At 30.7% G+C, this 115343-nt stretch carries 114 protein-coding genes, 1 pseudogene and 1 riboswitch (2 of these 116 running past the window's edge); of the genes and pseudogenes, 53 read left to right on the plus strand and 62 right to left on the minus strand.

The annotated features are described in order from the left end of the window. Positions 1-219: the final stretch of a 1-acyl-sn-glycerol-3-phosphate acyltransferase gene (locus LACAL_RS09765; protein ID WP_013870563.1), read on the plus strand. 588 nt of this gene lie to the left of the window's left edge; only the last 219 of its 807 coding nucleotides appear in the window; the start codon falls outside the window, past its left edge; the stop codon is at positions 217-219. Positions 220-222: 3 nt separating this feature from the next. On the opposite strand, the gene LACAL_RS15035 is transcribed toward LACAL_RS09765, so the two are convergent. The 3 genes from LACAL_RS15035 to LACAL_RS09780 are packed head-to-tail and all read right to left on the minus strand — an operon-like array spanning position 223 to position 1812. Beyond that, on the minus strand, positions 223-678 hold the full coding sequence (locus LACAL_RS15035; RefSeq protein ID WP_013870564.1) for a hypothetical protein: 456 nt from the start codon (positions 676-678) through the stop codon (positions 223-225). Further along, positions 678-1313: a hypothetical protein gene (locus LACAL_RS09775; protein ID WP_013870565.1), complete on the minus strand. Its 636-nt coding sequence runs from the start codon at positions 1311-1313 to the stop codon at positions 678-680. The genes LACAL_RS15035 and LACAL_RS09775 overlap by 1 nt, the downstream gene beginning before the upstream one ends. Positions 1314-1317: 4 nt before the next feature. Beyond that, positions 1318-1812 carry an RNA polymerase sigma factor gene (locus LACAL_RS09780; RefSeq protein ID WP_013870566.1) on the minus strand — a complete coding sequence of 165 codons (495 nt, stop codon included), beginning with the start codon at positions 1810-1812 and terminating at the stop codon, positions 1318-1320. A 285-nt stretch (positions 1813-2097) separates the two neighbouring features. Here LACAL_RS09780 and LACAL_RS09785 point away from each other — a divergent pair, with 285 nt between their 5' ends. Further along, on the plus strand, positions 2098-4251 hold the full coding sequence (locus tag LACAL_RS09785) for a TonB-dependent receptor (RefSeq protein ID WP_013870567.1): 2154 nt from the start codon (positions 2098-2100) through the stop codon (positions 4249-4251). Positions 4252-4254: 3 nt separating this feature from the next. Here the strand turns inward: LACAL_RS09785 and LACAL_RS09790 are convergent, their stop codons facing one another. Genes LACAL_RS09790 through LACAL_RS09805 form a run of 4 tightly spaced genes read right to left on the minus strand, consistent with a single transcriptional unit; the run spans position 4255 to position 5974 of the window. Next, positions 4255-4575, minus strand: a complete 321-nt coding sequence (locus LACAL_RS09790; protein WP_013870568.1) for a hypothetical protein — start codon at positions 4573-4575, stop codon at positions 4255-4257. A 4-nt stretch (positions 4576-4579) separates the two neighbouring features. Then, positions 4580-5083: a hypothetical protein gene (locus LACAL_RS09795; protein ID WP_013870569.1), complete on the minus strand. Its 504-nt coding sequence runs from the start codon at positions 5081-5083 to the stop codon at positions 4580-4582. Between the two features lie 44 nt (positions 5084-5127). Next, positions 5128-5547: a hypothetical protein gene (locus LACAL_RS09800; RefSeq protein WP_013870570.1), complete on the minus strand. Its 420-nt coding sequence runs from the start codon at positions 5545-5547 to the stop codon at positions 5128-5130. Continuing rightward, the gene (locus LACAL_RS09805) at positions 5540-5974 is read right to left on the minus strand and encodes a hypothetical protein (protein ID WP_013870571.1); all 435 of its coding nucleotides are present in this window, start codon (positions 5972-5974) and stop codon (positions 5540-5542) included. The genes LACAL_RS09800 and LACAL_RS09805 overlap by 8 nt, the downstream gene beginning before the upstream one ends. Positions 5975-6147: 173 nt before the next feature. On the opposite strand from LACAL_RS09805, the gene LACAL_RS09810 reads away from it, so the two are divergent. From LACAL_RS09810 to LACAL_RS09830, 5 genes are read left to right on the plus strand one after another with little or no spacing between them, the layout of a single operon-like run. Continuing rightward, positions 6148-6561: a DUF2141 domain-containing protein gene (locus tag LACAL_RS09810; protein ID WP_013870572.1), complete on the plus strand. Its 414-nt coding sequence runs from the start codon at positions 6148-6150 to the stop codon at positions 6559-6561. Positions 6562-6573: 12 nt separating this feature from the next. After that, a complete protein-coding gene (locus tag LACAL_RS09815) occupies positions 6574-7212 on the plus strand; it encodes a hypothetical protein (protein ID WP_013870573.1) in 639 nt (212 codons plus the stop codon). A 15-nt stretch (positions 7213-7227) separates the two neighbouring features. After that, positions 7228-8571 carry a 2TM domain-containing protein gene (locus LACAL_RS09820; protein ID WP_013870574.1) on the plus strand — a complete coding sequence of 448 codons (1344 nt, stop codon included), beginning with the start codon at positions 7228-7230 and terminating at the stop codon, positions 8569-8571. A gap of 8 nt (positions 8572-8579) precedes the next feature. Beyond that, positions 8580-8927: a 2TM domain-containing protein gene (locus LACAL_RS09825; protein ID WP_013870575.1), complete on the plus strand. Its 348-nt coding sequence runs from the start codon at positions 8580-8582 to the stop codon at positions 8925-8927. A 36-nt stretch (positions 8928-8963) separates the two neighbouring features. After that, the gene (locus tag LACAL_RS09830) at positions 8964-9719 is read left to right on the plus strand and encodes a LytTR family DNA-binding domain-containing protein (protein ID WP_013870576.1); all 756 of its coding nucleotides are present in this window, start codon (positions 8964-8966) and stop codon (positions 9717-9719) included. 6 nt (positions 9720-9725) lie between these two features. On the opposite strand, the gene LACAL_RS09835 is transcribed toward LACAL_RS09830, so the two are convergent. Next, a complete protein-coding gene (locus LACAL_RS09835) occupies positions 9726-10916 on the minus strand; it encodes an LETM1-related biofilm-associated protein (protein WP_013870577.1) in 1191 nt (396 codons plus the stop codon). Between the two features lie 150 nt (positions 10917-11066). Here LACAL_RS09835 and LACAL_RS15575 point away from each other — a divergent pair. The 3 genes and pseudogenes from LACAL_RS15575 (at position 11067) to LACAL_RS09855 (ending at position 15939) form a co-directional block, all read left to right on the plus strand. Continuing rightward, a pseudogene (locus LACAL_RS15575) lies at positions 11067-12311 on the plus strand (DUF4331 family protein). Between the two features lie 89 nt (positions 12312-12400). Then, positions 12401-13681, plus strand: coding sequence for a lipopolysaccharide assembly protein LapB (locus LACAL_RS09850; protein ID WP_013870580.1), 1281 nt, complete (start codon positions 12401-12403; stop codon positions 13679-13681). A gap of 8 nt (positions 13682-13689) precedes the next feature. Next, on the plus strand, positions 13690-15939 hold the full coding sequence (locus LACAL_RS09855) for a TonB-dependent receptor domain-containing protein (RefSeq protein ID WP_013870581.1): 2250 nt from the start codon (positions 13690-13692) through the stop codon (positions 15937-15939). Positions 15940-16287: 348 nt separating this feature from the next. Here LACAL_RS09855 and LACAL_RS09860 read toward each other — a convergent pair whose 3' ends face one another. From LACAL_RS09860 to LACAL_RS09875, 4 genes are all read right to left on the minus strand, one after another. Then, positions 16288-17088: an anti-sigma factor domain-containing protein gene (locus tag LACAL_RS09860; protein ID WP_013870582.1), complete on the minus strand. Its 801-nt coding sequence runs from the start codon at positions 17086-17088 to the stop codon at positions 16288-16290. Between the two features lie 2 nt (positions 17089-17090). Further along, positions 17091-17621 (minus strand): RNA polymerase sigma factor, encoded by a 531-nt coding sequence (locus LACAL_RS09865; RefSeq protein WP_013870583.1) that lies wholly within the window; start codon positions 17619-17621, stop codon positions 17091-17093. A gap of 9 nt (positions 17622-17630) precedes the next feature. Then, positions 17631-18188, minus strand: a complete 558-nt coding sequence (locus LACAL_RS09870) for a superoxide dismutase family protein (protein ID WP_013870584.1) — start codon at positions 18186-18188, stop codon at positions 17631-17633. A 114-nt stretch (positions 18189-18302) separates the two neighbouring features. Beyond that, a complete protein-coding gene (locus LACAL_RS09875; RefSeq protein ID WP_013870585.1) occupies positions 18303-21503 on the minus strand; it encodes a hypothetical protein in 3201 nt (1066 codons plus the stop codon). Positions 21504-21601: 98 nt separating this feature from the next. On the opposite strand from LACAL_RS09875, the gene LACAL_RS09880 reads away from it, so the two are divergent. After that, positions 21602-22729: a VWA domain-containing protein gene (locus LACAL_RS09880; protein WP_041301459.1), complete on the plus strand. Its 1128-nt coding sequence runs from the start codon at positions 21602-21604 to the stop codon at positions 22727-22729. Between the two features lie 72 nt (positions 22730-22801). Beyond that, a complete protein-coding gene (locus LACAL_RS09885) occupies positions 22802-24268 on the plus strand; it encodes a sigma 54-interacting transcriptional regulator (RefSeq protein ID WP_013870587.1) in 1467 nt (488 codons plus the stop codon). A 58-nt stretch (positions 24269-24326) separates the two neighbouring features. Here the strand turns inward: LACAL_RS09885 and LACAL_RS09890 are convergent, their stop codons facing one another. The 13 genes from LACAL_RS09890 to LACAL_RS09950 all read right to left on the minus strand — a co-directional run bounded on the left by LACAL_RS09890 (position 24327) and on the right by LACAL_RS09950 (position 44121). Then, on the minus strand, positions 24327-25538 hold the full coding sequence (locus tag LACAL_RS09890) for a bifunctional alpha/beta hydrolase/OsmC family protein (protein ID WP_013870588.1): 1212 nt from the start codon (positions 25536-25538) through the stop codon (positions 24327-24329). 56 nt (positions 25539-25594) lie between these two features. Beyond that, a complete protein-coding gene (locus LACAL_RS09895; protein ID WP_013870589.1) occupies positions 25595-26173 on the minus strand; it encodes a YdeI family protein in 579 nt (192 codons plus the stop codon). Positions 26174-26185: 12 nt separating this feature from the next. Next, a complete protein-coding gene (locus tag LACAL_RS09900; protein WP_013870590.1) occupies positions 26186-27514 on the minus strand; it encodes a M28 family peptidase in 1329 nt (442 codons plus the stop codon). Positions 27515-27578: 64 nt separating this feature from the next. Then, positions 27579-28106 carry a DUF421 domain-containing protein gene (locus tag LACAL_RS09905; RefSeq protein ID WP_013870591.1) on the minus strand — a complete coding sequence of 176 codons (528 nt, stop codon included), beginning with the start codon at positions 28104-28106 and terminating at the stop codon, positions 27579-27581. 158 nt (positions 28107-28264) lie between these two features. Continuing rightward, a complete protein-coding gene (locus LACAL_RS09910; protein WP_013870592.1) occupies positions 28265-30073 on the minus strand; it encodes an acyl-CoA dehydrogenase family protein in 1809 nt (602 codons plus the stop codon). Between the two features lie 28 nt (positions 30074-30101). Beyond that, positions 30102-31295: an acetyl-CoA C-acyltransferase gene (locus LACAL_RS09915; protein WP_013870593.1), complete on the minus strand. Its 1194-nt coding sequence runs from the start codon at positions 31293-31295 to the stop codon at positions 30102-30104. 6 nt (positions 31296-31301) lie between these two features. Further along, positions 31302-33710 carry a 3-hydroxyacyl-CoA dehydrogenase/enoyl-CoA hydratase family protein gene (locus LACAL_RS09920; RefSeq protein WP_013870594.1) on the minus strand — a complete coding sequence of 803 codons (2409 nt, stop codon included), beginning with the start codon at positions 33708-33710 and terminating at the stop codon, positions 31302-31304. Between the two features lie 4 nt (positions 33711-33714). Continuing rightward, positions 33715-34164, minus strand: coding sequence for a MarR family winged helix-turn-helix transcriptional regulator (locus LACAL_RS09925; RefSeq protein WP_013870595.1), 450 nt, complete (start codon positions 34162-34164; stop codon positions 33715-33717). 118 nt (positions 34165-34282) lie between these two features. After that, positions 34283-36058, minus strand: coding sequence for a long-chain fatty acid--CoA ligase (locus tag LACAL_RS09930; protein WP_013870596.1), 1776 nt, complete (start codon positions 36056-36058; stop codon positions 34283-34285). Between the two features lie 265 nt (positions 36059-36323). Beyond that, entirely contained in the window at positions 36324-37124 is an 801-nt protein-coding gene (locus tag LACAL_RS15040; protein WP_013870597.1) for a helix-turn-helix domain-containing protein, read from the minus strand. Positions 37125-37263: 139 nt separating this feature from the next. Further along, positions 37264-40920, minus strand: coding sequence for a phosphoribosylformylglycinamidine synthase (gene purL / locus LACAL_RS09940; protein ID WP_013870598.1), 3657 nt, complete (start codon positions 40918-40920; stop codon positions 37264-37266). A gap of 167 nt (positions 40921-41087) precedes the next feature. Next, positions 41088-42887 carry an endonuclease gene (locus tag LACAL_RS09945; protein WP_013870599.1) on the minus strand — a complete coding sequence of 600 codons (1800 nt, stop codon included), beginning with the start codon at positions 42885-42887 and terminating at the stop codon, positions 41088-41090. Positions 42888-42900: 13 nt separating this feature from the next. After that, complete coding sequence (locus LACAL_RS09950; RefSeq protein WP_013870600.1) at positions 42901-44121, minus strand: RsmB/NOP family class I SAM-dependent RNA methyltransferase; 1221 nt, start codon at positions 44119-44121, stop codon at positions 42901-42903. A gap of 212 nt (positions 44122-44333) precedes the next feature. Here LACAL_RS09950 and LACAL_RS09955 point away from each other — a divergent pair, with 212 nt between their 5' ends. The 10 genes from LACAL_RS09955 (at position 44334) to LACAL_RS10000 (ending at position 51266) form a co-directional block, all read left to right on the plus strand. After that, positions 44334-44912 (plus strand): RNA polymerase sigma factor, encoded by a 579-nt coding sequence (locus LACAL_RS09955; protein WP_013870601.1) that lies wholly within the window; start codon positions 44334-44336, stop codon positions 44910-44912. A gap of 51 nt (positions 44913-44963) precedes the next feature. Beyond that, positions 44964-45272, plus strand: a complete 309-nt coding sequence (locus LACAL_RS09960; protein ID WP_041301461.1) for a hypothetical protein — start codon at positions 44964-44966, stop codon at positions 45270-45272. A 3-nt stretch (positions 45273-45275) separates the two neighbouring features. Then, the gene (locus LACAL_RS09965) at positions 45276-45743 is read left to right on the plus strand and encodes a Spy/CpxP family protein refolding chaperone (RefSeq protein WP_013870603.1); all 468 of its coding nucleotides are present in this window, start codon (positions 45276-45278) and stop codon (positions 45741-45743) included. 140 nt (positions 45744-45883) lie between these two features. Continuing rightward, positions 45884-46168: an EF-hand domain-containing protein gene (locus LACAL_RS09970; RefSeq protein WP_013870604.1), complete on the plus strand. Its 285-nt coding sequence runs from the start codon at positions 45884-45886 to the stop codon at positions 46166-46168. Between the two features lie 136 nt (positions 46169-46304). Next, entirely contained in the window at positions 46305-46832 is a 528-nt protein-coding gene (locus tag LACAL_RS09975; protein WP_013870605.1) for a calcium-binding domain-containing protein, read from the plus strand. Positions 46833-46835: 3 nt separating this feature from the next. Beyond that, positions 46836-47966: a YHYH protein gene (locus LACAL_RS09980; RefSeq protein ID WP_013870606.1), complete on the plus strand. Its 1131-nt coding sequence runs from the start codon at positions 46836-46838 to the stop codon at positions 47964-47966. A 68-nt stretch (positions 47967-48034) separates the two neighbouring features. After that, positions 48035-48793 (plus strand): YHYH protein, encoded by a 759-nt coding sequence (locus LACAL_RS09985; RefSeq protein WP_013870607.1) that lies wholly within the window; start codon positions 48035-48037, stop codon positions 48791-48793. Positions 48794-48797: 4 nt separating this feature from the next. After that, the gene (locus LACAL_RS09990; RefSeq protein WP_013870608.1) at positions 48798-49418 is read left to right on the plus strand and encodes a toxin-antitoxin system YwqK family antitoxin; all 621 of its coding nucleotides are present in this window, start codon (positions 48798-48800) and stop codon (positions 49416-49418) included. Further along, positions 49393-50088, plus strand: a complete 696-nt coding sequence (locus LACAL_RS09995) for an SCO family protein (RefSeq protein ID WP_013870609.1) — start codon at positions 49393-49395, stop codon at positions 50086-50088. The genes LACAL_RS09990 and LACAL_RS09995 overlap by 26 nt, the downstream gene beginning before the upstream one ends. Positions 50089-50165: 77 nt before the next feature. Next, entirely contained in the window at positions 50166-51266 is a 1101-nt protein-coding gene (locus LACAL_RS10000; protein ID WP_013870610.1) for an oxidoreductase, read from the plus strand. 31 nt (positions 51267-51297) lie between these two features. Here the strand turns inward: LACAL_RS10000 and LACAL_RS10005 are convergent, their stop codons facing one another. The 7 genes from LACAL_RS10005 to LACAL_RS10035 form a co-directional block, all read right to left on the minus strand. Further along, complete coding sequence (locus LACAL_RS10005) at positions 51298-51744, minus strand: hypothetical protein (RefSeq protein WP_013870611.1); 447 nt, start codon at positions 51742-51744, stop codon at positions 51298-51300. A gap of 18 nt (positions 51745-51762) precedes the next feature. Continuing rightward, positions 51763-52233, minus strand: a complete 471-nt coding sequence (locus tag LACAL_RS10010) for a hypothetical protein (protein WP_013870612.1) — start codon at positions 52231-52233, stop codon at positions 51763-51765. A gap of 33 nt (positions 52234-52266) precedes the next feature. Beyond that, a complete protein-coding gene (locus LACAL_RS10015; protein ID WP_013870613.1) occupies positions 52267-52809 on the minus strand; it encodes an RNA polymerase sigma factor in 543 nt (180 codons plus the stop codon). Positions 52810-53090: 281 nt separating this feature from the next. Then, positions 53091-54920 carry an ABC transporter ATP-binding protein gene (locus LACAL_RS10020; RefSeq protein WP_013870614.1) on the minus strand — a complete coding sequence of 610 codons (1830 nt, stop codon included), beginning with the start codon at positions 54918-54920 and terminating at the stop codon, positions 53091-53093. 3 nt (positions 54921-54923) lie between these two features. Further along, positions 54924-56651, minus strand: a complete 1728-nt coding sequence (locus LACAL_RS10025; RefSeq protein ID WP_013870615.1) for a phospho-sugar mutase — start codon at positions 56649-56651, stop codon at positions 54924-54926. A gap of 63 nt (positions 56652-56714) precedes the next feature. Further along, positions 56715-57659, minus strand: a complete 945-nt coding sequence (locus LACAL_RS10030; protein WP_013870616.1) for a glycosyltransferase family 2 protein — start codon at positions 57657-57659, stop codon at positions 56715-56717. A gap of 36 nt (positions 57660-57695) precedes the next feature. Next, on the minus strand, positions 57696-58226 hold the full coding sequence (locus LACAL_RS10035) for a DUF4199 domain-containing protein (protein ID WP_013870617.1): 531 nt from the start codon (positions 58224-58226) through the stop codon (positions 57696-57698). A 160-nt stretch (positions 58227-58386) separates the two neighbouring features. Here LACAL_RS10035 and LACAL_RS10040 point away from each other — a divergent pair, with 160 nt between their 5' ends. The 3 genes from LACAL_RS10040 to LACAL_RS10050 all read left to right on the plus strand — a co-directional run bounded on the left by LACAL_RS10040 (position 58387) and on the right by LACAL_RS10050 (position 60683). Next, positions 58387-58638 carry a type B 50S ribosomal protein L31 gene (locus LACAL_RS10040; RefSeq protein ID WP_013870618.1) on the plus strand — a complete coding sequence of 84 codons (252 nt, stop codon included), beginning with the start codon at positions 58387-58389 and terminating at the stop codon, positions 58636-58638. 129 nt (positions 58639-58767) lie between these two features. Further along, positions 58768-59943, plus strand: coding sequence for a GlmU family protein (locus tag LACAL_RS10045; RefSeq protein WP_013870619.1), 1176 nt, complete (start codon positions 58768-58770; stop codon positions 59941-59943). Positions 59944-59987: 44 nt separating this feature from the next. Continuing rightward, positions 59988-60683, plus strand: a complete 696-nt coding sequence (locus tag LACAL_RS10050; protein WP_083817720.1) for a lysoplasmalogenase — start codon at positions 59988-59990, stop codon at positions 60681-60683. A gap of 4 nt (positions 60684-60687) precedes the next feature. Here the strand turns inward: LACAL_RS10050 and LACAL_RS10055 are convergent, their stop codons facing one another. Then, on the minus strand, positions 60688-62316 hold the full coding sequence (locus LACAL_RS10055) for an ABC transporter substrate-binding protein (RefSeq protein WP_013870621.1): 1629 nt from the start codon (positions 62314-62316) through the stop codon (positions 60688-60690). Between the two features lie 98 nt (positions 62317-62414). Between LACAL_RS10055 and mtaB the strand changes: the two genes are divergently transcribed. After that, positions 62415-63737 (plus strand): tRNA (N(6)-L-threonylcarbamoyladenosine(37)-C(2))-methylthiotransferase MtaB, encoded by a 1323-nt coding sequence (mtaB, locus tag LACAL_RS10060; protein WP_013870622.1) that lies wholly within the window; start codon positions 62415-62417, stop codon positions 63735-63737. A 37-nt stretch (positions 63738-63774) separates the two neighbouring features. Here mtaB and LACAL_RS10065 read toward each other — a convergent pair whose 3' ends face one another. Beyond that, on the minus strand, positions 63775-64071 hold the full coding sequence (locus LACAL_RS10065; RefSeq protein ID WP_013870623.1) for an N-acetyltransferase: 297 nt from the start codon (positions 64069-64071) through the stop codon (positions 63775-63777). A gap of 122 nt (positions 64072-64193) precedes the next feature. On the opposite strand from LACAL_RS10065, the gene LACAL_RS10070 reads away from it, so the two are divergent. The 4 genes from LACAL_RS10070 to LACAL_RS10085 are packed head-to-tail and all read left to right on the plus strand — an operon-like array spanning position 64194 to position 67727. Further along, on the plus strand, positions 64194-64856 hold the full coding sequence (locus LACAL_RS10070; protein WP_013870624.1) for an alpha/beta hydrolase: 663 nt from the start codon (positions 64194-64196) through the stop codon (positions 64854-64856). A gap of 53 nt (positions 64857-64909) precedes the next feature. Continuing rightward, a complete protein-coding gene (locus LACAL_RS10075; RefSeq protein ID WP_041301464.1) occupies positions 64910-65839 on the plus strand; it encodes a lytic transglycosylase domain-containing protein in 930 nt (309 codons plus the stop codon). Beyond that, positions 65840-67300 (plus strand): cardiolipin synthase, encoded by a 1461-nt coding sequence (cls, locus tag LACAL_RS10080; protein ID WP_013870626.1) that lies wholly within the window; start codon positions 65840-65842, stop codon positions 67298-67300. It abuts the gene before it with no gap. 40 nt (positions 67301-67340) lie between these two features. Beyond that, entirely contained in the window at positions 67341-67727 is a 387-nt protein-coding gene (locus LACAL_RS10085; protein WP_013870627.1) for a sulfite exporter TauE/SafE family protein, read from the plus strand. Positions 67728-67784: 57 nt separating this feature from the next. On the opposite strand, the gene LACAL_RS10090 is transcribed toward LACAL_RS10085, so the two are convergent. After that, positions 67785-68369, minus strand: a complete 585-nt coding sequence (locus LACAL_RS10090) for a hypothetical protein (RefSeq protein ID WP_013870628.1) — start codon at positions 68367-68369, stop codon at positions 67785-67787. A gap of 288 nt (positions 68370-68657) precedes the next feature. On the opposite strand from LACAL_RS10090, the gene rpmH reads away from it, so the two are divergent. From rpmH to LACAL_RS15045, 3 genes are all read left to right on the plus strand, one after another. Further along, positions 68658-68819, plus strand: coding sequence for a 50S ribosomal protein L34 (rpmH, locus tag LACAL_RS10095; RefSeq protein WP_013870629.1), 162 nt, complete (start codon positions 68658-68660; stop codon positions 68817-68819). A gap of 101 nt (positions 68820-68920) precedes the next feature. Continuing rightward, a complete protein-coding gene (gene carB, locus LACAL_RS10100) occupies positions 68921-71773 on the plus strand; it encodes a carbamoyl-phosphate synthase large subunit (RefSeq protein WP_013870630.1) in 2853 nt (950 codons plus the stop codon). 125 nt (positions 71774-71898) lie between these two features. Then, the gene (locus LACAL_RS15045; protein ID WP_013870631.1) at positions 71899-72522 is read left to right on the plus strand and encodes a T9SS type A sorting domain-containing protein; all 624 of its coding nucleotides are present in this window, start codon (positions 71899-71901) and stop codon (positions 72520-72522) included. A 50-nt stretch (positions 72523-72572) separates the two neighbouring features. Here LACAL_RS15045 and LACAL_RS10110 read toward each other — a convergent pair whose 3' ends face one another. From LACAL_RS10110 to LACAL_RS10135, 6 genes are all read right to left on the minus strand, one after another. After that, positions 72573-73127 (minus strand): acyl-CoA thioesterase, encoded by a 555-nt coding sequence (locus tag LACAL_RS10110; RefSeq protein WP_013870632.1) that lies wholly within the window; start codon positions 73125-73127, stop codon positions 72573-72575. A 4-nt stretch (positions 73128-73131) separates the two neighbouring features. Next, a complete protein-coding gene (locus LACAL_RS10115) occupies positions 73132-73488 on the minus strand; it encodes a hypothetical protein (RefSeq protein WP_013870633.1) in 357 nt (118 codons plus the stop codon). Between the two features lie 36 nt (positions 73489-73524). Further along, positions 73525-74910, minus strand: coding sequence for a DNA recombination protein RmuC (gene rmuC, locus LACAL_RS10120; RefSeq protein ID WP_013870634.1), 1386 nt, complete (start codon positions 74908-74910; stop codon positions 73525-73527). 72 nt (positions 74911-74982) lie between these two features. Beyond that, a complete protein-coding gene (locus tag LACAL_RS10125; protein ID WP_013870635.1) occupies positions 74983-75777 on the minus strand; it encodes an ABC transporter ATP-binding protein in 795 nt (264 codons plus the stop codon). Between the two features lie 89 nt (positions 75778-75866). Further along, positions 75867-76883, minus strand: a complete 1017-nt coding sequence (locus LACAL_RS10130) for an iron ABC transporter permease (RefSeq protein ID WP_013870636.1) — start codon at positions 76881-76883, stop codon at positions 75867-75869. Then, the gene (locus tag LACAL_RS10135) at positions 76884-78038 is read right to left on the minus strand and encodes an ABC transporter substrate-binding protein (RefSeq protein WP_013870637.1); all 1155 of its coding nucleotides are present in this window, start codon (positions 78036-78038) and stop codon (positions 76884-76886) included. 70 nt (positions 78039-78108) lie between these two features. Next, a riboswitch (cobalamin riboswitch) is annotated at positions 78109-78332 on the plus strand. A gap of 27 nt (positions 78333-78359) precedes the next feature. On the opposite strand from LACAL_RS10135, the gene LACAL_RS10140 reads away from it, so the two are divergent. Both LACAL_RS10140 and LACAL_RS10145 read left to right on the plus strand, forming a co-directional pair. Continuing rightward, the gene (locus LACAL_RS10140; protein WP_013870638.1) at positions 78360-80210 is read left to right on the plus strand and encodes a TonB-dependent siderophore receptor; all 1851 of its coding nucleotides are present in this window, start codon (positions 78360-78362) and stop codon (positions 80208-80210) included. Between the two features lie 7 nt (positions 80211-80217). Continuing rightward, the gene (locus LACAL_RS10145; RefSeq protein ID WP_013870639.1) at positions 80218-81261 is read left to right on the plus strand and encodes a YncE family protein; all 1044 of its coding nucleotides are present in this window, start codon (positions 80218-80220) and stop codon (positions 81259-81261) included. Between the two features lie 72 nt (positions 81262-81333). On the opposite strand, the gene LACAL_RS10150 is transcribed toward LACAL_RS10145, so the two are convergent. Continuing rightward, positions 81334-82032: a diphthine--ammonia ligase gene (locus LACAL_RS10150; protein ID WP_013870640.1), complete on the minus strand. Its 699-nt coding sequence runs from the start codon at positions 82030-82032 to the stop codon at positions 81334-81336. Beyond that, positions 82022-83440 carry a S41 family peptidase gene (locus LACAL_RS10155; protein WP_013870641.1) on the minus strand — a complete coding sequence of 473 codons (1419 nt, stop codon included), beginning with the start codon at positions 83438-83440 and terminating at the stop codon, positions 82022-82024. Before LACAL_RS10155 ends, LACAL_RS10150 begins: the two co-directional genes overlap by 11 nt. A 206-nt stretch (positions 83441-83646) precedes the next feature. On the opposite strand from LACAL_RS10155, the gene LACAL_RS10160 reads away from it, so the two are divergent. From LACAL_RS10160 to LACAL_RS10175, 4 genes are read left to right on the plus strand one after another with little or no spacing between them, the layout of a single operon-like run. After that, complete coding sequence (locus LACAL_RS10160; RefSeq protein WP_013870642.1) at positions 83647-84156, plus strand: RNA polymerase sigma factor; 510 nt, start codon at positions 83647-83649, stop codon at positions 84154-84156. Continuing rightward, entirely contained in the window at positions 84146-84631 is a 486-nt protein-coding gene (locus tag LACAL_RS10165; protein ID WP_013870643.1) for a hypothetical protein, read from the plus strand. The genes LACAL_RS10160 and LACAL_RS10165 overlap by 11 nt, the downstream gene beginning before the upstream one ends. Before the next feature lie 43 nt (positions 84632-84674). Further along, positions 84675-85232: a DUF4252 domain-containing protein gene (locus LACAL_RS10170; protein WP_041301918.1), complete on the plus strand. Its 558-nt coding sequence runs from the start codon at positions 84675-84677 to the stop codon at positions 85230-85232. A 14-nt stretch (positions 85233-85246) separates the two neighbouring features. Beyond that, the gene (locus LACAL_RS10175; protein ID WP_013870645.1) at positions 85247-85792 is read left to right on the plus strand and encodes a DUF4252 domain-containing protein; all 546 of its coding nucleotides are present in this window, start codon (positions 85247-85249) and stop codon (positions 85790-85792) included. 136 nt (positions 85793-85928) lie between these two features. Here the strand turns inward: LACAL_RS10175 and LACAL_RS10180 are convergent, their stop codons facing one another. From LACAL_RS10180 to LACAL_RS10190, 3 genes are all read right to left on the minus strand, one after another. Next, positions 85929-86135, minus strand: a complete 207-nt coding sequence (locus LACAL_RS10180; protein WP_013870646.1) for a hypothetical protein — start codon at positions 86133-86135, stop codon at positions 85929-85931. 1 nt (position 86136) lies between these two features. Beyond that, entirely contained in the window at positions 86137-87480 is a 1344-nt protein-coding gene (gene purB, locus LACAL_RS10185) for an adenylosuccinate lyase (protein WP_013870647.1), read from the minus strand. 83 nt (positions 87481-87563) lie between these two features. Continuing rightward, positions 87564-88124 carry a hypothetical protein gene (locus LACAL_RS10190; RefSeq protein WP_013870648.1) on the minus strand — a complete coding sequence of 187 codons (561 nt, stop codon included), beginning with the start codon at positions 88122-88124 and terminating at the stop codon, positions 87564-87566. Positions 88125-88163: 39 nt separating this feature from the next. Here LACAL_RS10190 and LACAL_RS10195 point away from each other — a divergent pair, with 39 nt between their 5' ends. Then, positions 88164-88637 carry a heme-binding domain-containing protein gene (locus LACAL_RS10195; protein WP_013870649.1) on the plus strand — a complete coding sequence of 158 codons (474 nt, stop codon included), beginning with the start codon at positions 88164-88166 and terminating at the stop codon, positions 88635-88637. A gap of 83 nt (positions 88638-88720) precedes the next feature. Further along, positions 88721-89953 carry a glycosyltransferase gene (locus tag LACAL_RS10200; protein WP_013870650.1) on the plus strand — a complete coding sequence of 411 codons (1233 nt, stop codon included), beginning with the start codon at positions 88721-88723 and terminating at the stop codon, positions 89951-89953. 67 nt (positions 89954-90020) lie between these two features. Here LACAL_RS10200 and LACAL_RS10205 read toward each other — a convergent pair whose 3' ends face one another. Further along, entirely contained in the window at positions 90021-90467 is a 447-nt protein-coding gene (locus tag LACAL_RS10205) for a KTSC domain-containing protein (protein ID WP_013870651.1), read from the minus strand. Positions 90468-90633: 166 nt separating this feature from the next. Between LACAL_RS10205 and LACAL_RS10210 the strand changes: the two genes are divergently transcribed. Beyond that, entirely contained in the window at positions 90634-92268 is a 1635-nt protein-coding gene (locus LACAL_RS10210; RefSeq protein WP_013870652.1) for an ABC-F family ATP-binding cassette domain-containing protein, read from the plus strand. Here LACAL_RS10210 and LACAL_RS10215 read toward each other — a convergent pair whose 3' ends face one another. Continuing rightward, positions 92269-93204, minus strand: a complete 936-nt coding sequence (locus LACAL_RS10215) for a DUF4421 family protein (RefSeq protein ID WP_013870653.1) — start codon at positions 93202-93204, stop codon at positions 92269-92271. A 16-nt stretch (positions 93205-93220) separates the two neighbouring features. Next, positions 93221-93904 carry an NAD-dependent deacylase gene (locus LACAL_RS10220; RefSeq protein WP_013870654.1) on the minus strand — a complete coding sequence of 228 codons (684 nt, stop codon included), beginning with the start codon at positions 93902-93904 and terminating at the stop codon, positions 93221-93223. A 76-nt stretch (positions 93905-93980) separates the two neighbouring features. Between LACAL_RS10220 and LACAL_RS10225 the strand changes: the two genes are divergently transcribed. The 3 genes from LACAL_RS10225 to LACAL_RS10235 all read left to right on the plus strand — a co-directional run bounded on the left by LACAL_RS10225 (position 93981) and on the right by LACAL_RS10235 (position 96458). Beyond that, positions 93981-95189 carry a CHRD domain-containing protein gene (locus tag LACAL_RS10225; RefSeq protein ID WP_013870655.1) on the plus strand — a complete coding sequence of 403 codons (1209 nt, stop codon included), beginning with the start codon at positions 93981-93983 and terminating at the stop codon, positions 95187-95189. Positions 95190-95250: 61 nt separating this feature from the next. Continuing rightward, positions 95251-95913 (plus strand): RNA methyltransferase, encoded by a 663-nt coding sequence (locus LACAL_RS10230; protein ID WP_013870656.1) that lies wholly within the window; start codon positions 95251-95253, stop codon positions 95911-95913. Between the two features lie 20 nt (positions 95914-95933). Then, on the plus strand, positions 95934-96458 hold the full coding sequence (locus LACAL_RS10235; RefSeq protein WP_013870657.1) for an SRPBCC family protein: 525 nt from the start codon (positions 95934-95936) through the stop codon (positions 96456-96458). Between the two features lie 77 nt (positions 96459-96535). Here the strand turns inward: LACAL_RS10235 and LACAL_RS10240 are convergent, their stop codons facing one another. Continuing rightward, a complete protein-coding gene (locus LACAL_RS10240) occupies positions 96536-97348 on the minus strand; it encodes a carboxypeptidase-like regulatory domain-containing protein (protein WP_013870658.1) in 813 nt (270 codons plus the stop codon). Positions 97349-97442: 94 nt separating this feature from the next. After that, entirely contained in the window at positions 97443-99311 is a 1869-nt protein-coding gene (locus tag LACAL_RS10245; RefSeq protein WP_013870659.1) for a DEAD/DEAH box helicase, read from the minus strand. 301 nt (positions 99312-99612) lie between these two features. Here LACAL_RS10245 and LACAL_RS10250 point away from each other — a divergent pair, with 301 nt between their 5' ends. Next, positions 99613-101043 (plus strand): ATP-binding protein, encoded by a 1431-nt coding sequence (locus tag LACAL_RS10250; protein ID WP_013870660.1) that lies wholly within the window; start codon positions 99613-99615, stop codon positions 101041-101043. Between the two features lie 144 nt (positions 101044-101187). Here the strand turns inward: LACAL_RS10250 and LACAL_RS10255 are convergent, their stop codons facing one another. Then, a complete protein-coding gene (locus LACAL_RS10255) occupies positions 101188-101901 on the minus strand; it encodes a hypothetical protein (RefSeq protein WP_013870661.1) in 714 nt (237 codons plus the stop codon). Positions 101902-102028: 127 nt separating this feature from the next. On the opposite strand from LACAL_RS10255, the gene LACAL_RS15400 reads away from it, so the two are divergent. Next, on the plus strand, positions 102029-102184 hold the full coding sequence (locus LACAL_RS15400; protein ID WP_013870662.1) for a hypothetical protein: 156 nt from the start codon (positions 102029-102031) through the stop codon (positions 102182-102184). Here the strand turns inward: LACAL_RS15400 and LACAL_RS10260 are convergent. The 8 genes from LACAL_RS10260 to LACAL_RS10295 form a co-directional block, all read right to left on the minus strand. Further along, the gene (locus LACAL_RS10260; RefSeq protein ID WP_013870663.1) at positions 102171-102587 is read right to left on the minus strand and encodes a lysozyme inhibitor LprI family protein; all 417 of its coding nucleotides are present in this window, start codon (positions 102585-102587) and stop codon (positions 102171-102173) included. The genes LACAL_RS15400 and LACAL_RS10260 overlap by 14 nt on opposite strands. A gap of 143 nt (positions 102588-102730) precedes the next feature. Then, a complete protein-coding gene (locus LACAL_RS10265) occupies positions 102731-103249 on the minus strand; it encodes a hypothetical protein (RefSeq protein ID WP_013870664.1) in 519 nt (172 codons plus the stop codon). Positions 103250-103451: 202 nt separating this feature from the next. Next, positions 103452-104273 carry a sterol desaturase family protein gene (locus LACAL_RS10270; protein WP_013870665.1) on the minus strand — a complete coding sequence of 274 codons (822 nt, stop codon included), beginning with the start codon at positions 104271-104273 and terminating at the stop codon, positions 103452-103454. Between the two features lie 375 nt (positions 104274-104648). After that, a complete protein-coding gene (locus LACAL_RS10275; protein WP_013870666.1) occupies positions 104649-105494 on the minus strand; it encodes a hypothetical protein in 846 nt (281 codons plus the stop codon). Positions 105495-105538: 44 nt separating this feature from the next. Beyond that, complete coding sequence (locus LACAL_RS10280) at positions 105539-105862, minus strand: hypothetical protein (RefSeq protein WP_013870667.1); 324 nt, start codon at positions 105860-105862, stop codon at positions 105539-105541. A 34-nt stretch (positions 105863-105896) separates the two neighbouring features. Continuing rightward, the gene (locus tag LACAL_RS10285; RefSeq protein ID WP_013870668.1) at positions 105897-107501 is read right to left on the minus strand and encodes a hypothetical protein; all 1605 of its coding nucleotides are present in this window, start codon (positions 107499-107501) and stop codon (positions 105897-105899) included. 11 nt (positions 107502-107512) lie between these two features. Continuing rightward, positions 107513-108208 (minus strand): type VI secretion system tube protein TssD, encoded by a 696-nt coding sequence (gene tssD, locus LACAL_RS10290; RefSeq protein ID WP_013870669.1) that lies wholly within the window; start codon positions 108206-108208, stop codon positions 107513-107515. Between the two features lie 84 nt (positions 108209-108292). Next, positions 108293-108868: a non-canonical purine NTP diphosphatase gene (locus LACAL_RS10295; RefSeq protein WP_013870670.1), complete on the minus strand. Its 576-nt coding sequence runs from the start codon at positions 108866-108868 to the stop codon at positions 108293-108295. A gap of 57 nt (positions 108869-108925) precedes the next feature. Between LACAL_RS10295 and LACAL_RS10300 the strand changes: the two genes are divergently transcribed. Further along, positions 108926-109123 carry a hypothetical protein gene (locus LACAL_RS10300; protein WP_013870671.1) on the plus strand — a complete coding sequence of 66 codons (198 nt, stop codon included), beginning with the start codon at positions 108926-108928 and terminating at the stop codon, positions 109121-109123. 5 nt (positions 109124-109128) lie between these two features. Here the strand turns inward: LACAL_RS10300 and rlmH are convergent, their stop codons facing one another. Further along, complete coding sequence (gene rlmH / locus LACAL_RS10305) at positions 109129-109602, minus strand: 23S rRNA (pseudouridine(1915)-N(3))-methyltransferase RlmH (protein ID WP_013870672.1); 474 nt, start codon at positions 109600-109602, stop codon at positions 109129-109131. 81 nt (positions 109603-109683) lie between these two features. Here rlmH and nadC point away from each other — a divergent pair, with 81 nt between their 5' ends. The 5 genes from nadC (at position 109684) to LACAL_RS15405 (ending at position 114760) form a co-directional block, all read left to right on the plus strand. Further along, positions 109684-110544: a carboxylating nicotinate-nucleotide diphosphorylase gene (nadC, locus tag LACAL_RS10310; protein ID WP_013870673.1), complete on the plus strand. Its 861-nt coding sequence runs from the start codon at positions 109684-109686 to the stop codon at positions 110542-110544. 13 nt (positions 110545-110557) lie between these two features. Beyond that, positions 110558-111556 carry a YihY/virulence factor BrkB family protein gene (locus LACAL_RS10315; RefSeq protein ID WP_013870674.1) on the plus strand — a complete coding sequence of 333 codons (999 nt, stop codon included), beginning with the start codon at positions 110558-110560 and terminating at the stop codon, positions 111554-111556. Beyond that, positions 111549-111971 carry a DUF2147 domain-containing protein gene (locus tag LACAL_RS10320; protein ID WP_013870675.1) on the plus strand — a complete coding sequence of 141 codons (423 nt, stop codon included), beginning with the start codon at positions 111549-111551 and terminating at the stop codon, positions 111969-111971. The genes LACAL_RS10315 and LACAL_RS10320 overlap by 8 nt, the downstream gene beginning before the upstream one ends. A gap of 50 nt (positions 111972-112021) precedes the next feature. Next, positions 112022-114475 carry a primosomal protein N' gene (priA, locus tag LACAL_RS10325; protein WP_013870676.1) on the plus strand — a complete coding sequence of 818 codons (2454 nt, stop codon included), beginning with the start codon at positions 112022-112024 and terminating at the stop codon, positions 114473-114475. Between the two features lie 111 nt (positions 114476-114586). Continuing rightward, positions 114587-114760, plus strand: coding sequence for a hypothetical protein (locus LACAL_RS15405; protein ID WP_013870677.1), 174 nt, complete (start codon positions 114587-114589; stop codon positions 114758-114760). A 119-nt stretch (positions 114761-114879) separates the two neighbouring features. Here the strand turns inward: LACAL_RS15405 and LACAL_RS10330 are convergent, their stop codons facing one another. Further along, a protein-coding gene (locus tag LACAL_RS10330) for a LytTR family DNA-binding domain-containing protein (protein WP_013870678.1) crosses the window boundary here: on the minus strand, positions 114880-115343 show its 3' portion. The gene runs 232 nt beyond the window's last position; 464 of the gene's 696 nt are visible here — the last part of the coding sequence; the start codon falls outside the window, past its right edge; it ends in the stop codon at positions 114880-114882.

Consider the following 115343-nt stretch of genomic DNA (forward strand, 5'->3'; position numbering starts at 1 on the left):
GATAAAAAAGGATTACGTATTAAAAAGAAAAACGTATATCAAACTTTTGAAATTAAAGAACCATTAAAAATTGATTACGAAAATGAAAGTATTGCAGAAATAGTTGAAAAAATAGAATATGCAATAGAGCAACATCCTTCATTTTTAAAAGTAATTCCTCAAGAAGAATTAGAAGCTCGGGAAGAGTTAAATAAACAGCGTGAGTGGATAGATAGTTAAACCTTAAAAAGAATAAGGTGATTTGTAATCTAAAACAAGGCCATCTTCTTTTGCTTTTTTATCCTTTTGAGAACCTATAAACAAACCAATACACATTCCTATAACTAAGCCAATAACTAGGCTTACTACACCAAAAACCAAATTAGCAAGCATGCCAAAGCACATGCCAATACCCATATAGCTAGTTTCGTAATGCTTTTCTGGTATTAACCCAAAATTAGTTTCTAAAAACTTAAGCAGTTCCTGTAATTTTTTGTTTAAATCTTTTCTGGATGTAGTATCTGCAAGATCTAATAATTCTATTTTATTTTCAATTAAAGCTAAATCTTCAGTACTTAAAATTCTAAGTTTTAAATCTGTAAAAAGGTTTATATAAGCATTATAAATATTAAGTTCTTTTTTATTAATGCTTTCAGTTTTTAAATCCTTAAAATAAGCTATGTAATTTTCTAAAACCATTATACTTCAAGTTTTTTTAACTCCTTGTAGTTTCTATTTAAACGTCTTAAAAGTATACCGTAAATTAATCTGTAAAACAACCAAATAACAAGTACAAATAATCCTGTAAAAAGTATTAATACTATTGCAGTTACTATAAAAGTACCGCTTTCGGCATCTTGAAAAACAGTTTTAATATTTGGGTCATTTTTAAAGGCATAATAAAAGCCAACTAACATAGATAAAAATGCCATAATTAAATTATAAATTACATAGTACTTAATCACCTTTCGGGTTTTAAGTATATTCTCCATTAATTTTTTTGCACTATCTGTAACAGAGATACCTTTGTAAGATTTATAAAGTAAATACACAAAAACTAAAATAACAGCATAACTTAAAAAAGCTAGAATAGGCATTGCAATGCCATCGCCATACATTTCATTTAATTTTTGGTTATAGCTATCACTAAAAAATAGAGGTAAAGTGTTTACCAATATCCAGAATATTAATTCTGCAATACTAATATAAAATAGAGTCTTTACAATAGAAGACGATTTTTTTAGCAGCATAGGATAAATATCCTTTGTAGTTATGTGTTTGTCTTCAACACCATCACTTTGCCAATGTTTTTTTAATAAATCTAATTCATCCATAGGTTTACGGATTTAATATGGTTCTTAATTTGGTTTTCACTCTATTCATTTTCACTCTAGCATTAACCTCAGTAATACCCATTGTTTCACTAATTTCTTTATAATTCTTATCTTCTAAATACAAGAAAACAAGCGCTTTTTCAATATCGTTTAATTGGTGTACGGCTTGATACAATAGTTTAAGTTGTTGCTCCTCAGTATCATCATAATCTTCAGCTTTAATTTTAAACTGTACAGTATCAAATTCTGTTGTTTTAATACTTCGTTTAGACTTTCTGTAAAGTGTAATCGCGGTATTTAACCCAACACGATACATCCAAGTACTAAACTTCGAGTCACCACGAAATTTTGGATACGCTCGCCATAACTGTATGGTAATCTCTTGAAACAAATCATTATGTGCATCATAATTATTAGTATACAAACGGCATACCTTGTGCACAATATTCTGGTGCTTCTCAAGCAATTCTACAAAACTATGTTCAAGTTCTTTATTCAATGTTGTTGGTTAGGTTAATATATAAGTAGTATTAAATTTAGATATGTTACAATAAACTTTAAATAATTTTATTTTTTATTTGGGCGTTACCTAAAGGTCGGGCTTTTTGCAGTCGCTATCAGAGATGAGCTCCAACAATGCTTCAATCCCTAACGCAGTATTAAAAAGCATATTAAAAAAGTAAATACATACATTTCATCATTTAAATACTACAACTCGGTAATAATCAATTTAAAAAACTAAAGTACGATTGCATATTTGCCTCATCAATTAAAGCGAACAATCATGAAATGTATTTTACCATTACTACTAAGTTTAATAAGCTATGTAAGTATAGCACAAACACAAATTACAGGAACAATAACCAATAAAAAAAATGAACCTATTGTAGGAGCAAATATATACCTAGAAGGAACGTACGATGGTACTACAACCTTACAAGACGGAACTTTTAATTTTACAACTGCCGAAACAGGTACACAAATTCTGGTAATCTCTTATGTAGGTTACGAAACTTTTAAAATGGCAAGCGATGTAAGTACATTACAACACTTAAAAATACAATTACGAGACGATATTAACGCCTTAGAAACCGTAGTTTTATCTGCCGGAACATTTTCTGCCGGTGACAACAGTAAAGTTTCCGCATTAACATCTATGGATGTGGTTACAACAGCAAGCGCTTTAGGCGATTTTGTTGGTGCATTGCAAACATTGCCAGGAACAACAACAGTTGCCGAAGATGGTAGGCTTTTTGTTCGTGGAGGAGAAGCAAACGAAACACAAATTTTTATAGACGGTATTCGTGTATTTACACCATATACACCAACAACCAATAATATACCAACACGTGGTCGTTATTCGCCATTTTTATTTGATGGTATTACATTTTCTACAGGCGGTTATAGTGCCGAGTATGGTCAAGCATTATCTAGCGTTTTACTATTAAACACCTTTCAAGAACCAGATCAAAACAAAACCGAAATTAGAGTTATGAGCGTTGGAGCAGGTTTAGGTAATACACAAAAATGGGATAAAAGTTCTTTAAGTATAAATGCAAGCTATATAAATTTAGCACCGTATACAGCACTTTTTCCAGATCGTAATAATTGGCAAAAACCTTATGAAAACGCTAGTGGAGAAGCCGTTTTTAGACAAAAAACAAACAACGGATTATTAAAGCTTTATACGGCTTTTGATACGTCTAACTTTCAATTAACACAAGAGGATATTAATTTTCAAAACGGTGTAAATTTTAAACTAAACAATAGCAATCTATATTTTAACGGCTCGTATAAAGCAAAGCTAAAAAACAAATGGCGATTAGAAACAGGAGTAAGTTATACGTATGCAAAAAATAATATTAATATAGGGCAAAGTGATATAGACGATACAGAAAATTCTATACATGCAAAACTAAAGTTTAGAAAAAGCTTTAGTAACCGTTTTAAGCTTAATTTTGGTGCCGAATATTTTAATACCAATTTTAATGAAGCATACCAGGATAATTTTGTTTCACCTATAGATTATGGATATAAAAATAATATAAGCGCTGCATTTACAGAAGCAGATGTAATATTCTCTAAAAAAGTGGCTATAAAAGCAGGTTTTCGTGTAGAATATAGCGAGTTATTTAAAGAAACAACTCTTTCGCCAAGAGCTTCGTTAGCCTATAAAACAGGAGCAAGAAGTCAAGTATCCTTTGCTTATGGTGATTTTTACCAAAATCCAAACAGTACTATTTTAAAGTTTAACCAAAACCTTAAAGCCGAAAAAGCCCAACATTTTATATTAAACTACCAATACAATAGCGATGGTCGTATATTTCGTGCAGAAACGTATTATAAACAATATGATAATTTAGTAAAGTACGATAGTGATTTTACAAGTTTTGAAGCTAATTACAATACCAACGGAAGTGGTTTTGCAAAAGGTTTAGATCTTTTTTATCGTGATAATAAAAGCATAAAGAATATAGATTATTGGGTAAGCTATTCGTTTTTAGATACCGAGCGTGACTACCTTAATTTTCCAACTGCAGCACAACCTAATTTTGCGAACCAACATAATATAAGTGTAGTTGGTAAATATTGGATTAACAAGTGGAAAAGTCAAGTAGGATTAAGTTATGCATTTGCATCTGGTAGAACATATACTAACCCAAATCAAGGTGGTTTTTTAAATCAAAAAACAAAAAGTTATAACAGTTTAAGTTTAAATTGGGCGTATTTATTAAGTCAGCAAAAAATATTATATTTTTCTGTAAATAATGTATTAGGCTTTAAAAACATTAATGGTTATCAATATGCAAACACACCAGATGTAAATAATAATTTTGCAAGACAAACATTACGTCCAGCTGCAGATCAATTCTTTTTTGTAGGTTTCTTTTGGACTATAAGTGACAACGGGACAGACAACCAATTGAATGATTTATAAAAATTAATTGAAACCTAAAATACCAATAGCTTGATATAAAACACTAATTACAGCATTCCATACTTTTTCTAGAACAACCTTTAAAATGCCTTTAAGAGTATTTACAAAATTGGTAGTCATAGCATGAAGACCTTCAAGAAAAAAATCTATTAAATCGTCATCAATATCTCCCGTGGCAATGCCACCTTTAATAATAAGTGTTTGTTTAGAAATGGCTTCTAATTGGCGTTCACTAAAACCACTAACAGTAGTAATATCTTTTTCTATTATTGCAGATACAATTTTTTTAATCTCGTCTATTAAGTTTGCTGTTGTTGCATTCATGGTATTAACGTTTTAAAAAACTTTCGTAAGTAACGGCTTGATCTAAAAAAATAACTATTTCACCTTTAAAAGCTTGAACAACTGTAGTGTTAAGTCCAGTTTTTTTGTCCGTAGCTTTCATTTTATTTAGGTTTTGTACAATGCGATTAAAAGCAAAAGCACTTGGATAATCGTCTGTATTTGTTGGTCCGTTTTTAGAAGCTAATATTTTATTTATTTTTTGAGTAACATTATTTTTAGGCAAAGGTCGTGCTCTTGCTAAAAGTTTTAGCATTTCAAACTCGCCAATAAGTTCGTTGTATTTGTTTTCGCGTGAGCTAAATGTTTCGGCATTAGTACCAATAGAAACAGATGCTAAAAATTGTAAAGTTTTGCTTGTGGTTTCGGTTAAATTCTGGACAATCGCTTTATCATATTCTGGAGCTAATGCTGCACGACAACTTGATAGCAAGCATAAGCTTAAGGTAATAAGAATAAGCTTTTGTGATATGGTTTTTTGCAATTTCATAATATTATAGTTTCATTTAAGTATCTTATAATTTTTAGATTAAACTATTGTAAAAGTTGTCTTTGTCTCCAAAAAATAAAACCTATAATAAAGCCAAAAGCCATACCAAGAAGATTTTTATATAAGTCTACAGTAACAATATCGTCTACCTTTTTTCCAGCATCAACAATCCAAATTAAAATAGCTACAATATATAATATGGCAGTTCCAACTGTTGGATTTATTCGTGGTTTATGGCGAACAGGAAAAAATATATTTGCACATATTGCTCCCCAAAAATATATGAGTATAAACAAGCCACTGTCTACATTGTTTTGTATTACCTTACTAATAGTATTATTGTTTAAATCATCTAAGGCTAAATAAAAATCCCAGATTATAAGTATTACAAAAAGAGCAATTAAAAAATACTCTAACCATTTAATAACGGTGTCATTATTTATAAATGAAATAAACTTACTCATTGCTACAAAAAATATTAGTGTTTAAACATTCTCCATCTTGAAAAATAGTAGCTTCATGACGTTGAGACCAAATAATATGCCCATATAGTAAACCAGAAATTAATAGAAATGCTTGTAGGTAAGGTTTAGGTTTAATTTTGTTTTTAAGTATTATTAATACAACACAAATTATAATTAAAAGTAAAACGGGTAACCACCAGTTACAGCAAAATAAAGGCTTTACAGTACCCATAAAAAAATGCCCGCCTAAAACTCCCCAAAGAAAAGTGATAAAAAAATATTTACCATTTGCCCAGAAGCTCAACCGGTTATTAACGGTATCGTTTTTAACAGTGTTAAGGTTTAGTAGAGCATTTAAAAGTACAATAATACCAATGCAAACTAAAACGATTGTCCAAACTAATTTAGGTGTAAAAAATTGCGACATATTTTAAAAATGATGTTTTAAAGTTACTAATATTCAGTTAAAATAAACCTATAAAAATCAAGGTTTTACTTAGTTGTTACAATTCGGTATTAAAAAATGACAGTTCGGTAAGTTGCTTTTTTTAAAACACGTGTTCTATAAGATATTTGTATCAACATTAAATACCAATACTTATGAAACGTTCACTTTTAATTTTAGCAGTTTTATTTTCATTTCAGTTTATAACTGCACAGGCACAAAACATTACGGTTAATATTTCTAATATAGACACGTATAAAGGCACTTTAGTTATTGGACTTTACGATAACGAATCACAATTTTTAAAGAAAACTGTAAAAGGGAAGCTTAAAAAAGTAACTAAAAATACAGCTACGGTTGTATTTCAAGAGGTAGAACCTGGAGATTATGCAGTGTCTTTATTTCATGATGTTAACGATAATAAAAAATTAGACACTTACGTATTTGGAATTCCAAAGGAAGATTATGGAACATCTAATAACGCTAAAGGTTTTATGGGACCACCAAAATGGGAAGATGCTGTTTTTACAGTAGATTCTAAAAATGTAACACAAAATATTTCACTTTAAACAACACAAATTATGTACAGACTAGCACTATTAATTATTATGTTTTTAACGTCACAGTTAAATGCACAAACCGAAACTAAAACAAATACAAACTTTGAAAAAGGTATGACAAAAGCCTTAGCACTATGGGAAAGTAATCCAGCCGATGCTGTAAACCTTTTTGAACGTATAGCAAGTGCAGAACCAGACAATTGGTTACCGCCATATTATGCGGCAATGGTTTTAATTACTGGCGGATTTTCTGAAAATAATATGGAAACCGTGCATGCTAATTTAAATCGTGCACAAAATTTTTTAAACGATGCCACAGCAATTTCTAAAGAGAATAGTGAAATTATGGTGCTTCAAGCCATGTTGCATACAGTATACGTTGTAAAAGATGGCGCAAAATATGGTATGACTTTATCACCAAAAATTGCAAAAATTTATGAAGAAGCTTATAAATTGTCACCTAAAAACCCACGTGTATTATTAAGTAAAACACAATGGGATATGGGAGCAGCAAAATTCTTTGGTCAGGATACAAAACCTTTTTGCAAGGATATAGAAAAGGCGATAGAACTTTTTACTAACTTTAAACCAGAAACAAGTTTACATCCTAAATGGGGAATGGATGGTGCTAAAAAAGCATTAGCAGAATGTAAACTATAATTAATTTGTATAATTATGCATAGAGTAACCAAACAATTATTAATCACTTTTTTAATAGGAACTTTAGTTTTTATTATTGGTACTGTGTTTTTTGAAGATTACCAGCACAAATCAACAACACAATTTTTAATTGCTTTTGGGTTCTATCAACTGTATGCATTTGTGTTAGGCTTTAGTAATATGTTTTACTTTGGCTATTTAGAAAACAGAAATTGGAAAGATACAGATAGCAAAAAAAGAATAATAATAGGTATTGTAGGTTCTATTTTAATAACGCTTATAGGTTTATTTTTTTTACGTGCATTCACATCGGTTATATATTACGGCAATTCATTTAGTAGTTTTTTACAAAATGAAAGCTTAGAAGCTTACGAGTTTGGTTTTGTAATTACCATGCTTATAGTGTTTGTATTTCATGCCATATATTTTTACAATCGCTATCAAAAAAATAAAATAAAAGAGCAAAAGGTAATTGCAGGAACAGCAAGTGCAAAGTTTGACGCTTTAAAAAACCAATTAGACCCTCATTTTTTATTTAATAGTTTAAATGTATTAACCAGTTTAATTGAAGAAAACCCAAATAGCGCGCAAAAGTTTACCACGAGCCTATCTAAAGTTTACCGTTACGTTTTAGAACAAAAAAATAAGGATTTAGTAACTGTAGACGAAGAATTAAAATTTGCAAAAACCTACATGTCGTTATTAAAAATGAGGTTTGAAGACAGTATAATTTTTGACATACCTGAGCAAGCCTCAAATCCAGAAAGTAAAGTAGTACCATTATCATTACAATTACTTTTAGAAAATGCTGTAAAACATAACACTGTAACAGCTAGTAAGCCATTACACATTAAAATTTATGAGAAAAACGGCAATCTAGTTGTAGAAAATAACTTGCAAACCAAACAAGTAGTAAAAAAGAGTAGTGGCGTAGGTTTAAATAATATAAAACAACGCTATCAATTATTAACAAACAAATTAGTAAGTATAAATGAGTCTAAAACTAATTTTAGAGTAACCATTCCAATACTTACAAAACAAATAAAAACAATGAGACAATTACCACAAAAACAATTTGACGATCGCTACGTAAGAGCGCGAAAACGAGTAGAAGAAATAAAAGAATTTTATTACAACATAATCTCTTACTGCTTTGTAATCCCGTTTTTAATATTTATAAATTATCAAACCTATTGGGAGTTTAAATGGTTTCTATTTCCAGTATTTGGTTGGGGATTAGGTATTGCATTTCATGCTTATAAAGTATTTGTAAACGATGGTGTTTTAGGGCGCAATTGGGAGCAACGCCAAATAGAAAAGTTTATGGAAGAAGAGCAAGCTAATAATCGTTATAAATAAAAATAATCATGGAAAATAAAAATATAGAACCTTATCTTGAAAATGAATCACAACGCGATTATGAGCGAGAAGAAGCCTATATAAGAGCGCAAAAACGTGTAGAAAAAATAGTTGGATTTTACTGGCATTTATTTTGGTATGTAATTGTAAATATTTTTATTGTGTTTATAATTTCTAGAAACCTTAAGGGTGGTGATTTTTGGAGTATAGAAGTATTTTCAACACCTATTTTTTGGGGTATTGGCTTGTTTTTTCATTTTATGGGTGTATTTGGACCAAATTTAATATTTGGTAAAACTTGGGAAAAACGCCAGATAGAAAAGTATATGGAAAAAGATAAAAACCGTTGGGAATAATTACATTATAAATATTAATAGTCAATTTATTTTTAAATGAAAGTAATAATAATTGAAGACGAAAAACCATCTGCAAGACGTTTACAGCGCATGTTACAAGCCTTAAGTATTGAAGCAGAAACAATGTTGCACTCTGTAGAAGAAGCTATAGGATGGTTTCAAAATAATGAGCATCCAGATTTAATTTTTTTAGACATTCAATTAAGTGATGGCTTATCTTTCGAAATATTTGATGCTGTAGAAATACAGTCTGCTATAATTTTTACCACTGCTTATGATGAGTACGCATTACAAGCCTTTAAATTAAACAGTATCGATTATTTACTTAAGCCTATTGATGATGAAGAATTAGACCAAGCGGTGTCAAAGTTTAAAACCAGATTGCCAGAAAAACAAAAAGTAACTTTAGATTTTAACGATATTAAAAAGCTGTTGGTTAACCCAATTGAAAGAGAGTACAAAAAACGTTTCTCGGTTAAAGTTGGGCAACATTTAAAGCTAATTAATGTAGATGAAATTGAATGTTTTTATAGTGAAAACAAAGGAACCTATTTGCATACAACCGATGGTAGAAACTATTTGCTAGACACAACTTTAGATAGTTTAGAAAACGAGTTAGAACCTAAACTGTTTTATAGAATAAATAGAAAGTTTTTTGTAAACATTCAAGCTATAAACGATATGGTGAGTTACACCAATTCAAGACTTCAAATAAAATTAAATAGTTATAATGAGCAAGATGTTATAGTAGCCAGAGAACGTGTAAAAGATTTTAAAAATTGGTTAGAATAATAAAAATTACTCTTCAATTTTATTATCATCAAAGGCAGAAGGTAACATATTAGGTATAAGTTTAGCAACAATTGGTAATAAAATAGCACCACCAGGCAATATAAAAATAGCCAAACTTGGTATAGTTTTAAAAATATCTTTTAATTGAGCTTGCACTTTATTTTGCTCCTCTTTAGTTAACTCTCTAGTTGTTGCCTGAGTTAGTAATAACATAAGGTCTTTACTTTGGTTTAATTCTCTAAAAATACGTTTACTGTTTCGTTTAATTAGTTTGGCTACATATTGTGATGAGTTCTCGTAAAAAACACTAAATTGACTTGACGATTTAAACAATAAAAAGTTGTTTTTATGCTTTTTATAAAACGTTGCTATGTGAGATAAAGAGTCGTTTACATTTTCTTCAGAGAGATTCATATCTGCACCTAAAGCTTTTATAAAATTATATTCTTTATCATCTACAAACTGGTCTTCCCAAACCGAGAGACAAGCCATGTCTATAAAATATTTTTTTTCAGTAGAAGAATATTTGGTTTCAATTTCACGATGGTAAAATTGATTTAAATCGGCTCTATCAGTTTCAATATAAGAAGTAGATTCTTGTATGGTATTAAGTATTTCTGTATCTGCTTTTTTCTTCTTGTCTTTAAAACTTAAAGCATCATAAGTAATATTCATAACCATAGATTCTAAGTTAGAAACATAGTCTTTAATATTATAATCACTTCTTAAATACCTTTCATAAGCAATTACATCTATAAATATTAACGAGTTTACAATGGTTTTATTAAAGTTACGTGTAAGTATGTTATTATCTGCTAAAACACGATCATTAATAAGGCGTTCTAATACCGAAAAATTATCTTTTCCTATTAAAAGCTTATCCCAAACAGAAAGTTCAGACAATTCTAAAGTTTTGTAAAATTTTAAAATTGAAGGAATAAAATCTTCAAATTTTGGATGTTCATTTTTAAAACAATAACAATGAAACAAAGCATCAATAAAATTAATTTTTACTAATTCATCTAATGAAAACTGCGTATCATGTTTAAAGTGGTCTGGCACGGTTTCGCTTAAACCATAAACTAAGCCTGTACTTCTAAGTTTAAAATACAAATCGTTATAATCTTTATAAACCAGAGACTCTGAGTCTACAAGACTGCCAAACTTTTTAATCCAACCTTTAGTAGATGGGTTCACTTTTTTATTTTTTGAGCTATTAACTATCTGTAATTAATAGTAGTTTATATAGGTTTTAATTGTTAACACAATTTTAACAAAACCTATGTTTCTTTATTTCCGTAAATATAGGTGAGAACCAAAAATTAATAAACAAAAAATCTCATTATTATGAAAAAAATGAAAATTTTACTTGGAGTCGCAGTAATTACAGTTGCTGGATTTCTAATGGTAGCTGCCGATCACATTGATGCGCCAGCTGTAAGTGGTGGCGGAGCTAGTTCGTCTACAGATATTACAGACTTTTATGCTTTTAGAGCAGAAAACACAGATAATATTGCTTTTGTAGCAAATGTTAGAGGTTTAATTAGTCCTTCAGCATCATCATCGGTAGATTTTGATGAGAATGTTTTAATTGAAATTAATATTGACACCAATGGAGATGCAGTACAAGATATGGTAATGCAAGCAATACCTAGAGATGGAAAAATGTACATTTTTGGACCGTTTGCATCAACATCTACAGATTTAAATAGTACAATAAATACAGATGCAGTAACAACTGTAGTAGATATTACACCTTATGGATCTAATGCTATTTCTGCAACAAATGCATCTGGAATTACTGCCTTTGCAGGATTAAGAGACGATCCATTTTATTTTGATTTTGCTCAGTATTCTGAAATTATTGCAGGAAATGCAACTAGTTTTAACGATCCTGGTACAGATTTATTTGCAGGTACTAACGTATTATCATTAGTAGTTGAGGTTCCTAAAAGTTTAATAGGAGGAACAGGAACAATAAACACTTGGGTAGAAACTAAGTCTAAATAATAACTAACAAAAAATAAACTTAATATTATGAAAAATATAAAAATATACATGTTAGCGGTACTAGTTTCGGCTGTATCTTTTAACTGTTCTAACGATGATGATGCTGCTTTTATTACAGTAGCACCAGATCCAGATTTCTCTGGAACCTACACACAAGATGACCAAATGGCAAGACCTGCTATAAATACCGTTTTTGTAAATGACGGAAGTAAGGATATGTTTAATACTACAGTTCCTTCTGCGCAAGGTGCTGCATTTCAAACAGCTTTTGAAGATAAATTATTAGCCTTAAATCCTGGATACACAACAAATGCCTTAGGTTTTACAGCAACTCAATTTACTACAGCCTTAGCTACAGATGTTTTAACTGTAGATTTAGATGGAGAAACAACTTTTGCAAGTGCAGATCTATCTACTGTTTTAACTGGTAGAACTTTAATGGACGATGTAATTGATATAGAATTAACATTAATATTTGGAGGACCAGACGGATCAGAAAATCCAGGTTTAACAAGTGATAATGTACCTTCTAATGATAAAGCTTTTTTAGCCTCTTTTCCATATTTAGCTTCTCCTCACTAGAAGTCTAAATTAATAATAGAGCGTTAATTTTATTATTAGCGCTCTATTTTTTTACCCAAAAACCAAGAAAACAAACAAAAACAAACAACATGAAAACCAAAATATTCACACTTTTAATTACTGTATTTCTGTTAGGATGTAATACAGAAACTAAAAAACAAATTTCGAATCCCGAAGATTATAACGTCTATTTAAATTCAGAAAATAAAAATTTAAAAACAGCACAAGATGAGTTGACTTTTTGGGAAAATAAACTAGAAGCCACACCAAACCAGTTTCCATATCTTGCAAAAAAAGCTTCTGCCGAAACTCAGTTATTTGGCATAACAGGAGATATTCAACATTTAATTAATGCCGAAAATTACTTAATTGAAGTAAACAAAACTACAAACTACAGTGAAGCAGGATATTTAAGAGCATTAGCCAGAAACTATATCTCTCAACATAGATTTAAAGAAGCTTTATTACTATTAGAAAAAGCCGAAACTAATGGTGAAAATTTAGCAGGTACACAAAAAATGTTATTTGATGTGCATATGGAATTAGGTAATAATGATAAAGCAAAACATTACCTAGAACAAGTTGTAGATTTAAATAGTTTCGATTATTTAATTAGAACAGCAAAATGGAATGACCATAAAGGTAATCTTGAAGCTGCCATAAAATATATGGAGCAAGCAATGGCTAAAACCGAATCTTCTAAAATAAAATCATCTATGCAATGGTCTTACACTAACATTGCAGATTTTTATGGGCACGATGGTCAAATACAAAAATCTTATAATTATTTTTTAAAAGCCTTAGAATTAAACCCTAACGATGCCTATGCGAAAAAAGGTATTGCATGGATAATATATTCTTACGAAAGAAATCCAGAAGAAGCTCTAAGAATTTTAAACACTATTACTACAAACTATAAAGCACCAGATTATTATTTGTTAAAAGCTGAAATTGCTGAGTTTATGAAAGATGAAACAGCAAATACAAAATATTTGAGCCAATATAAAGAAGCTGTAAAAGACTCTAATTATGGCGATATGTATAATGCTTATAATATAGAATTATTAGCAGAAACCAATCCAGATTCTGCTTTGGTATTATCTAAAAAAGAAATTGAAAATAGAGCCACTGCTCAAACTTACGATTTATTATCTTGGGCGCATTTGCAAAAAGGAAACACAGCCGAAGCTTTAAAAATAGCAAAAGAACACGTTGTAAATAAAACTTACGAACCAACAGTTTTATACCATTTAGCAGAAATTTATAAAGCTAACAATATGGAAGACGAATTAAAACCGCTAAAAGAAGAACTTTTAGGTGCGTCTTATGAGTTAGGACCAATAATGGAAACTAAAATTAAGCAACTATAAAATTACTAATGAAAAAAATTAGCCACCAAATTAATTATGCTTTAACAGCATTATTTCTAGTATTTACACTTTCTCTCTCTGCGCAGCAATTAAAAGGCGTTGTAGAAGACATTTACTCACAACCTTTAAGCGGTGTTTATATATATAACTTAAATAGCGAAGCTCACGCACATACTTTAGATAATGGTGCCTTTGTAATAGAAAATACAAAACCAGAAGATACTTTGTCTGTAAGTTTATTAGGTTTTAAAAAATTAAACATTGTTTTAAAAAAAGAAGACTTTAACCAAGGTTTAAACATAAGTCTAGAACGTAAAATTTTTAGGTTAAATGAACTGGTTTTAAATCAAGAAGTAGAAGTTTTAAACGCTTTACTTAAAATAGATGTAGACAATAATCCAATAAATTCATCACAAGAAATATTACAAAAAGTACCTGGATTAATTATAGGTCAACACGCTGGTGGAGGTAAGGCCGAGCAACTTTTTTTAAGAGGTTTCGATATAGATCATGGTACAGATGTTTCTATAAATGTAGATGGTATACCAGTTAACAATGTTTCTCATGCACATGGTCAAGGTTATAGCGATTTACACTTTCTTATACCAGAAACAATTAAAAATTTAGATTTTGGTAAAGGTCCGTATTATGCAAATGCTAGAGACTTTACAACAGCAGGTTATGTAAATTTTAAGACAAAAAATTATTTAGACAGTAATGTAATAAAATTATCATACGGTCAATTTAATAGTATTAGAACATTAGGTTTATTTAATTTAATAGATAAATCTAAAAGTGATAATGCCTATGTAGGTATAGAATATATCGAGACCGATGGGCCATTTAATACCTCGCAAAACTTTAATCGTTTAAACCTATTTGGTAAATACAACACTTTTATAAATAGTAGTGATAGATTGGCAATTACAGCTTCGCATTTTACAAGTAGATGGGATGCATCTGGACAAATACCACAGCGAAAAGTAGATGATGGAACCATAGATAGATATGGAGCTATAGATGATACCGAAGGTGGAAATACAAGCCGTACAAATTTAAATGTAGAATTTCTTTCAGAGATAAATGAAAATACAACATTAAAATCAAACGTTTTTTACTCGCATTATGATTTTGAATTGTACTCTAATTTTACATTCTTTTTAGAAGACCCAATTAATGGCGACCAAATAAAACAAAAGGAAAACCGAAACATATTTGGTTTTAATGCTCAAATAGATAAGTTTTATAATAAAGATGCTTTCGATGTTGAAACAACAGCAGGTATAGGTTTGCGTCACGATAAAAATGATGATGTAGAATTGTCACATACTTTAAACAGAAACACTACACTAGAAAACATTCAATTAGGAGATATAAACCAAACTAATGCTTTTGCTTTTTATAAAGCTAAATTCGATTTTGGGCGATTTGAAATCACTCCAGGATTACGTTTAGAATACTTTAAGTTTTTATATAACGATAAATTACTTGAGACTTATAATACCCAATCTGAAACAAAAACAGCATTACTACCTAAACTAAATATAGTGTTTAGGCAAAATGAAAACTTACAATGGTTTTTAAAATCTGGTATTGGTTTTCACTCTAATGATGCTAGAGTAGTTGTAGCACAAGAAGGAGAAGATATTTTACCAAAAGCTTATGGTGTAGATTTTGGTACAATTTATAAACCATTTTCAAAACTATTTTTAAATGCAACGGTTTGGTATTTACACTTAGACCAAGAATTTGTTTACGTTGGAGATGCAGGAATAGTAGAACCTAGCGGAAAAACAAAAAGGTTAGGTTTAGATTTAGGATTACGATATGAGTTAAACGAGTATTTATATTTAAATACCGATGCAACCTTAACACAAGCACGAGCTATAGATGAGGTTGATGGTGAAGATCATATACCTTTAGCACCTAGCTTTACATTAGTTGGAGGGTTGGCGTTAAAAGATTTTAATAATTTCTCAGGAAGCTTTAGATACAGATATATTGATGATAGGCCAGCAAATGAAGACTATTCTGTAACAGCTGAAGGTTATTTTGTTACAGATTTTAATATAAATTATCAATTTAATAAAAACTTAAACTTAGGTGTTTCAATAGAAAACTTATTTGATGTAGAATGGAATGAAACACAATTTTTAACCGAGTCAAGATTACAAAACGAAGCTGCATCAGTAGAAGAAATTCACTTTACTCCGGGCACACCATTTAATGCAAAAATGATATTAACTTACAAATTTTAAATAATTTAAAACCAACACACTATTTATTTCGTAAGTAAAATTGTAGACATAATGAATAGTATATAATTGATTGTTGAGACCAACAAATTCTTTTAGCTACATGTTAGTAAAAGTTTTGTTTGTTTTTTGTTGGTTGATTAGAAAGTACCTTGTTTATCCCTAACTATTAAACAAGGGCTTTCTACAACAATTAAGTAATTGTTTTAAGGGAAATAATTACTTCTAAAAAGGCTTAAAGAGAAATCTTTAAGCCTTTTTTTATGTGTTATAATTGCTAAATTGGTTGAATAAAAAAAACCTCAGTTTTATAAATCTGAGGTTTTTTACTATTTAGTATTTAAGTGTTTTTTAAGATTGTAATGCACCTAATGTATAAAGTTGTTCTAAAGTAGGAGAAGCACTACCACCAGCAGGTTCTAATGTAATACCAAAGGCTTGTGACTCGTTGGTATTTGTTAATTTAAAAATCTTATTTTCATTAGATTTAAAATTATCTATAGTACCTAAGCTTGTTGGTGTTAACGGGTTTAAGGTTAACGACCAAGCTTGATAAACTTTTCCTTCTGGAGGTTCTGGTAAACCTTGTAAATCTAAATAAACAGTATTGCTTTCTTTATCCCAATAAGCTTTTGCATAGGCTTCAGGATAAACTGCTTGTCCTGCTAAAGGAACAGCAATAACATCTTTAGCTCTTAAAGCATTTAATAGTGTTTTAGTTTCAGCTAAATCTGTATTTATAGTATTTACACGATTTTCAAAAAACGCTTTTTCAGTTTGTACAGTATTAATTTTAGACTCTAAATTGTTTTTCTCATTTACAGTCCATAATAATCCAGCTGCTAATAAAATAGTGGCTGCCCAACCAGTATAAGTAAACCAATTGTTTTTAGGTTTATTTAAAGCTATAATTTGAGCATCTCCATTATTATTTTTTAATTTACTTAAAATTGTTTCAAAAGAAATTACTCTGTTTTTTGGAGCGACTTCTTTGGTTAATTTAAGTATTGCAGTTTCTATGGCTAAAACTTCTTGAGTAACTTCAGGATGTTTTAACATCATATCATAAACATCTTCGTTTTCCTTAGCAGTGAGTGCACCGGCAACGTAGAGTTCTAATATTCCAGAATCTATGTAAGTTTGTGTATTCATAATTATTCTAATACCATTTCTCTTAGTTCCTTAATACAATTTCTATTGTGCGTTTTTATTGTCCCAATAGGCATGTCTAACGTTTCAGATGCTTCTTTTTGCGTGTAACCTTTAAAGTAAAGGAGCTCGATAACTTTTATACACTTTTCTGCTAGTTTACTAACAAACTTGGCAATGCCAATCGCATCTGTAGATTGGTCTAAGTTATCTCGAGTTGGTATAATATCTACGAAAAAATCTGAGTTAAGGTTTTTAGAACTGTTTTTAAAACTTTTAGAACGTGTTTTATCTATAGCAGCATTTCTTGCAATGTTTAAAATCCAGGTAAAAAAACGTCCTTTAGAAGCATTGTAAGAATCAGATTTATTCCATGCTTTAATAAAAACATCTTGCATTATTTCTTCTGCAATATCGTGATCTCTTACTATATTATAAATTACACCATGCATGCTTTCACTATACATATTGTATAAGGCTTCGAATGCTTTTTCGTCCTTTGCTTTAAACTTTACTATTAATTGTTCTAGTTGCATTATTTAAAATTATTGAATTATACCACCACAGCTTATTCTGCTTCCTGCAGCGCCACTTGGTTGAGATGTAAAATCATCTGTACCTTGGTGTACAATAATGGCTTTACCTAAAATGTCTTTTGTGTTGTCTCCACAACCTATGCACCATTCGTTTGTAGAAAAGTTTACAGCAGCAAAACCTTTTTCGTCTGCATTAAAATTTCCTATATCACCTTTATGGTATCCAGCATCATCTCCCCATTTACCATGCGGCTCTCCAGTTGGGTTCCAGTGACCTCCAGTAGATTTTCCATCGCTAGAAGAGCAATCTGCCTTTTCATGAATGTGTATAGCATGTTCTCCTGGGTCTAAACCTTCTAAAATGGCAGTCATTTCTACTTTTCCATCTTCTTGTGTGAAAACAACATTGCCTTTTACATTACTATCGCTTTTTGGTGATAAAGCAAATTTAACTTTAACTGCTTTTTCTGCTTCGGTTACGGGTTCAACTTTATCTTTTGCATCTTTTTTACAGCTTATTGTGAATACTGAAACTGCTAACAGTGTAAGTAATACTAATTTTTTCATTGTTATAGTTGTTTTTTGTTATAGTTTAGAAAGTTAAGCTTATAAATGGATTTTTGCAAGAAACTTGCTGCCTAATACCTTTAAAATCTATATTAAATTTATTAAAGCACTTTTTTAATCTATTGAAAAATTTTCAATGGCTTTAAACTCAGAAATTTCTAAACTTTCTATGGTGCTTCTATATTTTTTCCAATCTGTATTAAAAAATGTGTTTGTTTCTTTTAAGGCATTTTTTAATGCTGTTTTTGCATGATTTAGTAATGTTGTTTCTGTACTGGTTAAACCGTTTTGTCTTGAACTAATGTAGCTACTTGCGTTACCAATTCTAGAATTTACAGTAGGTAAGTTACTACGGGTAATACCTTGCCTGTCGTCTTCTTTACCAAAGTAAATAGCAAATTGTTCGTCTATTTGTTTAATAATTTCTTTAGATGCTTTTATTTCTTCTTTATATTTCTTTTTGTCTAAACTGCTAAGGTTCTTCTTAAATTTTTCAGCTGTTTTTTTGCTTTCGGCTAATTGCTTTGTTGCATTTGCCATTGTTTGTCTTAAATCTTCAATTGATTTTAAGGCTGTGTATATTTCATTAGTGTTTTGTGCTGAAACTTCAAGTCTTGGATCTTCTTTTACAGTAATAAATTCTTCCGAAGTTAAATCGCCATAATGCATTACAGCTTTGTAAGTTCCTGGTTTTACTTCTACGCCTCGTGGCTCACTTTTTCTTTTTCGTAATGATTTTGATGGTCTATCTTTTCCGCTTTCACGCATATACCATGTCCAATTGTAAATACCTGTTGTATCTGGAGTTTTTCGTTTTAAAGTTCTAATAAGTCTATCGTTATCATAAATCTTAAGACTTATAGAATCCCATTTTACTTTATTTTCATCTAAACCTTCTTCTTCATTTTTATTATCTTTTTTAGCTTCTTTTTCTTTTTTTACTGGCTTATCTATTTTTACAAAATACCTAAATCTTGCTCCAGAACCTCTGTTTTCGCCATTATACATAGCGTCTGCACCAAAACGGCTACCAGTTGGTTGTTGGTATGCTGCTTTGTAAGCTGTTGGTGGCGTAAATAATTTTAGTTTATTATTAGAAATTTCGTTTTTAGCTATGGCTCTTAAAGGCCTAATATCATCTAAAACCCATGCAGCACGACCAAAAGTGCCAATAACTAAATCGTGTTCTCTTGGGTGAATTACTAGATCTTTTACAGGAACTGTTGGGAATCCTTCTGTCCATTTTGTCCATTTGTTGCCTGCGTTTGTAGATATATAAAGTCCGTCATCGGTACCTAAAAACATAAGGTTTGGTTCTTCAATATCTTCAATTATAGAAAGCGTGTAACTTTCAACATCATTAGCATCTACAATACGTTGCCAAGTTTTACCATAGTTTTTTGTCCTGTAAGCGTAAGGTTCGTAATTAAATCTTCTATAATCATTAGCAACTAAAAGTGCTTCGCCTTTATTTTTATTACTAGCTTTTATTTGTACAATCCAACTTCCTTTAGGTAAGCCGCTTAAACCATTACTAACATCTTCCCAAGTATCGCCATTGTTTTTAGTTACATGTACACGACCATCATCTGTACCAACCCAAAGCATATTTTTTTCTATTGGAGATGGCTCAATAACTAGTATTGTACAGTGATTTTCTGCTCCTGTAGCATCTATTGTTAATCCGCCACTATCACGTTGTTTTTGTTTTTTTGGATCGTTGGTAGTTAAGTCTGGCGATATAATCTTCCAAGTATCACCTTTATCTGTAGATTTATGTACAAATTGGCTTCCAAAGTAAACCGTACTATTATCAAACGGATCTATATTTATTGCAGAATTCCAGTTAAAACGTAGTAATACATTAGCATCTGGATGTGTTGGTCTAACCATATAATTATTGCCTGTTTGCCAATCGTAACGGCTTACGTAACCTTGCTGGCTCATAGTCCAACCGTAACGTGAATTGTCGCGATCTGGAATAACATCAAAACCATCACCAAAGCTTATTTCTTGCCAATAGCTATTTCTAATGCCTTGCGCTTTCCAAACATAAGCTGGGCCACGCCAAGAACCGTTATCTTGCATACCGCCGTAAACATTATACGGGAACTCGTTATCTACATTTATATGGTAAAATTGTGCCACAGGCATGTTACCAATAAAACGCCAAGATTTTCCGCCATCTTTGGTAATATTCATTCCGCCATCATTTCCATCTATCATGAAATTTCCGTTTTCAGGATGTATCCACCAGGCGTGATGATCTGGGTGTACACCATTATTTGCACCATAAGCCGGCATAAGTTGTTTAAAACTTTTTCCACCATCTTCACTTACATTTATGTACGTGAATACAGAGTATACGCGATTTTCGTTTTGTGGATCTACATAGATTTCAGAATAGTAAAACGGCCTGTTTCCAATATCACTTTTATCGTTTATTTTTTCCCATGAAAATCCGCCATCTTCACTTTTGTAAAGCGCATTCTTTTTAGCTTCAACTAAAGCATAAATTATATTTGGTTTATTTCTAGCGATTGCTACACCAATTCTTCCTAAATTACCTTTTGGAAAACCTTCTTTTTCTGTAATTTTTTTCCATGTTTTACCACCATCGTGAGTTATATGTAATCCAGAGCCTTCACCACCAGAATTAAAAAACCAAGGCTCACGTTTGTGTTCCCACATTGCAGCAATTAATTTGTTAGGATTTGTAGGATCCATAACTAAATCTGCCGCACCAGTTTTATTATTTGCAAATAATATATTTTTCCATGTTTTACCACCATCTGTAGTTTTGTAAACACCACGCTCACTGTGTTCTCCCCAAGGACTACCAATAGCAGCAGCATAAACAATATCTGGATTTGTTGGATCTATTACAACTCTATGGATATGTCTTGTTTTTTCTAAACCCATAGATTTCCAGCTTTTTCCAGCGTCTAAAGATTTATAAATACCATAACCACCATTTAAACTATTTCTTGGATTACCTTCTCCAGTTCCTACCCAAATAACACTTGGGTTAGATTGTTGTATAGCAACAGCACCAATAGATGCGGTAACTTCATTATCAAAAATAGGATCCCATTTAATACCACCAGAAGTAGATTTCCATAAACCACCAGAAGCTGTACCAACATACATAATATCTGGGTTAGAATGTACAGCATCAATTGCTGTAACGCGTCCAGACATTCCTCCAGGACCAATATTTCTAGGCGTTATATTTTTAACCAAATCCATAGAGAAATCCTGTGAAAATGCTGTAATTGAAATACATAAGAAAGAAAGAAATAATAGTTTTTTCATTTTTTTGTTCATTAGTTTGCCTTAAAGTTAAGCACAAAATCTTAAATAGATGTTAAGTGCAATTTTTTCATTCTAAAATATCGTATTTTTATAGAGCAATGAGAAACGAGAAATTAACTAGAAAAGGTTTTATATTTAAAGAATATGAAGCACCTTCACAATCGCCTTTCGAGAAACTTTTTGATATTTTTAAAGAGTTAATTACACATACTTCGGGTGATTTTGATGAAGCCATAGATTGGCTTAGAGAATTAGATAAAGAATATAAACTTACTACGCCAGATTATACAATAGATGATTTTATTGAAGATTTAAAAGCCAAAGGTTTTATAAGAGAAGAAATAAAGCCAGATGGTAACAAAGGTATTGGTATTACTGCCAAAACCGAGCGTGCAATACGTCAAGCTGCTTTAGATCAAATTTTTGGAAAAATAAAACGGAGCGGAAGCGGAAACCATAAAAGTAAAGGTGTTGGAATAGGAGATGAACACACAGGAGATTTTAGAAATTATCAATACGGTGACGGATTGGATAAAGTCTCTATGACAGAAAGCCTTCGTAATGCCCAAATAAATAATGGTATTGGTGATTTTACTATTACTGAAGACGATTTAGTAGTTGAGGAAACAAGACATAAATCTCAAATGAGTACTGTATTAATGATAGATATTAGTCACAGTATGATTTTGTATGGTGAAGATAGAATTACACCTGCAAAAAAAGTGGCAATGGCTTTAGCCGAGTTAATAACCACACGCTACCCAAAAGATACTTTAGATATTTTGGTATTTGGAAACGATGCTTGGCCAATTAAAATTAAAGATTTGCCATATTTAAACGTTGGGCCATACCACACAAACACAGTTGCAGGCTTACAATTAGCTATGGATTTGTTAAGAAGAAAACGAAACACCAATAAACAAATATTTATGATAACCGATGGTAAACCAAGTTGTTTGCGTTTGCCAGATGGTACTTACTATAAAGATAGCAATGGTTTAAATCCACACATAACTAACAAATGTTATGCTATGGCACAACAAGCCAGAAAATTACACATACCAATAACAACATTCATGATTGCTCAGGATAATTATTTGATGCAATTTGTTCAAGAGTTTACACGTGCAAATCAAGGAAAAGCATTTTATACAGGATTAAAAGGTCTTGGTGAAATGATTTTTGAAGATTATGAAACCAATAGAAAGAAACGAATTAAAGGATAGAAACAAATAAAAAGTGTAAAGCTATAAAGTGAAAAGTTTTAATCACTAAAATGAAAAAGATTTTAAAAAACTATGGAAATAAAAAATATAAAAACTTTAGGCGAGTTAAAAAACGCTGGATATAAAAGTAAGTCTATTAAAGATGAACTTAGAGATAATTTAATAGAGAAAATTAAGAATAAAGAAACTACATTTAAAGGTGTTCATGGTTACGAAAACACCGTAATACCAGAGTTAGAACGTGCAATTTTATCTAGACATAATATTAATTTATTAGGTTTACGTGGTCAAGCAAAAACACGTTTAGCACGCTTAATGCTAAATTTGTTAGACGAATATATTCCTGTAGTTGAAGGCAGCGAAATTAATGACGATCCTTTACAGCCTATTTCACGATTTGCAATAGAATTAATTAAGGAAAAAGGAGAAAAAACACCAATAATTTGGTTACATAGAAGTGAGCGTTTTGCCGAAAAACTAGCAACTCCAGATGTAACAGTGGCAGATTTAATAGGTGATGTAGACCCAATAAAAGCAGCGAATTTAAAGTTGAGTTATGCAGACGATCGTGTAATTCATTACGGAATGATTCCGCGTGCTAACCGTTGTATTTTTGTTATAAATGAATTACCCGATTTACAAGCCAGAATTCAAGTGGCTTTATTTAATATTCTACAAGAAGGCGATATACAAATTCGAGGTTTCAAACTTAGGTTAAACTTAGATATGCAGTTTATATTTACTGCAAATCCTGAAGATTATACTAACCGTGGTAGTATTGTAACGCCTTTAAAAGATAGAATTGGTTCTCAAATTTTAACGCATTATCCAGAAGATATTGAAACTGCAAAAATAATTACACAACAAGAAGCAAAACTAGATAAAAGACAAACAAATAGTGTCGCTATTCCAGAGTTGGCTAAAGATTTACTGGAACAAATTGTTTTTGAAGCCAGAGAAAGCGAATATATAGATGCTAAAAGTGGTGTAAGTGCAAGATTAAGTATTACTGCATTCGAAAATTTATTGAGTACTGCAGAACTTCGCGCTTTAAAAACAGGAGACACAAAAACAATGGTACGTTTAAGTGACTTTTTAGGTATTATTCCTGCAATTACAGGAAAAGTAGAATTAGTTTATGAAGGAGAGCAAGAAGGTGCTGCAAAAGTTGCATTTAATTTAATAGGTGAAGCCGTAAAAAGTTTATTTCCAGAGTTTTTTCCTAAAATTGAGAAGCTACAAAAACAAGAAGAAGAAAGTCCTTATGACGATGTAGTATCATGGTTTTTTAATAATCGTGATGGATTTGAACTTTTAGACGATTTAAGAGATAAAGAGTACAAACATTTATTAGATGCTATTGCTCCATTAGATGATTTACTTGGAGAATACCAACCAAATTTAGATAAAACTGAAAGCTATTTTGTAAAAGAATTTGTTTTATGGGCTTTAGTAGAATATAAACAACTAAGTAAATACCGTTATACCGAAGGTATCCAGTTTAAAGATCCATACGGAAGTTTTATAAGCGGTTTATAAATATTAAATACAAAAGCGCAGTTAATTTTAATTGCGCTTTTTTTTATATAAAATGTATTTAAATTAACTTAGTGATAACCTGTGTTTCGCTATGTAATGTTTTATGAACAGGACATTTATCTGCAATTTGAAGTACACGTTTTATTTGTTTTTCATCTAGATTACCAGTAAGTTTTATTTCTCTATGAAAAGTATCGATTTTTGCTGAAGTTGATTCGCAATTTTCACAATCCTCAGCATGAGTTTTTGAGTATTTAGTATGTACTTCAACATTTTCAATATCCCAACCTTTTCGTTTAGAATACATTTGAATAGTCATTGCTGTACAAGCAGATAGTCCTGCAGATACAAGCTCGTATGGTGAAGGACCAAAATCATTTCCGCCAAAACTCGTTGGTTCGTCTGCTGTTATATAATGATTTCCTACTTTCATTTTAGTTGTAAATCCTTCAGAAGCATCTAAACTTGCAACAACATCATGTACGGTATTGATGGTTTCATTTTCTGGTATATTTACATAGCGTATGGCCCAACTAGAAATTATTTTACCAACATAATTAGAATCTTCTTTTTTCATTAATAAGTGATCTGCACCATCTATAGAAACAAAACTTTTTGGGTGTCTTGCTGCAACATATATTTCTTCAGCATTTTGAATACCTACAGTTGTATCTTGTGGAGAGTGAATCACTAATAAAGCTTTACGAAGTTTTTGTGCAACGTCTGGCAACGATTTTGTTTCAATATCGTCTAGAAACTGTTTTTTAATTGTAAAAGGTCGTCCGCCAATATTAACTTTAGCAATACCATTAGTTTTTATTTCATCAACACTACTTTCTATTAAATGTTGAACATGTTTTGGATTTGAAGGCGCACCAATTGTAGCAACTGCTTTTATAGACTCTAATTTTGCTGCAGCAAAAATTGCAGCGGCGCCACCTAAGGAATGTCCAATAATTAGTGTTGGAGCACTATAATTTTTTTCTAAATAATTTGAAGCATGAATTAAATCGTCAACATTACCAGAGAAATTAGTATTTTCAAAATCACCTTCACTATCACCTAAACCTGTGAAATCGAAACGTAATACTCCAAAACCGTTTGCTGTAAGCTCTCTACTAATATTTTTTACAGCAGATAAGTTTTTATTACATGTAAAACAATGTGCAAAAATTACAAAGTTATGAGGATGTTGATTTACAGGAAGCTCTAAACGTCCAACTAAATTTTCGTTTTTAGCGTTGTTAAAGGTTACTTTTTGAATGTTCATTTGTTTTGTTTTTATAATCAGTCGTAAAATTGAAGCAGCCTTTCATAAAAGTATGTTTACCAGTTATCTCTCGACTTAATATTTGCTTCGCATAGTTTTATAATTTCGGTAATTCTTTTTTGTTTAGTGGTTTCTCTTTTCGCTTGGTTTAACCAATATAAGTAGCTTTTTCTGTAAGAAGGCGCTAAGTTTTTATAGTTTTTAAAAGCATTAGGATTGTTATTAAATGCTGTTTGTAGTTGCTCTGGAATAATACCTTTTTCAACAGCATCTAAAGCTGTCCAACTACCATTTTTTTTTCCTATTTCAATACTATCAAATCCTTTTTGATGCATTAAATTTTTAGCAATTAAAACTTCTATATGCTTTTTATTTACAGCACTCCACACACTTTTGGGTTTTCGTTTACAAAAGTATTGTCTACGTTTTCCGTTACCTAAACTTTTAACAGTACTATCAATCCAGCCATAGCATAAGGCAACTTTTACCGCTTCTTCCCAACGCATGCTTTGCTTTTTGTGACTTACTTTATAAAAGATGAGGTAGATGCCTTCGTCATTTTCATGGTTTTTATGTAACCATTCTCGCCATTCTAAATCTGTTTTAAAATAAAGTTCTTGTTTTGCTAATGGCATATTTAAAAATTTTTATCTAAATATTTTATTTGGAAACACAACCATACTTTCGGTTCCATCTTGCGCCACTGAAGCCACACCAAAAAAGAAATTATCTATAACAATGCCTTTTAATGTAAATGCTTTAACATCACCAACATAACGGCTATTATCCCAAGTTGGTGAAGTAGTATCTCTCCAATAAATTTTATAGCCTTTAGCTCCATTAACCTTATCCCATTTAAATTTAGCAGATGGCTCTACAATACCACCAATAGCAACAGTTTTTGGTGCAGGTGGAGCAGATGCTAAACTAGCCAAATTTATTGCATTTACTGCAGTAAGTTTTTTTGCATAATCGAAATTAACATGCTCAACAACATCACCATATTTAGTACCGTTTTCTTCGCGAATATCTTGATGTTGCTGTGTGTAGTTTTCATGAGCTTCCATAATTCTAATACCTGCAAAACCTAAATCGTTAAACGGTCTATGGTGACCGCCACGACCAAAACGATCTAATCTATACACCATCATTGGATTCATTTCTGGCATATATGTTTTTACATTTTTGTGTATATATCTTGCTAATTGTCTAGAAATACCATCGACTTCACCACCATAAAAACGACGTAATTTGCGTTGACGTTCATTTTCGGTAGGTGGCACAGGTTCTGAAAATATTCTAAAAGTGCGATTGTCAATAACACCATCAACACCTTTAATATTTCCTATCATATCGTTGTTTAAAATGCCAATAACATCCCAATTATTATCTTTTGCATATTTTGCTAGTCCAGCACCACCAAATAAGCCTTGCTCTTCTCCAGATAATCCAACATAAATTATACTACTTTCAAAGTTATATTTTGAAAGCACTCGAGCTGCTTCAATTGTTCCTGCCATACCCGAGGCATTGTCGTTTGCACCAGGAGCATCTGTAGTGAAATCCATAGTATCGCTGGCACGAGAATCTATATCTCCACTCATTATTACGTATCGATTAGGATATTTAGTCCCTTTTTGTATAGCTACTACATTTACAATCCATGCATCATGTGGTACACGATTATTACCTTCTTTTCTAACAAAATCTTTTTGATAAAAAACGTTTAAGCAGTTATTACATTCTTTAGAAATAGTTTGAAATTCACTTTTTATCCAGCGTCTTGCTGCGCCTATACCTCTTGTATTTGAAATGGTATCGCTAAATGTGTTTCTGGTTCCAAAATTAGCTAATGTATTAATATCTTTTTCTATACGTTCTGACGATACAGCATCAATAATATCATATATTTTTTGATTGGTTTGTGCAGACAAGAAAGTTGTTAAAAGGAAAAAAGGAAATATTAGTAGTTTCATAAAAAATATTTTTAACTAAAATAATGAAAATATAAGCATTAATTAACTAATACTTAATTAAGGTTTATGGTGTTTTTCTAACGCCTAAAAGTAAATCTTTATTAAATTCCTCATCACTATTTGCTGTTTTATGAAGTACTGAAATGGCACCTGTAGATTCTAAAACGACTGCTACAACTTGATCATAGTTTAATACATTAGCTTCTCTAAGTTTAGCTATTAGTTGTTTTTTTTCTACACGAGCATGTTTTAAATTTTCTTCTAAAATAGTATTACCATCCATTAATAGTAATGGTGCATTAGATATTAATTTGCTTAATGGTTTTATTTTTCGTTGTAACAAGGAAAAAATATAAGTTAGTATTAGTAAACCTGCTATTGCCGTAAAACCATGAACAATAGAAGTAGAGGATGTTAGTGTAGATGAAATTATACTACCTATAGCAATTGTAAAGGCAAAATCGTAAGCTGTAAATTTTGCAAACGATCTTAAACCAATAATTCGAGTAAGAAATATAATTATTATAAAAATTAAAATACAACCTATTAAGGTTTGTAAAATTGGATCACTATTACTGTATAGCCATTTCATATAAAAGTTTTTTAGTTATTAGTAAATTGTTGTGGTATACTCAAATTTACAATTTTGAGTAGTTTATATCAATTCTCAAAAACTAAAGTTTAGTTAATAAAAAAAGCCAATACTTTGGGAGTATTGACTTTATTTCCTACTAAATAATTAAAACTAGATTAAAAACAGTATTTATTTTCTGCTTTTACTTTTTCCGCGATTTCGTTACGTAGATCAACAATATCCGGATAATTTGTATATTTCGTGAAACGTTTAAGTCCCATTAACATCATGCGTTGTTCATCACCTTCAGCAAAAGAAATGATACTTTCTTTTCCTTTACCTTCAACAATACTTACTGCATTGTATAAGTATAATTTAGACATGGCAATTTGTACAGCTTGTTCTTTTTCACTTGTACGTTTAGCGTTTTTCTCAGTTCTTAAAATTGTAGATTCTGCCATGTAGATTTCAATTAAAATATCAGCAGCTGCAATTAATAACTGTTGGTGCTCTTCTAAATCTGGTCCAAATTTTTGAACAGCGGCACCAGCAACCATTAAGAATACTTTTTTAAGTTTAGCTATCATTGCCTTCTCCTCAGAGAATAACTCAGAGTAATCTGGTGTATCAAAAGAAGGAATACCCATTAATTCTTGCTGTACAGCTTGTGCAGGATTTAATAAATCTACATGACCTTTCATTGCTTTTTTAACAAGCATACCAACAGAAAGCATTCTATTAATTTCGTTTGTTCCTTCGTAAATACGAGCAATTCTAGCATCTCTCCATGCGGCTTCCATTGGAGTTTCTTCTGAGAATCCCATACCACCAAATATTTGAATACCTTCATCTGCACAACTTTGTACATCTTCAGATACAGCAACTTTTAAAATAGAGCATTCAATTGCATATTCTTCTACACCTTTAAGTTCTGCTTCTTGGTGCGTATTTCCTGCAGCTTCACGCATTGCAATACGATCTTCAATGTTTTTAGCAGCTCTATATGTTGCAGATTCTCCAGCATAAGCATTAGTTGCCATTTCGGCTAACTTAACTTTAATTGCACCAAAGTCTGAAATAGGTGTTTTAAATTGTTTTCTTTCGTTTGCGTACTGTACGCCAGTTGTTAAAATTCTTCTTTGAGAATCTAAACAAGCAGCAGCTAATTTTATACGACCAACGTTTAATGCATTCATTGCGATTTTAAAACCTTCACCACGACCAGCTAACATATTTTCTACTGGTACTTTAGTATCGTTAAAAAATACCTGACGCGTAGAACTTGCACGAATACCTAATTTATGTTCTTCTTCGCCCAATGTTATTCCATTAGCATTTTCAGGATCGTATTCAACTATAAAACCAGTAATATTTTTATCGTCTTCAATACGAGCAAAAACAATCATCACACTACAGAATCCTGCATTTGAGATCCACATTTTTTGCCCATTAATTTTATAAGACTTGCCATCTTCTGTAAGTTCTGCTGTAGTTTTTCCAGAGTTAGCATCAGATCCTGCACCTGGCTCTGTTAAACAATAAGCACCAAACCATTCACCAGAGGCTAGTTTAGGTACATATTTTTGTTTTTGAGCTTCTGTACCATATAAAGTAATTGGCATAGTACCAATACCTGTATGCGCTCCAAAAGCAGTACTAAAAGAACCTGTACCAGAAGAAATATAATCACAAGTTAAACAGGTAGAAACAAAGCCCATTCCTAATCCGCCATAAGCTTCAGGTACGGCTACGCCTAAAAATCCCATTTCTCCAGCTTTACGCATAACTTCTTCAGTTAAAGCATAATCTTTAGCTTCAAATCTTGGTTTGTGAGCAATAATTTCACGTTCGTTGAATTCCATTACGGATTCTTTCATCATGTTTTGCTCTTCTGAAAAATCTTCAGGAGTAAAAACATCTTCGCATTTTGTTTCTTTTACTAAGAATTGACCTCCACGTAGGATATCTTTTTCTGTATCTGCCATTTTATAGTATTGTATTAAGTTCTTTTAATTAATTTAAAAATTCGAATAGTCCACAAGCACCTTGACCTGTACCAACACACATAGTTACTGCTCCATATTTTCCTTTCATGTCTCGCTTACGCATTTCATCAAAAAGCTGAACAGAAAGTTTTGCTCCAGTACATCCTAATGGGTGACCAAGTGCAATAGCTCCACCATTTACATTTATAATATCTTGGTTAAGGTCTAATTCGCGAATTACAGCTAAAGATTGTGAAGCAAAAGCTTCGTTTAATTCTATTAATGCTAAATCGTCTTGTTTTAAACCAGCTTGTTTTAATGCTTTTGGAATTGCTTTTACTGGTCCAATTCCCATGATACGAGGTTCAACTCCTGCAGCGGCATAATTTACCATTCTTGCTACTGGTTCAAGGCCTAACTCTTTAACCATATCTTCGCTCATAACCATTACAAATGCAGCGCCATCACTCATTTGAGATGAGTTTCCTGCGGTAACACTTCCTCCAGCAGCAAATACTGCTCTTAGTTTTGCTAGTGCTTCTTTGTTTGTTCCTGCTCTTGGTCCTTCGTCTTTAGTTACAGTATAAGATTTTGTTGCTTTTTTACCGTTAGCATCTATATATGTTTGTTCTACATCTATAGGTACAATTTGATCTTGAAAACGGTCTTCGGCTAAAGCTCTTAAAGCTTTCATATGTGAATTGTAAGCAAATTCATCTTGGTCTTCACGAGATACGTTAAATTGCTTTGCTACTGCTTCAGCAGTGTTTCCCATTCCCCAATAGTAATCTTCATGACCTGCTTTTACAATGGCATCGTAATTTAATTCTGGTTTAAAACCTGTCATAGGAACACTACTCATACTTTCTGCTCCACCGGCAATAATACAATCTGCCATTCCAGCTTGTATTTTTGCAGTTGCCATACCAATAGTTTCTACTCCAGAAGAGCAAAAACGGTTTACAGTCACTCCAGGAACATCTACAACATCTAATCCCATTAAAGAGATTAGACGTGCCATATTTAATCCTTGAGATCCTTCTGGCATTGCATTTCCAACAATAACATCGTCAATACGTTTAGGGTCTAAGTTTGGCAATTCTTTCATCATATATTTGATGGTTTCTGCTGCCAATTCATCTGTTCTTTTAAAACGGAACACGCCTTTTGGTGCTTTACCAACTGCTGTTCTATATGCTTTTACTATATATGCTGTTTTCATTTTTTCTTAGTTTCTTAAAGGTTTACCTTTTGTTAACATGTGTTGAATTCTTTCTAATGTTTTACGTTCTGTACAAAGCGAAAGGAATGCTTCACGTTCTAAGTCTAATAAGTATTGTTCGCTTACTTTAGTTGGTTCAGATAAATCTCCACCAGCCATAACGTAAGCTAACTTATTAGCAATTTTCATGTCATGTTCACTAATGTAATTAGAGTCTTTCATAGAATCTGTTCCTACTAAAAACATACCTAATGCTTGTTTACCAAGTACTAATACATCGTTTCTTTTTACAGGTTGTGTGTATCCAGCATCTGCCATTATTTTAGCATGTGCTTTTGCTGTTGCTATTTGACGATCTTTATTTACTACAACTACATCTTTACCTTCTTGCATTATTCCTAAATCGAAAGCTTCGTAGGCTGAAGTTGATACTTTAGCCATACCAATAGTTAAAAAGTATTCTTGTAGTGTATTTAATTGTACATCTCCTTTTTTGAAAGTGTCTGATGCTCTTAAGGCCATTTCTTTAGAACCTCCACCACCAGGAATAACACCAACACCAAACTCTACAAGTCCCATATAAGTTTCTGCTGCAGCTACAATTTTATCTGCATGTAATGAAATTTCACAACCACCACCAAGTGCCATACCGTGAGGTGCAGAAATTGTTGGTATTGCAGAATAACGCATACGCATCATTGTGTCTTGGAAATACTTAATAGCCATATTTAGCTCATCGTATTCTTGTTCTGCAGCCATCATGAAAATCATACCAATATTTGCTCCTACAGAAAAATTTGGTCCTTGATTACCTACTACTAAACCGGCAAAATCTTTTTCTGCCATATCGATAGCCTTATTAATTCCTGCTAAAACATCGCCACCAATAGTGTTCATTTTAGATTGGAATTCTAAGTTTAATATACCATCTCCTAAATCTTGTACAGATACTCCAGAGTTTTTAAAGACTTCGGTAGTTTTTCTAATATTATCTAATATGATAAAGCTATCTTGTCCTGGTATTTTTACTTGTTCTTTTTTAGGAATATCGTAAAAGTATGTTGCGCCATCTTTAATAGAGTAGAAGCTATCGCTACCAGATTCTAACATATCTGCAACCCAATCTGCCGGTTTTAAACCTTCGGCTTGCATCATTTCAATACCTTTTTCAACACCAATGGCGTCCCAAATTTGGAATGGTCCATGTTCCCAACCAAAACCAGCTTTCATGGCGTCGTCAATTTTATATAACTCGTCAGTAATTTCAGGAATACGGTTTGAAACGTATGCAAAAAGGGCAGAGAAACTTTTTCTGTAAAATTCTCCGGCTTTATCTTTTCCTTTAATTAATACTTTAAAACGGTCTGCTACTTTATCAATCGTTTTCGTAAGTTCTAAAGTTGCAAATTTTGCTTTTTGAGCAGATCTATATTCTAAGGTATTTAGGTCTAATGATAAAATTTCTTTTTTACCATCGGCTGATACTTGCTTTTTGTAGAAACCTTGACCTGTTTTGCTTCCTAACCATTTGTTTTCCATCATTGTATTGATGAAATCTGGTAATTCAAAGAGCTCTAAACGTTCGTCTTTTGGGCAGTTTTCTCTAATCCCGTTTGCTACGTGAACTAAAGTGTCTAATCCTACAACATCTACCGTTCGGAAAGTTGCCGATTTTGGTCTACCTATTACTGGTCCAGAAAGTTTATCTACTTCTTCTATAGTTAAGTCTAAATCTTTAACTGTATGAAATAAACTTTGTATACTAAATATACCAATACGGTTTCCTATAAATGCAGGAGTATCTTTAGCTACAACCGAAGTTTTACCTAAGAATTTTTCACCGTAACCATTTAAAAACTCTAAAACAGAAGCATCTGTTTTTGGTCCTGGTATGATTTCAAATAATTTTAAATAACGTGCTGGATTAAAAAAGTGTGTTCCACAAAAATGTTTTTGGAAATCTTCACTTCTTCCTTCACTCATAAATTTAATAGGAATACCAGAAGTGTTTGATGTAATTAATGTTCCTGGTGTTCTATATTGTTCTAGTTTTTCGAAAACTTGTTGTTTAATATCAAGTCTTTCTACTACAACTTCCATAATCCAATCTACATCTGCTACTTTAGCAATATCATCTTCTATGTTACCAGTAGTAATTCTATTGGCAAATGATGGGTGATAAATTGGTGATGGCTTAGATTTTAAAGATGCTGTTAAAGCATCGTTTACTAAGCGGTTTCTAACCACTTTGTCTTCTAATGTTAAGCCTTTAGCTTTTTCTTTTGCATTTAGTTCTCTTGGTACAATATCTAATAGTAAGACATCAACACCAATGTTTGCGAAATGACATGCAATACCAGATCCCATAATACCAGAACCTATAATTGCTATTTTTTTAATTCTACGTGTGCTCATTATATTAAACAGATTGTTTTTGATTGTATATTTTTTTGTTTGAAATCAACTCGTTAATTGTTTCTGTAACTTCTTGGAAATGTTTTAACTTTTCTTCTGAGACGTGTTCTTTAATTTTATTATTAAAGGTTAATACACGATCACGTGAAAACTCTCTTTTTTCTCGTCCAAATTCGGTTAAATGAATAAGTACACCACGGCCATCTTCTGGATTTGGTTTACGTTCAATTAATCCTAATTCTTCCATTTTTTTTAAAATACGAGAAAGACTTGTTGCTTCCATTCCCATTATTGGGCCAAGAGAAGTTGAAGGTGTACCGGTTTCTGGGTCGATACTTAATAATGTAAAACCAGTTGCCATTGTGGTATCAAATTTGGCAGCTTCTTCGTTGTACATTTTATTTACTGCTAACCAAGTGGTTCTAAGTAAATAATCGATTGTTTTGTCTTTCATTAAATTGGTAAATCAATAATTTGAATTCCAAAGATAATAAAAATTTATTATGCATGCATAATAAATTAAGGAAAGTTTTTTATAAAATAAAAAACGCCTTTATTAAGGCGTTTTAGTATTAGTTTCTATAAATTTTGTTGTAAAGTTCTTTGTATATGTCTTTTATAACGGTTCGTTTCATTTTCATGGTTGGTGTTAAATGACCGCTATCTATAGACCAAACGTCTGGTGTAAGTTCAAAACGTTTAATTTGTTCCCATTTACCAAAGTGCTTATTACAAGCGTCTACTTCTTGTTGAATACGTAGTATAATTTCTTTTGAATTGGCAATATCTTCACCAGATTTTCCAATATTTTTCTTTTTTCTATCTATCCAATCTTCTATAAATTCAAAATTTGGTTGAATGATGGCTGCAGGCATTTTTTCACCTTCACCAATAACCATTACTTGTTCTATAAATCGAGATTGTTTTAATTCGTTCTCCAAAAGTGTTGGTATAACATATTTACCACCAGAGGTTTTAAACATTTCTTTTTTACGACCTGTTATTTTTAAAAAGCCTTCAGAATCTAAATTACCTTTATCTCCAGTATGAAAATATTCACCAGTCATAACGCTATCTGTTCTTTCTGGATCTTTATAATAGCCCATCATAACATTAGGGCCTTTTACTAGTATTTCTCCGTCTTCAGCAATTTTTACTTCAACGTTTTTTATAGGTTTACCTACGGTTCCAAGTTTAAAATGTTTGTTTCTGTACATTTCTACAGAGATTACTGGAGAGGTTTCTGTTAACCCATAGCCTTGCATGACTTGCATTCCTGCTGCAGAAAAAATTCTAGAAAGCCTTACTTGTAATGCTGCAGAACCTGATACCATAGTGTTTAATTCTCCACCAAGTGCTTCACGCCATTTACTGAAAATAAGTTTGTTTGCAATTTTTAATTTAAACTCGTACCATGCTCCATTAGCTCCATAAGGTTCCCATTTTTCAGCAAGGTTTACTGCCCAGAAAAATAATGCTTTTTTAACTCCTGATAGCTCTTCGGCTTTTGCAATAATTTTATCGTAAACTTTTTCTAGTAGTCTAGGTACAACACTCATTAAATGAGGTTTTATTTCTTTTGCGTTATCACCAATTTTATCAATGCCTTCAGCAAAGTAAATTGAAGCTCCGGCATATTGGTATAAGTAAATTAGTACACGCTCGAATACATGACAAATAGGAAGAAAGCTTAATATTCTATTTTCTTTACTATTCATAAATGGTAAACGATGCGATGCATCTAAAGCATTACTTGTTATATTATTATGCGATAGCATAACACCTTTGGGCTTACCTGTAGTTCCAGAAGTATAAATTATGGTTGCTAAATCGTTTGGTGATACAGCGTCCATTCTTTCTTGAACTTCATTTTGATTAGTTTCATCTTTGCCAAGTTCAAATAACTCTGAGTAATGTTTGCAGCCTTCAATATGATTAAAAGAATAGACTTCTTTTAATTTAGTATTAGCTTTAATTTTATTGACTTTAGCTAAAACTTCTTCATCACTAACAAAACAATAGATAGATTCACTATGGTTTAAAACATATTCGTAATCGTCTGATGATATTGTTGGATATATGGGAATGTTTTGTGCTCCTAATTGCAGAATACCAATATCCATAATATTCCATTCAGTTCTATTAGTTGTTGAAATTACAGCGATTTTATCATTTTTTTGAATTCCCATTCTTAATAAAGCACGACTAACTGCGTTTGCTTTATCTACATATTCTTTTGTAGACATAGGCGTCCATTTACCGTTGTATTTAGTAACTAATGCGGCATCAAGATTATATTTTTCTAGCTGATAATATGGAAAATCGAAAAGGCGTGTGATTTCTGTCATTCTTTTTATTGGAAGTTAAAAGTCTTGCAAAGTATGAATTTTTAAGTGCATTTCAAATAGAAAGAAAAAAAAGGAGCTGTTAAAAACAGCTCCTCTGCTAATTGATTGATAGCATAAATTTATACATTACCTAAGTTTATTTAATAACTAACTATTTTTAAATGAATCCCTTAACTTTCATTTAATTAATTAAATAATGTGCATAAATTCTATGTAAATATAATTAGATTATGTTAATAATTGATGTAAAAAATCGTAATATCTACTATTTTAAGTATTTTTTTATGAATTCACTTTCATTACTAAAGTAACTTTTAGGCGACTTTTTCATAAAATATTTAAATTCTTTTGAAAAATGCGAACCATCATGGAAATTATACATGCGCACTAAGTCTATAATTTTGAGTTCTTTTTCGTGGTACTTTCTCATTAATAAACTAAACCTGTATAAGCGAGCATATTTTTTAGGAGTTAAACCTACTATTTGCTTAAATTTTGTTTCTAAAGTTTTTTGGGAAGTTGGTATTTTTTCAATTAAATCATTAATGGAAATTTGTCCCTTTTTTTTGTTTATTATATAAATTGCCTTATCAATATTTTCTGTATGATTATCTATTTTTAATGGTAGTGTATTGATAAGTTCTTCTAAAGTATGAAGCGCTTTTTTTCCTTTATGTTTTTGTTGAAAAAATGAATTTAAAACTTCAAAAAGTGGTTGAGATACTTCATTTAAAGGTAGGTGCTTATCGTTAATTTTAGAAACATCTACTTGTGTAAGTTTATAAAATGTTGTTGGGTGAAAGAGTACACCGCAACATTTTGTGTTTTCGTCTACATTTAACTTGTAAGACCTTGTTGTTTGTCCTGTAACAATAAGACCTTTGCCACTGTAATTTTTATTATTAACTGTTAATTTATTTTCTCCTTTGTATGTATATGCTAAAGAATGTTTACCTAAAGGAAGTACTATACTTTGAAAAGGCAATGCTTTATTTGAGACTTTAAATTCAAAATACTCATCTATTAATTTTGATGGATTAGAGCTTTTATAAGCTTTGTAAGTCATGTTTGTTTAATTTATAGCTTTACAAAATATGATTTTTCTTACAATAAATTGTAACTGTTTTAAAAATTTGAATGTTTTGTAAAAAAAAAAGGAAGTAACATTTTACCGAAACTTCCTTGATAATTTTAATAGTTTTTTATTACTGTTTTTCTATCCAGAGTCTCGCATTTACAAAAGCTTCAAGCCAAGGTGATACTTCATCTTTTCTACCTTCTGGATAGTTTGCCCAATTCCATTGAAAAGTTGAACGTTCTATATGTGGCATAGTTACTAAATGTCGTCCTGTTTTATCACAAAGCATTGCCGTGTTAAAGTCAGATCCATTTGGATTGTTTGGGTAACCTTCGTAACCATATTTTGCTACAATATTATATTGGTCTTCGGTTTTTGGTAAGTTAAATTTACCTTCTCCATGCGAAATCCAAACACCCAATTCTGTATCTTTTAAAGTAGAAAGCATTACAGAGTTGTTTTCTTGAATTTTTACAGAAGTAAAAGAACTTTCGTGTTTTTTAGAATCGTTATGAATCATTTTTCCATGCACATCATGGTCTGGATTTATAAGGTCTAACTCCATAAATAATTGGCAACCATTACAAATACCAACCGAAAGTGTATCTTCACGACTAAAGAAATCGTTAATTACTTTATTTGCTTTTTCGTTGTATTTAATAGCTCCAGCCCAACCTTTTGCAGAGCCTAAAACATCAGAGTTAGAGAATCCACCAACTGCGCCTAAAAACTGTATGTCTTTTAAATCCTCACGACCAGAAATTAAATCGGTCATGTGTACATCTTTAACATCAAAACCAGCTAAATACATAGCATTTGCCATTTCGCGTTCAGAGTTACTTCCTTTTTCACGAAGTATTGCAGCTTTTGGTCTTGTGTTTCCTAGTGCTGGTAGTTTTCCTGTAAAATGTTTTGGGAATGTATATTTTAAAGGTTGTACAGCATAGTTTTTATAACGTGCTTCAGCAAGATTATTTGCTGTTTGTTTTTGGTCTAAAAGGAAAGACGTTTTGTACCATACATCTCGTAAACGAGAAACTGTCATAGTAAATACTTCAGCATTATTAATAACGCTTAAAACATCTGTATCTGTAACTTTTCCTATGTTGAAAAACTCAATATTCGCTTCCTTTAAAACGGCTTCTATTGATGCGTCTTTTGACTGAAAAACAATACCTGCGTTTTCTGCAAATAATACTTTATGTGAATCTTTTTGATTTAAAGCAGTAATATCTAATTCTGCTCCAATATTAGTATCTGCAAAACATAACTCTAATAAAGTAGTAATTAAGCCACCAGAAGCAACATCGTGTCCTGCAACAATTTGTTCGTCTTTTATTAATTTTTGAATAGTATTAAAAACCGTTTTAACAAATGCCGAATCGTTTACATTTGGTGCATCATTACCAACTTTATTTAAAATTTGAGCGAAAGAACTTCCGCCTAACTTATAATGATCTTGAGATAGGTTTATGTAATAAATATCTCCAGCATTTTTCTTAAATAATGGTTCTACAACTTTAGAGATTGCATTACAGTTTCCTGCTGCAGAAATAATTACTGTTCCAGGAGAAATAACCTCTTCGTTAGGATATTTTTGTTTCATAGATAACGAATCTTTTCCTGTTGGAACATTGATTCCTAAATCTATAGCGTATTTTGAAATGGCTTGTACTGCTTCGTATAATCGTGCGTCTTCGCCCTCATTTTTACAAGGCCACATCCAGTTTGCAGATAGTGAAACACTTTGTAAACCATCCTTTAATGGCGCCCAAATAATATTGGTTAAAGCTTCTGTAATACTATTACGACTACCGGCAACAGGATTAATTAATCCAGAAATAGGCGAGTGGCCAATTGAGGTTGCAACACCTTCTTTACCATTATAATCTAACGCCATTACACCAACATTATTAAGTGGTATTTGTAATTGACCAACACATTGTTGTTTGGCTACTTTTCCACCAACACAACGGTCTACTTTATTTGTTAACCAATCTTTACAAGCAACAGCTTCTAGTTGTAATACTTGGTCTAAATAGTTATAAAAATTATCTGTATTATATGAAATGCCTCCGTAGTTTCTATCTACAGTAACATCGTTCATTATTGTTTTTGGAGAGCTTCCAAACATATCTTCCAGAGCTAAATCCATAGGTTTATCTCCTTTGGTTTTAGACTCGAAAGTAAAGCGATTGTTTCCTGTTACATCTCCAACAGTATACATTGGAGAACGTTCGCGGTCTGCTATTTTGTTTAAAGTTTCTAAGTGTTTTTCGGCAATTACTAATCCCATGCGTTCTTGAGACTCGTTACCAATAATTTCTTTCGACGATAAGGTTGGATCACCAACAGGTAGCTTATCTAAATCTATATTTCCACCAGTATCTTCAACAAGTTCGCTTAAGCAATTTAAATGTCCACCAGCACCATGATCGTGGATAGAAACAATATAATTTTCATCACTTTCTACCATACCTCGAACCGCATTTGCAGCACGTTTTTGCATTTCTGGATTAGAACGTTGTACGGCACTAAGCTCGATGCCAGAAGCAAATTCTCCAGTATCTGCACTAGATACAGCAGCGCCACCCATTCCAATACGGTAATTTTCACCACCAAGAATTACAATTTTATCTCCAGCTTCTGGAGTTGCTTTTATAGCTTGTTCTGCTTTACCATAACCAATTCCGCCGGCTTGCATAATTACTTTATCGAAACCTAATTTACGTGCATCTTGCTCGTGCTCGAAAGTTAATACCGAACCGCAAATTAAAGGTTGCCCAAATTTGTTTCCAAAGTCTGAAGCTCCATTACTCGCTTTTATTAAAATATCTACAGGTGTTTGGTATAACCAATCTCTGGCTTCCATTTTTTGTTCCCAAGGTCTATTTTCTTCTAAACGAGAATACGAGGTCATGTAAACAGCTGTTCCTGCTAATGGTAAAGATCCTTTTCCTCCAGCTAATCTATCTCTTATTTCTCCACCAGAACCAGTTGCAGCTCCGTTAAAAGGCTCTACAGTTGTTGGGAAATTATGAGTTTCTGCTTTTAAAGATATTACAGAATCGTAATCTTTAGTTTCGTAAAAATCTGGTTTATCTGCGGTTTTAGGTGCAAATTGTTCTACTCGAGGACCTTTTATAAAAGCAACATTATCTTTATATGCCGAAACAATATCGTTAGGATGTTGTTTTGAAGTTTCTTTTATTAATTTAAAAAGAGAGGTTTCTTTTTCTTCACCATCAATTATAAAGGTACCGTTGAAAATTTTATGACGACAGTGCTCTGAGTTTACTTGTGAAAATCCAAAAACTTCTGAGTCTGTTAACGGTCTTCCTATTTTTTTTGAAACTCCTTCTAAATATTCAATTTCTTCATCGTTTAAAGCTAAACCTTCTTGTTGGTTATATGCCGAAATATCTTCGATGTTAAGAATAGATTCTGGTTTAATTTCAATAGTAAATGATTCTTGATTTAAACCGTTATATTTTTCAGAAATCATAGGGTCGTAGTCCTTGAAATCTTTAGTTGAAGCAATAAACTCTTCAATTCTAATAATGCCTTCAATTCCCATATTTTGGGTAATTTCAACAGCATTTGTACTCCAAGGCGTTATCATTGCAGCTCTTGGTCCAACAAAAAAAGCATCTAACGATGCTTGTTCTATTTTTGGCTGGTTGCCAAATAACCATGTCAATTTAGAGATGGTTTGGGTTGATAATTCTTTTGTTGCTTGAACAGCAAAAACCTTACTGTTTTGGTTTCCGAAGAAATGAATCATTCTATTATAGTTTGTGTGTTGTTTTTAAACCACAAATTTAAGTTTTTTTAATCTAATAATAACATATAAAATCAAGCTATAATTTTATAGTTATTCACGTGGTTATTAACCAAAAAAAAGCGACTCAATAAAGAATCGCTTTTTTAAAATTATAGGTTTGTAAAATATTAACTTTTAATTAATTTTTTAGTTATGCTTCCATTAGGTGTATGAAGTTTTAAAAGATAAACACCTTTGTTTAATGTTGAAACACTAACTTGATTGTTTGTTTGAGTAACATTTCCATTTAAAATTTTCTTTCCTAAAATATCATAAATTTCAAAACGTGTGTTTTGTTTTACTTCAATAGTTAAAAGATTTCCTTTAATAGGATTTGGATATATTTTAAATTCTGTATGCCTTACTTCATCTACACTTAAAGTAGAATAGCAAGTCCAAGATAAATCGTCAATTCTTACTCTATTTGAATCAAGACTCTCTATTGTAACGATTACATTATTTTCAATATTAATATTTGAAATTGTTGTTGTAATAGCTGATCCACTATTATCATTATAAGGTATAGTACCAACAGATGTGCCATTAACAAGTAAATTCATGTTTCCTGCAGAATCTGCGCCAAAAGTTGCTTGTGCAGTAACTGTTAAATTGCCAATACCACCATTAATATTTGGAGAGGTTAATGTACCATTTCTAACTGTAATTGCTCTACCATTTAAAGTTTGGTCTGTTCTTGCATCTGTAGCAGTCCATTGTCCTGCAGAAGTAGTCCAAGTTCTAGTATCGTAAGAGCCACTATTAGATGGGATAGTTTCAAAATCTTCGTTAACACAGTCTGAACCGGCAGGAGTTCCTGCTAAAGTTGTTTCGCTAGAAGAAGCACTTTGTGCAGAGGCATTTCCAGAATCATCATTTGCTAAAATTGTAAATGTATAGCTTGTTTCTGGCGACAAACCTGTAACCGTAAAAGTAGTTGCATTAGAGTTTGTAGAAACATAGAATACTCCATCTACATATACGTCATAACTTGTAACTGCTACATTATCTGTAGAAGCTGTCCAGCTTAAATCTACAGAGCTAGATGTTGGATTAGAAGCTGTTAGATTTGTTGGTGTTGTTGGTGCTTGAGTATCTGGATTAGGATTCCAAATTAAATTAGCATATTCTGGATGATCTACAAATGGATTTGCATTTCCTTGAAAGTTATAAGCTGCATTATTTCTATCAATTTCTTTTTGACTAACAGGATCAACATTATAATGCCAATCTAATAACAAGTCTATTGCCCAATCTTGAAAAACTTGGTCGTTTGTTCCATTAAACATATCAAAACTAGTATAGTTATCAACGTTATTCTCGTATCTAGTTGCAAAATATAGTAAAGCTCTTGCTATATCTCCTTTAAATTCATCAATTGGCTCAAACACAGTTCCTGAATATCCAGAAACTAAGCTACTACCTTTTTTAGAGCCGTTTGTATAACTAGTTCCTCCAGAAGCGGCTATTCCAAAAGGAAAACTACCACGTCCACCATTTACATAACCATCTGTAGGATAAACATGATGAACATCGTTTTTCATAGGAGAAGCTTCTCCAAAACTAGATTGAGGTACAAGGTGTTCTCTATTATAACAGTCACCTTCACTGTTATAATTTCCACATTGGTCTGATGAGTATGTAAAATTTAGATATGTAGGTTCTGGGTTGTCTGGATCTTCAGAATAAATATCTAAAATAAAACCATCATTGTCATATTGATTTGTGTTATCAATATCAGTTGTTTGGTAAGCAGTCCATAAACCACCATAACCTTGGTCACTATGCCCAGAAGTTATTATGTTTTTTAATTCTGTTTTTAAAGCATATCCATCTAAACCATTTGCACTATCATAATAGTTTGCAGGAATTTGTGCAAACCCTATAAAAGTTACTAGTAAAAAAGATAGTGATAAGTAAATGTGTTTCATAAAAAAAAATAAATTAATTTGAGGTTTTTCTTTCTAATAAAGCCATGTAGAATCCGTCGAACCCAGATTCGTGAGACAGTATTTTTTTCTCTTTAACAAAGGTAAAGTCTTTTCCTGATTCTGATGTTAAAAAATGTTTAACTTGCTCTTGGTTTTCTGATGGTAATATAGAACACGTTGCATAAACTAATTTTCCTCCTGGTTTTACCATTCTAGAATAGCTGCTTAAAATCTCACGTTGTGTATTTTTAATACGGTCTAAAAATGAGGCTTCAAGTTTCCATTTAGCATCTGGGTTTCTACGTAAAACGCCTAAGCCAGAGCATGGTGCATCTATAAGTACACGATCTGCTTTGTCGTATAATTTTTTAATTGGCTTTGTAGAATCAATAGTTCTCATTTCTATGTTATGAGCACCAGCACGTTTAGCACGACGTTTTAGTTCTCTTAATTTATTTTCATAAATATCCATAGCAATTACTTGCCCTTTATTTTCCATTAAAGCTGCAATGTGTAATGTTTTACCACCAGCACCTGCGCAAGTATCTACAACTTTCATTCCGCTTTTCACGTCTAAAAACTCTGCAACTAGTTGAGATGAAGCGTCTTGTACTTCAAACCATCCTTTTTTAAAGGCATCTGTTGTAAAAACATTAGCTCTTTCTTTTAGTTTTAATGCATCTGGGTAGCCTTTAATTTCTTCAGTATCAAAATCTAAATCAAATAATTCTGATTTTAATTTTTCTTTTGTAGTTTTAAGAGTGTTTGTTCTTAAAATAACATCAGCTTGTTCGTTAAGTGCAGCGGCTTCTTTATTCCATAAGTTTTCACCTAATTCTTTTGCAGCTAATTCATCTATCCAATCTGGAAAAGATTCTTTAATTTTTCTAATTTTTGATAACTCATCAAAACGACCTTTAATTTTTCTAGTAGGTGTGTTTTCAAAGTATTTCCAGTCTGGTAATTTTATACCTTTTAAAGTTGCCCAAACAGCAAATAAACGCCAAATGTCATCTCTTGAAAAAGGTTCTTTTACGTTTGCAATTTCAGCATATAATCGTTTCCATCGTACAATGTCGTAAGTTGTTTCGGCAACAAAACCTCTATCTCGGCTTCCCCAACGTTTATCGCGTTTAAGTAATTGCTGTACTACTTTATCTGCATAATTACCTTCGTTAAAGATTAGTAATAATCCATCAACTGTGGCAAAGCATAAATTTCTATGTAATCTCATTTTATGTATTTAATTGAATTATAAATCAACTTATTATGACCCATAATTCGGCGTGCAAAGGTACGGTTTTATATAGAATAATTTGGTATAAATAGGATGAGTTATTCATTTGTTAACAGTAAAATGTTATCTTTTTAAAATTATTTCAAAATAAACGCAAGTTTTTAATATAATTGGCATCTAAATTATATTAGAATAAAATTTAGAATTTTTTGTCGGAAACCGAATTTATAGAAGAACTTAGGAGCAAAAGCGAAAAGGCTTACAGTAGATTACTAGATGATTTTCAACAGAAAGTCTATGCTACATGTATTTCTTTTGTGCCAAATACCGAGGATGCCGAAGATATTGCACAAGACGTTTTTGTTGAAGTGTTTAATGCTATACATAAATTTAAAGGACAGTCTAAACTATCAACCTGGATTTATAAAATTACAACAAATAAATGTTTGGAATTTATACGTAAAAAAAATACTAAAAAACGTTTTGCTTTTCTACAGTCTATAACAGGAAATGTTATTCCTATGGATATGACAAATTATTTTACAGAGATGAATCATCCTGGTGTATTACTAGAAAATAAAGAAACAAGTAAAACGCTTTTTTATGCAATAAATCAATTACCAGAAGCACAACGCACTGTTTTTACGTTGCATAAAATAGATGGTAAAAGTTATAATGAAATAAGTGAAATTATAGATAAAAGTTTATCATCTGTAGAATCTTTAATGTTTAGATCTAAAAAAAATCTACAGAAAATATTAGAGAACTTTTATAAGAATAATATTTAGCGCAAGTTTTGTTGAGAATTTGCATCTAAAATAATACAAATGAAAATAAATATGAACATAGACGAAAAGGTATCAAAGACTTTAGAAGCCTTTGACACAATGGACACTGTAAAAACACCTCCTTTTTTTAAGGATAAAACCATGCAGCTTTTATTTACAGAGAAAGAAGAAAAAGTGGCAGCATCTTTTTGGAGTTGGTTTACACCACAATTACAACTGGCTACTTTAGTATGTGTGGTATTGGTTAATTTTTATGCCATCAAAGAAATAAATAATTCTGAATATGAATCGTCAATTTCAACTTTTGCGTCAGATTATGGGATTTCTACAGAGCAAGAAACATCAATTTTCAATTTATAAGAGATGAAAAAAAATACAGTTTTATATGTATTGCTTATTGTTTTAATAGTAATAAATGGATTTTTTTTATTCAACTATTTAGGACGACCACAGCATAATGGAGCTAAGGAGTCTAGTAATTTTATTGTAAAAGAATTAAATTTTAATGAGTCTCAATTAGCGGAATTTAAACAGTTGGAAGAAAATCATCATATAGCTATGCAAAGCATTGGAGATGATATAAAAGTAAATAAAGATAAATTGTTTAAAAAAATTACAGCACCTACAATTGATAGGGTTAAGGTAGATAGTTTAATTCATGAAATTTCTAAAACAGATGTGTTAAGAGAAAAAGAACTTTTTAATAAACTTAGAGGGATTTATGAGATTTGTAACGAAAATCAAAAAAAACAATTTACAGACATTTTAAAAAAAGCAAGACGTTTTGATGGTAATAGGCCAAACGGACCAAGAAGACCAGATAGACCTTAAAAAAATAGCAAATAATTTTATAAAAAGACCTTAAGTAATTAAGGTTTTTTTTTGTGTTTTATTTAACAAAACAAAGCACAAGTTATTTTCAATTACATCATCTAAAATTATATAACAAAATAATTTTAAAAATTTAGATTATGAAAAGCAACACAATCAAAACAGCAATATTAACATTTGGAATAGCAGTATTAGTTTCAAATAGTTCATTTGGTCAATCTGAAAAAAGAGAACAAAAAACGCCGCCAACATTTAGTGAGTTATTAAAAGAACTAGATAAGGATGAAGATGGCTTACTTTCTAAAACAGAAGTTAAAGGTCCATTGAAAGAAGGTTTTTCTGAAATTGATACAGATGAAGATGGTTTTATTTCTGAAGAAGAGTTTAAAAAAGCACCAAAGCCTAAAAGAAGAGAAAGAAGATAAAATAAAATTTTTGGTTGGTTAGTAGTTAAAAGCTTTGTGATGTAAAAGTCATGAGGCTTTTTTCAAGTTTCAAACTTTAAAATCGCAAGTATTTATAAAAAAAGTCATCTAAACATTAAATCAAAACCATATCAATATGAAAAACAAAAACTTAAAATTAGTATTCTCAATATTTATTTTACTATTAACAACAAGTGTTTATGCACAAGGTCGTGGTGGCGGAAGAGGTCAAGGTGGAGGAAGAGGTCAACAAAGAGCACAGCCAGACGCATCAGAAATATTATCAAAGTTAGATACCGATAACGACGATAAAATTTCTGCAGAAGAAGCTTCTCAAGATCAAAGAGGAAAAATTTCTGAAAATTTTGATGAGATAGATAGTAACGCAGATGGGTTTATCGATTTAGAAGAATTAAGCGATTCATTAAATAATAAAAGCTCTAAAAAGAAAGAAAAAAAAATAGCTCCTAAAAAGTTAATAAAGCAAATAGACGATAATGGAGATGAAACTTTAAATGAACTCGAAATAGCGGCAAAAGATAACCGTCAATTAATGAAAGATTTTAGTAAAATTGATCGAAATGCAGATGGTGAATTAGATTTGGAAGAACTGGAAGCTTTTTATGCAAATGAAGAACATTTAAAACCTAAAAGAAAAAACTAGATTATGAAAAATAGATTAATTATAACTTTACTTGTTACTGTTTTTGTTGGCTGTAAAAGTAACAATAAGTCTCACAGTCATGATGGCTCTGTGGCACATAATCATGACCACGAAGCTGCTAATACAACAAACAATTATTTTGGGAATTATTCTTTAATAAATGAAGAATACGGTACAAAAACAGTGGTAACTGTAGATTCAAACTCGCGTAAAATGGAAACTAATGCGTTGCCAAATCATGAAACAGGAACATTTCCAAATCCTGGTAACCCAAATACTATAAAAGCTCAAAATAGAACATATACATTTCCGTTAAACCCTAAAAAAGGAGAAAAAGCACAATGGATTAGAGAACCAGGAGTAGCATTAAATGGTATAAAATTCGAGCCAGGAACAGCAGAGGTTGTACAATGCGAAACTGGAGAAAATTATCGAGTAGAAGCTTTGCAAGATGTTATTGATTTAGGTTTAGATTTTAATCATGCACACGTACAACCAACAGGAGCTTACCATTATCACGGCACTCCAACATCTGTTATACAAAAATTCGATTCTGGAGAAGATTTAGTGCACGTTGGTTTTGCTCACGATGGATTCCCGATGTATTATTCTAAAAGTGGAAAATATAAACCAAGCTATAAGCTATTAGATGGAAATCGTGAAGGCGAAGATTGTAGTTACGATAATCCGCACCAATCTATAGACATTTCGGTTGGAGGACACCACGATGGTACTTATGGTTCAGATTTCGAGTTTGTTGATGGTTATGGAGATTTAGATGAATGTAACGGGATTACCATAAACGGAAACTATATGTATTTAGTAACAAAAGAGTTTCCATACATAAGCCGTTGCCTTATGGGAGAAGTTAATGAGAGTGAAAAAAGAGCATTGGGAATGCAAGGTAGTGGAGATGGTAGACCACAAAATAGACCAGGAGGAAGACCTAATGCAACTCAAATAATAAAAGAAATGGATACTAATAATGATGGAAAATTATCTAAAACCGAAGTTAAAGGACCTTTAAAAGAAGGTTTCTCTAAAATCGATGCCAATAACAATGGTTTTCTCTCTAAAGAGGAATTAGAAAAAGGAGGAGAAAAAAACAAGCAAAAACCACCAAAACATAATTAATTTAAAAAAAGCGCAAGTTTATTTTTTAATAAGCATCTAAATAGATAAACACATTAAAAATATAAAAAATGAAAAACCTATTTAAACTAATATTATTAATGGTAGCGGTGTTTACATTAAATATTGCGTGTACTTCAGATGATGATGCTGCAAGCACAACCACTGTTACAGAAGATGAAGTTGTAACAGAGCTTCATGCAGCATACTCGGCTTTTAATACAGATGCTACAACAATTTATATAGACGATACGGGAACAAATGTTGTTATAGAAACTACAGGTTTACCAGATCACCAAACCGTTTATTGGGGAGAAGGACATCCGCTTTACATAGAAGAGCCAGATGTACAAGTAACACCTAGTATAATGTCAAGTAACAATAATGCTGTAACTATCACAGTAGATGCTACACCAAATTTATCAGGCAATACAGTATCTACAACATTTAATACTATTGGTATAGCAGTTAGTGGCGCTTCAATTTTTAATGATCAAGAAGGTGGCGGACCTTTAGACCAAGCAGCAGCAAGTTTAGATTATACAGGTGCACATATTGGGCCAGGTGTCTATCACTATCATTTAGAGCCCAAAGCTTTTTCTAATGATGATGACGCCTTAGTTGGTGTATTATTAGATGGTGTTTTCCTTTACGGTAGAAAATGTAATACAACTGGTACATACCCAGACGATTTAGATGCTTCAGGAGGTCATACTTCTACAACACAATATACAGATGGAGAAGAAGAATACCACTATCATATAATAAACGAAGTATATTCTAATACAGGATCTTACTTAGCATTCGCAGGACCATATCAAGGGTACTAAAATTATGAAAGCATTTTTAACTGTTATAATCGTTATTTTCTTTTTGAGTTGTAAGCAATCTTCAGAAACAAATACTTCCGAAGAAAAAAAAGTAATTAAAACCGAAAATGCTATAAATATTAAAAATGTTGAAGTACCAAAATCTGAGTTGATTTTAAATCAGCTACAAGGTGTTTGGTATTATAAAGAGGAACCTTACAACGGTTATGCTTTAAAGTATCATGAAAATAATACTATAAAAGAAAAACTTGGTTTTTATAACGGAAAACGTCAAGGTGTAGCCAAAACATGGTCAGAGCATGGAGTACTTCGTATAGAATCATATTATAACCAAAACAAATTGGTTGGTTCTTATAGAAGTTTTTGGGAAAATGGAAACTTAGCTTTAGAGGTTAATTATGTAAATGGAAAAAAGCAGGGAGAAGAAAAACAATGGTATTCTAACGGAAAACTATCAAAGTTAAGACTGTTAAAGGATGGGAAAGAAAATGGTATTCAAAAAGCCTGGTTGCCAACAGGACAACTTTATGTTAATTACGAAGCTAAAAACGGTAGAACCTTTGGTTTAATGCGAGCAAACTCATGTTATAAATTAGAAAATGAAAAAGTTATTAAAACAAAATAAAACGTTATTGGGTTTACTGTGTTTTGCTTTAGTGCTAGCTAGTTGTAAAAAAACTGTAACAAAAGAAATTAGTAAAGCAGAAGAAACCAGTAGAGTAGAGTATTTACCATATTATAACGAAGAGTCTTTTACACCAAAATGGTTAACACCAGGAACAGAAGAAGAAAAAACGTTTCATAAAATACCAGACTTTTCGTTAACAAACCAACTAGGTAATGAAGTGTCGCAAAAAACGTTTGAAAATAAAATATATATCACCGATTTCTTTTTTGCTAGTTGTCCTGGTATTTGTCCGCAAATGACGGGAAACATGTTTAAATTACAAGAAGAGTTTTTAAACGATGATGAGGTGTTGTTTTTATCGCACACCGTAACACCAACAAAAGACTCTGTTCCAGTTTTAAAAAATTATGCCGAAAAAAATGGTGTAATAGATAACAAATGGCATTTAGTAACAGGAGATAAAGAAACTATCTATAATCTTGGAAGAGATGAATATTTTGTGGAAAATGATTTAGGAGAACCCAAAACTATTAATGATTTTTTACATACCGAAAACTTCCTACTTATAGACAAAAATAAACATATAAGAGGTATTTATAATGGTTTAAATAGAGCCTCAATAGCACAATTAATTGTTGATGTTAAAACCTTGAAGAAACAAGGTTAAATTTGGTTTGTTTGATTTGGAAAAAAGCTTTGCGATTTTGTCGTAAAGCTTTTTTACTTTTATAAAAAATAAAACTCATGAGAAAACTAACTATTACTTTACTCTGTTTACTTATAATTATAACTTTAAATAATTGTGGAAGTACTCAAGAACAAACATTAAAAACAAAGGCTTCGGTAAAAACTTTTTCTAAAATAGAAATTGAAACTCTAGTAGAAAAAAATGATTTAAACGTACGCGCTATAGAGGTCTTTAAAAATGTAGGTTTAGCCTATTTAACTTCAAAGGGAGAGTTTGGTATGCTTTTTAACAAAGAAGCTAATGTATTGCCAGCTGTAAAAGAACAATTTCCAATTAACATAAAGCATGATACAATAGTTCCAAATTTTAGAGCCTTAGCACTTACAAGTAATAGAGCGTTTGGTGTAAGTATTGGTTCGCCTGGTTTGATTTTTAATTTAGATAATGATGCACATAGAAATAAAGTAGTCTACCAAGAAAATCATGAAAAAGCATTTTACGATGCAATAGAGTTTTGGAATGACGAAGAAGGTATTGCAATGGGAGATCCAACAAATGGTTGTATAAGTGTTGTAATTACAAGAGATAGAGGAAAAAACTGGACTAAAGTGCCTTGCGATGTTTTACCAAAAGCTATAGAAGGTGAAGCAGCTTTTGCAGCAAGCGATACTAATATTGCTATTATAGGAGATAAAACTTGGATTGCTACAGGAGGAAAAGCAAGTAGAATATTATTCTCTCCAGATAAAGGGAAAACTTGGGAAGTTTTTAATACACCAATAACTCAAGGTATAGAAACTGCTGGTATGTATTCTTTAGATTTTTATGATGAGAATAACGGTTTTGCAATTGGTGGTGATTATACAAAACCTGGAGATAGTACTGCTAATAAAATTAGAACAAATGATGGTGGGAAAACTTGGGAATTAGTAGCTAAAAATGAAAACCCTGGTTATAGAAGTTGTGTGCAATATGTACCAAACAGCAATGCAAAGGCATTAGTAACTGTTGGTTTTAAAGGTATAGACTATTCTAGCGATGCGGGCGAAAGCTGGACACATTTAAGCGATGAAGGTTTTTATACAATTAGGTTTGTTAATGATAGTATTGCCTATGTGGCTGGAAATAAAAGGATAGCTAAATTACTATTTAGATAAAACAAAAAAAGCAGCTATAAAGCTGCTTTTTTTATTTTTTAGATTTCCCACGGTGTCTTTGTTTAAACTCCTGTATCATTTTGCGTCTAAAAGAACGCTCTGCATTCATGAGTTTTAAAATCTTTTTAGCAGAAAGTATATTTTTAAGTTTTGTATAATATTCTTTTTGTATTTTCTGTTTAGTTAATTCCATTTTAATAAGCGTATCTAAATAGTCTTTTGCCTCAGTTTCAGAGATGGCATCAAAGTCATTTATACGTTTTAAGCCAGAGTTTTCTCTAATATTATCTTCAGCTTCTTCTTTATGGTTGTAAATTGGCCAAAAGGCTTGTGCTTCTTTAGCTGTTAAATCTAACTCTTCTGTAATATGAGCTACTTTTAGAGCATTTATCTTTTCCTTATCGTGTTTTTGTGCATTTATATTCGCCGATAAAAGAAAAATAAAAATAGGGACAAGTATGTGTTTTATATTTTTCATTGTAATTTTTTTAAATGTTTATTCTGAATATAAATCATCAAGATCTTCTATAAAGCTATCTAAAGCTTCATCACTTAATGTGTAATCAATAAATTGTGCTTCACTTAAATCTGAATCTTGAAATAAGGTTGTTAGTTCACTAATTTCTGTTTCATTTAATATATAATCATCTACAGATGCTGTATCTATATCATCTAAAGTTGTTGTTGAGGTATTAAAAATATTTAAACTAAAAAATAATATAATTGCAGCAGCAATACTAGATACAAATATTATATTTTTTTTGTTAAATATAGAAATGACTTTTGTCTCTTCTTTAACAGAAACATTAAAATTATCTAAGTAGCCTTTTGGTGCTTTTAAACCAGATTCGCTAACAATACTTTTTAATTTTACCTCATTTAAAATAGTATCTTCAAGTGCTTCAAAATAGTTTTGAGGTACTTTAAATCCTGTTTCTTTAATATTATGTAAGTTTTTGTTTTCCATCTTAATACTTTGACTGTAAAAACCTTAAATGGTTTAATTCTCTTTTAAATAGGATTCAATTTTTTTTGCTGCTATATGGTATGATGCCTTTAATGCACCTTCGCTAGTTTCTAAAATCTCTGCCATGTCTTTGTATTTAATATCTTGAAAATATTTCATATTAAAAACTAACTGTTGTTTCTCTGGTAATGTTGCTATGGCTTTTTGTAGCTTTATTTGTATGGCATCACCTTCAAAATAAACATCAGATTCTAGATTGTTTATTGCTATATTCTGTGCTTCTTCGTTTGTAATTTGTAAGCGTTTAGCATTTTTATTTATTTGGGTAATGGCTTCGTTAGTTGCAATTCTATATAACCATGAATATAATTTACTATCGCCTTTAAAACCACTAATACCTTTGTAGACTTTTATAAATGTATTTTGTAAAACATCATCTGCATCGTCATGAGATTTTACAATATTTCTTATATGCCAATACAAACGCTCTTTATAGAGCGCAACTAATTCTTTGAAGGCTGCATCTTTATAATCTGGCGATTGTAGTTTTAATATAAGTTTTTTATCGTCTACCACTTATTGTTTTTTATTTAGACCATAGTTTTATTGTAAAGTTTAATGCGATTTTATTAAAAAAATGCTAAAACGTTAAAGCGTTCATTAACAGCAATTTATACTCAAAAATATCGATAAAGTGTATTTTTATATCGATTAAATGTGTTTTTTATTTGTTTACTACAATTATTTTAAATAAATTTGATGTAACAAAATACTATATGTTATTAGATTTAGCCCCAAATCTATTTATAGAACTAAAAAAGGATAAACATTTGTTTATCCTTTTTTTTATTTAATATTTACTCGAAACTTTGCATGTCTACAAGTTTCTTATAGATTCCGTTTTTAGCAATTAGTGTTTCGTGTTTACCTTGCTCGGCAATTTCTCCTTTTTGCATAACAATAATTTCGTCTGCATTTTGAATAGTAGATAATCTATGCGCAATTACAATTGATGTTCTGTTTTTCATCATGTTTTCTAATGCGTCTTGTACTAGTCTTTCGCTTTCTGTATCTAAAGCAGAAGTTGCTTCATCTAATATCATAATTGGAGGATTTTTAAGTACAGCTCTAGCAATACTTAAACGTTGTTTTTGTCCGCCAGAAAGTTTGTTTCCAGAATCACCAATGTTTGTTTCTAGAACTTTAGGTAAATCTTTTACAAATTCCCAGGCATTTGCAATTTTTAATGCTTCAATTATTTCTTGATCTTTAGCGTTTGGTTTTCCAACTAATATGTTATTTTTTATAGAGTCGTTAAATAGTATAGAGTCTTGAGTAACCAATCCCATTGTGCTTCTTAAAGAGTTTTTAGTAAGGTCTTTAATATTTTGTCCATCAATACTTATGCTTCCTTTGTTTACATCGTAAAAGCGTGTTACTAGGTTTGCTATTGTACTTTTTCCACTTCCAGATTGGCCTACTAATGCTACAGTTTTTCCTTTAGGTACTTTTATAGAAAAGTCTTTTAGTACGTAGTCGTCTTCATATTTAAAATAAATATTGTCTATAGATATAGCTTCATTAAAACCATTTAAAGTTTTAGCATTTGGAGCATCTTCAATTGGGCTTTTAGTTTCAATAATTTCTAAAACACGTTCTGCTGCTGCGTTGCCTTGCTTTACTGCATAAGATGCTTTGCTTATGGCTTTGGCAGGAGTTAAAATATTATAGGCTAAACCCATAAAAGTTAAAAATGAAGCACTGTCTAGTGAGTTTTCTAATAATACCATACGGCCTCCAAACCATAATAATACAGAAATGGTTACAATACCTAAAATTTCACTAACGGGAGAAGATAGGTTTTGCCTGTTTAATAGAATATTTGAAAAATGAAAGTAACGTTTGGTAGAGTCTTGAAATTTGCTGTTAAATATACCTTCTGCATTAAATCCTTTTATAACTTTAAGTCCGTTTAAAGTTTCTTCAACAGTAGAAAGAAATATACCTTGCTCGTTTTGTACAGCTGCCGATTGGCGCTTTAAGCGCTTACCTATTGCCGAAATTATAAAACCAGACACAGGAATAAATATAAATACAAAAATGGTAAGTTTTACGCTAATAATTAGCATACCTCCAATACTAAAAACAATACTTAAAGGTTCTTTTATTATCATTTCTAAGACAGCTAAAAAGGAATTTTTTACTTGAGCCACATCATTAGAAATTCTGGCAATAATATCTCCTTTTCGTTTTTCAGAATAAAAAGAAATAGGTAGGTTTATGGTTTTATCGTATAAATCGTCTCGTAAATCTTTTAAAATACCGTTACGTAAAAATGTGCCAAAATATAGGCCTAAATAATTAAATAAATTTTTGAGTAAAAATGTAACTACTACTAAAACTATAACAAAAACTAATGCTTTAGATTTATCATCTTGAGCAAAATATTGAATTTGGTAGGCTAGCGTATCATTAAAATAATCGCCCAAAGTTCTTATTCCGGTATATACAGGTTTATTTACAACTTTTACTTCACCATCTTTAGGGAATAATACGTTAAGCATTGGCATTAAAGCAAAGAATGATAATGCTCCAAATAGTGCGTAAAATATATTACTTATAATATTTAATATGGCATACTTTTTATACGGTAAGGCGTAGGTTAAAATCTTTTTTAAATAATTCATTTACTATAACTGCATATCTTTAATAATAGCATCAATCTTAGCTTCCAATTGTTGTTCCGTAGCAGTAAAGTCTGCCACATTGTCTAAAGTTGTATTTACGCTTATGTAGAATTTAATTTTTGGTTCTGTTCCACTAGGGCGTAAAGCTATTTTACTTCCATCTTGCGTATAGTAAATTAAAACATTAGATTTTGGTATATTAATTTTAGAGATTTCTCCTGTGGTTATATTATTAGAGGTAGATAGTTGATAATCTTCTATTAAAGTAACTTTAGAGCCATTCACTTCTTTTAAAGGATTTTCTCGTGCATCAACCATCATTTGTTTTATTGCTTTAGCGCCTTCAATTCCTTTTTTTGTAATAGATATTAAACGTTCTTTATAAAAGCCATGTTCTATATATAAATTTATTAATTCTTGATACATAGAGCTATTGTTAGCTTTTGCCTGCGCAGCAATTTCACAAGCTAATAAAGCAGATGTGTTTGCATCTTTATCACGTACAAAATCGCCAACCATAAAACCAAAACTTTCTTCGCCACCACCAATAAAATCAAGCTCTGGAAAATCTTTTATCATTTTGGCTATCCATTTAAAACCGGTTAAGCCAATTTTACATTCTACCTTATAGGCTTGTGCTAATACAGACATCATTGGAGTTGATACAATAGTACTGCCTATAAATTGGTTGTTATTAATTTTATTATTGTTTTTCCATTGTTTTAATAAAAAATTGGTCATTAAAAGCATGGCTTGATTACCGTTTAAAATAACCATTTCGTTATTTAAATCTCTAACGGCTATACCAACACGATCACTATCTGGATCTGTACCAATTACAATATCTCCATTAACTTTGTTGGCCAGTTCTATTGCCATTTTTAAAGCTTCTGGTTCTTCGGGATTTGGAGAAACAACTGTTGGGAAATCGCCATTGGGTTCACGTTGCTCTTCAACAATATTTACGTTTGTATAACCAGCGCGTTTAAAAGTTTCTGGTATTGTTGTAATCGATGTGCCATGTAAGGATGTAAATACAATGTTTAAATTTTCTCTTGCTTCTTTTGGCGTATTAAAACTTCCGTTTTTTACTGATGCATCTATAAAAACATCATCAACACCTTTACCTATATAATTAATTAAATTGTTGTTTGCTGTAAATTTAATTTCAGCATAATCTAAATTATTAATCATTTTTATTATTTCGGCATCTTGTGGTGGTACTAATTGTCCGCCATCTTGCCAATATACTTTATAGCCGTTGTATTCTGGAGGATTGTGTGATGCAGTTAACACAATACCACAATGGCAATTAAGATGTTTTAAAGCAAAAGATAACTCTGGAGTAGGACGTAAGTCTTCAAATAAAAAGACTTCTATATTATTTGCAGAAAATACGTTAGCTACTACTTTTGCAAGTGTTTTACTATTATGTCTACAATCAAAAGCAATGGCTACTTTTAGTTTTTCACCAGAAAACACTTTGTGCATATAATCGCTAAGTCCTTGTGTGTTTTTGCCTAATGTGTATTTATTTATTCTGTTAGTTCCAATACCCATAACACCGCGCATGCCACCTGTACCAAACTCTAAATCTTTGTAAAAACTTTCTTTTAATTCTTCTGGATTTGTACCAATTAAATCTTTAATATGAGTTTGAGTTTCTTGATCAAATGCAGGTGTTAACCATGTGTTAACACGTTCTAGTAATTTTGGTTCTATATAAATCATATCGCAAGGTGGTGTTTAGTAACAAAAATACACAATAAAAAAAAGTTTAAAAAGTATTAATCTTTAATTTAATTCTTCTTTTATAAGGTAGCGTTTTTTGTTTTGTTTTGAGCGTAATATTATTTCACCTAAAAAGCCTGCGATAAAAAATTGGGTACCTATTATCATGGTTGTTAGGGCGATATAAAATTGTGGTCGTTGTGTAATTAGTCTACCATGAATGTTAAAAAACAGTTTGTCTATACCTAAGTATGCAGCGAAAATAAAGCCTGTAGCAAACATTATAACTCCAAGCGCACCAAAAAGATGCATTGGGCGTTTTCCAAATTTAGTTATAAACCAAATGGTAATTAAGTCTAAAAAACCATTTATAAAACGATCCATTCCAAACTTAGTTTCACCATATTTTCTTGCTTGGTGCTGTACAACTTGTTCTCCAATTTTTGTAAAACCTGCATTTTTGGCAAGTACAGGAATGTAACGGTGCATTTCTCCATTTACATCTATGTTTTTTACAACATTATTTCTGTATGCTTTTAGCCCGCAATTAAAGTCGTTAAGTTTTACTCCAGAAGTTTTTCTTGCAGCCCAATTAAAGAGTTTAGATGGTAGATTTTTTGTAAGTTTATTATCAAAACGTTTCTTTTTCCATCCAGAGATTAAATCGAAATTGTCTTGAGTTATTTTTTTATAGAGTTCTGGTATTTCTTCAGGATTGTCTTGTAAATCTGCATCCATGGTAATTACAACTTCGCCAGTTGCTTTTTCAAAACCCGCATGAAGTGCTTGTGATTTCCCAAAGTTTTTTAAAAATTTAATACCTTTTACATTACTATCTTTTTGAGATAAGTCTTGTATGGTTTGCCAAGAAGCATCGGTACTACCATCATCTATAAAAATAATTTCATAAGAAAAACGATTGGATTGCATAACTTTTGCAATCCAATCGTGTAATTCTGTAAGCGACTCTTCTTCGTTAAGTAGTGGTATGACTACTGATATATTCATATTATTATTTCAAAATGAAATTCAAATATAAAACTATTATGCGTTTTCTGGGTTTCTTTTCACTATTAAAGCTACAATTAGTCCAATTACTGCCTGAATTACTAAAAATATAACGTTAGATTGTAATTGAGGACCAATAGAAAATTGATTTTTTTGAGCTTCCATTTGTTCTACAGTTTGAGCAACAGCATCTTCTGGAGCGTTAAAGTTACGCATCATTTGTACTGTAGTTTCAATTGTTTTTTCTTTTAAAGTAATAGCAGCTTCTGGATCTACAAAATTAAAAATTACAATACTAATTACCATACTTATAAGTATACCAATAGCAACTGTTATAAAATAAGAGCTAAAGGCTTCTTTAAAAGTAATAAATCCTCCTTGCATTTTTTTAGATTTAATGGCAGATACTATTCCTGCAATAATAATTACTATTAAAAATATGATACCAAGCCACCATTTAGTAAGTAAATCAAGGTATAGCGCGTAGCCTAAAATTGTTACAAGTGCTAAAAAACCACCTAAATAAAGGCCGTGATTAATAGCTGAAGATTTTGTTGAAGTTTCCATAAATATTGGTTTAATTTGTTAATTACTATTGTTAGTATTCAAATATAGAAAAACGTTACATAAAATAAGTTTTAATATTTTTAATAAAAAAGATTGCTCATTTATAAAATTTGGTTAAATTTGCACCTCGAAAATAGAATACATAATAAAGCAATTAGCGATGAAAAAAGATATACATCCACAAAATTACAGAGTAGTAGCATTTAAAGACATGTCTAATGACGATGTTTTTTTAACAAAATCTACTGCTAATACAAGTGAAACTATTGAAGTTGATGGTGTTGAGTATCCAGTAGTAAAAATGGAAATATCTCGTACATCTCACCCTTTTTACACAGGTAAATCTAAATTAATTGATACGGCTGGTCGTATTGATAAATTTAAGAACAAGTATGCTAAGTTTAAAAAATAATTTAGTATTACTATAATATTTAAAAGCCTTTCAGTTTTAATTGAAAGGCTTTTTTAGTTTTCTTCATTTACACTACATTTGTTTTAGCTATTTAAACAAGAAGCTAAACTTCTAAACCTTTTATTGCTTATGAATTATATTCTTTTTGATGGGCCTGCTAGAAATCAATTATTACCATTTACATATACAAGGCCAGTTGCAGATATTAGAGTTGGTATTTTAACCATTAGAGAAAAATGGGAAAAGTATTTACAAACTACTACAACTACAATAACCGAAGATTATTTATCTAATAAATGGCCAATGGTAGAATTAGAAGAAAATATAATGATAAATGCTTCTTTTTGTCCAAATCAAGATTTGGTTGAAGTTATAAAAGGTCTTAAAGAAAAGCAGGCAATTTTTAATGACGAAGATTTAATTGCATTTTATGCGAAAGAAGCTCAAGAAGATATAAATTTTGATGAGTTTGAAGCTATAGAATACAATAAAGAAGTTTTTAAAATTGAAAATACCTGGGATATTTTTTCTAAAAATGGAGAAGCAATTACTCAAGATTTCGATTTAATAACAGAAGACAGAAAATCTCAACCAATTTCTAATACTAATAATATATTAGGAGGAGAAAATATTTTTGTAGAAGAAGGCGCAACTTTAGAGTTTGCAACTTTAAATGCAAAAAACGGTCCTATTTATATTGGAAAAAATGCTGAAATAATGGAAGGTGCTATTGTGCGAGGTCCATTAGCACTATGTGATAATGCAACTTTAAAGTTAGGAGCAAAAATTTACGGACCAACAACTGTTGGACCACATAGTAAAGTTGGTGGTGAAGTAAATAACTCGGTAATATTTGGATACTCTAATAAAGGTCATGATGGTTTTTTAGGAAACTCTGTTTTGGGCGAATGGTGTAATTTGGGTGCAGATACCAATAATTCTAATCTTAAAAATAATTATGCAGAAGTAAGACTCTGGAATTATGAAACAGAAGGTTTTGCAAAAACAGGTTTACAATTTTGTGGCTTAATGATGGGAGATCATAGTAAATGCGGTATAAATACTATGTTTAATACAGGAACAGTTGTAGGTGTTAATGCTAATATATTTGGAAGCGGTTTTCCAAGAAATTTTGTGCCAAGTTATAGTTGGGGTGGAAGCGCTGGCTTTTCAACTTATTTAACTAAAAAAGCTTTTGAAGTATGTAAAGTTGTAATGGCAAGACGTGATATTGAATTTACAGCTACAGATAAAGAGATATTAGAACACATTTTTGAAGAAACCAAAAGATTTAGACGTGATTAAATATATTTAAAATAGATTATATTGTATATCTCAAGTTTAAAATAATGATGAAGATAATTAAAAGTAGCCGCTATTTTGCTATACTTTTTCTTTTTTTACTATTGGTAGATGTGTATATAAAAACACATTTAGAAAACGTACCATATCGCTATATATCTAAGTTTGCAGTTATAATAAGTCTATTGTTTTATTATAATATTAATAAGAAACACAATAGCTTTAAATATCAAGCAATAACTATTGGTTTGTGTTTTTTCTTGTTAGGAGACCTTCTTATTATAAATTATTTTGAAACTGTATTTTTTGTTATAGCAATGATTTCGTTTGTTATTGGGAAAATAATGTACTGTATAAAGTTTTCAAATAATAGAGATTTTAATTTAATACGATTATTGCCATTTTCCTTCTTTAGTTTTCTTTTAATGGTGCTAATTTTAATGTTAGTTATTAATAAGTTAGGTAACTTTTTTATACCTGTTTTATTATACTTTTTTGTTTCTTTATTAATGTTCTTGTTTGCTTATTTAAGAAAAAACGATGTTAATAAAATGAGCTATTACTTAGTTTTTTTAGGTATGTTTTCTTTCTTAATATCTGAAACTGTTATGGTTTTAAAAACATTTTATATACATATACCATATAACCAAACAGTAATAATGTTATCTTACGGTCTAGCGCAGTATTTAATTGTATTGGGTATTATTAATGAAAAAAAACAACCAAATTTTTACGAGATTTAATTTTTTAAAGTTTACTAACGTATTTAAGTTTAAGTAAATTTATTGGGTTACTTGTTAAGCCTTTTACTTCTTTTTTTGTAAACCTTATGGCCTCATCATAATATAGAGGTACAACAGGTGTTTTACTCATTATTAAACTATCCATTTTAGTATATAATAACTCTCTTTTTCTAGTATTAGTTTCTAAAAAAGATTGTGCATACCACTTATCAAAAGTACTGTTTTTAAAATGTGTGTAATTTGGACCATTTGGAGCAAAATTGCCACTATAATAAAGCGATAAATAATTTTGAGCATCAGGATAATCTGCAACCCAACTTGCTCTAAAAAAATCTAACTTACCGTTAGCTTTAGCACTTTTTAAAGTAGAAGCAGGTACAACATCTACATTAACTATAAGTCCAGTTTTTTGTAATTCGCGTTGTATGTATTCACAAAAATTTAAATAATTACCAGTAGTTGTAATAGTTATCTCTGGAGTTTTATTATTACTCTCCTTTTTGTATTCATTAATTAATAGTTTTGCTTTTTCAGGATTGTATTTAAAACCAATATTGGCATTATACCCAGGTAAACCTTTTGGTATAAAACCACCATTTGCAGGTATACCTATACCGTTTCGCAAATAAGTCATCATTTTTTTTCTGTCAAACCCATAATTAATCGCTTGTCTTATAAGTTGCGATTGTACTTCTGGGATATTAGAATCTAAATAAAATGCCAAATACTCTGTGTTTAAATAAGGGCCGCGAAGCATATTTATATTATTTGAATACTTCTTTCTTAGTATACCGCTACTTGTTAAAATATCATCTTGATAAGAAGCATCAAGCGAGTTTAAAAAATCTAAATTGCCTTGTATAAATTGTAAAAATTCACTCTGTTTATCTGGTAAAAAGGTAATAGCAATAGCCTCGAGATATGGTAATTGTACACCATTTTCATCATATTCAAAATAATTGTTGTTTTTTCTAAAAACCAATTTAATATTTTCTTCCCAACGTTTAAATTTAAAAGGACCAGTTCCAATTGGGTTTGCTCTAAAGGCAGTGCCATAATGTTTAACAATTTCTTGTGGTACAACAGCGCAATATTTCATAGATAGTTTACCTAAAAAGGAAGGATCTGTTGATTTTAAAATAATAACTAAAGAGTCTTTTTTTACTGCTTTAATATCCCATATGTTATTTACAACCCAACTACCAGGAGAAGCTAGCTTTTCGTCACAATTTCTAAATAAACTATACTCAAAATCTCTTGCAGTCACTGTACGTGTAGAATCTTTTCCAAACAATTTGTGTTTATGAAAATAAACATCATCACGCAATGAAAACGAGTAGGTAAGTGCATCGTTACTAATACTCCAGCGTTTTGCAATACTTGGTTGTGCATTTAAATTATCGTCCATTTGTACTAAACCATCAAAAAGTTGATTTACAGCCCAAATATCTGCATTGTCTTTTGCAAAAGCAGGATCTAAAGAACCAATGTTTTTATGCTCGTTGTATCTAAAAACAAGGGTATCATCAATCGTATTTTTTTTGTTAGAACATGAAAAAAACAAAAATAAAAGGCAAGCTATTGGTAAATAGTTAATTAAACTAGAATATTGCTTGTTTTTCAATTTTATCATTTTGTAATTTAGTTGTAAATTTGCGCTTCCTTTTAAAAGAGAGTTAATTGGTAAATATAATGAGATTTCTTTCTGTAAGGAAAAGATAAAACTATAAAATGAATAAAAAAGTCGCATTTTACACTTTAGGCTGTAAGCTAAATTTTTCTGAAACATCTACTATTGCTAGAAGTTTTAAAGAAGAAGGATTTAGCCGTGTTGAATTTAATGAAACAGCAGATATTTATGTTATTAACACATGTTCTGTTACAGAAAATGCCGACAAACGTTTTAAAACTATAGTAAAACAAGCTCAAAAAGCAAATCCTGAAGCTTTTGTGGCAGCAGTTGGTTGTTATGCGCAATTAAAGCCAGAAGAATTAGCAGATGTTAATGGTGTAGATTTGGTATTAGGCGCAACCGAAAAATTTAAAATTACAGATTACCTTAACGATCTTACAAAAAACGATTTTGGAGAAGTACACTCTTGCGATATTAATGATGCAGATTTTTATGTTGGTAGTTACTCAATAGGCGATAGAACACGAGCGTTTTTAAAAGTACAAGATGGTTGTGATTATAAATGTACATACTGTACTATTCCATTAGCAAGAGGAATTTCAAGAAGTGATAAGTTAGACAATGTACTTAATAATGCTAAAGAAATTTCAGCAAAAGGTATAAAAGAAATAGTACTAACTGGTGTAAATATTGGCGATTATGGTAAAGGTGAATTTGGAAATAAAAAACACGAGCATACCTTTTTAGAACTCGTAGAAGCTTTAGATAAAGTAGAAGGAATAGAGCGTTTACGTATCTCGTCTATAGAGCCAAATTTATTAAAAAACGAAACCATAGAAGTGGTAAGTAAATCTAGAGCATTTGTACCACATTTTCATATTCCTTTACAAAGCGGTCATAACGATATTTTAAAATTAATGAAACGTCGTTACATGCGAGAATTGTATGTAGATCGCGTTGCAAAAATTAAAGAAGTTATGCCACATGCATGTATTGGAGTAGATGTTATTGTTGGCTTTCCAGGAGAAACAGATGAGCACTTTTTAGAAACTTATAATTTTTTAAACACTTTAGATATTTCTTATTTACATGTTTTTACATACTCTGAAAGAGATAATACAGAGGCAGCAAGTTTTAAAAACGTAGTGCCAAAAAATATAAGAAGCAAGCGAAGTAAAATGTTACGTGGCTTAAGTGCTAAAAAGCGTCGTGCTTACTACGAAAAACAAATAGGAACTTCACGAAGTGTTTTATTTGAAGGTGAAAATAAAGAAGGTTATATACACGGTTTTACAGAAAACTATGTAAAGGTAAAAGCGCCTTGGAATCCAGAATTAGTAAACACAATACATCAAGTTAATTTAACCAAGATTGATGATGATGGTTTAGTGCGTTTTGAATTTGAAAACGTATTAGTATAAAAAAAAGCCGAAACATTTGTTTCGGCTTTTTTCTTAATTAAATTCTTAAACCAACAGGAAGTAATTTTTTATACTGTCTATTGCGTCGTATAAACTTTGCAATTTCTGGACTAGTAGGAACAATACTTAAATTACGCTCCTCAATATGTTGAAATACAATTTTTAAAAAATCACTCGTAAAATTTTCATCATTTATCGCTTCAGGAATTATAAGTTTTGTTAAAAAAATTTTTCGTTCTTGAAGAGAATATTCAATTTTAGCAAAATGATCTTCGGTCTTAATCTCAAATTGACGTTGAAATTCATTGTCAACTAACTCGGCAGCATCAATCATAATTTATGGGTTTTAATTTATTCTAAGGGATTCAAAAATAGTGCCAACTATTTTATAGCTTTACACTTTACAAAAGTACGACAATTAAACGTCATTAAGTTTCTAATTATTGTTAAAACCTTATGATTCAAGAAGTAATACATGTTTATTTAATGCCAGGAATGGCGGCTAATCCATCAATTTTTGATAATCTTTCATTAGACGAGAATATATTTAAATTACATCCATTATCCTGGGAAATTCCTTTTAAAAACGAAACGCTTAGTGATTATGCTTTACGTATGACCCAAAAAATTAAACATGAAAATGTTGTTTTATTAGGTGTTTCATTTGGAGGTATTTTAGTTCAGGAGATGAGTAAACATATAAAAGTGAGAAAACTTTTTGTAGTATCTAGTGTGAAAACTAAACACGAATTACCAAAACGATTTAAAGTTTTAAAAGCAACAAAAGCCTATAAATTACTACCAACGCAACTAGCTGGAAATTTAGACTTATTAGCAAAATTTGCTTTTAGAAATTTAATTAAAAGAAGAATAGAACTTTATAAAAAATACCTATCGGTTAACGATAAGTATTATCTAGATTGGTCTATAGAGCAAATAATTAACTGGAGTCAAGAAAAAGTAATAGAACAAGCTATCCATATTCATGGAGAAAAAGATATTGTTTTTCCACACCAATATTTAGGTGAATGTATTACCATAAAAAACGGAACACATATAATGATTATCGATAAGTATAAGTGGTTTAACAAGAATTTACCTAAATTAATTTTAGAATAATATTAACTGTAATTCATTAAATTATTTTAATTTTATAAAAAAAGAAAATGATGATGAAACATGTTCAAAAAATACTAGCAGGAATAGGCTTAATTTGCTTAGCTGCTTTATTTATAAATGCTTTTCAAGAAGCACCAACAGATGAAAATTTACAAAAGAAAATAATAAACGATTATAATGTTTATGCCTTACAAGTTCCAGATTACTTAGATTTTGCTGGCGAACCTGTACCATTAGAAAATCCAGATATTTTAGAACGTATGGATAAAGAACTTTTAGTAAATACCTATTGGCAATCTAATGGTTTATTAATGTTTAAACGTGCTCAAAAATACTTTCCTATTATAGAGCCTATTTTAGCAAAAAATGGGATACCAGACGATTTTAAATACCTAGCAGTAATAGAAAGTGGTTTAACAAATGCAAAATCTCCAGCAGGAGCAAGTGGCTTTTGGCAAATAATGAAAACTACAGGAAGAGAAAATGGCCTAGAGGTAAACAGTAATGTAGATGAGCGTTACCATTTAGAGAAAGCAACACAAGTAGCTTGCGATTATTTAAAAAAATCTAAAGAGCGTTTAGGATCTTGGACTAATGCTGCAGCTGCATACAATGCAGGAAATTACGGTATATCAAAACGTTTAGAAGCACAACAAGTAAAAAACTATTACGATTTACTTTTAGGAGAAGAAACAGGACGTTATGTATTTAGAATTATAGCGCTAAAAGAAATTTTATCTAACCCAAGTAAATATGGGTTTAACTTTAGAAGTAAAGATCTGTATTCTAATATACCAACCTACCAAGTACCTGTTGATACGGTAGTAAAAGATTTTGCATCTTTTGCTAAACAATTTGGCATTAATTATAAAATTTTAAAAATCCATAATCCATGGTTAAGAGAAAGTAAACTTAATAACGCCTCTAGAAAGCAATACTTTATAGACATTCCTGAAAAAGGTTATTATGAGACACAACCTTAGATGATAGAGTTTTTTAAAAACAATTGGTTTGCAATAATTATTGGAGTTAACTACCTACTGGCAATCTCTGCAGTAATTACAATATTATTACGAAACATAAACCCAACAAAAACACTAACGTATATTATTACGTTAGTGTTTTTTCCGTTTTTAGGATTATTAATTTATTATTTGTTTGGCCAGGAATACCGAAAAAATAAAATGTTTAACCGAAAAAACATTTTAAACCAAAGCATAATAAAAGAATTAAATGAAGATTTAGAAAAAACCAAACAAGAATTAGATGAGCTTGAAGATGATTTTTTAAACGATAAAGTAAGACTTGTAAAACTGCTTCAAAAAAGTGATAAAGCACCATTAACGCGATGTAATAAAGTTGAAATTTTAAAAAATGGTGAAATAAAATTTAAAAAATTATTTCAGGATTTAGAAAAAGCAAAGCATCACATACATGTAGAATACTATATTGTTAAAGATGATAAAATAGGCTCACAATTATTAAATATTTTATGTAAAAAAGCTAAAGAAGGAATAGAAGTACGTTTAAGTGTAGATGATGTTGGAGCAGATATTTCGCGTAAGATGAAACACAAATTAAAAAATTGTGGCGTGGAGTTTTTCTCGTTTATGCCAGTGCTTTTTCCAAAATTTACAGGTAGAATGAACTACCGAAACCATAGAAAAATAGCAATAATTGATGGTTTGGTAGGCTATGTTGGCGGTATAAATGTATCAGACAACTATGTAAATAAAGCAGATAGAGATTTTTATTGGAGAGATACAAGCATTAGAGTAGAAGGCGAAGCTGTAATAACTCTACAAGTCCAATTTTTAACCAATTGGCAGTTTGTGTCAAATTCTAAAATTGAAAACATTTCAAAAGAATATTTTCCTAATAAACCTTGTGATGACGATGTAGCAGTACAAATTGCAGCCAGTGGTCCAGATACAGATTGGGCAAATATTATGGATGCTATGTTTAGTGCAATATCATCGGCAGACGATTATATATATTTAACTACGCCATACTTTATTCCAAACGACGAAATTATTATGGCCTTACAAATAGCCTCACGAAGCGGTATAGATGTAAGAGTTTTAATACCAGATGAGAGTGATTCTAAAATAGCCAAATATGCTACTAATTCATATTTACAGCGTTTATTTAATGCAAACATAAAAGTATATCGTTATACAAAAGGTTTTATTCATGCAAAAACAATGGTTATTGACGATGTATTCTCTACAATAGGAACAGCAAATACAGATTATAGAAGTTTTAATATTAACTTTGAAATTAATGCAATTATATATCATAAAGAAAGAAGTAAAGAACTGAAATCTATTTTTATGGAAGATTTAAAAGATGCAGAAGAAATGAATCCCGAAAAATGGGAACATAGGCCTAAAATCGAAAAGTTAAAAGAAGCTTTTTGTAAACTTTGGGCACCTTTACTATAAAATAAATTAGAATAATATCGCAAGCGCGAAAAATAAAAAGATGAAAACAAAAATGGATTTACAAATAATACTTATATTAATAATTGTTGGCCTTTTAGCTGGAGTTTTTAGCGGTATGTTTGGTGTTGGTGGAGGTGTAATTATGGTGCCGTTAATGGTTTTTGCATTAGGGTATACACAACATCAAGCACAAGGTACAAGTTTAGCCGTTTTGGCAGTTCCTGTTACTTTTTTAGCAGCATATACTTATCATACTACTGGAGACAACCCAATTAATTTTAAGTACGCCCTTATAATAGCAGTTTGCTTTGTTTTGGGAGGATATTTTGGAACCAAAATAGCTATTTCTATAAACGAAACATTATTAAAAAAGATTTTTAGTGTACTATTAGTAATAGTTGCAGTAAAAATGTTTTTTAGCAAATAGTTTTAAATAAAAAAAGGCTCACAAACGTGAGCCTTTTTTATTTACTAGAATTCCTTATTATCTTCTTGAAGCTCTACGTTGTGCACGCATACTTCCGCCTTGACCAAAATGTTGGTTTGGAGCGCCTTGTGCACGTTTCATATTAGCTTTCATTTCTTTAATTTGCTCCTTAAGCATGCCTTGCTTGTCTAGTTTTTGAGCTTCATTAATAAGTATTGTTGCTTCTTGTTTTCTGCGTTTAGAGAAAGCAATACCAGCTAAGTTTAGTTTTGCCATTGCCATATCCTGGTCCATACTTAAACCAAGAGCAACCGCTTTTTTAAAAAACTTTTCAGCTTTATTCATATCGGTTTGAGATACCATAATACCTTGTAAATAATTATAATATCCTTGTTGTTTAGTTACCAAAGCAGCTTCAGGATTAGAAATTTTATTTAACCATTTTTGAGCACCAGGAAAATCTTGTTTTCTTAACCTTAAAAAAGCCAGTAAAATCATTTCATTTTTAAAATATAAAAACACAAAAATTAAAGCTAAGAAAATAAGCATAATGCCATTACCAATGTTACCTTCAATAAATTGCCATACAGCAGTAGCTAAAATTAAACCAGCTATTATTAATTTAAATACTTTATTATACATTTTATATTATTTTTAATTATCGCCTCATGTAAATTGGCGTTCATTTTGTTAAATTAGACTGCAAAGAAACTCAATTTTTATTAAATATGCTGTGTAAAAAAACTGTTTTGTACTTTCGCTAAGCCTAATTTTATTATAAATAGCTTTAATTTTTAGATAAAATCAATTCTAAAGAAAAAATTTTAAAATAAGGTTTGTGAAATTAAAAAGTCGTTGTATATTTGCGCTCAGTTTTAGAGAAGACTAAAACATTAAAATAATTACAATTCAGATTTAAAACATAAGACAATGCCAAAAAGAACGTTTCAGCCATCAAAGAGAAAGAGAAGAAATAAACATGGTTTTAGAGAAAGAATGGCTTCTGCTAACGGTAGAAAGGTATTAGCGCGTCGTCGTGCTAAAGGAAGAAAGAAATTATCTGTTTCATCTGAAACTAGACATAAAAAATAATGATTAACAATTGTTAATATTTTGGAGGCGTTACTTAGGTGTAACGCCTTTTTTTATATTCAAGTTTTACTATTTTTGCACCACACAATTCAACTATTAAAATGCCAAAAAATTCTAAATTAAAATCAATACTAATTATAGGCTCAGGTCCTATTGTTATTGGTCAAGCTTGTGAGTTTGATTACTCTGGAACACAAGCATTACGTTCACTTAGAGAAGATGGAATTGAAACCATACTAATCAATTCTAATCCTGCAACTATCATGACAGATCCTTCAATGGCAGATCATGTTTACTTGTTACCTCTAACTACAAAATCACTAATAGAAATCCTTAAAAAACATCCGCAAATTGATGCTGTTTTACCTACTATGGGAGGACAAACTGCACTTAATTTGTGTATTGAAGCAGATGAAAAAGGAATCTGGAAGGATTTTGATGTAGAAATTATTGGTGTTAATATCGATGCCATAAATATTACCGAAGATAGAGAGAAGTTTAGAGAATTAATGCTTGATATTGGTATCCCAATGGCACCACAAGCAACAGCCACTTCGTATTTAAAAGGTAAAGAAATTGCACAAGAGTTTGGTTTCCCATTAATTATTAGAGCCTCATTTACTTTAGGTGGAGCAGGAGCTTCTTTTGTTTATAAAGAAGAAGATTTTGATGAACTTTTAACACGTGGTTTAGAGATTTCTCCAATCCATGAAGTCATGATTGATAAAGCCTTAATTGGATGGAAAGAATATGAGTTAGAGCTTCTTAGAGACTCTAACGACAATGTTGTTATTATTTGTGCTATTGAAAATATGGATCCTATTGGAATTCATACAGGAGACTCTATTACTGTTGCTCCAGCAATGACATTAAGTGATAAAACATACCAAAAAATGCGTGATATGGCAATACATATGATGCGTAATATTGGAGATTTTGCAGGTGGTTGTAACGTACAATTTGCTGTAAGTCCAGACGAGAAAGAAGACATTATTGCTATCGAGATTAATCCTCGTGTATCACGTTCATCTGCATTAGCAAGTAAAGCAACAGGTTATCCAATTGCAAAAGTAGCTGCTAAATTAGCTTTAGGTTATCATTTAGATGAACTAGAAAACCAAATTACAAAATCTACATCTGCTTTATTCGAGCCAACTTTAGATTATGTAATTGTAAAAATTCCTCGTTGGAATTTTGATAAATTTGAAGGATCAGACAGAACTTTAGGTTTACAAATGAAATCTGTTGGAGAAGTTATGGGAATTGGACGTAGTTTCCAAGAAGCCTTACACAAAGCAACACAATCGCTTGAAATTAAACGTAATGGTTTAGGTGCAGATGGAAAAGGTTATAAAAATTACGACCAAATTATAGATAAATTAACACATGCAAGTTGGGATCGTGTATTTGCTATATATGATGCCATACAAATGGGAATTCCATTAAGTCGTATTCATGAAATCACAAAAATTGATATGTGGTTTTTAAAGCAATATGAAGAGTTATATTTCATTGAAAAAGAAATCTCAACCTTTACAATAGACACTATACAAAAGGATTTATTACTTGAAGCGAAACAAAAAGGATATGGAGATAGACAAATAGCACACATGCTAGGTTGCCTTGAAAGTGAAGTTTATAATAAGCGAGAAGAATTAAATATTAACCGTGTTTATAAATTAGTAGATACTTGTGCAGCAGAGTTTGAAGCAAAAACACCTTACTATTACTCAACATTTGAAAACGATGTTGAAACAGCAGATGGTGTACGTCAAGCAGATAACGAAAGTATAGTTACAGACAAGAAAAAAGTAATAGTTTTAGGTTCTGGTCCAAACCGTATTGGTCAAGGTATCGAGTTCGATTATTGTTGTGTTCACGGTGTTTTAGCTGCAGCAGAATGCGGTTATGAAACCATCATGATTAACTGTAATCCAGAAACAGTTTCTACAGATTTTGATACAGCAGATAAATTATATTTCGAACCAGTATTCTGGGAACATATTTACGATATTATTAAACACGAAAAGCCAGAAGGTGTCATAGTACAACTTGGTGGACAAACGGCTTTAAAATTAGCCGAAAAGCTAGAGCGTTATGGTGTAAAAATATTAGGAACTAGTTTTGAAGCTTTAGATTTAGCCGAAGATAGAGGTCGTTTTTCTACGTTATTAAAAGAATTAGAAATTCCTTATCCAGAATTTGATATTGCTACAACAGCAGACGAAGCTTCTGCAATTGCAGATGTTTTAGATTTTCCAATATTAGTTAGACCATCTTACGTACTTGGAGGTCAAGGTATGAAGATTGTTATTAATAAAGAAGAACTTGAAAAGCATGTAGTAGACTTGTTAAGTCGTATGCCAGGAAACCAATTACTTTTAGATCATTATCTAGATGGTGCAATAGAAGCTGAAGCAGATGCTATTTGCGATGGTGAAAATGTGTATATAATTGGTATTATGGAGCATATTGAGCCTTGCGGTATTCACTCTGGTGATAGTAACTCTTTACTACCTCCTTTTAACTTAGGAGATTTAGTAATGCAACAAATTAAAGATCATACTAAAAAAATTGCTTTAGCATTAAATACAGTAGGTTTAATAAACATACAGTTTGCTGTTAAAGATGATAAGGTTTATATAATTGAAGCCAATCCAAGAGCCTCAAGAACGGTTCCGTTTATAGCAAAAGCTTATGGAGAACCTTATGTAAACTATGCAACTAAAGTGATGCTAGGTGAGAAGAAGGTTACAGATTTTAACTTTAATCCAAAGTTAAACGGTTATGCTATTAAGCAACCAGTATTTTCTTTCAATAAGTTTCATAATGTAAATAAAAAATTAGGTCCAGAAATGAAGAGTACTGGAGAAAGCATCTTATTTATTGATGATTTAAAAGACGATGAATTTTACAATTTATACTCAAGACGTAAAATGTATTTGAGTAAGTAATATTTTATTTTTAATTATAAATTATTGAGGTACAGGTTTTTATTTTTTTAATCTGTACCTCTTTTTTTATTTATTTTTTTCTATGAGTGTCGATTTTTTTTGTACTTTTAAATAAATCTACTTATATGATGAAAAAATTACTCTTTATTTTATGCATAAGTTTATCATTAAGCTTATCTGCACAAGTCGAAACAATCACTATAGATTGGAGTTTTGGATCAGATCCAACTGCATCAGGAAATGCAAATACAAATAGAACTATAGAAGTAGGAGATACGGTAGAGTGGAATTGGTATGCTTCAGGTACTCACAATGTTGCTTCTACAGGAGGAACCGAAACCTTTAACAGTGGAGCTCCAACTAGTACACCAGGTGTAAATTTTTCTCATACATTTACAAGTGTTGGTACAACAGATTTTGTTTGTCAACCACACTCAACAAATATGTTTGGAACAATAACAGTTGTTTCTGAAGGCTCTTTAGGAACTCAACAATTTGATTCACCAACAAAGTTTTCAATTTTTCCAAATCCAGGAAATAATGAAATGAATATTAATATTCCCACTTTAAGTGATGAAAGCTTAAGTTTGGAAGTTTTTGATGTTCTTGGCAAAAGAGTATTAAATGAAAATTTAAGTGGTTTACAAACTACAATAGATATTTCTAAATGGAAAAGTGGTATGTATTTGGTACGATTAGCATCACAAAATCAAGATGTAAAATTAACTAAGCGTTTTGTAAAACTCTAGTTTAAAACATACAATAAAAAAAGAGCTTTAAATTTAAAGCTCTTTTTTTATTAATAATTATCAGGTAATTCTATTTTAACTTTTAAATCTTTTAATTGATCTAAATAATGGTGATGCGAAAAATTTTGGTCATTAAACTCTGCTTGCCTGGTTCTTTTAGTTTCATTTCGTTTAATGGCTTTTAAATAGCGTTTCACTTCGGTTTTATCGTTTAAAATTAAACCAGGAACTTCAACAGATTTTCCGTTTTCATCTTTTGCAACCATTGTAAAATAAGAAGAGTTACAGTGTTTTTTGGCTCCTGTTTGTATATTTTCTGCTTCAACACGAATACCAACAACCATAGAAGTTCTACCAACATAATTAACAGAAGCTTTCATAGTAACCAACTCGCCAACCTCTATTGGGTTTAAAAAATCTACAGTATCTACAGATGCCGTTACGCAATAGGTTTTAGAGTGTTTACTGGCACAAGCAAATGCTATTTGGTCCATTAAGCTTAATATATAACCACCGTGAACTTTTCCACTAAAATTTGAATGCGATGGTAACATTAATTCAGATATGGAGATGCGTGAACCATCTACGGTTTTATAATTAGGCATAATTTTATGGGTTTTCTGTTGTGTTAAGCTCTACTTTAGTTACAAAATAATGTGTGTCTCCTAACCAAAATAAGGTTTTATAACGTTCAAAATAACTTAACTTTACTAAACGACCTTGGTATTTGTTTAAATCTTCAATTACTTGTGTTTCTCCATCTTCTACAGAGAATTTAAATATTTGTGCTTCACTAACACCTTGGCTAATTTCGCCTTCCCAGGTTTTAAACAATACACCTTTTTTACTAAACTTAACTAATTCTCCAGCTCTAACGCCTTCACTGTAAGTTACAAAATAGACAAAGGCAAAATAGCCAGCTATTAGTAGTAATATAACGATAAAGGTTTTAATTAAAAATTTCATAAAATATATATTAGAGTAAGTTAGTTTTTTATGTGTTTATTCTTGGTCTGTTGCACGTTTAATAAATGCTTCTGGTAAAGACTTTTTTGCTTTTGCTCCTAATTTTTTAATTTTTTCGACACTCCTAATTAGGTTTCCACGACCATCTACTAATTTATTCATAGCAGCAGTATAATCTGTTTTTGCAGCATCTATTTTTTTTCCAACACCAGTCAAATCAGATACTAATCCTTCAAACTTATCGTATAAAGCTCCAGCTTGACGCGCAATTTCTATGGCATTTTGTTGTTGCTTTTCGTTATTCCACATGGTATCAATAGTACGTAAAGTGGCTAGTAGAGTAGAAGGTGTTACAATAACAATATTACGCTCGAAGGCTTTATTGTAAAGTGAGTTGTCTTCGTTTATTGCAATTGCAAATGCAGGTTCTATTGGGATAAAAAGCAATACAAAATCTGGAGAATCTATATCATACAAATCTTGATAATTTTTAGCTGAAAGCTGCTCTACATGTTTTTTAATAGAGTTTATGTGTGCTTTTAAATGTTGACTTCTATCTTCCATTTCGGCATTTACAAAACGCTCGTAATCAATTAAAGATACTTTACTATCTATAATCATGCGTTTATTGTTAGGTAAATGCAACACAACATCTGGCAGTACTCTTGTGCCATCTTCTCGTGTGAAACTTTGTTGTACGTAATATTCTCTATCTTTTTCTAAGCCAGATTTTTCAAGCACGCGTTCTAAAACAAGTTCTCCCCAATTACCTTGCATTTTATTGTCTCCTTTTAAGGCTTTGGTAAGGTTAGTGGCTTCTTTTGTCATTTGTTGGTTAAGCTCTTTTAAACCTTCTAACTGGGTTTTTAAAGCAGAATGTAAACCAAAGTTTTCTTTGTGTGTATCGTCCACTTTCTTTTCGAAAATTTGTATTTTCTCTTGTAGCGGATTTAATATATTCTTTATGTTTTCTTTATTCTGAAGTGTGAATTTTTCAGATTTAGCATCTAGAATTTTATTTGCTAAATTTTCAAAATCTGTACGCAGTTGCTTTTGGCGTTCTTCTAACTCTTCATCTCTTTTTAAATTAAGCTTTTGAAGATTTTCATATTCTGAATTTCTTCTCGTTAACTCAGTACTTAAAAAATCTTTTTCACGCCTAATGTCTTCACGTTCGGTTTCAATTTTAGAAAGCGATGTTTTTAACTCTTCTATTTTATTTTCGAAATTCTGGTTTTGTTTTTGGTTTTCAGTTTCCGAAAACTGTTTAAAATCATTAAACTGTTGCTGTAAATTGGCATTTCGTTCTTCTAAAGTACTTTTTTCACTTTTACTTTTTAGTTTAGTAAATAGCATACCTAAATACGCACCAATGGCAGCTGCAATTAATATGGCAATAATGAGGATGATGTTGTCGTTCATTTATTTTATTTGAATTTTATCAAAGATAATTTTTTTAGACGTAAGACTAAGAAACAAGCAAATAGTTTTCTCTTATTTCTTTACTCTAAAGCTTTTAGTTTTGCTATCGAAAACAATTAAATCGTCTGGAAATAATGTATTAAATGCACCTTGATTTATAAGATTATCTGGTGTGTTTTGGATACAGTTTTTATTACTCATTACAATTAAACTATCACAAAGCTGAATGGCTAAATCTATTTCGTGAGACGAAAATAAAATAGTTTTATTGGTTTCCTTAGCTAGTTTTTGAAGCAGTTTTAAAATGTATGCTTTGTGGTACATGTCTAAATGCGACGTTGGTTCGTCTAGAATAATCAAATTGGTATCTTGTGCTAAAGCTCGCGCAATCATTACTTTTTGTAATTGTCCGTCACTTAATTCGAAGCATTTTTTATTTTTTAAATCTTCAATATTTGTTTGTGATATGGCTTTATCTATAGTAGCTATATCGCTATTAGATAAATTACCAACCCAATTTGTATAAGGTTGCCTACCAAGTGCAATAAGCTCGAAAACGGAAAGATTTTTAGACGATACTGTTTCGGTTAAAACCAAACTTAATACTTTTGCTAATTCAACTGAACCATACTTAATTAAAGTCTTAGAGTTAATATTTATTTCACCATTTAATTTTGGTTGTACATTAGTTAACGTTCTTAGTAATGTAGATTTGCCAATGCCGTTTGCACCAACTAAAGCTATTAATTCGCCTTGTTTTAGTTCGATATTTATATTTGAAGCAATAACAGATGTCTTCTTTTTGGTTTTATAACCAATAGAAAGTTGTTCTGTTTTTAAGATTATATGTTTGCTTTTTTCTTTCATTAATTTTTATTGCTTTGTCATGCTGAAATTGATTCAGGATCCATGTGGATTCCGCATCAAGTGCGGAATGACAATGGTGTTTTTTTTATTTAAAATATCATTTTACGCTTTCTCACTAACAACCATATTACTACAGGAGCGCCAATTAAACTTGTAATAGCGTTTATTGGTAATGTATAATCTGTATTTGGTAATTGTGCAATGCTATCGCAAATAAGCATAATTATAGCGCCAAATAAAAATACGGCCGGCAATAATATTTTATGGTTTGATGTATTAAAAACTTGCCTAGTAATATGTGGTATTGCTAAACCAATAAAAGCAATTGGTCCTGCAAAAGCTGTAATTGTTCCTGCAAGTAAACTTGTTGCAATTATAATTATTAAGCGACTTTGTTTAATATTTAAACCTAAACTTTTTGCATAGTTTTCTCCTAATAATAATGTGTTTAATGCTTTTATAGATGCTATACTAAATAGTAAGCCTACACTATAAATTAATGCAAATATTTTGAGTTCGTTCCATTGTAAATCGCCAAGACTTCCAAAACCCCAAAAAATGTATTGTTGTAACTCTTCGGCAGAACTAAAATACGACAGTACACTAACTACCGCAGCTGTAATACTACCAAACATAAGCCCGATAATTAAAATCGCCATAGTATCGCGCACACGAGAAGATACTATTAAAACCGTAAGTAAAACTAAAAAACTACCTAAACTTGCGGAGATAACTAAACTCCATTTAGAGATAAGTAATGTTGCAAAAAAGCCACCTAAAACCGATGATCCCATAATAATAAGTGCAACACCTAAACTTGCACCAGACGTTATGCCTAAAACAAATGGTCCTGCTAATGGATTGCGAAATAAGGTTTGCATTAATAAACCAGATATGCCTAAACCTGAACCAACTAATATGGCTGTTATGGCTTTTGGTAATCTATAGTTTAGAATAATGTAATTATCTGCATTACCTGTTAAGCTATTAAATACAGTATTAAAAGGTATAGAAATAGAACCTAAACTAACATTCGCAAAAAAGAGTATAATTAATACAATTATTAGAATGATAAAAGAAAGTTTATATGATTTTGATGTTACCAATTAGTCTAATTTTTTAAAGAAAAAAGGCTCGTAATTTTCTAATAATTCTGGATGACAAACTTTAATAATATCTTTTAAAACTAGATCTGGTCTTGCAGTGCCTAACTCATAATATAAAACACCTCCGTTTTTTCCCGTAGTGTTAGTAAATGAATATACTTGCTTGTTTTTAAAGGCATCAAATTTAGTGTAATGTTGGCTAGCTTCTTCTAAGGCTTCAAGACTTGTGTAATACGAAGGACTCAACCATAAATCGGCAGTTTTAGCTTTTTCATAAACCACTTCAAAATTTAAGGCAATACTTCCTTTTTCGGTTGTGTCGCTCCATAAGTAGTTTGTATTAGCATCTTTTAAAAACTGTGCTTCTGTACTTGTTCCGTTTGGTAAATACCATACATCTTTATGCATAGCTCCAGATAAAATAGTAGGTTTATTTTTTGCATTTAAGGCTAGTTTTTTAGCTTGAGTGTAATCTTTTTCAATTTTATTAAAAATAGAATCGGCCTGTTTTTCTTTGTTATATAAAGCACCAAAAAACTTAATCCATTCGGCTTTTGCCAATGGCGATTTTTCTACCCAATCACCATTATAAATTACTGGTATATTAGCTTTTTTAATAGTTTCTAAAGATTTACTTTTTCCATCTACACCAAAAGCGACTACAACATTAGGGTTAATATCTAAAAGTACTTCGGTGTTTATACCTTCATTTTTTCCTAATTCTCTAACAAAACTACTATCAATTCTAGTTCTTGTTTTTTCAGATGAAATATAATCTGTTCCCGGAAAACCAATTAGGGTTTCTTCAACATTTAAAAGCTCTAAAGCAGGAATGTGCGTTGTAGAGGTTACTACAATTTTTTCAATAGGTGTTATTAAAATACCATCGTACTCCTCTTTCATAAACGTAGTTTTAGCGGCTTCTTCTGCTGAAATTAGAACGTATTTAAAAGTTTGTGTACTGTTTGGCCATGGGCTTTTAATCTCTAAAATAGAATAGTTGCCGTTTTTTGTAATTGTAAAACCTTCAGCATAGGTATTTGTTTTGTTTTCACTTTTTTCAACATTTACGGGAGGTAATTTACGGTTAATGCTTTTATCTTCTTTACATGAGAATATTGAAATGGCAATAAAAAGGAATAGTATATTTTTCAAAAGCTTTGGTTTTTACAGTTCAAAAATAAGATTATTTAATCTTTTGTGTGTTAGATTAAACAAAAAGAGTAGATTTGCGTTGAATTTTGGTTCGACTTTGCAATTAAGCATGGTTGATTAAAAGGGAATCAAGTGCAAAACTTGAGCTGTTCCCGCAACTGTAATTTTATACTCAACTTGTTTGAGTACCTTTTTTAAGGGTGTTACTAACTTCAAAACCACTGGAAAACATTTCTGGGAAGGTATGGTAGCATTAAAAAAGTCAGGAGACCTGCCAAATTCATTATCAAAAAAATCTTCGGGAGAAAGATTTTAAGATTTATGAAAAAACGTATTCTATTTTTATTTGCAATTTTTTGTGGTTTAAGCTGTTTGGCTCAAACTAAGCTAGACTCTATTCAAAATTTAGATGAAGTTGTTTTAAATGATAATAAACTTATAGAAAATGGTAAAGGTTTTAAAATAACTGTTTTAAACGATTCTGTTTTAAGTAAAAACAATACCTCGTTTACAAACTTATTGCGTTTTAATTCTAATATTTATTTTAAAGAAAATGGTTTTGGAATGGTTTCTTCGCCATCTTTTAGAGGTACAAATGCATCTCAAACAGCAGTGATTTGGAATGGAATTTCTATTAACTCTCAACTTAATGGGCAAACCGATTTTAATACCATAAATACAAATAACATAAATAAAGTTGTTATTAGAAATGGCGGTGGAAGTGTACAATATGGAAGTGGCGCTATTGGCGGAAGTATTCACTTAGATAATACACTAAGTTTTAGTTCACATTTAAAAAATGATGTTAAACTTAATTACGGCAGTTTTGATAGTAAAAATGTAAGTCTTGTTACAGATTATGGAAGTGATAAATTCGCCTTTAATGTTGGAGTAAATTATATAGAATCTGACAATGATTATAAATATTTAGGTTTAGATCAAGTTAATGAAAACGGAGCTTTTAACAATTTAAGTTTTAGCGCTAATTTGGGATATTTTATTTCTGATAATGATGTAATTAAACTTTATCATCAGTCGTATTTGTCAGATAGAGAATTTTCTGGTACAACAGTAACTCCATCTAATAGTAAATATGAAGATAAAAACTCGAGATCTATGTTGGAGTGGTTTAGAACTGCATCTGCATATAAATCTTCGTTTAAAGTCGCATATTTAAAAGAACATTTTGAATATTACCAAAATAAAGATTCAGAATTCTTTTCTTTTGGAAAAGTTAATACGCTTGTGTTAAAACATAGTTTAGATTTTAATTTATCTAAAACACTGTCTGTAAAAAGTATTTTAGATTACAATTATTTTCAAGGTGAAGGCAGTAGTTTTGGTGAGCCAAATAGAAACGCATTTTCTGCTACAGGATTACTACAATACAACCCAAATAGTAAACTAAATATAGGCTTAAATATACGTCAAGACGTAACGTCTAATTTTAAAAGTCCATTATTGTTTTCTATTGATGGCGTTTATGGTTTTTCTAAATATTATAAGTTAAAAATTAATGCTTCAAAAAATTATAGAGTACCTACTTTTAATGATTTGTATTGGCAACCTGGAGGCAATTTAGATTTAGTTCCAGAGTCTTCTTACCAAATAGATTTAGGTCATGTACTTAATTATAAAGCCTTTCAATTTAACTTAAATACGTATTATATTTCTACTGAAGATTTAATACAATGGCAACCAGGCGCATCTGGTATTTGGTCACCAGAAAATATAGCAAAATCTCAAAGTTATGGAGTAGAAGCAGGATTAAATATTACAAAGACTTTTAATAAACAAGAGTTTATTTTTTCTTCTAATTATTCTTATACAGTATCTGAAAACGTTGAAACTAATAAGCAATTAATCTATGTGCCTTTTCATAAAGCAAACGCATCTATTGCTTATCGTTTTAAAAGGTTTTCTATGTTTTATCAGCATATGTTTAATGGCGAAGTATTTACAACTGCCGATAATTTAAAAGGTTCTTTTTATAGCTTAGAACCTTACGATGTTGCTAATTTAGGACTTAACTATAAAGTAATTAAAACAACAAAAAACCAATTGGATTTAAGAGTAAACATTGATAATCTTTTTAATGAAATTTATCAAAATGTAGCTTTTAGACCAATGCCAAACAGAAACTTTAATATTCAATTACACTATAAATTTTAAAACAATTATGAAAAAGATTATTTATTCAGTTTTAACATTAGCATTATTAGTAACTTCTTGCTCTAATGATGATGATTTAGCAACACCTTCTGAGCCTTTAGGAGCTTATGAAGATGGAATTATTGTAAGTTCTGAAGGTGGTCCATCTTCAATTTCTTATGTGTCTAACGATTTTTCTACTTCAGAAAATCAAGTATATTTTAATGTTAACGGTGAAAACTTAGGTGTGTATTTACAATCTGTTGGTTTTCATGAAGATAAAGCATATATAGTAGTAGATGCAGGAACCATTTCTGTAGTTAACCGTTATACTTTTGAAAATCTTGGAACGATTTCTACAGGTTTAAGTTTACCAAGATATATAGCGTTTAATGGAGATACAGCTTATGTGTCTGATTGGGCAGACCCAAATAATGCTACAGATGATTATATTGCTGTTGTAGATTTAAATTCTAATACTGTTACCAGTTCAATAGCTGTGTCTGAAGGTCCAGAACAAGTATTAGTAAACTCTAATAAATTATATGTTTCTCACAAAGGTGGATATAATACTAATAATGTAGTAACTGTAGTAAATACTGAAGACAATACAACAGAAACAATAACTGTAGATTCTAAGCCAGATGAAATGGCAATTAATAATGATGGAGATTTAATTGTATTATCTGGAGGAAACGAAAGTTGGACAGGTAATGAAACACAAGCATCAATTACAAAAATTGATATGTCTAATAATTCTATTATATCTTCTTTAGCTTTTGAAACAGGTTTACATCCAGGTTTAATGGCTTATAATAATGGTATGGCTTATTATATTGTAAATAATGAAGTGTTTGGATTAACAGATGATGCTACAACTTTACCAGCAACTCCATTATTCTCGGTATCTGCAGCTTATGCTTATGGATTATCTATTAAGGATAATAATTTATTTGTAACAGATGCAAGCTTTACAGAAAACAGTACTTTATTAATTTACGATATATTAACAGGAGCAGAGACAAATAGTTTTCCTGTAGGAATAGGTGCTTCAAAAATATATTTTAACTAATTGTTTTTTTTTAAACGATTAGAGTATAAAACCTATACTTTAAAAAAGCCTGCTATTTAGCAGGCTTTTTTATTATTCAGTAATTAAATCACAAAACCAAAAACCAGATTTTTCATTTTTGGTATTTGGTGTATTATATTCTCGATAAATTTTCTCTCCTATTGTAAAAGAAACAGGTGCTTTAAAAATTGGGCCATCGTAACAAAAGGTATGAAACTCTCCATTTTCGCCACAAGGATCTACTGCTTCAGGTAAGTTTTCAATTAATTCTTTAGTAATAATTTTACCAACAAAATCTTCAGAAAAATACTTAGTACTAGCACATACAATTATAGCTTTAAAACCTAAGTCTAAAAATTCTGTTATTAATTGTTTGGTGTCTTTTTTCCAAAGTGGAAATACCGTATTTATATTTTGCTTTGCTAAGTTGTTTTCTCGGTATTGTTTTAAATCTTCTAAAAAAATATCACCAAAAACACTATGTGTAAAACCTTCAGTTTTTAAAGAGTTTACAGCTTTTGTCATAATTTCTTCATAATCTTCCATGCTTGGTTGCTCAGTAAGATTTATGGTTTGTAAAGTAATACCAATGGCTTCGGTTTGCTTTTTTAGTAATGTAACAGGTAAACCATGCATTGTAACTCTATTATAATGAGTGTTTATGCTAGTCACTAGCTTTTCAACCGAAAAATTTGAGTTTTTTAATAAATAATGTAATGCTAAAGCAGAGTCTTTTCCTGTACTCCAATTAAAATAAGTTTTAGCGCTCAATGTACATGTCTTTAGCGTGAGGTTTTAGGTCGTTACTATCAAAAATAGGTTTAATTATTTTACCAGGCGTTGTGTTTGCTGGTCTATTTGTAGCAGCGATGTTTGCTAAAGCTTCAGCTAAAAGTGGTTCGTTTTCATCACCTAAAATTCCTAAATTATTTATTTCTTCGCTAATAGTAATATCTGGCGTTAAACCGTTTGCAGGCACAACATCTTCATTTACATTAACACTTATAGCAACTAATGGTTGTAAAGCATAAGTGTGAATTGGGTTTACACCATTTCTCGTATAGTCTTCAGAATCGTATAAAGTTATTGAGGCTTGCGATTTTCCTACAGTTTCTGTACCAACATGTACAACATCGATATAAGAACTTAAACTATTAATAACCAATTCGCTTGCAGAGGCAGAAGCACTTGTGGCTAAAACGTAGACTTTATCTAAATTTAAGTTGTTAATTGTACCGCCATCAAAACTGTTAGTAAAATTAAAATCTGTATTATTAGCTTGTAACTGATCATTATAAATAAGTTTTGTAAAAGTTTGCCCATTAAATTGTCCTGTTACCATACTACCCATTAAAGTTGCCGTGTTAACCGAGCCACCTGGATTATAACGTAAATCTATAACTAAATGCTGTATAGCATTGGCTTGAAAGGTTGCAAAAGCATTATTTAAAGCTTGGTCAAAACTTCCTGTAAATCCATTGTACATTAAATACCCAACGTTTTCACCTTCTACTTGAAGAATTTCGGTTTTAAAAACTGGGTTTTCTGTGTATGGCGCTTTGCTTAAAGCAATACTTTCTGTTGTTTGCTCTATAGTATCATCATCTGTTTCTGGCGTTCCATTATCGTTATAGTTTGCTAAGTTTATTGTGTAGTTATCTTGGCTTAATAAACTTCTAAAATTGTTAACGGTTAGCGGTGTACCATCAATACCATAAAATAAATCGCCACGTTGTACGCCAGCATCTTCGGCACTTGTGTTTGGTAAAACATAACGTACGTAACCAAAAACATCGTCACTACCTTCAGTATATCTCAATAGGCCATATTCCATTCCGTTAGCAACACTTACACCTTGTTGTTGTTGCTCGAATGCAATATAATCACTTAAAATAAAGCTAAACCTATCAACATTTTGGCGATCAAAAATAAGGCTTTCAAATAGTGTTTCAGGAGTACTAAAACTATTTAAATACTCTGTATAATTGGCGCTGTTTCTTTTGTCTTCTACCAAAGCTGGCACTTCATCTCTATAAAGGTAAAATATATCCATAGCTCTATATACAAAGTCGTTAATAGATGAAGTTGATACATCATTATCATCAAAATCATCATTAAAACAACTAGTAATGTTAATAGTTATGAATGCTAAAAACAGAAGTCTTGCAATTTTTTTCATAGTATAATCTTTCTTTTCTTTAAATAGTCGTCCTTAAAAGTAATTACTTTTATTTAAATACCATAAAATATCTGTATTTACTAGATTAAAACCCTTTGTTTTATAGTAGATGTAAGTATAAATGTATTTATTAATAATAAAATTTAAAAAAGATTGTAACAAAATAATAAGTAGGTCGTCGTAATAACATAAACCAACCATAATTAATGACACAGTCAGAATTTATAAATATTGTGACGCCTTTTAAAGATAAAGTTTTTAGGCTAGCCAAGCGTCTTTTAGTTTCTACTGAAGAAGCAGAAGATGCAACGCAAGAAGTATTAATTAAACTTTGGAAGAATAAAAAAAAGATAAAAGAATATAATAATATAGAAGCGTTTTCTATGACTATGACAAAAAACTTTTGTTTTGATAAGTTAAAATCTAAGCAAGCGCAAAATTTAAAAATTGTACATAGTAACTATCAAGACCATAATGTTGCTTTACAAAAGCAAGTAGAGTTAAATGATAGTTTAGATTGGATAGGTAAGATTATGGAAGACTTACCAGAACAACAAAAAATGGTAGTGCAATTAAGAGACATTGAACAATACGATTTTAAAGAAATAGCAAAAATGCTTGATATGAATGAAACCGCAGTGCGTGTAACCTTATCAAGAGCTAGAAAAACAATAAGAGAAAAATTAACTAAAACCCACAATTACGGTGTTAAATAATATAGAACATTTATTAGAAAAGTACGAAAATGGTGAAACATCACTAAAGGAAGAAGCACAGTTAAAAAACTATTTTTCGCAAGAAACTGTCGCTCCACATTTAGAAATGTACAAACCAATGTTTCAATATTTTATAGTAAATAAAAAAGAACAGTTTACTAAAGATATTTCACTTCTTGAAGTTAATACAACAAAAAAGAAATTTAATTTTAAGTGGTTATCTATTGCAGCAGTAGCAGTTCTTATGCTATCAATCTTTGTATTTAATCCTACACAAAGTCAAGAAGATTTAATTACAGAGGCAGATAGAGCAGACTATGAAAATGCTAAAGCCGCTTTAGCTTTAGTCTCACAACATTTAAATAAAGCAACAGCGCAGGTAAGCTACTTAAAAGTAATTAATACAGCTGGCACGCAGGTTGATTATTTAAAAGAAATTAATGATCCTATGGGTCGCATATTTAATAATAACTAATTAAAAAAATAAAATTATGTACACAATAAATAAATTAAACACAATGAAAAAGTCCCTTTTAGTTTTCGCTTTCGCAATATTAATTATGCCATTTACAGCAATGGCTCAAAGCGATATTTTTAGTAAATACAGCGATAATAATGCAGTAACTTATGTCTCTATAAAGCCTAAAATGTTTCAAATGTTGGCTAAAATGGATATTAATACAGATGATAAAGAATCTCAAGAGTATATAAACATGGTAAATAGTATTACCAGTTTTAAAACCATCGCTACAGATAATAAAGCTATATCTGCAGATATTGCTAAATGGGTAAAATCTCGTTCAAATTCTTTAGAAGAGTTAATGGAAGTTAAAGATGATGGAATGCTTGTTAAATTCTATGTGAAAGAAGGAAAAGATAGCGATCACGTAGCAGAGCTTTTAATGTTTGTTAATGGTTTAGAAGGTATGATGAAAGATGGCGTAACTGTTAATGGTAAAAAAAGAACTATTGAAACTGTTGTAATTTCTTTAACGGGAGATATAGACTTAAATCAAATTTCTAAATTAACAAAGCAAATGGATTTACCAGGAGGCGATAAAATTGATAAAAAATAAAAACCACAATAACTATGAACACTAAATTTAAGACCATATTAGCTGTGTTTTTTTTAACTTTAGCTTTAGTAAGCTGTAAAGATGAAAAATCTATACAAACCTATGTTGTAGAGCACCAAGATAAACCAGAGTTTTTATCTTTAGATTTATCACCTAAAATGATAGATGTCTCTAAAATAGAGTTAGACGAAGATCAAGAAAAAGTATATAACTCATTCAAGAAAGTTAATATTATAGCATATAAAGCTATTGATGGAAACCAAGAACAATATACTCAGGAATTAGAAAAAGCAAAAGCTGTTTTTAAAAATGAAAAGTATAATGAGTTAATGGAGTTTAGCGATAATGGTATGAAATTTAGAGTTAATACTATTGGAGATAATGATACGGTAGATGAGTTTTTAGTATTAGCAAGTTCTAGCGATTTAGGTTTTGCGGTTGTTCGCGTATTAGGAGATGATATGCAACCAGAAAAACTATATAAATTAATATCGCAAATGCAAAATGCAGATGTAGACGAAAGTCAGCTGCAAAAGGTTATGGATTATTTTAAACAATAATTCATGTTTATATATTAGAGTTTATATGTTAATATATAAACAGAAAAAAGGACTGTTGGCGCAGTCCTTTTTTAATTTTTTATACTTCTAAATCTAAATCTAAATCTAAATATAGAAGCCTATTTAAAATTTGTTTTTACTTTAAAGAATCTTCTTGAGAATCTTTTAAATCTTCTTCATCCACATTCTTTTTTACTAAAAATAAATTTAAAATAACTAATATAACCAAACCACCTAAAACTAATTTAGTTATTATATGGTCTAATATATTTAAAAGACCACCAATAAAAAAAACAATGGCAATTACACCACATATTAGTAAAGATTGTGTGTTTGAAAACATTTTAGATACCTGTATAATTACTTGGTGATATAGCTTTTAATTCACTCTTAATAGCATCACTAACCTCTAAGGTATCAATAAAATTTGATATAGACGTTTTTGTAATTGCTTCGTTAGTTCTAGTTAATCCTTTTAATGCTTCGTATGGATTAGGGTAAGCTTCACGACGCAAAATAGTCTGTATAGCTTCTGCAACGACAGCCCAGTTATTTTCTAAATCTTGAGCAAATTTTGATGCGTTTAATAATAATTTACCTAAACCTTTAATTGTAGATTTAAAACCAATAAGTGTATGCCCAAAAGGGACACCAACATTACGTAAAACAGTACTATCTGTTAAATCGCGTTGTAGACGAGAAATAGGTAACTTGGCAGATAAATGCTCAAAAATAGCATTGGCTATACCTAAGTTTCCTTCAGAGTTTTCAAAGTCTATTGGGTTTACTTTGTGTGGCATTGCGCTACTTCCTACTTCGCCAGCCTTAATTTTTTGTTTAAAGTAGTCCATAGAAACATACGTCCAGATATCACGGTCTAAATCTATAATAATAGTATTTATACGTTTTAAGCCATCAAACAAAGCAGCCATATGGTCATAATGCTCAATTTGTGTTGTTGGAAACGAGTGATGTAGTCCTAGTTTTTCTTGAACAAAATTACTACCAAAAGTTTTCCAGTCTATATTTGGGTAAGCTACTTTGTGAGCATTAAAATTTCCTGTTGCACCACCAAACTTTGCAGCACTTGGGATATCGTTTAATAAATTAAACTGTTCTTCTAAGCGAGTTACAAAAACTTCAATTTCTTTTCCTAAACGTGTTGGCGATGCAGGTTGTCCATGAGTTCTTGCTAACATTGGGATATCTTTCCATTCTTCAGCAAGTTTTTTTAATTCTTTTAAAACATTTAAATATTCTGGAACATAAACAGCATTCATTGCCTCTTTTATACTTAAAGGAATAGCTGTATTGTTAATATCTTGAGAGGTTAAGCCAAAATGAATAAACTCTTTGTAATCTTGAAGATTTAAAACATCGAATTTTTCTTTTATAAAATATTCAACGGCCTTAACATCATGGTTTGTTACTTTTTCAATGTCTTTTATAGCTTGAGCATCTTCAGATGAAAAATCCTTATAAATCGTTCTTAACTCATTAAAAACTGAAGTGTCTATAGCAGATAGTTGAGGTAGAGGTTGTTCGCATAAAGCGATAAAATATTCTATTTCAACTAAAACGCGATATTTAATAAGCGCTTCTTCAGAAAAATAATGCGTTAAATTTTCTACTTTATTTCTATACCGACCATCAATAGGTGAGATGGCATTTAAGTTAGATAATGACATATTTGTGTGTTGTTGTGTTTCAATTTTGAAAGGCGTAAAGATAGGTAAGAAAGTTAAAAGTATAATGCTAAGTGTTAAAACTTTTATTTTAACTTTTTAAGAATTTGCCTTGCGCGAGCTTTAAAGCCAGAACTTTGCATTTGGTAGTCGCGTTCTAGAATTAAAACCAATTCTGGATGGATCCAGCTGTACTCTTGACCTAAAAGAAATAAACTATTCATAGCATAGGCTTTAGGTGCAATTTTGGCATCATTAATCATCCAATCAAAACAAGCTTCGGTAATTTTCTCTCGATGTTTTGAACTTAATGCTTCCTTAATTTTAGTATTATTTTTACCGTAATAAGCTACTGTTAAGTATTCACAAACTTTAGCAACAGGCCTAACTGCCGAGTCTAAATGAACTTTATGTATATTTTGTGTAAAAGTATCCAAATATGGGATAATTTCTTCTAGGTTTTCACCACACAAAAACTCAAAAACCCAAGCGGCTCGAGGAGATATTTTATCATCGACCATAAATAAAATCTCTAGTAACTTAGGTATTAAGTTTGGATTATTAATAATTAAGTTAGCATAATACAAGCGTTTTTCACGAGAATGATTAACGTAATTTAATTCTTGATATAGCGTTTCTAATGTCAAAAGGATTTTTATTACTTTTAAACCCTAAATGTAATAAAAATGAAAATTGTTAAAAAGGGTTTCCTAGTTTTACTTGTAATATTTGTAGTCGCTCAGTTTTTTGGGCCAGAAAAAAATGATGGCAGTATGGAATCTGTTTCGGCTTTTTTAGAAGAAACAAAACCATCTCCAGAAGTTAAAAAAATATTAGAAGAAAGTTGCTTTGATTGTCACAGTAACGCGACACGCTATCCTTGGTATAATAATATTACACCTGTAAATTATTGGATGGCAGATCATGTAGCGCATGGTACAAAGCATTTTAATGTTTCTACATGGAACGGTTATTCTATAAAAAGAAAAGACCATAAAATTGAAGAACTTATAGAAATGGTAGAAGAAAAAGAAATGCCTTTACCATCTTACACATGGACGCATAACGAAGCAAAACTAACAGATGAGCAAATAACAGCTGTTTTAGAATGGGCAAAACGTGTTAGAATGGCTTATGCCTTAGCGCCAAGACCAGAGTAATAATAAAAAAGTTAAAAATGTGTATTATAAAACAAAGACTTGTAGCTTTGTAATAATAGTAATTTAAAATCTCTTTTCTTTTTTTGAATAAAGAACTTTTAATAATTGGCATTGTATGGCCAGAGCCAAAAAGCTCTGCAGCAGGAACCCGTATGATGCATTTAATATACCTATTCCTTTCTAAAAACTATAATATAACTTTTGCTACAGCTTGTGCAAAAAGTGATAATGCTTTCAATTTAAAAAGCATTGGTGTTGTTACTAAGGAAATAGAATTAAACAATTCTAGTTTTGATGTTTTTGTAAAAAAACTAAATCCAGATATTGTAATATTTGATCGTTTTATGACCGAAGAACAATTTGGATGGCGTGTGGCAGAACAATGCCCAAATGCTTTAAGGTTATTAGATACAGAAGACTTACACTGTTTAAGAAAAGGTAGGCAGCAAGCATTAAAAGATCAATCGGTTTTTAATACTCATTATTTGTTTAATGCTGTAGCTAAACGAGAAATTGCAAGTATCTATAGGTGCGATTTAACTTTAATTATTAGTGAAGTTGAGGTAGATATCTTAAAACATCAATTTAAAGTAGATGAGCATTTATTATGTTATTTACCTTTTTTATTAGAATCTATTTCTCCTAAACAGCAAAGTGTATTACCAGGATTTAGAGCAAGAGAACATTTTGTAACTGTTGGTAATTTTTTACATGAACCTAATTTAGATGGTATTAAATACCTAAAAGAATACATTTGGCCAACAATTAGAAAACAATTACCTAAAGCCGAAATGCATATATATGGTTCTTACGAATCTCATAAAGTCACTCAATTAGAAGATAAAAAATCTGGGTTTTACATTAAAGGCTTTGTAGAAGATATTGCAACAGTAATGCAACAATATAAAGTATGTTTGGTACCATTACGTTTTGGAGCTGGACTAAAAGGGAAAATTATAGATGCGATGTATAATGGAACACCTTGTATAACTACAAGTATAGGAGCAGAAGGTATGTACGGCACTTTAGAACCTAACGGTTTTATTGAAGACGAACCTTTAGATTTTGCAAAAATGGCAGTAGAATTATACAGCAACAAAATATTTTGGAATGCAAAACAAAAGCACGGTGTTAATGTTATAAACTTACGTTTTGATAAACAATTATTTACAGCAGATTTTATGCATAGAGTTGAAGCTACTAAAAATGGTTTAGAAGTGCATAGAAAAAGTAATTTTACTGGAGCGATGCTTATGCACCATACACTACAAAGTACAAAGTTTATGAGTAAATGGATAGAAGAGAAAAATGCATAATTTAATTTATAAAATAAAAAAAAGCCTCTATTTAAAATAGAGGCTTTTTTTATAGGAAACTGCGTTACTATGCCATAACATCTTGTTTCTTAATTTTTCTATAAGTAAACGTATTAAAAATATTACGTTTTCCAAAACGGTTTTGCTTATCACTTTGAGCAAATTTTATGTATAAAGCTTTATTTACACCAAAATACTCATAAGTATTACCATCTAAAAAAGTAACTTCTAGTAGTAAACCTTTATGTTTCCAATCCATAATTGTTGTACTTATAGTTGTATTATATTCATCTTTATTAGCAGCAATAGTTTCTGGAGCAATACTAACTAAAAAGTGGTAACCATCAATAACCTTTCTACTAACTTCTTCGGCCTCTAGAGCTTTTTCATCATTATCTTGAAATTTATCTGGATGCCATTCTTTTACAAGACTTCTATACGTTGTTTTTAAACTTTTTAAAGTCATATCATTCTCAACGTTAAATAACTTTTTGTACTCCTTAATGCGTTTCATAGTATTTGCAATTCTAAATTTGGCGCGAAAGTAGTGTATTCTTTTGGATTGGCTATTAGAAAGTTATAATAAGTTTTAGCTTTTAAAAAATCAATTAAAAACAAAAAAAGAGAGCATAATTTTATAAAAAGCTTTTTAGTATTTTCGCGTTTTTAAAAATAAATTTATGATTACAGTAGATGGTTTAGCAGTAGAGTTTAGTGGAACAACTTTATTTAGCGATGTGAATTTTGTTATAAATCCAAACGATAAAATTGCATTAATGGGTAAAAATGGAGCAGGAAAATCTACAATGATGAAGATTGTTGCAGGCGAGCAAAAAGGCACTCGAGGAAAAGTGAGCTTTCCTAAAGAAACTGTAATTGCATACTTACCACAACATTTACTTACTAAAGATAATAGTACTGTTTTTGAAGAAGCTTCTAAAGCATTCAAGCATATTTTTAAAATGCGAGATGAAATTGAAGCCCTTAACAAGCAGCTGGAAACACGAACAGATTATGAAAGCAATGAATACATGGCCATAATTGAAAAAGTAAGCGAATTAGGCGAACAATATTATGCTTTAGAAGATGTAAATTATGATGCCGAAGTAGAAAAAGCATTAAAAGGTTTAGGGTTTAAACAAGCAGATTTTACAAGGCAAACCAATGAGTTTTCTGGTGGTTGGAGAATGCGAATAGAATTAGCAAAAATTCTATTACAAAAACCAGACTTAATTTTATTAGATGAGCCTACAAACCACATAGATATAGAATCTGTAATTTGGTTAGAGGATTTTTTAATAAATAAAGCAAATGCAGTAATGGTTATTTCTCATGACCGTGCATTTATAGACAATATTACAAACCGTACAATAGAGGTTACTATGGGACGTATTTACGATTATAAAGCCAATTATTCTCATTACTTACAGTTGCGCGAAGAACGTCGCAGTCACCAAATTAAAGCTTACCAAGAACAACAAAAATTTATAGCCGATAATATGGCATTTATAGAACGTTTTAAAGGCACGTTTTCTAAAACTAACCAAGTTGCATCACGAGAACGCATGCTTGAAAAGTTAGATATTATAGAAATCGATGAGGTTGATAACTCGGCATTAAAACTTAAGTTTCCATCTGCACAACGTTCTGGCGATTATCCTGTAATTGTTGAAGATTTATCTAAAAGTTATGGTGATCATGTTGTATTTAAAAACGCAAGTTTCTCTATAGCTAGAGGCGAGAAAGTATCTTTTGTAGGAAGAAATGGAGAAGGAAAATCTACAATGATAAAATCTATTTTAGGTGAAATTGAAGTAGAAGGAAAGTGTGCTTTAGGTCACAACGTTCAAGTAGGTTATTTTGCACAAAACCAAGCGGCATTATTAGATCAAGACTTAACTATTTTTGAAACAGTAGATGCTGTTGCAAAAGGAGATGTTAGAACCCAAATTAAAAATATTTTAGGCCGTTTTATGTTTAAAGGCGATGATATAGATAAAAAAGTATCGGTATTATCTGGTGGTGAAAAAACAAGATTAGCAATGGTTAAATTACTTTTAGAACCAGTGAATTTGCTAATTTTAGATGAACCTACAAATCACTTAGATTTAAAATCTAAAGATGTTTTAAAAGAGGCATTATTAGATTTTGACGGCACATTAATATTAGTATCTCACGACCGTGATTTTTTACAAGGTTTATCTCAAAAAGTATTTGAGTTTAAAGATCAACGCGTTATAGAACACTTTGAAACTATTGATGCCTTTTTAGAGCGTAATCGTATTCAAAATTTAAAAGATATAGATTTAAATTAATTATAAACCAGTTTTAGTTTTAATCCAGTTTGCTGTGTTTTTTATAAACGTTGGCGGCTCAAAACGGTAACCAAAATAAAGACTAGCATAGGTTTTATCGTTTACAAAATTTCGTGATATATTATCTTCTTTATTACTGTTTGACGCAAAGCTAAATTTTGCGCCAGCACTAATAGTCTCGGTAGTATAGCCAAACTGTAAGTTAAAGTCTAAAGCATTAGTAAAAAAAGTATCGCGAGTTTCAATACCATTAATTTTTTCTTTTGAAAACCTTACACCAATAGAAGGTGATAAATTTCCAGAAATAAACCAATGTTGCTTAATTACCCAAGTATAATAATAATTTGGAGTTAAAGAAATGTCGAAATTATTCTGAATGTATTTTCCGTTTTCTGTAAAGTCTGATAATCTATTAAATCCATAATTTAAAGTAGGAATAAAACTTCCAGAAGTTTCTCGTTGCCATTCATTTAAAGCCATTAAATGTTTTAAAGAAAAGTTTTTATTTAGAACGTAAGCTGTACTTCCTGTCCAACTTGTTGTTTTTAAATGCGGAAATTGTTTTAAAGCAGTACCATTGGGAATTTGATCTTGGTAAAAACCTTGTACACGTCTATGTTCTATAGTTTGAAACCATTGGTTTGGAAACAGCCTTAACTGGATGTTTCTAAATTTAGATTTATTGTTTCCGTAACTATTGCTTGGAGAAAAACCAATACTTAAACCTAAAAATTTATAATTGGCTGCAATTTTTAATTTATACACATTATTAGCTTCCGCTATAAAAGCATTGCTATTTGCTTCATTAATTAAAAAGGATTCAGTTTGTTTATTTAATTCAACTTTAAATAATAATTTATCTTTAAATGAAATTATATCTTGAGAGTAAAGTTTTGTAAAACAGAATATTAATAGAATGCAGCAAGTATTTTTCATTTAAAGTTTTCTGTGTTTAGTGATTTGAATTTAGCGCTTTAATAAAGTCTTTAATGCCTTCGGTAGCCGTTTTAGCAATTACTGTTAATGCGTTGTTACTGCTAACAGCAGGATTAGGGTCTATAAAATAAGTGTGTGTTTGTGCAGGAATATAATCTTTTAAACCAGCAGCAGGATATACTTGCATAGAGGTACCAATAATTAACAAAATATCTGCCTGGCTACAAATATTTGCTGCTGTTTCAATTAAAGGTACAGCTTCACCAAACCAAACAATATGTGGTCGTAATTGGTGTCCGTTTTTATCTTTATCACCAAGGTGAAGTGGTTTTCGCCAGGAATACACATTATCTGGCGTAATTATACTACGTACTTTTAAAAGTTCGCCATGTAAATGTATAACAGTATTGCTACCAGCACGTTCATGTAAATCGTCCACGTTTTGAGTAATAATACTCACCTTAAATTGCTCCTCTAGTCTAGCTAGTTCATAATGTGCAGTGTTAGGTTCTACTTCTAAAAGCTGTTGTCTCCTTTGGTTGTAAAATTCTAAAACCAATTCTGGATTATTTAAAAATCCTTCAGGTGTTGCAACTTCCATAACATCGTGTCCTTCCCACAAGCCATTGGCGTCTCTAAATGTTTTTAAACCACTTTCGGCACTCATTCCTGCACCAGTTAGTACTACGAGATGTTTCATATTCTTATTAGCATTGAGCACTAAAATTAGAACTATTTTATTTAAATTGCACTAACCATAATAAATAAAGACAATCATGACGCTTTTTTTTAAATCAAAATCATTATTAAAATATTTCTTACTATTTAGTTTATTAACCATTTTTTCTTGTGGTGATGATGATAGCGATGGTGATGCTTTTGAAAATGTAACGCAGTTAGCTTCTAAAACATTTCAATTATTTCCTGTAGAAGATCCTAGTATTTCTGGAACAGCAAAGTTTATTAAAAATTCTAATGAAACAGTAACAGTAGAAATACAGTTAATAGGTACAGAAGAAGGTAACTTACATCCTGCGCACATTCACTTTAATACTGCTGCAGAAGGTGGAGATATAGCTATAACATTACAAGCTGTAGAAGGAGAAACAGGTTTTAGTACAACCACTTTTGATGTTTTAGACGATGATACTATTATTAGTTACGAAGAGCTTTTAGATTTTGATGGTTATATAAATGTTCATTTTAGTGAAAGTAATTTAGAAGATATTATTGCACAAGGCGATATAGGGCAAAACGAATTAACAGGAACTACAAAATCTTATGCTTTGGGTAGCGTTGATTTTCCTGCAATTTCTGGTAATGCAACATTTTCACAACGTGTAAATAATGAAACTTTGGTAACTATAAATTTAGATGGTACACCAGCAAGTGGTGAACATCCTGCACATATTCACTTTAATACTGCTGCAGAAACTGGAGCGATTGCCTATAGTTTAAATACTATAGATGGTACAACAGGAGAAAGCAAAACAAATATAGATGCCATTTCTTACAATAATTTGTTAGATTTTGATGGTTATATAAATGTGCATTTAAGTGATACTAATTTAGATGTTTTATTAGCGCAAGGCGATATAGGGCAAAATGAATTAACAGGTACATCTGTTACCTATAATTTAAGTGCAGTTAGTGATCCAAGTATAATGGGAGACATTACATTTTTCGAGCGTTTTAATGGTGAGGCTTTAGCAGTAATAGATATTATAAATACGCCAAATGGCGCCATGCATCCAGCACATATTCATGCAGGTAGTGTGGCTACAGCACCAGGCGCAATTTTATTTACGTTTACTCCAGTAAATGGAGATAATGGCGTAAGTAAAACTAATGTAGCCATGTTAGATAACGGAACATCTTTTGTTTATAATGATGTATTAACCGTAGATGGATACGTAAATGTACACGAAAGTATGGATAACCTTGCTGTGTTAGTTGCGCAAGGTAATATTGGTGCAAATAATTAAATTATTAAATTAAATAAAATAAGCTCGATAGGTAATATCGGGCTTTTTTGTATACTAAAATATGATAGATAAAAAACTACTAGAACATTTAGAAACTTATTTAACAGACCATAGATTGCAACGCTTTTATAAGGTTTTAGAACAACGCACAAAGCATTTTACAGTAGCTACAGAAGATGTGTACCAACTACACAATACAAGTGCAGTAATAAGAAGTTGTGATGTTTTTGGTATACAAGAAGTTAATATTGTAGAAGAGGTAAATGCCAAGCGTATAGACCGTGAAATTGCAATGGGTGCTCAAAAATGGGTAGATTTAAACCGTTACCATACTGTAAAAGATGCTATACAAGATGTAAAACAAAAAGGATATCAAGTGGTAGCAACTACACCACATGCAAACGATTGTAATTTGCGTGATTTTGATGTTACTAAAAAGTCTTGCTTTTTCTTTGGAAGAGAAACCGAAGGTTTATCTCAAGAAGTTTTAGATGAAGCCGATGTGTTTTTAAAAATACCTATGGTTGGTTTTACTGAAAGTTTAAATATATCTGTTTCTGCAGCAATTATTTTACAACATGTTACTACAGAGTTAAAACAAACAAATATAAACTGGCAGTTAACTGAAACCGAAAAATTAGAGAAACGACTAGATTGGTGTAAAAAAACAATTAAAAGTTATGATGAGATAATAGAACGTTTCAATAAAAACAATTACATTTAATTAATAAACAACATTTTACTATGCTCATTTTTTATATTTTTTTAGGATTAATAGCGCTATTTATAATACTAACATTGGTTGCACCAAAAACCTTTAATGTGAGTAGAAGTATTGTTATAAATAAGCCGCTACCAGAAGTTTTTGAGTATTTAAAATATATTAAAAATCAGGATAATTGGTCGCCTTGGAAACTTAAAGATCCAGATATGAAACAAGAGTTTGTTGGTACAGATGGAGAAATAGGTTTTGTGTCTAAATGGGTTGGTAATAAAGAAGTTGGAACTGGAGAACAAGAAATAATTAATATCATTGAAAACGAAAGTATAGAAGCAATGCTTCGTTTTTTTAAACCATGGAAATCTGAGTCTAATGCCATAACTAAAGTTGAAGATTTAGGGAATAATAAAACTAAAGTTATTTGGGGATTTCATGGTGAGAGTAAACCACCATCAAATGTGTTTTTTCTCTTTTTTAATATGGATAAAGCTGTTGGTAAAGACTTTGAAGCTGGTTTAAAAATGCTTAAAGATATTTTAGAAAAATAGGAGTAGAGGTATAAAATAAAAACACCCATAAACAATGTTGTTTATGGGTGTTTTTTATAATTAAATGTTGCTAATAGTTAAATACGTTTTTTATTACGGCTTAAAACCTTGTATTCTTCATAACATTGGCTAATTGCATCTAGCATTTGTAAATCGTTTGCTGTTTCAACAAACTCTTTAGAGTAGTTGCATTGCGACACCATTTCATCTAAATCTACTTTATTAACATTAAGTAAAACCATAAGCATTTCTCTATCAAAACGTGATGCTAGAAGGTTTCTTACTTCATCATCTTCTTTAACTTTTTTAAGCTTTCTAAGTTCTTTTCCTTTTTTACTAAAGGTGTTATATAAAAAGTCTAACGGATTAAAAATAGAGCCCAAAACCTTACTAAACTTATTAGCAGATTTGTTATTACCAGCTTCGTAACCAGAATTTAATCCTGCAATTTTATAACGGTAATTCTCGTTTACAGCTACTTGTTTAATATCTACTTCAAGATATCCTGTAAGTTGTAATTGGCTTACAACAACTTCTTCTAGTGCTAAAGCTAACTCGGTTAATATAATTTCTGAACTTCCAAATTTTAACCAATCATTAGTTACACGAACTTTAATAGATTTATAACCTACGTAAGATAAGTGAAGCGTATCATTAGCTTTAGCCTTTATTTTAAACGCTCCTTTACTGTTTGTGGTTGTACCAATTACAGTATTTAAATTTACAATATTAACGCTTTCTAATGGTGCATTTGTTACCGCATCTAAAATAACACCAATAGCAGTGTTACCATCGGGTTTTGGTTGGGTATCGTTATTGTTTTCTTTATTTTGAGCAAAACTATAGGTAAGACTAAAAATAAAAAAGAATGCGGCTAAAAAATGTTTCATAATGCTATTAATAAAGATAAAAGTACTAAACAAATTACTATTTAGTACTTTTCTCTATATTTTTTGACTAAAAATTAACAGAAAGGTTTAATTTTTATCTTCTAGAACGTCTTGGTCGAGAATGTGTTGTTTTAAATTCACTTTTATCTCTATCGCCACCATCGCTTCTTCTTGAGCGTGTTGGTTTATCGTCACTTCTTCTTTTTCTATCACCTCTGTCAGATCCTTCGCTACGTCTGCTGCGTCTTTCGTCGCTTCTTCCGCCAGAGCGTCTGTCACCACGTCTTCTATCGCCACCTTTTCCGCCATCGCGTCTTCTTCCGCCACCAGAGCGTCCACGACCACGACCACCACGATTTGGTTTATCTTCGGTTACTTCTACATTTACAAAACGACCTTCATGTTTAAACTCATTAAAATGTGCTAAAACTTTTTCTTCGTGTTCTTTTTCTGTATTGAAAAAAGAGAATGTATCTTTTGTATCTACTTTAAATAAATCGTCTTTGGTTAAACCCAATTGTTCTTTTAAAAAGTCTTTTAAAGACATCCAGTTAAAACCATCTTTTTCTCCTACGTTAATAAAGTAACGTGTTGCATTACCACTTGAAGCACGACCGCCATCGCGGTTTGGATCTCCAGCCGATATGTTTAAGTCTTTAGCTTTTTGGTAGTAATTAAAGAAACGTGTAAACTCTACAGAGAAGAATTTTTTAATTAACTCATCTTTAGAAGTATCTTCAAACATCGTGTTTATGTCTTCTAAATACTTGTCTATTTCGTGATTAATTTCTGTATTATGAATTTTGTTTGCTAAAGACATTAATTGTACTTCGCAAATTTCCATACCATTTGGTATGTCTTTCTTTTCAAATTTCTTATTAATAATACGCTCAATACTTCTAAGTCTGCGTACTTCACTTTTAGAAACAATTACCATAGAAACACCTGTTTTTCCTGCACGACCAGTACGACCGCTTCGGTGTGTGTATGTTTCTATTTCGTCACTTAATTGGTAGTTAATTACGTGTGTAACATCGTCAACATCAATACCACGAGCGGCAACATCTGTTGCTACAAGCATTTGTATTTGGCGTGTTCTAAATTGTTTCATTACAATATCACGCTGGTTTTGACTTAAATCACCGTGTAATGCTCCTGCGCTATAACCATCTTCAATTAACTGCTCGGCAACTTTTTGTGTATCACGTTTTGTTCTACAAAATATAACCGAAAAAATATCTGGATTAGCATCTGCTAAACGCTTTAAAGCTTGGTAACGGTCACGAGCATTTACTAAGTAATATTCGTGTGATACGTTAGAGGTACTTTCGTTTTTATGACCCACCGTAATTTCTTGTGGTTCGTGCATAAAATCTTTAGCTATTCTGGCAACTTCTTTTGGCATAGTTGCAGAAAATAACCATGTGCTTTTATCTTTAGGTGTTCCAGAAAGAATATCTGTAATATCTTCTTTAAAACCCATGTTTAGCATCTCATCGGCTTCATCTAAAACAGAATATTGAATTTTAGTAATATCTACTAATTTTCTGCTAATCATATCTTTCATACGACCAGGCGTTGCTACAATAATTTGTGCACCACGTTTTACTTCGCGTGCTTGGTCTGTAATACTAGAACCACCATAAATAGCAACAACGTTTAAACCTTTACAGTATTTACCGTAGGCTTTCATTTCGTTTGCTATTTGTAAACAAAGTTCACGTGTTGGCGATAAAATTAAACCTTGAGTTGTACGACTGTTAACGTCAATTTTTTGAAGCATTGGAAAACCAAAGGCTGCGGTTTTTCCTGTTCCCGTTTGTGCTAAGGCAACTAAATCGCCTTCGTCTTGTAATAAAATTGGGATTGCTTTTTCTTGTACTTCAGATGGTGTTTCAAAACCTAAATCTGTAATACCTTTTAAAAGGTCTTCATTAAGACCTAATTCTTGGAATGTGCTCATTCTTTTTTATGTATTTCAATGTCAATCTGTTTGGTGTTACAAATAGAAGTGCATTGAACATACTTAACCTAAAACTTCTAGTAACACATCCTCACTCTGAGGAGTCAATAAACGCCATTTTGCGTTTTCAAGGTGCAAAGGTACGATATATTTTACGATTTGTAACTATCTTATTTTTATTACTTAATATAGTATTAATTTTATACTACGCGGAAAGTGTCTTTTAATAAAAGATTCCGCGTATTATAATTTTATATTACGCGGAAAATTGTATATTTACCTAGATTCCGCTAAGTATAGTATGAAAATTATAGGTAGAAAAGAAGAACGTAAAACCATGCAAGCCATACAGCGCGACAAGAAAGCGCATATGTTAGCTATTATTGGTCGTCGTCGTGTTGGTAAAACATTTTTAATACGCGAAGTCTATAAAAACGAAAAGGTTTTTGAAATGACTGGTTTAAAAGATGCTAATCTTCACGACCAGTTAATGAATTTTACCATACAAATGAATCTATATTTTCCTGCTGAAAAACCTTATACAAAGCCCGAAAGCTGGTTAATGGCTTTTAGTGAGTTAAGTGTAGCAATAAGTAAAAGTACTTTAAAAAAGCCTGTGGTTTTTTTAGACGAGTTGCCTTGGATTGCCAGTAAACGTTCTGGTTTTATGGAAGCTTTGGCACACTGGTGGAATAATTGGGCGTCGCAACAAAACATTATTGTAGTGGTTTGCGGCTCGGCAGCATCATGGATGCTTCAGCATGTGGTAAATGCAAAAGGTGGTTTGCATAATCGTATTACCAAGCTTATTACCTTAATGCCTTTTACTTTAAACGAAACCGAAGCCTTTTTAAAGGAAAAAAATATAGTAATGAGTCACTACCAAATCATTCAGCTATATTTAGCATTAGGTGGTATTCCGCATTACTTAGATCAAGTAGAAAAAGGAAAAAGTGCTGCACAAAATATTAACAATTTGTGCTTTAAAAAAGATGGCTTTTTAACTACCGAATTTAATAACCTCTATCCTGCATTGTTTGATAATGCTGGTAGCCATATAAAAATTGTAAAAGCTTTAGCTAGTAAAGCGAGCGGATTAAACAGGCAGCGTATTTTAAAATTAACCAAACTGTCTGATGGTGGTTATTTTACAAATATTTTAAACGAGTTAGAAGCTTCTGGATTTATATCGACCTTCGAGCCTTTAGAGAAAAGTAAAAAAGATACCTTATTTCGTTTAACCGATGAGTACTCGCTGTTTTATCTCTCGTTTATGGTAGGACAAAATAAACTTAATAAAAGCGATTGGCTTCGCGTTAGCGAAACACAACCTTATAAAATTTGGTGTGGTTATGCTTTCGAGAATTTATGTATTAAACATATAGAAAGCATAAAGGAAGCTTTAGGTATTTTGGGTGTAGAAACTAAAGTGAATAGTTTTTTACATAGAAAAGATGTAAACTACCCAAAAGGATTTCAAATAGATATGCTTATTGATAGAAAAGATAATATAATAAACATTTGCGAAATGAAGTTATATGCCGATGAATTTGCTATAACTAAAGATTATGCACAAAAACTACGTACCAAACGCGAAGGTTTAAAAACGGTTACAAAATCTAAAAAAATGGTACATATTACCTTTATAAGTGCGTACGGTGTTTTAGAGAATACGCATAAAATGGATTTAGTAGAGAATGATTTTACAACTTCAATATTTTTTGATTCGTAATTTAAACTATCGGTCTCGTATAACCGAAGTTACGGGATTAAAGTTAATGTTTTTCGGCTTATCACAGACGTTAGCAATTGTGAGTGGATTCGGACGTAGTCGAATCCGCCGTAATTGCGGTTATACATTGTTACCTGCTGGCTTTTAAAATTTAATATCTTCGTTATCTTCTTTAATTATTTCTTTTTCTGTTTCTTTAATTAGCAATTCTAATAGTAAGGTTTTTAAGTCAATATAATTAACTGTTAAGGTAGTTTCGTATATGACTAAATTGTCTTTTTGTCGAACAAAATCATATTTGTCTATAAATTCATTATCGATTAATGCTTGTTTTAAATCTTGGTCTTGTAATCTTTCTGAATTTTCTTTTACTTTGGTTTCAAGCCAATTAGGTTTGCTAAATCCATAATCTCCATCCCATTTTTCTATTGGCAAAATATTTAATTGCATTAGGTTTCCATTTCTGTTGTATACTGGTTCGAGAAAATATTGTCCGTTTCCAGTTAACGTTTTACCATCTTTTTCAGTCGAAATACTTGTTTTAAATGTATAACCTGCACCAAGTTCAAAAGTGCCTGCCATATTAGAAATTCTGTTAGAACTTGAATATGAAACTGTTTTTCCTTCATTACGTAATTTGTGAACGTGTTTTTTATAGTCCGCTTTCGTCATTCCAATTGTAAAACCAAGGAATAGTGTGTCAGTAGAATGAGGTGTTGTTTTAATTAGGCTATCAAGTACTGTTTTGTTTGAGTATTCAATAGTTTGTTTTCCTGTATTGTGTTTTCTTCGAGAATTTTCACACGAAGTCAAAATTCCAATTGTTATGATAATTCCTAATAGTATTTTTATTTTCATAAAGTTCGTGTTTTCAGCTTGCAGGTAACGTGTCGACTGATATGAAAACGTTTTAATGTTTTATATCAAACGATAGTTTAAATTACGAAGTTAGTTTATTTTTTATTCAAAATCAATTGTTATATAGATGATTACAAAATCTAAAAAAATGGTACATATTACCTTTATAAGTGCTTACGGTGTTTTAGAGAATACGCATAAAATGGATTTAGTAGATAATGATTTTACAACTTCAATATTGTTTAAGTGGTTTGATAGTGTTATTGTATTTAGTTTTGTATAAGTAATTCTATTTCTTTAATTCTTAATTCGGTTGAATTGACCATAGACCATAAATAATAAATTCCAAGAGCATTGCTATTCAAACCTTCACAGAAAATTTCGCTTTGCATTCGTCTATTTAAAACCCATTCTTTGTGATAAAGTTTAATTTTTGATTTTAAAGTATCATTTTTTACCTTTTTAAGGTAAGTTATAAATCGTTTATTTAAAATTGAATCTACTTTTTTAAATTTTAGATTAAGGCATATTTTTTGCTCTATGCTTGTTCCGCTTTGATTTTCACAGTCACTATTTTTTACCATTTTCATATATTCAAGATTGGATAATCTTTTAGCATCTTCGTAATCTTGTGAATAAATAGGAATAACAAATAAAATAAATAGTAATAGAATAAGATATTTCATTAAAAATTTAAGTTTTTCAAAATTATGTGTAGCGTGTTGACTTATATGAAAACGTTTAAATGTTTTCTTTGGATAATTTATTGGTTAAATTATTACTTATATGTAAGAATAGTTATAAGCAATAAACTTTTACTTGTAATGCTCTAGTTGTTTTTTATTCCATTCTCTGTGTCTAAAAGTTTTAATTCTTTATGGTAGTTTTCAATTCTTGACTTTGCATTACCATCAATTAATAAAATGATAATTAATATTGAAATGGTTGTGATACTAATTGCTCTCCAAGTAGGTGTCTTAATAAATAGAATTAATAACGCAGCTATGATAATTAATATAGGAACTATTTTAAATACAACTGCAAATTGCTTTATAGTGCTTTTAGAACGTTCAATTTCGGACTTATAAAAGGTAATTTTATCGGTATTAAAATCCTTTTCAAATTGTTTAACTCTTTGGGTATTGGCATAGTTAGTACCAATGCCAATTATTAGCAGTAATATACCTGCTATTAAGGTTGGAATGATATAAGCCTTTGCTAAATCTGTTTTTCCTAATTGCCTAAATCCAACACTTGCGATTAAAAATGCAATCGCAAAGAAAATAAAGAAACGTGTTGAGAATACTTCGGCTTTTGCCCAATTTATTGCTATTTTTAATAGGTCCATAGTTACATTTTCTAATTACACAACGTGTCGACTGATATGAAAACGTTTAAATGTTTTCTATTAAACTATCGTGTTTATTTGTGCTTTATTACGTTTTTAAACACCTAATTTAGCAAATAAAAACTGAATAAAAAATCCAATAGGATTTTTGTAAGTAGGTGAGAACTAGTAATTACTTATGGCCATTGTTAGGTGCTGGTTTTTATTCAGTTTTCTTATTGGGTTTAGCTCTTTTAATATTTATAAATGGGCTTTTAATTAAATAGAGGAATGATTGTTTTTCATCTGTATCAAATTCTACCAATCCATATTTCATATCTTCTACTGGCATCATTTTAAAAGTTCCAAATAATCTGTCCCAAATTATAAATATATCTGCATAGTTTGAATCTGTAAAAATTTGATCTTGTTGATGGTGAACTCTATGATGGTCTGGCATTACAAATAATAATCCTAAAGACGAATTCAACCACTTTGGATAATTTAAATTTGCATGCTCAAAAAAGAAGAATACATAAAGGATGAAATAATATAATGCCATAGAAAAAACATCTGTCCCAAATAGCGCAGCAGTAATTATATTTCCAATTCCAAATACAAGAATTAACTCTATAGGATGAAAACGAAAAACTGTTGAAGAATCCATTGTTGTATCGCTGTGGTGTACTCTATGAAATCGCCATAGTAAAGGGATTTTGTGAGTTCCTCTATGAATCCAGTACGCTGTAATGTCATACAACGCAACAGAAAGACAAAGTTTAGCCCAAACGGGTAATTTAATTAGATATAGAAGTCCAATATTGTTTTCATTTAACCATTCAATTGAAAACACTTGAAATGTAACAAAGAAGATATTTAAAATCACAAGTATAATTTGGAACAGCACATTTTGGAATAAATGATTAATTCTTTTTTTGTAACTAAATGGCGATTGCATTATTTGCTCTAAAGAAAAGAAGAAGGCAATTAATCCAATTACAATATAATTTGGGTCTATTTCCAATAATTTGTTTATTAAATCCATAGTTAAAAAAATATTAGATTAATTGGCTAGATGCGTTTTTATAACTTGCAACGAACATGTTGCCTGTTATAAAACGTTTAAATTTTTTATATCAAACGATAGTTTGTACTACGAAGTTAATCTATTTTTAATAAATAATCAATTGATATACAGTTGTTTGTATTGTTTTAAGGAATGCGCTTAAAAAGGATTTGGTAGCAAACGATTTTCCTATTTCTGTTTTTTTTTTTTTGATATGTAATTTAAATTATCGTGTTGACTAATATGAAAACGTTTAACTGTTTTATATTAAACGATAGTTTATACTACGAAGCTAGATTTTTTATAAAATAAACACTTGCCAAAGCAATTAATTACGCACGGTGTGCTAATAGTTTATTTAGTTTTCTCTTCTAAATCTTTATAAAAACTTGAGTTTTTTAAATAGTTAATACATTCCTCTTTATTATCCAGCTTTTTATAAGTTTTTATGGTTATAACATTGTTGAATAGCTTTATATGGGCTAAATTCTTTTTGTTATTATATTTTAATTTACTTAATTGATTGTCAATTTCTATTTTAAGCTCTTTTGGATTTGGAAATTGTGAGTAAATCTTTTCGAATAGTTCTTTTTCGTAAATAGAAAACGAATTAACTTCTAATTCTGGATAGATGTTTTTATAATCGTATTCAAAAGCTCGTTTTAATATTACCGAAATAGCATCAGCTTTTCTGTCAAGTTTATTTAAAACATCGTATTTCCATATTGCAAGATTTATTTTTTGAAAAACAAGCGAGGCTAAAGAATTAGTATAGTATTTAAATTCACTATTTGCTTTTTCAATATAAGTTAATCCTTTTTCAAAGTCATTTTTTTCTTCAATAAAATAATAAGCAAGCTTTTTTGCTACATTAAAGCGGTAATTAGAGTATGGCTTATCTTTTCTATAATTTTTTTCCTTATCGTCTAAATTTGAGTTAACTATCTTATTATAATATACAAGCATTTCTTTTTCATTATACTCTTTGTAGTAATAGTAAAAAATAGTTTCTAGTGTTTTACCATATGCTGAGGAATTATTGTCAACCTCTTTTTCGATTTTTTTTAAACATTTTAGCGCTTTACTTTTATTTTCTGAGTGAAATAATTCAACACATTTATTAAATTCTAATTCAAAATCATCTTGCGCCAATGTGTTATATGAATAACATAAAAAAAATAGAATCAATAGTTTTTTCATAATTTGTGGTAAATGCGTATTAAATATAATTCTGTTTTAAAAAATTAATTAAACAATATATAATCTGAAATAAATAGATAGAGTCTTTCTACTATAAAAGCTAATGTAACAACTATTAGTGCAATAAGAACACGTGTTTTACTAAAAGTATACAATTCTGGGAGGTTTCTTTTTTTGTTTATATAATAATTGGCTCCAAAAAACAGGATAATTGATAAGGCTGTGGTATATGTTCCAGCAACTACGATATAGAAATCTTTAATCCAACTGTAACCTCCGGTAAATAAAACGACGTAAAGGTACTTTCCTATAAAATTTAATAATAATATAAGAAGACTCCAAAGTAAAATTTTAAGTATTGATTTCATGTATTTTAAATTACAAATTAAAAAATAGGACTTCTTATTTATAACCAGGATTACTACCTGAAGAGAAAGAACTGGTTAGTGCTTCTCTAACATTAAGTTTAGAGTCGTCAAACAATGCGCTATGGCTTAAACTGTGAGCATTCATGGCTAAATATGGAATACTTCCAGGTTTTACTTTTAGGCTAGTGTTATTTATATCGTCTTGCGATATTAAATTGGCATTGTATTTTTTTATTAGTTTGTGATAGATGGTTAGGTTTTTTCTCATTTCTTTTATTTGTGTGTCTAAATCACCAAATACAGCATATTCTAACCAGTCCATGCCATTTATTATTTTTTCTAAATCTTTAGGTATAATAAATTGACTACTTAATCTCATTAAAATTTCTTTTAAAGAGTTTTCGTCATTTCTTTTCATAGCATCTTCTATGCCTTTTGCAAAAGGTTCAAAATTAGATTTGTTTTTACTTTTATGGTAAGGATCCATTTCTGTAATATCGAAATCTTCAATTGTAAAACTACCATTAACTTGTTGCTCTGGTGACCAAGAAGTATCGTCTATTTTTAAAAGGAGTCCGTTATCTTTTTCAGTAAAAATATTAACTAATAAACTTAATAAATAGCTATCGCTTTCATTTACTTTAATACTAAGTACTTTATTAAATACTGTAAGTAAAGGCACAAGTTCTAGATCTTCTAAAAATTCTGCTCTTCCATAACCACCATCTCTATTCTTTTTGTTTTTATTAAATGTAGTTTTTCTTTCTGTTATTAGCGTGTGTAAAGTGTTTACTATTACTAAAAATTCTTTTTTCTCTGGAGATACTATATTTCTATTTCCAATAAATGCTACATTATCTGCAATAACCTTAATTATAGTTTCGGCTTCAGCTAGAATTTTATGTGTAGTGTCCCAAATTGCAGGACCTTCTTCATCATTATTTATTACAAAGTCTGATAAATGCTCATAGGCACTTAAATCTATAGTTTTAATAGTGTCTATAGCAGCATCCATTTTGTCTTTGTCTTTAAAGTTTCCTATTAAATATTCTAGGTTTTTTAAAGTAAAATCTGCTATAAAACGTTGTGTAATATCATATTGATTATGAACGTTTATAATTTTACATTCTGGATGCAACTTACTATGATTTAGTTGATGTTGCTCTTTAAAAAATGGAGTAGATAAGTAGGTAATACTTTTAACTTTCCAATATTTAGGGAAGCTTTCGTTAGTAGCAATAATTTCTGTAAATTGATTTATTACATTTCCACCATGAGAGTGCCCAATTAAATGTAAATGGACTTCTTTATTTGTCCAATTACTATACACTCTTAAAAGTAAATCTAGTAAACGATTGGCTGCTTCTGTACGATCGTTTGTATTGTTATCTCCAGACCAGCTAAAAAATGAGTCTTCTATGTGTAGGTCTAAAAACTGAGGTTTTAAATCCTTAACGCTTTGCCATAAATTATCTGTGCCTCTCCAATAGTCTTTATTTGCTTGATGTTTAAGACCAGTTGTGTTTATAGGATCTGTGGTTCCTGCTACAAATTGAATAACATCTTTGGGTGGTTTTATAGTAGCATTTACAGATTTAGTTGTACCGTCTTCAAATTGTAATCTAAATTTATTTGCCATTAATTTTTAATTTATGAAGATTGACTAATAACTTCTAATTCTATTTTTTCTAAGTTACTATTTATAATATAGTCGCTTAACTTATCGTTTTCCAAAACTTTGCCGTTGTACAAAAAGTCGTGCGTTTTATCTTCTAAGTGTATGGTTATTTTGTCTCCAATTCTATTTTCTGTTTCAATGTGAAGTACAATATTATCACCAACCTCATATTCATCAAGTTCGTAACCATCAGCATCTGTTAATTGGTAATTAACTACTTTTTTCTCAACGTCTTTTTCTGTAGATGTTGCTTCAACGTCTTCTTTATCAAAAGTAACTCTCCAATAGGCAGAGTATTCTGTATCAGAATTAGAATCTTTTACGCCACCACAGCTAATGCCCAAAGTTTCATGCATAGGTTCGTTGCTAACCGAAGAGAATTTTGTGTTCCAATTAACAAGGTGGCAGTCGAATAAATATAGCTTTCTAATTTTACCATTATTTATACGCGAATAAATATGAATTTGTAACTGTTTTGTCTCATTTTTAGAGAACGACCAGCTGGAAAGGTTTAAGTCTTTCCTGGATTCTATAACCATATTTATACCTTTAAAAACGGGTAAGTTAGTAGGTGTAACGTTATTAAGGGACTTTCTATTTATTGTAAAGTTAAAATCTAAAATGTTTACTTCTAAATCATCTATTAAAAGCTTTGCTTGTATGCTCATAAATTTTACACTAAATTTTTGATGTAAGCCTTAATTTAAGATAAAATTTTTGAAGTAAGCTTGTTTTTAAGATAAAATTATTTTTTAGAAGTTACCTAAAAATGCTACTAATTGAGTGATAGCTTTGCCGCGATGACCAATTTTATTTTTTAGTATTAAATCCATTTCGGCAAAAGTTTTAGTATAACCATCTGGCATAAAAATAGGGTCGTAGCCAAAGCCTTTTTCTCCTTGCTTATTAGGTGTAATTTTGCCCTTACAAATGCCTGTAAATGTTTCTAGGTTACCGTTTAAATGTAATGCTACTACGGTTTTAAATTGAGCGTTTCGGTTTGGCTTTTCAATTAAATTGTTTAAAAGCAAATCCATATTATCGTTAGCATCGCGTTGCGGTCCTGCATAACGTGCACTAAAAACGCCAGGCTCGTTGTTTAAGCTTTCAACTTCTAAACCCGTATCGTCTGCAAAGCAGTCGTAACCATAATGTTTTTTAACATACTCGGCTTTTTGTATGGCATTACCTTTAATAGTACTTTGTGTTTCTGGTACATCTTCAAAACAACCTATGTCTTTTAAGCTTAGTAGTTTAATGTGTGTTGGTATAATGCTTTGAACTTCTTTAATTTTATTAAGGTTGTTGGTGGCAAAAACTATTTGCATAATTTATTATTTAATTAAAAGGTGTAACAAAGTTATATAAAAGGCGTCTTATTTAATATGAAAAAAATAATTTTAATAAATGCGGTTATTTGGGCTATTGTAATATTACTTGGCTCATATTTGTTTAAAGAACATACAAACTGGAAATACTTTTTTGGCTTTGCTTTAATAGCAGCTACAGTAATGAATGGTTTATTATCTAATGCTGTAAAAAAGAAAACTAAAACGTGTAAGGTTTTAAGTAAAAAACAATAAGCTATTTACCTGTGATGGTAAGGTTCATTTTTTAAAATTGTATAGCCACGGTATAACTGCTCGATAATAAATAAACGTACCATTTGGTGAGAGAATGTCATTTTAGAGAGTGATACTTTTCCTTTAGCTTTTGCATATACATCTTCACTAAAACCATAAGGTCCACCAATAACAAAAACCAGTTGTTTTATACCAGAGTTCATGTGTTTTTGTAAATAGTTTGAGAAACCAACACTATCAAACTGTTTTCCGTTTTCGTCTAATAAAATTAATGCATCTGTATTACTAACTTTATTTAATATAAGTTCACCTTCTTTTTGCTTTTGTTGAGCTTCACTAAGGTTTTTAGTGTTTTTAATATCTGGAATAATTTCTAGCTTAAACTTTATATAAAAGCCTAAACGTTTTTTGTATTCGTCTATTAAAGCTTGAAGCTGCTTACTATCTGTTTTGCCAATGGCAATGAGTTTAATGGTCATAAACCAAAGATAAAACTTTCAATTTGAAAACTTCATTTTTTTGAATTTCAATCCTTATTTTAGCATTAAACAATTTCTATAATGATAACTAAAGCACAATTTGATAAAGAAATAGAATTAATAATCTCTAATGCTATTAGAGAAGATGTTGGTGATGGCGATCACAGCTCATTATCTTGTATTCCGGCAACAGCTCAAGGTAAAGCAAAACTATTAGTTAAAGATAATGGTATAATTGCAGGAGTAGCATTTGCTAAGCAGGTTTTTGCTTATGTAGATCCAGAAATGACTGTAGAAACTTTAATAGAAGATGGTAGCGAAGTAAAACACGGCGATATTGTTTTTTATGTTTCTGGTGCATCACAATCTATACTAAAAGCCGAACGTTTAGTGTTAAATGCAATGCAACGTATGAGTGCGATTGCTACAAAAACTAAAACGTTTGTAGATTTATTAGAAGGAACAGGAACTAAAATTTTAGATACTCGTAAAACAACACCAGGCATTCGCGCGTTAGAAAAATGGGCAGTTAAAATCGGAGGTGGAGAAAACCATAGGTTTGCTTTGTACGATATGATTATGTTAAAAGACAACCATATTGATTTTGCTGGCGGAATTACTAAAGCTATAGAAAAAACACAAGCCTATTTAAAGCAAACCAATCGCGATTTAAAAATTATTGTTGAAGCAAGAGATTTAAACGAAATTGAAGAAATCCTTAAAACCGATGGTGTTTATAGAATTTTAATAGATAACTTTAATTACGAAGACACCAAAAAAGCAGTAAAATTAATTGGTGATAAATGTTTAACAGAAAGTTCTGGCGGTATTAATGAAAATACGGTTAGAGAATATGCACTTTGTGGTGTAGATTATATTTCATCTGGAGCATTAACACACTCTGTATACAATATGGATTTAAGTTTAAAAGCTGTAGATTAAGGCTTTTTATTTTATGGCAGAAACTGTAGAGGAAGAATTATTACAAGAAAAAGAAGTAGAAATGCAGCTAAAACAAAAGCTGCTAAAAATTCCTGTACTTAATTATGTTATAAAATTTTTAAGTAAAATAAAACTCCCAGGATTAGGTGGTTTGTCGCTTTATAATTTACTAGAACTTTATGTTATTGGTATTGCTAAAGGCGCTTTAACAGCAAGAGCCAGTGCAATAGCCTATAGTTTTTTTACAGCATTATTTCCATTTTTACTTTTTATTATAATAGTAATACCATACATACCAGTACCAGATTTTGAAAATGATTTTTTGCATTTTTTAGAGTCTGTTTTGCCACCAACAACAAGCGATTTTTTTTCTGATGGTATTTTTGAAACGCTTAAAGGAAAAAACACCAATAGTGGTTTGCTATCAACAGTTTTAATACTGGCTGTTTTTTTAATGACTAATGGTGTTAATGCACTATTTTCTGGATTTGAAAACTCTTACCACGAGCAGTTAACAAGAAATGTGGTTAAGCAATATGTTTTTGCTTTAGGCGTAGCATTAATTTTATCATTTTTACTAATAACAACAGTAGCGGTATTAGGATATTTTCAAATTTATGTAGTAGATAACATATTAGTTTGGCTAGACGATTATGGTTACGATACTAGACGAGAAACAGATTTTTGGGCGAATTTAGCACAATATGCATTTTTTGTAGTGATGACGTATTTGGCAACTGCCACACTTTATTATTTTGGAACAAAAGAAGGTAGGCATGCAAAGTTTTTTTCGGTAGGCGCATTATTTACTACCTTGCTAATTATGTTAACGTCTTATTTGTTTGGACTTTATATAGAAAATTTTGCACGGTATAACGAACTCTACGGTTCTATTGGAGCGTTGTTAATTTTGTTATTTTATCTTTGGTTGAATGCTAATATTTTACTTTTAGGATTCGAACTTAATGTTTCACTAATGCGTTTGCGCCAAAAACACACAAAAAATGAATAGAATAGCTTTTACTATTATTTTTCTTTTTTCATTCTCAGGATTTTCACAAACAATTTTTGGTAAATGGAAAACTGTAGATACACACAATGTAGAAAAATCTATAGTAGAAATATATAAAGTAAATAATTTGGTGTTTGGTAAAGTAGTAGAAATACTTGTAGAAGATAGAAAAAACGGAAAATGTACAGCTTGCAAAAACGAAGATAATAATAAACCAATTCTAGGTTTAGATATTATTAAAAACATGGAAAAGCGAGGTGAATATTATAAAAATGGAACCATTGTAGATCCTAAAAATGGAAAAATTTATAAACTAAGGCTAAGTTTAGATCAAGATAATAAAGATGTTTTAATAGTACGTGGCTATCTTGGCTTTTTCTACGAAACACAATACTGGAAACGTGTCGTAGAATAGTAGTTTTACTTCTTAATAATTTTAAATTTAAAGCATTTTAATAGCAAGCATTGAACTATTTTATAGACGTCATATTACCAATACCGTTAGAAAAACTATTTACTTATAGTATTACTAAAGCCGAATCTGAATTTTTAAGCGAAGGTATGCGCGTATCTGTTCCATTTGGTAAATCTAAAATTTACACAGGTTTGGTAGGGAAAATACATACTGAAGCGCCAACACTTTACGAGGCAAAATCCATACATCAAATTTTAGACGAAACGCCAATTGTAAATAATAAACAAATGCAATTGTGGCAATGGATAGCAAAATATTACATGTGTACCATTGGCGAAGTTATGCGTACAGCTTTACCAAGTGCTTTTATTCTAGAAAGCGAAACCTTAATTAGTAGAAATTTAAAAGCCGAAATAAAAGATACAGATTTAAAAGACGATGAGTTTTTAATTTTCGAAGCACTTCATCATCAATCGTCATTAAAAATACAAGAAGTTTCAAAAATTTTAGATAAAAAAAATGTACTTCCTGTAATAAAACGTCTAATTGAAAAAGAAGTAATATTACTGCAAGAAGAAATCTATGATAAATACAAGCCTAAATACGTAAGGTATGTAAAATTGCAACCAGAATACACGAGCGAAGTTGGTTTGCATCAGTTATTAGAAGCGCTAAGTCGCGCCGAAAAGCAAAAGCAAGTTGTTTTAACTTTATTTTCAATTTCAGCAAAAACAAAAAAGCCTGTAAAAGTTAAAGATTTAGCAGAAGAAAGTGGTGCTTCTTCTGCAATAATAAAAACTTTAATAGATAAAGGTGTTTTAGAAGAATATCACATTCAAACCGATAGAGTACAGTATGAGGGATATGAAAATGAAGATTCAAAAACTTTAAACACTTATCAAACAGAAGCATTAAAACAAATTCAAACAGCTTTTAAAACCCATAGTACAACTTTGTTACATGGTGTAACATCGTCTGGTAAAACAGAAGTTTATGTGAAACTAATAGAAGCTGTTATTGCAAATGGTAAGCAAGTTTTATATCTGTTACCAGAAATAGCTTTAACAACGCAACTAGTGTCACGATTGCAAAATTATTTTGGAGAGCAAGTAGCGGTGTTTCATAGTAAGTATTCGGCACATGAGCGTGTAGAAGTTTACAATAATGTTTTGGGTAATTCGGCGAAAGCAAAAATAGTTTTAGGTGCACGATCTTCTATATTTTTGCCATTTAGCGATTTAGGATTAATAATTGTAGACGAAGAGCATGAGCAATCTTTCAAACAATTTGATCCTGCACCACGATATCATGCAAGAGATACTGCAATAGTTTTAGCGCATTTTCATGATGCTAAAATATTGCTAGGTAGTGCAACACCAAGTTTAGAGTCGTACTATAACGCAAGAGAAAACAAGTATGGTTTTGTAGAAATTACTAAACGTTATAATAATGTACAATTACCAGATATAGAAATTGTAGATATAGCAGAAAAATATAAAAAGAAAAAAATGAAAGGTCATTTTAGTGATAGAATGATTGAAGAAATAAACGAAACATTACAAAACGGGCATCAGGTAATTTTATTTCAAAACAGGCGAGGCTATTCTCCAATTGTAGAGTGTAATACCTGTGGTGAATCACCTCAATGTCCAAATTGCGATGTAAGTTTAACGTATCACCAATACCGTAGTCAATTACGCTGTCATTATTGCGGTCATACTATTGCTATGCTATTAAAATGTATGGCATGTGGAACACCAGGATTAAATAGTAAAGGATTTGGTACAGAGCAAATAGAGAAGGAAGTACAAGCATTGTTTCCTAAATACAATGTTGGACGTATGGATTTAGACACTACGCGTGGTAAACATGGGTATGAAAAAATAATTACAGCATTAGAGCAGCAGGAAATAGATATATTAGTAGGCACGCAAATGCTAACCAAGGGTTTGGATTTTAGAAATGTGAAGCTAGTTGGTATAATGAATGCAGATAACCTTTTAAATTTTCCAGACTTTAGAGCTCATGAACGTAGTTTTCAACTTATGCTTCAGGTTTCTGGTCGAGCAGGTAGAACCTATAAGCGTGGAAAGGTTTTAATACAAACATATAATCCTTATCATAAAATTGTACAACAAGTCTCTACAAACGATTATAAGAGTATGTTTGAAGAGCAACTTCAAGAACGTTATAATTTTAAATATCCTCCATATTATAGGTTAATAAAAATAACATTTAAGCATCGTGATTATAATAGAGTAGAGCAAGCTAGTGATTGGTTCGCTAAGTCGCTAAAACAGGTATTTAAATCTAATATATTGGGACCAGAATTTCCTCCAGTATCAAGAATAAGGAATTTGTATTTAAAAAATATACTTATTAAAATACCACAGCAACAATCTCTAGGCAAAACTAAAGATGTTATTAGAAAAGTTAATACTAGTTTTGAGGCGGTAAAAGATTTTAGGTCTGTGCGCGTAATTATAAATGTAGATAATTATTAGTGAGATAGAAATTTACATGTAAATTTCGTAATCGAACTAATTCCGCTAAAAAGCGGAATCCTTTGATGTAATTGTTATGCGAATAGATGGTTCTTAAATTTTAAATAAATTATGTTGAATATTATAATTGGAGTTGTGCTTTCGTTCTTTGGTGTATTAATTATAAAATATTACCAAGAAAAACTAAGTGAACTTGGAGGACTTACTTTTAAATTAAGAACTGTTGGTATCTGTTTTATAATATCAGGTTTAATAATTCTTTTAAAAGAATTTAAAATAATATAATTTCTGTAATTTCTGTAATTTCTGCGAAGTCAGGAATGACAAACAGGTTAAATCAAAACAAAAAAAATCCCACTCTCTCGAGTAGGATTAGTTAGTGTTATAGATAAGTATTATTATGCTTAAATATTATTTAACGCATCAACAAGCAATGTCTTTTTATTTCTACTTAAAGGAATTTCGTAAGAGCCAACTTCAACATTTTTACTATTAAAGCGGTCAACCTTATCTAAATTCACAATGTAGGATTTGTGAATTCTTAAAAATTTACCTTCGGGTAATTCTCCTTCAAAAGCTTTCATAGTAGAAAGTACTACTAAAGATGTGTCTTCTGTTACTAATTTTACATAGTCACCTAAAGCTTCAATCCATTTAATATCTCTAATGTAAACTTTTCGTTTTTTAAGGTTACTTTTTACAAATATATGTTCGCCTTCAACTTCGTTAAAGTCTAACTTTAATTTATGTTGTTCTACGGCTTTTTCTACGGCTTGATTAAAACGCTCACGAGTAATAGGTTTTTGTAGGTAATCTGTGGCATCATAATTAAATGCCTTAAAAGCATATTCTGTTTTACCAGTCACAA

Origin of the sequence: Lacinutrix sp. 5H-3-7-4, from assembly GCF_000211855.2 — a bacterium.
Classification (GTDB): Bacteria; Bacteroidota; Bacteroidia; order Flavobacteriales; family Flavobacteriaceae; genus Lacinutrix.

Bases quoted from the DNA above. Each gene is read 5' to 3' on its own strand.
- LACAL_RS15035 (WP_013870564.1), bottom strand. From the start codon at position 678: ATGGTTTTAGAAAATTACATAGCTTATTTTAAGGATTTAAAAACTGAA.
- LACAL_RS09775 (WP_013870565.1), bottom strand. From the start codon at position 1,313: ATGGATGAATTAGATTTATTAAAAAAACATTGGCAAAGTGATGGTGTT.
- LACAL_RS09785 (WP_013870567.1), top strand. From the start codon at position 2,098: ATGAAATGTATTTTACCATTACTACTAAGTTTAATAAGCTATGTAAGT.
- LACAL_RS09790 (WP_013870568.1), bottom strand. From the start codon at position 4,575: ATGAATGCAACAACAGCAAACTTAATAGACGAGATTAAAAAAATTGTA.
- LACAL_RS09795 (WP_013870569.1), bottom strand. From the start codon at position 5,083: ATGAAATTGCAAAAAACCATATCACAAAAGCTTATTCTTATTACCTTA.
- LACAL_RS09800 (WP_013870570.1), bottom strand. From the start codon at position 5,547: ATGAGTAAGTTTATTTCATTTATAAATAATGACACCGTTATTAAATGG.
- LACAL_RS09805 (WP_013870571.1), bottom strand. From the start codon at position 5,974: ATGTCGCAATTTTTTACACCTAAATTAGTTTGGACAATCGTTTTAGTT.
- LACAL_RS09810 (WP_013870572.1), top strand. From the start codon at position 6,148: ATGAAACGTTCACTTTTAATTTTAGCAGTTTTATTTTCATTTCAGTTT.
- LACAL_RS09815 (WP_013870573.1), top strand. From the start codon at position 6,574: ATGTACAGACTAGCACTATTAATTATTATGTTTTTAACGTCACAGTTA.
- LACAL_RS09820 (WP_013870574.1), top strand. From the start codon at position 7,228: ATGCATAGAGTAACCAAACAATTATTAATCACTTTTTTAATAGGAACT.
- LACAL_RS09825 (WP_013870575.1), top strand. From the start codon at position 8,580: ATGGAAAATAAAAATATAGAACCTTATCTTGAAAATGAATCACAACGC.
- LACAL_RS09830 (WP_013870576.1), top strand. From the start codon at position 8,964: ATGAAAGTAATAATAATTGAAGACGAAAAACCATCTGCAAGACGTTTA.
- LACAL_RS09850 (WP_013870580.1), top strand. From the start codon at position 12,401: ATGAAAACCAAAATATTCACACTTTTAATTACTGTATTTCTGTTAGGA.
- LACAL_RS09855 (WP_013870581.1), top strand. From the start codon at position 13,690: ATGAAAAAAATTAGCCACCAAATTAATTATGCTTTAACAGCATTATTT.
- LACAL_RS09860 (WP_013870582.1), bottom strand. From the start codon at position 17,088: ATGAATACACAAACTTACATAGATTCTGGAATATTAGAACTCTACGTT.
- LACAL_RS09865 (WP_013870583.1), bottom strand. From the start codon at position 17,621: ATGCAACTAGAACAATTAATAGTAAAGTTTAAAGCAAAGGACGAAAAA.
- LACAL_RS09870 (WP_013870584.1), bottom strand. From the start codon at position 18,188: ATGAAAAAATTAGTATTACTTACACTGTTAGCAGTTTCAGTATTCACA.
- LACAL_RS09875 (WP_013870585.1), bottom strand. From the start codon at position 21,503: ATGAAAAAACTATTATTTCTTTCTTTCTTATGTATTTCAATTACAGCA.
- LACAL_RS09880 (WP_041301459.1), top strand. From the start codon at position 21,602: ATGAGAAACGAGAAATTAACTAGAAAAGGTTTTATATTTAAAGAATAT.
- LACAL_RS09885 (WP_013870587.1), top strand. From the start codon at position 22,802: ATGGAAATAAAAAATATAAAAACTTTAGGCGAGTTAAAAAACGCTGGA.
- LACAL_RS09890 (WP_013870588.1), bottom strand. From the start codon at position 25,538: ATGAACATTCAAAAAGTAACCTTTAACAACGCTAAAAACGAAAATTTA.
- LACAL_RS09895 (WP_013870589.1), bottom strand. From the start codon at position 26,173: ATGCCATTAGCAAAACAAGAACTTTATTTTAAAACAGATTTAGAATGG.
- LACAL_RS09900 (WP_013870590.1), bottom strand. From the start codon at position 27,514: ATGAAACTACTAATATTTCCTTTTTTCCTTTTAACAACTTTCTTGTCT.
- LACAL_RS09905 (WP_013870591.1), bottom strand. From the start codon at position 28,106: ATGAAATGGCTATACAGTAATAGTGATCCAATTTTACAAACCTTAATA.
- LACAL_RS09910 (WP_013870592.1), bottom strand. From the start codon at position 30,073: ATGGCAGATACAGAAAAAGATATCCTACGTGGAGGTCAATTCTTAGTA.
- LACAL_RS09915 (WP_013870593.1), bottom strand. From the start codon at position 31,295: ATGAAAACAGCATATATAGTAAAAGCATATAGAACAGCAGTTGGTAAA.
- LACAL_RS09920 (WP_013870594.1), bottom strand. From the start codon at position 33,710: ATGAGCACACGTAGAATTAAAAAAATAGCAATTATAGGTTCTGGTATT.
- LACAL_RS09925 (WP_013870595.1), bottom strand. From the start codon at position 34,164: ATGAAAGACAAAACAATCGATTATTTACTTAGAACCACTTGGTTAGCA.
- LACAL_RS09930 (WP_013870596.1), bottom strand. From the start codon at position 36,058: ATGACAGAAATCACACGCCTTTTCGATTTTCCATATTATCAGCTAGAA.
- LACAL_RS15040 (WP_013870597.1), bottom strand. From the start codon at position 37,124: ATGACTTACAAAGCTTATAAAAGCTCTAATCCATCAAAATTAATAGAT.
- purL (WP_013870598.1), bottom strand. From the start codon at position 40,920: ATGATTCATTTCTTCGGAAACCAAAACAGTAAGGTTTTTGCTGTTCAA.
- LACAL_RS09945 (WP_013870599.1), bottom strand. From the start codon at position 42,887: ATGAAACACATTTACTTATCACTATCTTTTTTACTAGTAACTTTTATA.
- LACAL_RS09950 (WP_013870600.1), bottom strand. From the start codon at position 44,121: ATGAGATTACATAGAAATTTATGCTTTGCCACAGTTGATGGATTATTA.
- LACAL_RS09960 (WP_041301461.1), top strand. From the start codon at position 44,964: ATGAACATAGACGAAAAGGTATCAAAGACTTTAGAAGCCTTTGACACA.
- LACAL_RS09965 (WP_013870603.1), top strand. From the start codon at position 45,276: ATGAAAAAAAATACAGTTTTATATGTATTGCTTATTGTTTTAATAGTA.
- LACAL_RS09970 (WP_013870604.1), top strand. From the start codon at position 45,884: ATGAAAAGCAACACAATCAAAACAGCAATATTAACATTTGGAATAGCA.
- LACAL_RS09975 (WP_013870605.1), top strand. From the start codon at position 46,305: ATGAAAAACAAAAACTTAAAATTAGTATTCTCAATATTTATTTTACTA.
- LACAL_RS09980 (WP_013870606.1), top strand. From the start codon at position 46,836: ATGAAAAATAGATTAATTATAACTTTACTTGTTACTGTTTTTGTTGGC.
- LACAL_RS09985 (WP_013870607.1), top strand. From the start codon at position 48,035: ATGAAAAACCTATTTAAACTAATATTATTAATGGTAGCGGTGTTTACA.
- LACAL_RS09990 (WP_013870608.1), top strand. From the start codon at position 48,798: ATGAAAGCATTTTTAACTGTTATAATCGTTATTTTCTTTTTGAGTTGT.
- LACAL_RS09995 (WP_013870609.1), top strand. From the start codon at position 49,393: ATGAAAAAGTTATTAAAACAAAATAAAACGTTATTGGGTTTACTGTGT.
- LACAL_RS10000 (WP_013870610.1), top strand. From the start codon at position 50,166: ATGAGAAAACTAACTATTACTTTACTCTGTTTACTTATAATTATAACT.
- LACAL_RS10005 (WP_013870611.1), bottom strand. From the start codon at position 51,744: ATGAAAAATATAAAACACATACTTGTCCCTATTTTTATTTTTCTTTTA.
- LACAL_RS10010 (WP_013870612.1), bottom strand. From the start codon at position 52,233: ATGGAAAACAAAAACTTACATAATATTAAAGAAACAGGATTTAAAGTA.
- LACAL_RS10020 (WP_013870614.1), bottom strand. From the start codon at position 54,920: ATGAATTATTTAAAAAAGATTTTAACCTACGCCTTACCGTATAAAAAG.
- LACAL_RS10025 (WP_013870615.1), bottom strand. From the start codon at position 56,651: ATGATTTATATAGAACCAAAATTACTAGAACGTGTTAACACATGGTTA.
- LACAL_RS10030 (WP_013870616.1), bottom strand. From the start codon at position 57,659: ATGAATATATCAGTAGTCATACCACTACTTAACGAAGAAGAGTCGCTT.
- LACAL_RS10035 (WP_013870617.1), bottom strand. From the start codon at position 58,226: ATGGAAACTTCAACAAAATCTTCAGCTATTAATCACGGCCTTTATTTA.
- LACAL_RS10040 (WP_013870618.1), top strand. From the start codon at position 58,387: ATGAAAAAAGATATACATCCACAAAATTACAGAGTAGTAGCATTTAAA.
- LACAL_RS10045 (WP_013870619.1), top strand. From the start codon at position 58,768: ATGAATTATATTCTTTTTGATGGGCCTGCTAGAAATCAATTATTACCA.
- LACAL_RS10050 (WP_083817720.1), top strand. From the start codon at position 59,988: ATGATGAAGATAATTAAAAGTAGCCGCTATTTTGCTATACTTTTTCTT.
- LACAL_RS10055 (WP_013870621.1), bottom strand. From the start codon at position 62,316: ATGATAAAATTGAAAAACAAGCAATATTCTAGTTTAATTAACTATTTA.
- mtaB (WP_013870622.1), top strand. From the start codon at position 62,415: ATGAATAAAAAAGTCGCATTTTACACTTTAGGCTGTAAGCTAAATTTT.
- LACAL_RS10065 (WP_013870623.1), bottom strand. From the start codon at position 64,071: ATGATTGATGCTGCCGAGTTAGTTGACAATGAATTTCAACGTCAATTT.
- LACAL_RS10070 (WP_013870624.1), top strand. From the start codon at position 64,194: ATGATTCAAGAAGTAATACATGTTTATTTAATGCCAGGAATGGCGGCT.
- LACAL_RS10075 (WP_041301464.1), top strand. From the start codon at position 64,910: ATGAAACATGTTCAAAAAATACTAGCAGGAATAGGCTTAATTTGCTTA.
- cls (WP_013870626.1), top strand. From the start codon at position 65,840: ATGATAGAGTTTTTTAAAAACAATTGGTTTGCAATAATTATTGGAGTT.
- LACAL_RS10085 (WP_013870627.1), top strand. From the start codon at position 67,341: ATGAAAACAAAAATGGATTTACAAATAATACTTATATTAATAATTGTT.
- LACAL_RS10090 (WP_013870628.1), bottom strand. From the start codon at position 68,369: ATGTATAATAAAGTATTTAAATTAATAATAGCTGGTTTAATTTTAGCT.
- rpmH (WP_013870629.1), top strand. From the start codon at position 68,658: ATGCCAAAAAGAACGTTTCAGCCATCAAAGAGAAAGAGAAGAAATAAA.
- carB (WP_013870630.1), top strand. From the start codon at position 68,921: ATGCCAAAAAATTCTAAATTAAAATCAATACTAATTATAGGCTCAGGT.
- LACAL_RS15045 (WP_013870631.1), top strand. From the start codon at position 71,899: ATGATGAAAAAATTACTCTTTATTTTATGCATAAGTTTATCATTAAGC.
- LACAL_RS10110 (WP_013870632.1), bottom strand. From the start codon at position 73,127: ATGCCTAATTATAAAACCGTAGATGGTTCACGCATCTCCATATCTGAA.
- LACAL_RS10115 (WP_013870633.1), bottom strand. From the start codon at position 73,488: ATGAAATTTTTAATTAAAACCTTTATCGTTATATTACTACTAATAGCT.
- rmuC (WP_013870634.1), bottom strand. From the start codon at position 74,910: ATGAACGACAACATCATCCTCATTATTGCCATATTAATTGCAGCTGCC.
- LACAL_RS10125 (WP_013870635.1), bottom strand. From the start codon at position 75,777: ATGAAAGAAAAAAGCAAACATATAATCTTAAAAACAGAACAACTTTCT.
- LACAL_RS10140 (WP_013870638.1), top strand. From the start codon at position 78,360: ATGAAAAAACGTATTCTATTTTTATTTGCAATTTTTTGTGGTTTAAGC.
- LACAL_RS10145 (WP_013870639.1), top strand. From the start codon at position 80,218: ATGAAAAAGATTATTTATTCAGTTTTAACATTAGCATTATTAGTAACT.
- LACAL_RS10155 (WP_013870641.1), bottom strand. From the start codon at position 83,440: ATGAAAAAAATTGCAAGACTTCTGTTTTTAGCATTCATAACTATTAAC.
- LACAL_RS10160 (WP_013870642.1), top strand. From the start codon at position 83,647: ATGACACAGTCAGAATTTATAAATATTGTGACGCCTTTTAAAGATAAA.
- LACAL_RS10170 (WP_041301918.1), top strand. From the start codon at position 84,675: ATGAAAAAGTCCCTTTTAGTTTTCGCTTTCGCAATATTAATTATGCCA.
- LACAL_RS10175 (WP_013870645.1), top strand. From the start codon at position 85,247: ATGAACACTAAATTTAAGACCATATTAGCTGTGTTTTTTTTAACTTTA.
- LACAL_RS10180 (WP_013870646.1), bottom strand. From the start codon at position 86,135: ATGTTTTCAAACACACAATCTTTACTAATATGTGGTGTAATTGCCATT.
- purB (WP_013870647.1), bottom strand. From the start codon at position 87,480: ATGTCATTATCTAACTTAAATGCCATCTCACCTATTGATGGTCGGTAT.
- LACAL_RS10195 (WP_013870649.1), top strand. From the start codon at position 88,164: ATGAAAATTGTTAAAAAGGGTTTCCTAGTTTTACTTGTAATATTTGTA.
- LACAL_RS10205 (WP_013870651.1), bottom strand. From the start codon at position 90,467: ATGAAACGCATTAAGGAGTACAAAAAGTTATTTAACGTTGAGAATGAT.
- LACAL_RS10210 (WP_013870652.1), top strand. From the start codon at position 90,634: ATGATTACAGTAGATGGTTTAGCAGTAGAGTTTAGTGGAACAACTTTA.
- LACAL_RS10215 (WP_013870653.1), bottom strand. From the start codon at position 93,204: ATGAAAAATACTTGCTGCATTCTATTAATATTCTGTTTTACAAAACTT.
- LACAL_RS10220 (WP_013870654.1), bottom strand. From the start codon at position 93,904: ATGAAACATCTCGTAGTACTAACTGGTGCAGGAATGAGTGCCGAAAGT.
- LACAL_RS10225 (WP_013870655.1), top strand. From the start codon at position 93,981: ATGACGCTTTTTTTTAAATCAAAATCATTATTAAAATATTTCTTACTA.
- LACAL_RS10230 (WP_013870656.1), top strand. From the start codon at position 95,251: ATGATAGATAAAAAACTACTAGAACATTTAGAAACTTATTTAACAGAC.
- LACAL_RS10235 (WP_013870657.1), top strand. From the start codon at position 95,934: ATGCTCATTTTTTATATTTTTTTAGGATTAATAGCGCTATTTATAATA.
- LACAL_RS10240 (WP_013870658.1), bottom strand. From the start codon at position 97,348: ATGAAACATTTTTTAGCCGCATTCTTTTTTATTTTTAGTCTTACCTAT.
- LACAL_RS10245 (WP_013870659.1), bottom strand. From the start codon at position 99,311: ATGAGCACATTCCAAGAATTAGGTCTTAATGAAGACCTTTTAAAAGGT.
- LACAL_RS10250 (WP_013870660.1), top strand. From the start codon at position 99,613: ATGAAAATTATAGGTAGAAAAGAAGAACGTAAAACCATGCAAGCCATA.
- LACAL_RS10255 (WP_013870661.1), bottom strand. From the start codon at position 101,901: ATGAAAATAAAAATACTATTAGGAATTATCATAACAATTGGAATTTTG.
- LACAL_RS15400 (WP_013870662.1), top strand. From the start codon at position 102,029: ATGATTACAAAATCTAAAAAAATGGTACATATTACCTTTATAAGTGCT.
- LACAL_RS10260 (WP_013870663.1), bottom strand. From the start codon at position 102,587: ATGAAATATCTTATTCTATTACTATTTATTTTATTTGTTATTCCTATT.
- LACAL_RS10265 (WP_013870664.1), bottom strand. From the start codon at position 103,249: ATGGACCTATTAAAAATAGCAATAAATTGGGCAAAAGCCGAAGTATTC.
- LACAL_RS10270 (WP_013870665.1), bottom strand. From the start codon at position 104,273: ATGGATTTAATAAACAAATTATTGGAAATAGACCCAAATTATATTGTA.
- LACAL_RS10275 (WP_013870666.1), bottom strand. From the start codon at position 105,494: ATGAAAAAACTATTGATTCTATTTTTTTTATGTTATTCATATAACACA.
- LACAL_RS10280 (WP_013870667.1), bottom strand. From the start codon at position 105,862: ATGAAATCAATACTTAAAATTTTACTTTGGAGTCTTCTTATATTATTA.
- LACAL_RS10285 (WP_013870668.1), bottom strand. From the start codon at position 107,501: ATGGCAAATAAATTTAGATTACAATTTGAAGACGGTACAACTAAATCT.
- tssD (WP_013870669.1), bottom strand. From the start codon at position 108,208: ATGAGCATACAAGCAAAGCTTTTAATAGATGATTTAGAAGTAAACATT.
- LACAL_RS10295 (WP_013870670.1), bottom strand. From the start codon at position 108,868: ATGCAAATAGTTTTTGCCACCAACAACCTTAATAAAATTAAAGAAGTT.
- LACAL_RS10300 (WP_013870671.1), top strand. From the start codon at position 108,926: ATGAAAAAAATAATTTTAATAAATGCGGTTATTTGGGCTATTGTAATA.
- rlmH (WP_013870672.1), bottom strand. From the start codon at position 109,602: ATGACCATTAAACTCATTGCCATTGGCAAAACAGATAGTAAGCAGCTT.
- nadC (WP_013870673.1), top strand. From the start codon at position 109,684: ATGATAACTAAAGCACAATTTGATAAAGAAATAGAATTAATAATCTCT.
- LACAL_RS10315 (WP_013870674.1), top strand. From the start codon at position 110,558: ATGGCAGAAACTGTAGAGGAAGAATTATTACAAGAAAAAGAAGTAGAA.
- LACAL_RS10320 (WP_013870675.1), top strand. From the start codon at position 111,549: ATGAATAGAATAGCTTTTACTATTATTTTTCTTTTTTCATTCTCAGGA.
- LACAL_RS15405 (WP_013870677.1), top strand. From the start codon at position 114,587: ATGTTGAATATTATAATTGGAGTTGTGCTTTCGTTCTTTGGTGTATTA.